We start from the raw sequence: 115,343 nt of genomic DNA on the forward strand, positions 1-115,343 counted from the left end.
AAACTACGATGCGATTGCTACGCTGAAATGGATGAATGAGGAAGTGTACAAATACTTCCCGAATGCAATGACAATTGCAGAAGAATCGACCGCATTCCCGGGAGTGTCGGCACCTACCTTTATGGGCGGTTTAGGCTTTGGGTTTAAGTGGAATATGGGCTGGATGCACGACTCTTTGTCTTACATTCAAGAAGACCCAATTCACCGTCAATACCATCACAATACGATTACCTTCCCACTGGTTTATGCCCACAGTGAGAACTATGTACTGTCGCTATCACACGATGAAGTGGTTTACGGCAAAGGTTCTATTCACAATAAGATGCCTGGCGACGAGTGGCAGCAAACCGCCAACTTGCGTGCGTACCTTGGTTACATGTACGCACAACCGGGTAAAAAGCTTAACTTTATGGGCGCAGAATTTGGTCAGACTGCGGAATGGAACCATGACGATCAACTGCAATGGTTCCTGCTTGATTTTGAACGCCATCAAGGGGTTCAGGCGTTGACTCGCGATCTCAATAAGCTATACAGCAGCGAGAAAGCAATGCATGAGCTAGATTGCGAACCGCGTGGCTTCGAGTGGCGATTGCAAGATGCCGCTGAAGCGTCGATTTTGGCTCATGAGCGCTTGAGTGATAGTGGAGAGCGTATTCTTGTCGTGACCAACTTTACTCCTGTCCCGCACGAAGAGTTCAGATTGGGTGTACCACATGAAGGAACCTATCAATTGCTGCTTAACACCGATGACAACAAGTACCACGGTAGTGGATTTGAAGTACTAAACTCGGTGACGAGCGAAGAGGTAGCAAGCGAGGGCTTAGAGCAGTCGATTCACCTTCGATTGCCGCCGTTAGCGACTGTATTTTACAAGTTAGATTAGTAATATAAGCCCAGTGAAAACTGGGCTTTTTTAGCTCTGACATTTGATGACAAAGCCTTACAACATCCATATACATTAATAATCAATGGCTCAATAAACTATCCATAACAATAATGAATGGTTTTGGAGCTGAAATTGAAACCCTTAATCCCGCTATTTATCGCCGTTACCGCACTCACAGGTTGTCAGTCTTCAAAAGATAATCTTGCTCCCTATGTCTTCCAGTCGCAGTGCCAAGAAGCAGATGAGTATGATTTTGAGCCTCTGACTTTTACCGTCGATTCTTCATTTGAGCAGGCGCGAGTCAATGGTGTTATCTGTTCGGGGTCGTACACCGCATTTGAACAAATGACTAAACAGTACCCGAAAGTAAAGCTACTGCGATTAAAGGAGATCCCTGGCTCTGTCGACGATGAAACCAATCTTCGCTTATCGAAGAAGATTCATCAGATGGGGATCAGTACTTACTTAGGCGGGAATGGTATCGTGGAGTCAGGTGGGACGGATCTGTTTCTTTCTGGAGTGACCAGAAAGGCGGAAAAAGGTGCGAAAGTTGGCGTGCATTCTTGGGCTTTCGAAGATGATGATGGAAAAGTAGTGGGTGGAGTGAACCTACCCAAAAGCAGTCCGGAGCATCAGCCCTATATTGAGTACTACCAAGATATTGGGCTAAGCAAACCTGAAGAATTTTATTGGTTTACTATGCATGCGGCGTCTGCGGAGGGAATCTATTACATGTCACCGCAGCAACTTGAACATTTCGGCTTTAATACCCCAAGCTTTGCATTCTAATTTCGCGGATTCTCTATCACTCTTTGATATTGGGGTGCGCACTGCCTTGGTAATTAGGAAGTTGTGCTCGTAGTCCTATAAAGGTATTGCGAGCGCTTTCTTTAGCGAGTTTGTTGGCTAGCCAATCAGGCAGAGCACCGCCAGGATCAGCGAAAGCTACGTATTCGATAAGAGCACTACCATTGGTGAGCTTTTGCAGCGTCCATGTGGCTTTTACTGAGGTAATGCGGATGTAATCCTCTTGCTCGGGCAAACTGGCTGGAGGGGCGTCTTTGATGTTGAGTGTAAAACCTATCTCATCGACGGAATATTTTGAGTAAGTGACCATATCGCGGTCTTTCGCAGGCCAAGGGGCGGCAAATTGTGTGTAGACAATGTTTTCGTTGGATGAGATTTGCTTTATAACGCGGCTTAGGCTGACGTTATCAATCCAGTTCGGTACATTAGCGGTATCTTCCAGCAACAACAAAAACGCGCCGTAGCTGGTGGGGGCGAACATTCTGGCTCTAATCTCGACTAGCCCATCACTATGCTCACGAGAGTAGATGGTTATGCCGTCACTGTCGCTTTCAAACTTCCAGTTAGCAACTGGCTTTGCCCATACAGCGCTTGAGGCGATTAAACTGAAGATACAAATACTTTTCCCTAAGTTTGTCATTATCTTACCTGATTCCTAACCATCCTTGTTTAGTCTATATGACACTGAGCTTAATGCTTAATTCGGCCACGAAGAGACTTGGTCTGCGATTTGATATTTTTACTTTTCAGCCGCCTTTCTTTGGAAGCGCGGGTTGGTTTTGTCTCTCGACGTTTCTTTTGCACCACCATCGCTGAAGTGATCAGTTCAGCGAGCCTGTTTAGCGCATCTTCTTTGTTTTGCTCTTGAGTTCGAAATTGCTGAGCTTTTATTGTGATGACACCGTCTTTTGAAATACGAGAGTCATGCAGGGCAAGAATTCGTTCTTTATAAATGCTAGGTAAGCTAGAGTGCTTAACATCAAACTGAAGATGAATAGCACTCGAGACCTTGTTGACATTCTGCCCGCCCGCCCCTTGAGCTCGTATTGCTGTGAGTTGGATCTCCCAAGCTTGTAGAGTGACGTTGTTGGATATCTTAAGCATTCAGTACATGTGATTTAGGCTATGAAGAGTCATTGTAGCCTGACTGAAGCGCTTCGCCATGGTTTTATAGCAGGTTCTCGCCGAATTTTTGGCATACGAGTAACGATCGAGCAAAACAAATGGGGTTCATAGTAGGTTGACGACTACCTATCCCCTTTTGGCGAGGATGTTACTGACTCGGCATCAAGAACACTTCTCTCATAGCGGCCACTTGCTTGGTTAATGCACCGCCGACATGTCCACCACCCTCTACTTCAAACAGTATCGCTCCTTTTTGGGTCAAAAATGTGCTTTCTTCAGCTGATAACCCACCGAGCTGTTCATCATTGTTAGCGAATGTGAACCCTAGGTTACTTAGGTCGTCATATTGGTCAAGGATAGAGACATAGCGTGGAGTCGCAATGGCAGCGTTTAGTTTGTCCATGTTCTGCTGTAACTCAACGATACTTCGCTCACTGTTTGATGCACAACTATCTAAAGCGATATCTTGGCGCGGCTGACAGGACTCAAGCCAATAGTTGGTGTGAATGATTAACTCACCTTCTTGGAATGCGCTGTTGTCATAGACGAACCCCGCACGTTGGTTTGATTTAAATGCATCTATCAGCGCTTCAGGTGTATTGAGGCGAGATGACTGAACAAGGAAAGCGTCCGCCGCTTGGGGACCGTATTTAGCCAGCATTGCGAGCACGACAAACCCACCGTGTGATGCGCCTTGTACATAGACTGTTTTGCCTTGTGATTTATAGTATTTCGCCACCTGATAAAGAATATCTACCGACTGTTGGGCGTCTTGTTCTATTAAGTTATAGGCTCGGGTCTGAGCATAATTTTGCGTTTGTATCATCTGGCTTTGTTTTACATAGACAAAGGCGATATTGGTAAAGTCGATTTTCTCACCATTCTCATCATCAATCTGACTAATGAAGCCAAATGTGTCGTCATCGGCATACGATAGTGGCCCTCCGTCAGAATAGAGTAAGACGATCGGCATTTGCTCGGGATCGCCATGTTGTATTGATATATATGGCTCTATATTGGTCGTTTCTGGAGTCATTGATTCCCTAAGAGCAGGGGTATCATCCGATCCGCCACCACAGCCCCAAAGGCTAAGAATAGAAAGTAAGAAGAAGCCTGAAACCTTTGCTTTAGGTCGCTGGGAGTAGAAAGATTGAAACATACGGAAAACCTTTGTATCGCCTCCCTGCCGTAAATTATTTAGCCATTGTCCTAAAGGCTGCCTCACGTTAGTGCGCTTTGCAGGAGCAGAATAGTATGGAGTGATGTATGTCTTCTCAATGTTAGGGAGGTGTTTTTCATATGAATTAATGCTGTGAATGAGTGCTTGTTAGAAAATATTCTGTCTTTAAGGTTTTGATATGTTTGGGTTTTTATCTTTTTTTAGATGTAAGTAAGGGAAAGGTGATCTTTGCGTTCAGCAAAAACATATTAGGGAAGTCTGGAGAGCGTTAATGAGCTTTATATTGATAATTAAGATGAATTAACGAGTTGGACTATTCACCTATCTAATAGCGTTCACATAGACTTCGAGCTCTTTCCAAATCTAATGAGAGCAACAATGAAAAAGACAATCTACAGTGCAGCAGTTATGGCTGTATTGGCGTGTGGTGCGGTACGTGCTGAAGGTATGAGCGATAACTACAACTTTTTATCGGGTGGTTATCAACAGTCAAATTACAGCCAGTCGCTTTATTACGGTTCTAGCTCATCAAACGCCGACATAGACGCAAAAGGTTTTTATCTTCGCGGCAGCTTCAACTTTTATGACAATTTTTTCGCTGAAGTTCGCAAAGATCGTACCTATTACACGCATTCGGGCTCATTGGTTGAAAGTGATTGGACGCTTGACCAAAACTTGTATGCACTAGGTTACTACTACCCAATTAGCCCGGCTTGGTCTTTGTACGGCACTGTTGGTTATTCAGATTTAGAATTAGCAGCAGAAGCGCCAAACCTAGCTCCAAACACTAAACTAAGCTACAACATGTCGGGCCTTAGTTTAGAAGTGGGTGCGAGAGTTGAGTTGTTTGACTTCTGGCAAATTGAGCCAGCGATTCGTCATGCTAACTACGACTTCGCAATGTATGAACTGCGCTTGAACAATGCTTTTTCGGTGACAAACAATTTGTCTCTAGAGCTTAATGCATTGCACCGAGCATTTGAGACTCAGCACACCACTACGACGGAAGTCGCGGGTCAGGTTGGTGTGCGCTATTCTTTCTGATATTAGTATGCGAAACCTGCCGACTGTTTGGCAGGTTTCTGCGTATCTTTACCAGTTGGGAGATATTAGATAGACTTGCCGACGTTTTGCAGCGTAGTATTTGTCCATGAGTGAAAAAACACAAACACTGACCTTTTCTGGTTATGAGCTTAACCTCAGCTCAAGGACTCTTTGCCGAGTCGGCAATGGTGAAACTGTTCGCCTTTCTCACTCCGAGACACTTCTTCTACAGGCTCTGGTAGCGGCTCCCGGAAAAACTATATCGAGAGAGACATTGCTAGTTCAATGTTGGCCTGGACGTATCGTTACGCAAAGCTAGTTAAATGTTGCGGTAAAAAATTTGCGCCAAGCATTTGAAAAGTTAGGTGGTGAAAGTCTTATCACAACTGACCCCGGTAAAGGCTACTTACTACGCAGTGATGGGCGCTCTGCAGTAATAGAGTCAAAGCCGTTAGAAACACTTGATGAGGCTGGCCTAAATGGTGATGAGCTGATTAAGTCAAAACAGTATCTATTTTTTGGGTTGGCGTTCGTATTGGGTGCATTGGTGACCTTTTATACTCTTTTCATGTACATCGAACTGGTTGAAATCACCGAAGTGGATGGAGTGGACGTTTACTATGATGGTTTTCCCATTAAACCTGATGTACTACCTAGTCAAACATCGCCAAAAGCGTTGATGCTTGTATACCCTAAAGGCGGTTCAGTGAATTGCTATCAAGTGGTGAGCTATTCTGATTCAGAGTTTGTGGAAGAGTCATTAGGTGAATGCCGTGATAAATAAGTCTATTTCGTATTTCTTGAAAGGTATATTGTTTACTCTCATGGCTTGTTTGCTTTGGGGCATTGTATCGGCTTTGTTAACAGAGGATAGATATAGCCTTAAGACCTCTCATCCTGATATCTCTAATGAAACACTCACTATTACACTTAAACATGGGCAAGCTAAAGCACACTTCGTTTCTAGAGCAGTGAAAACGACTCGTACTATTTCTTATGACATGCATGGTTTATTTCTTCGCTATGGCAATCACTATTTGCTGCTAACGACCGACGATTCAGATGATGTGCATACCCATGGTTTTGCGGTAAGAAAACTGTTCATTAAAAAGGTGAGTGATCATCAGGCATTTTTAATTACTGATCGCCGAGGTTCATTTACCCTGAAAGACGGTAGAGTTGTTCATCTTAACAGTATTTTTTCGGGTACTTATCAATAACAACTAAGTGGCTTTTGGACCAGATATTATAAGCCACTTGCGTTGACCCCAACGGCTTTTCACCATCCATTACATCTCACTTATTCAGCCCTCAACCTCGAGCAATTGGTAGTACAAGTTTAGTGGACCCGCTAACATATCTAATGTGAGCTCACTGCTAGGCTGGCAGTTGAGTGCCAAAGCGAAACCGTGCAAGTAATCGGCAAGGAGGTCGATAGCGTTTTTAGTGGTTTCTGGGGTGAGTCCAAGCGGTTCTACGATCGTTTCATAGCGTTCGATAAACACATTCGCTGGGCTGATAGAGTCCATTTTGAGTAGCGTTTCAAGTAAACCAGGGTAGCGATGCAAAAGTGACACGTAGCTGATGCAGAGCTGTGATAACTGCACTCTCCAACCTTCACTTGAATCCGGCTGGTAGATATCTTCAATCAGAGAAATGACGATAGATTCTTGCAATGCATTCTTGTTACGGAAGTAGTGATATATCGCCATTGCGTCAACGGAAAGCTCAGAGGCTAAGCCTCTGACACTTGGCATTTTATTGTCTCTAAGCATCAACTCTTTTGCTTTGCTAAGAATGCGTTCAACATCTAATTGGCTTGTTTGGGCTTGAGGGCGCCCTCTGCGTTTTTGCTTGACAGACATCTTAGGATCTCATTAATCTAATATTAATTCTACAGTGTAGAATTAATTGTAACTCAGTTTTATACTTTGTCCAAACTCGTTTATCGGAGAACCTGACCATGGCAAATATCGTATTTATTGCAACCAGTCTTGACGGTTATATCGCAGACAAGGATGGGGGACTCGATTGGCTGCATTCGATACCTAACCCAGACAATATTGATATGGGATTTGTGCCCCTGCTTGAGCGTGTCGATGCGTTGGTGATGGGCAGAAATACCCTTGAAGCAGTACTAAGCTTTGACGTTGATTGGCCATACAGTAAGCCCGTCTTTGTGCTGAGCAACACATTGAAAGAAGTCCCATCTGGCTATCAAGACAAGGTGTTCTTAGTCAGTGGAGATTTGCCTGACATCGTTAAGGATCTTAATGAACAAGGTTACCAAGATTTGTATATCGACGGTGGAGTGACAATTCAAAACTTCTTAAAACAAGATCTGATAGATGAACTTGCTATCACCACTATTCCAGTTGTTCTCGGTGGCGGCGCAAAACTGTTTGGGGAACTGGATGGTTTGCAAAAATACAATTTGGTTGAAAGCAAAGTCTATCTCGATGCGATTGTTCAAAGTCGCTACCTGCGTCAGCGATAACGCTGAGTTGAATAGGGGTTAGGTAGGCGTTAAACGGTGAGTTAAGTTTAGATTCATCTCACTCTCTTTGTATCGAGAATGAGATGCTGCTATATGCTGAATCGGATGGGCTAGCAATCACCGACATCTGAGCTAGTTTTAAAGAGTCATTCGCTCAGGTCTAGGAGGAACATGCAAATGAATCCGGTTGGTTGGTTTGAAATCTATGTCGACGATATGTCGCGTGCTAAGGCGTTCTATGAAGCGGTGTTCGAAACGTCGTTAGAGAAACTTGATGGTGACGCTAAGATGGAAATAGAAATGTGGCTTTTTCCATCCTCTATGGAGCAGTATGGCGCAGCGGGTGCGTTAGCAAAAATGGAAGGGGTTTCTCCAGGTGGCAATAGCACACTGGTCTACTTTTCTTGCCAAGATTGCGCCAATGAGCAGTCAAGGGTCGAAGGCGCTGGCGGTAAGGTGGTTCACCCTAAATTTGCTATTGGCCCACACGGCTTTATCTCTATGGTCTCCGACACTGAAGGCAATATGATTGGTCTTCACTCGATGGCTTAGCCTTAATCTGTATTCTCCCGACTGACTGCCCTTTGCCTAAAGGTGTGGGGCTCAATGATGCATAGAAGGCTCTCCAACTGACGATTCTTAAGCCTAGTGCTGAGTATCGGTGTCATGAGACGGTAAGAACGGAGTTACTGCAAGCGATAGATAAAGGTCGCACAATATATATGGTAAGCGCCACAGGCCAAGCAGTAGCGTGAGGTAATATAATGAAACGGAGAAATACGAGAGGGACATGTCGCGAATATTCAGTCCGAGCAGGCGTTTGTCTTTACGATTGACAAAATTACGCCAGACTATTTCTCGCTTGGCCCTGAAGGCATTGCTGCTGGGTACGCGGTAGTAGTCTACGTCTGCTTCAATCTCTGCCCCTTGCATATATCGTTCAATCAAACGCCACTCAATGAGAGAGAACATGGGCATTAGGTAATTGTTGCTCGCGTAAAAAGTATGTAGCTTACGGTCGGACTTATCGTACCATGCCAGGTGCAGTTTACTCGTATCCATCTTAAGCAACGTTGTTCCAGCGCCTCCTAATTGGACCTCGGCTTTGATGTAAGGTACAAGCTCACACCATTTAAGCTCTACTTCACGTCCTTTGGGTGAGGCTTTAAAGACCACGTGTTGCGTGTCCTGGTAAAACCGGACTGAAGTTCTACGTCTTCGACGAACCACATAGTAGCCAATGATACTGACTAACATCATGCAATACAGACCAACAAAAATTTTCGTCATCATAGTCAAAGTGTCCTGATCTGCACCTCCGAACCAGTAGCTAAACGGCATTATGAGCATCAGGTACAACACAACCCTAATAGCACCTATGACATCATGGTCAATGTGCCCCGCACCTATATCCATATAAGTATCGGTCTTGTTCAGTACGATATTTTGAGGGATGATGGGTCTCTCTGGCGTTATATCAGCTTTAGTTCTGCGGAGGAAATGGACTTCATGCTTCCCAACGACAGCGGTTTTTCCCTCAGTTGGAAAGCGATTTAGCGATTCTGACTTTAACATTTGATTTTAAGATAATTCTTCTGTTGTTAGGGCCTGGAGTTGTGGTGCGTTCCTCAGAACATTATAAGGTTCTTGGTTCATATACTGAAGGATGTATCCTATTAAAATCAAGGTCTTTTAGGCTCTGTTTGTCGATGTGCTAGTATGGGTGTTACTAAGCCAAACCAGTTTGCTAAAGCAACAAACTGGTCAAGCTCGTATTCTAAAAACAGTTTAACAATGCCATAGTATGTTGTGAGTTAACCAAAGTTATTAGCCCCTAAATAATTATTCAGGAGCTTTGTCGATTTTGAGTATCTACTTACGCTAAAGTCGCTGCGGTTTGGTCACCCATTGCAATCAGAGTATCTAAGATCTTCTCGCCATCAGCACGTAAACCGTTGTGCTCATATTCATTGGTAATCCAAGCTTTGGCATTTGGCATCTCTGCTAACGTTTCTCGGCTGATATCCATCTCAACAAACATATCATCGGCATAGACAGCGCAGCTTACTGGTACTTTATTGCTTGCTAACTGCTTCGCATCGTATAACGGTTGCCAATCTTGTTTCGCTGCGAGTAACTCTGCAGCGGGTTTAAGTGGTTGCAAGTTCTTGTATTGATCAAACATCCAAGGGAAGACCATCTCACCAGTAAAGTAGAAAGGTTTGTCTTTATCGTAGTTAAACGCTGGGTTTTGCTGACGAACTTTATGAGCACTCCAGTTTGACGCAAAGCCTTGGCAATAGATTGATTCATGCAAAATGGCATAGATCGGATTCGTCTGGAAACCTTGTTCCATCAGCATGCTACTTAAAAACTCATAGCGCAGTTCGGTTTTGCCATTCACCTCTACAAGGGCATTTTCTAGCGCGTAATAGGTTGGCAAGAAAGTATCACTCATACCAAAGTTAATTCCAATCTGCTGGAATTGCTCAACGGTAAATCGCTGTCCGTTTGGTAAATATTCTTCGTTATCGATTAAGTGATCGGCAATCTGTTTGCACAGCTCTTGAGCTTTAGGGAACTGCTGGAAGAAAGCTTGGTTCTTCTCCATCGTTCGTTTAAACGTAGCCTGATATACATCGTCTGGGTGACGAGAAATCGACGGGACACCGCCAGTAATAAAGCTGCGAGACAAACTCTGAGGAAAAAGCGACAGATAGGTGAGTGAACAGAAACCACCGAAGCTTTGACCGAGAATTGACCACTGCTCAACCCCAAATTGCTTGCGAATAAACTCGGCATCGCGAACGATGTTGTCAGCACGAAAGCAGCTTAAATACTCCGCTTGCTCTTCAGGTGTCAGATGCGCCACAGTTTGGTGAGAGATCACTGAACTATTGCCCGTTCCACGTTGGTCTAACAATAAAATACGGTAATCTTGCAGCGCACGTTTTACCCATCCGCTGTTGCCATTTTGACGAGGAGAGGGGAAGCCCGGGCCGCCTTGAAAGTAGACCAACCAAGGCTTTGCGCTGTCACCATCTGAAACCAAGGATAGCTCACGAGCAAAAACGGTGATTTCACCTTGCGTAACGTCTGAGTAATTTAAAGGGACTTGAAAGTAATGCGGAGTGTATTTTACTCCTGCATCAATAAATTGCTGAGCGGTATTCATAATTGTTAGTACATCCGTGACGTTGAGATGCGGTATCTTATCGTGTTGCCATGCGGATACCAATGCCAGTTTGACTTAGTGTGGACTGAGTGATGGCAATAATAAATCTCAGTGATCTGAGTCATCTTTACCCTTATCCTAAGCTTGGACTAAATCATAGATAACCAAAAGAATGAAATTATGAATGTTTTTGACTCGCCATTTGCAGGTAAACCGCTCACGGAGCAGGTAACCAACCCCAATATTATTGTTGGTCGTCATAGCTATTACTCCGGCTATTATCATGGTCATGGCTTTGATGATTGCGCGCGTTACTTAAATCCGGATAGAGACGATGTCGATAAACTGATCATCGGTAGCTTTTGTTCGATAGGCTCGGGTGCTGTGTTTATGATGGCAGGGAATCAAGGGCACCGCAGCGACTGGATTTCGACCTTTCCTTTTTTCTATCAAGAGGATGAGAACTTCGCTGATGCGCAAGATGGATTCGCTCGCTCAGGAAATACAGTGGTCGGGAATGATGTGTGGATAGGATCTGAGGCGATGATCATGGCAGGAGTGACCATAGGAGACGGCGCTATTATTGCCAGTCGCGCTGTTGTGACCAAGGATGTCGCACCCTATGAGGTCGTGGGCTCAAACCCAGCAAAGCATATTAAGTATCGCTTTTCAGAAAGTGAGCGAGAGAAGCTAAATGAAATGCAGTGGTGGCAGTGGCGTGATGAGCAGCTTAAAGGCGCAATGTCATTACTCTGCTCGGGTGATGTGGATGGGTTGTATCGCTATTGGCAGCAACACGTCACTGGTTAAAATTGAGACAAGGCACAGATATTCGCTTCTGTGCCTTTGTTTTATTTGTGATCACCTTTAAGGTCATAAAGTAAAAGGACTACTAACCCAACAAGGTTTTTGCTATGGATCTGCCCAGTCACTCTAACATTCACCCCTATTTGCAAGGGGCCTACTTCGCTGATACACACAATATCGAGTTGCCTTATAACGGTGAATCCGCATTAGAAGTCTACTTTGCGATGGTGAATAAGACGCCCCGCTGGGTTAATGCGTTGATGGATTTACGCAATCGCATTGTTTCTAAATTAGGGCTGAAACACCTAGGGCGTATGGCGGATCTGGATGAAAACAAGTCGATAAGCGAGTATCGAGTTGGTGATCAAGTGGGTATCTTTTCGATTGTTAGTTTAAGTGACAACGAACTGCTGGTGGAGGATTGCGATAAGCACCTCAATGTTCGGCTCTCTTTTCTTATTGTTCCTGATGGCGACACAATGACATTACATGCGACAACGGTTGTTGATGTTAAGAACACGTTCGGCAAAGTGTATATGTTTTTTGTGGCCCCAGTACACAAGCTGATAGTACCCACCTCTTTGAAAACACTCGTGCCCGCTTAAATCTCATTGTCGTTCGAATTATTCGAACGACAGGCTCTAATCTCTCCGCTCAATTTACTCTTCAAGGTCAGTAAACTGTCTTCACTCCTTCATGGAGCCAAACTAAGGGGAGACAGCATGAGTGTAACCAGACAAGTTAATCAAGTAATCCAAGTTCATCCGACCTCAGATGGTGATGGGGTTAAGATACAGCGCGTGGCTGGGTTTAATAATGCGCAGTTTTCTCCATTTCTAATGGTTGATGAGCTTAAGTCGGACCAACGTTCAGATTACGTTGGCGGCTTTCCACCTCATCCTCACCGCGGAATCGAAACGCTAACTTATATGCTCAAAGGTCATTTTCAACACAAAGATCATATGGGCAATGTTGGCGAGCTGAGAAGTGGTGGAGCTCAGTGGATGGCAGCTGGCCGAGGAGTTATCCATAGTGAAATGCCTATTATGGAAGAGGGTGATTTGCATGGTTTCCAAATTTGGATAAATCAACCTGCGCGAGACAAAATGAAGCCAGCTCAATATGTCGATTTTCAGCCAGAGACGATCACTGAACATAGTGACGAGCAGCTTGGTCTAGTCCGCGTACTGGCCGGAACGATCAATGCCAATGAAATGCAGCTTAAAGGTCCGTTAAGTAAGACGGGTGTTGAGCTTAGCGTGTCTGATTGGCGCGCTGAAATTGATCAGAAAGTGAGTGTGTCAGTACCTGAGCAATTCAACATGATGATCTTAAACTATCAAGGTAAGGTTCAAGTTGGTGATTACACACTCAAGCAGGGTGAACTTGCGATGCTAAGTAAAGGTGAGCGAGTTGACTTGAAAGCGCTTGGGCAAAGTGGCGTGTTAATTTTCGCTGGCGAACCCATTGATGAGCCGGTCGTTCATTACGGCCCGTTTGTCATGAATACAATGGATGAGATAAATCAAACCATACAGGATTACAATTCAGGTGTGTTTGAAACTTATTAAACAACTTTAGGAGTTCTGCTTGAGCTTCATTTAACGCAAAGCGAACTATTCACTGCCAGTTCTTTTTGTTTTGCCACACCTTAGCGTGTGGCTTTTTTCTATCTGCGAGTCTGCAATATCGTTCAATAACTCTTACTTCTCTTTGGCTAGGCTAAATGGCTAGTGAAGGAGAACAAAATGAATAGTCTAATTATTGCGATGTTGGCGTTTGCGTTTGTGGGCGCCGCCACACCCGGGCCGGTGAATCTATTGGCGACGGCCACAGCTGCTCAACGTGGTAGTCGAGAAGCCGGTAAATTGGTGATAGGGGCGTCAATTGCTTATGCTTTAGTTGTGCTCATCTCTGGCAGTGTAATGCATGAGTTGGTTGAGTTTTTACCCTTGTTGGAAGCCACATTGAAGTGGGTAGGCAGCGCATTTTTACTCTACCTCGCATACCAGATATTTGCTGCACCTGTTGCTGAGTTACAAGGGCAAACGACACTGACCTCAGGCTGGTGGATAGGATCGCTTACCCAATTGCTTAATCCAAAAGCTTGGTTGGTGGCGATGTCTGGAGTCAGTTTGTATGTGGTCGGGCAGGGTAACGCTGATTACTGGCTTTGGGTGTTTACTCTGGTGTCGTTAGTTTGCTGTCTAGTGGGTGTTGGCTTATGGGCGATGAGTGGGCGCGCTTTATCTAGTTACTTATCTCAGCCCCATAAGCAGCGCATTTTTAACCGAATGATGGCGATAACCTTGGCCGCTTCTGTTAGCATGATTTGGTTCTAGTTTTGCAAACCTATACAGCGCAAGGAGCTGCGCATGAAAAAAGATAACAGCGCGAACTTTAAGCAAAGTACGGTACTGCCTTGGATTGAGATGAGAATCGCAAGCCAAAGCACCGCTTGTTATGCAGCGCATTCTCACGATGAGTTTTCATTTGGGATTATTCAACAAGGCAAAGCTGACTATCGTAATCACAGCTCGACGCATCATATTGGTCGCGGTGACATAGTGACGATTAATCCCGCCGATGTTCACTCTTGTAACCCAGAAGCGGGAACTTGGTCTTATAGCATGCTGTTTGTTGATACCAAACAGATGGGAGCTATTCAGCAGGAAATTCTTGGTCAATCTCATGCTGGGTATAGTGCTGACTACACACCATTTCGTCACGCATTTGAGCGCAGTGAGCCAATCAAAAATAACTATTTAGCTCTGTTTAACGATCTCCAGTCAGAAGCGAGCCAATTACAGGTGCAAACTCGACTGTATGACTTTATTGAAGCTGTTCACGTACAGAGTTCAATGGAGGTTAAACCATCCCCCTCTTCATCACTGAAAAGGGTGCAAGAAAAACTGCTCGATGACGTTAGCCAAATTCATCAATTGGATCATCTAGCGCAAGAAGCACAGATGAGCCGATACCAGCTCCTTAGAGCGTTCAAGCACTACTACGGTCTTCCGCCTCATGCCTATTTGATGGATGAGAAAATCAAACGTGCCAAGGTGATGCTTAAATCCGGTCAGGAGATCGCAGAGGTGGCTCAAGAGCTTGGTTTTTCTGATCAGGCACACTTTCAGCGTCAGTTTAAAAAGAAAATTGCCGTTACCCCTAAGTTCTATCAATCACATTTTGTTGATTGAGCAGCAATAAAAAAGGAAGCCGAGGCTTCCTTTTTGTCTATTTAACGTGTGATTTAAGCACTTTGCTTTTCAGCCTCTTCATCACCGATGAAGCCACCCGTTTGGTGAGCCCAAAGCTGGGCGTAGATTCCGCCACTTTGAACTAACTCTTGGTGAGTGCCTTGCTCAACGACTTCGCCTTTATCGAGAACGATCAATCGATCCATTGCGGCGATGGTTGAGAGTCGGTGCGCAATGGCAATAACCGTTTTACCTTGCATCAACTCATTTAGGCTCTCTTGAATGGCTGCCTCAACTTCTGAATCTAGGGCTGAGGTTGCTTCATCAAGAATCAGAAGCGGAGCGTCTTTCAGTAGTACACGTGAAATCGCAATACGTTGACGCTGACCACCAGAAAGCTTCACACCACGTTCGCCAACTTGAGCGTCGTAGCCTACGTTGCCAAACGGGTCGTTCAGTGTTTCGATGAACTCATGTGCGTGTGCCTGTTTCGTTGCACGGTGTAACTCTTCTTCGCTCGCATCAGGGTTGCCATACAAGATGTTATCGCGGATAGAGCGGTGCAGCAGCGACGTATCTTGCGTTACCATTCCGATGTTACTGCGCAGTGAGTCTTGAGTCACATCAGAGATAACCTGACCATCGATCTTGATCTTACCGCTTTCAACATCGTGGAAACGTAGAAGCAGGTTAACCAAAGTAGATTTACCTGCACCAGAGCGACCCACTAACCCCACTTTTTCACCTGGCTTGATGTTAAGGTTAAGGTTACTGATCACGCCTTTAGTTTTGTCACCATAATGGAAGCTGACATCATCAAACTCGATGCCGCCTTGATTGACTACTAGAGGTTTTGCGTCTGGTTTGTCTTGAATATCAATGGGTTTAGACATGGTTTTCATGCCATCAACTACGGTACCCATGTTCTCGAACAGAGCACCGACTTCCCACATGATCCACATCGACATACCGTTGATACGCAGTGCTAGGGCAATCGCAATCGCAATCGCACCGATACTGATCGAGTTATCCATCCACAGGTAGATAGAAAGCGCGCTGATTGAGAACACCAAAACGTAGTTAGTAATCTCGACCGCGACATCAAACCCTGTCACCAAACGCATTTGACGGTAAACCGTGCCTAAGAAGCCATTCATGCCTTCTTCGGCGTACTCTGTTTCACGTCGGCTATGCGAGAACAGTTTCACGGTTGCAATGTTAGTGTAGCTATCGACGATACGACCTGTCATGGTTGAGCGAGAGTCCGCTTGTTCAGAAGCAACCTGTTTCAGCTTAGGTACAAAGTAGAGCTGAATACCGACATAGCAGAATAGCCAAATGATCATTGGGATCATCAGGCGCCAGTCGGCCTGAGCTAACAGCACGACAATCGAGGTGAAGTAGACAGAAACGTAAACAAACACGTCCATCGTCTTCATCACGGTTTCACGTACCGCTAGCGAGGTTTGCATCACTTTAGTCGCGACACGGCCAGCAAAGTCATCCTGATAAAAGTTCAGGCTTTGCTTAAGTAAGTAGCGGTGAGCTAACCAACGAATCGACATCGGGTAGTTACCAAGTAACGTCTGATGAACGAGTAGTGAGTAACCAACCACAAGAACAGGCATTACAACCAGCAAAAGGGCGCCGTAGAAAATCAGATCACTCTGGTTATCTTGCCAAAACGTTTCTGGGTTACTGTTCGACAGCCAATCGACCAAGTTACCCATTGCTCCAAATAGAGAAACTTCAACAATTGCGACAATGGTTGCCATTACAGACATGATGATCAACGGGATTTCGAACCCGCGGGTGTAGTGGCGACAAAACGCAAAAATACCCGAAGGAGGCTGTGTTGGCTCCTGCTCGGGGAAAGGCTTAGTAAAGCCTTCAAACTTTTTAAACATAAATAAATTCCTAAACACGCAAAGATAGAAAGTTGCCTATGTGGCAGATGCGTACGTCCACTAGGGTCAACAGACCCTAAAAGGAAGGGTGAAACACCAATCTAGTCACCTATCTAGCTTGGTATAGCAATGGTATACCGTTAGTGGGGGAAATGTAACCAGTTTATTATTCTTTCCTTTGCATATTATTCAATCAAAGATAATAAAAAGTCACGGTGACAATAAAAATAACTGGTTAATGAATTAATGGCAGTAAGTATTACTGTATTTGAAGTTAATTATCAGGTTAATTCAGCAATATTTCATTTAACATTATGTCTACAATTGGCAGTAATGAGTGAGATTAATTGAGTCTGTCACAATGTTGAAACAGAAAACCCTACTACAGAAAAATCAATCAACAGTACAAAACGCTAATTGTGTGGTGATGGTGCCACCAAAAGAGTTTGCGTTTAATGCCGAAACGGCGCAGGACAATGAATTCCAACACAAAGTATCTTTGTCTACCAGCGAAGTACGCCACAGTGCGATGCAAGAGTTTAACGCCATGGTGGCGGAGTTGCGTCAAGTGGGTGTTCAAGTGGTGGTCTACGATTACCCGTTGGGTGAGGTAGAAACACCTGATGCAGTGTTCCCAAATAACTGGTTTAGTACGACTGCCAGTGGCGAGCTATACACCTTCCCGATGGCGTGCAAAAACCGTCAGCAAGAAGTTAAAGTCGATGCATTAGTTGCAACGCTTGAAAGTGCAGGTCGCCCAGTACAATCTCAAGATAGTCTTCTGTCATATCTAGAGCAAGATGCGCACCTTGAAAGTACAGGTGTGATGGTAAAAGATCATGTCAATAAAACCGTCTACGCGGCGCTTTCTCAACGTTGTGATCGTGAAGTACTGGAAGATTACGCTGAACGTATTGGTTACGATCGAGTGGTTTCGTTCCAGACTGCATTACCATCAGGTAAGCCGATTTATCACACTAATGTGATGATGGCGATTGGTGAAAGCTTCTGCGTTATCTGTGATGAGGTCATCCCTGAATTTGAGCGTCGCTTTGTCATCAAGTCATTAGCGAAGGACAAACAGGTGATTTCGATTTCACTTGAACAGATGAATCAATTCTGTGGCAACATTTTACAGCTTGAAACAGTTAACGGTGAAAAAGTGATTGCGATGTCTCAATCAGCATTTGATGCGTTTTCTCCAGCTCAACGTGCTCAACTATCGAGCCATGGTAAGTTGCTGCCATTTAACGTTAAAACGATCGAAAACATTGGCGGTGGTAGCGTTCGTTGTATGTTAGGTGAAGTGTTCTTACCAACACGTACCAACAACCTATAAGCTTCAAGCGAATTTAAAAACCAAATGGGCACCTCATCGGTGCCCTTTTTAGGTTTAGTGCTATTGATAGTACTGCTCTAGATAGTCGCTTAGCTTGTCGATATCAACGGGCACTATCTCAGAGCTATCTGTCCCTTTTTTGACCAAGCCTTCTTTAATCAGTTCGTGGATTATGCGTGTATAGGCTCTTTCCGTGCAGCCGAATCTTTGCGCTTCTTGGTACATATAACTGTGCCCCCTAGTGTGAGTACCAGAGGTATATCGAGTAATCATATCTTTGATAATATTGAACTTCAGCGGATAGAGAGAACGTTCCATCGCAATATGCATGGTATTTAGGTAGATGTTCGACATACGGTGGCTCATCCAAAAGGCCACCTGGGCATCTTCAAGCAGGAACTCAGCAAAGCGCTCTTTTGGAATCACGGTCAGCTGAGCACCTTGTGTTGCAATGACACTAAAAGGGCTAGGTTTATCAGAGAAAAACTCCATCTCGCCAAAGAAGTTATCCTCCAGATAGTAGTCCCCTAAGCTGAGGGTTTTCCCATTCTCTGCGGTGTGCAGCACTGAAAACTGCGCCGCTTCTGTCCAATACACTTCATTGACTTCGCTATGTTGGCGAATGATGAAATCGCCTTTGCTGACGTGCAAGGTTTTGTACTGTTCACGTTTCACTAGTTGGCGGATCTTATTCAACCCGTCACTTAAAATTTTATTCTTATCCATAGTGAATTTGCTTTGCTTAACATTGATTTGGCTATTTTGGCGTGCGACCGGACAATTGTCGTGTTATATATCATCGTTAATCATATACCATGAGTTTTATCGTTATCAAAACAAATGATTAAGTGTCATGACCGCCACTTTGGTGTGTTGAGCTACGCTTACTCAATAAGCAGGAAAGTTAGGACAAAAACAGATGAACTACTTTGATCTCCCTAAAATCGATCTTCATTGTCACCTAGATGGCAGCCTTCGCCCGCAAACTGTGCTTGATTTAGCCGCTGAAAATAACATTGAGCTGCCTAGCCAGAATGCCGAAGAGATCAAAACAATGATGATTGCGCCGGAAACTTGTCCTAACCTGCAAGAATACTTAGACCGTTTTGCACTGCCAATTAAAGTGATGCAAACCGCAGACAGCATTGAGCGTATTTCTTTTGAGCTGTTCGAAGATGCGGCAAAAGAGAACGTGAAGTACCTTGAAGTACGTTTTGGGCCTCAGCTGCATACCCAGCAAGGGCTGACTTACGCAGAAATCATCGAGAGTGCTGTCAAAGGCATGAAACGTGCTGAAGCGCAGTACGATATTAAAGGTAACTACATTCTGTCACTGGTGAAACTGCTACCAATCGATTCAGTTAACGACATTATTGATGCTGGTGCTCCTTTATTAGGTAAAGGCGTTGCTGCGTTTGACTTAGCGGGTGCTGAGCTAGACAACTTTGCTCATGAATATGTTGAGTACACTCAGTATGCTCGTGATAAAGGCTACCGAATCACCATTCACGCAGGTGAGCAAGGCTGTGGTCAAAACGTTTATGATGCCATCGAGCTGCTAGGTGCAGAGCGAATTGGTCACGGTGTAGCAATCAAAGATCATGCAGAGGCATACAAGCGCGTTAAAGAAGATGTGGTTGGCCTTGAAGCTTGCCCAAGTAGTAATGTTCAAACCAAAGCGATTCCAGAGCTTAAGCAGCACCCACTGAAAGAGTTCCACAACGACGGTCTAGCAGTCACGATTAACACAGACAATCGCACTGTATCAAATACGACGATGACCGATGAAGTGCAAAAGGTGATGGAGCAGTTTGAACTTACCGCTGAAGATTACAAACAGATCTATACAGCGAGTGTTGAACAGTCTTTTGCTTCTGATGAAGTGAAAAAACACTTAATGCAGTACGCATAAATCACTAGGTCAACAGGACCTAGTAGATAAAACAAAACCGCCGAATAGGGCGGTTTTGTTGTATTGGCGGCATTGTTTAAAACTTAACTTGGTAGTTAAGAGTGTAGGTACGTCCACGACCTTTGTAATCATAAGCAGCAGATTCGTAGTGCTTTGAGTAGATGATTTGTGCACGTTGACCCCAAGCTGTGGTGTAGTCCTTATCAAATAGGTTTTGGATACCGAAACCTAGGCTACCTACTGGAAGCTGGTAGCTACCGACCAGATCAAATAAGGTGTAGCCATCTAGCTTGTTGTTTGAAGCATCTTCATAGTCAAACATGGTTTGGCTTTGCAGTTTTACCGCAAGATCTGCGTCGTACCAACCTGCCCAAGCATTGGCCTTAGAAGTACTTGCATAGCCAGCATCATAGTCTTCCCAGCCATTATCGCCTTTCACTTCAGATACTACATAGTGACCAGAAGCACCAAGCTGAATATTGTCATGAACCCAGTAAGATGCCATTGCCTCTAAACCGTAGACACGTTTCTTATCTTCGATTTCTTCGATAAGCAGCGTCGTCTTATTGTACTTAACATTCTTGTCTGATTGAGAATAGTAAGCCGCAGTTTGTAGGTTTAGATCGCCTGTATCTAAGCGGTAACCTAACTCAAAACTATTGGTCTTAATCCCTGACATTTTTGATTCATTGACGTTAATGCTGTCGTTTAGTTGCCAATGATCTCCAACCAGTGTGTAGTTACCTTGTCCGTAGTACTTAGCAGGATCAGCAAGATCAAACCCTTGAGAGAAGTTTGCCCATACTTGAGAGTCACTGTTTAGGTGATAAATTGTTCCCAAGTTAAATAGTGCGACTCCATAATCTGTCTTACCCCCAGGGACTGCATCAGCTGAAATACCATTTCCTTTGGCAATTTCTTTTTGCTGGTCGTAATCAACAAAATCATTAATCTTGTTTGACATGTATTGGTAGCGTACACCACCTTCGACTGTCCAATCTTCAGTGATTGAATAGTCTGCTTGAGCAAAAGCGGCAACTGAGCTGACTTCAACTCCCGGGTAGCGTCCAACTTGGGCATAAGTCTTGTTGATTAGGTTGCCAGAGTTATTGGCAATGGTTGGATCATACAGTGCTTGGTTACTTTCCAACTTGTCTTGATAAGCATCGACACCATAAACAATGTTAAATTTATCGAAGTTTTTCGCGAGTGCAGCTTTAAGCGAAATGACATCGGTAATCTGCTGACCAGAAGACTGGTAGTAAGGAGTGTAAGTCTGGTCTTCTTTACGGTATGACGCTTCCGCGATGAGTTGATGTCCAAGGAATTGCTCATCTACATAAGAGGCACTAAGCATGATGCGTTCCGTACCGTGTTCACGATCAGAATCAAAACCTTTACGTACATCTACAAAGTCGCTGCCGACAATATACAGTCCATATGGCGAGTCTTGTTGGCTATCATAGTATTGCGCAAGAAGGTTCAGCTTTTTGGTGTCTGAAACATTAACACCTACTGTTGTTAGAAAATCTACGGTTTGATTAAACTGTAATGAGCCCTGTGAGATATCTGGAGTTACAATGGTGCCATTAGCATCGAAGAAGCCTTGAGTCTCTGTGTATACGACAGAAGTACGAGCTTGAACTTTTTCATTGCCGCCCGAAATAGACTGTGCAAGTTTGTAGTCGAAGTCTTCACTTGAGTTAAGGCCCGATGTTCCACCTACATAGGATTCAAATTCTAATTCTTCGCTTTGCGCTTTTTTGGTGATGATGTTAACCACACCGCCTGAAGCACCTGCTCCGTATATTGATGTAGAACCAGAAAGTACTTCGATACGATCAATATTGAACGGGTCGATTGAATCTAGATGGCGGCTGATAGAGCGCGAAGATTGCAGAGAAACGCCATCGATCATCACTAGCATCTTACGTCCGCGAAGGTTTTGACCTAGATTAGTACGGGCACCGCTGCTGACATCCAAAGATGGAATTGCCGAAGCCAGAATATCACCAAGGGTCTTACCACCGCGGTATTCTTGTTCGATGGTTTCTGATTCTATATACCAAACCGTACCAGGAATATCGCTGATCGCTTTAGGCGTACGACTGGAGACAACCACCATCTTGCCTTCAGTTGTGTATTCTTGTGCTTGGGCTGTAAACACTGTGCTTGCTGCGGCGATCGCTAGCGCAACAGTGGATAGAGGGAACTTCCCTTTACTCGCTTTCATTATTTTCTCTATGTTTTTCAATACAAAGCTGCGCAAATTAGTATTTGGCGGCAAGACTGTTTTGTTATTTCTAAATAAGAATCATTATTATTGTATTTTTGCAGCGAAAGCGCAATATACTAATGCGAATTATTTTCTTTTAACTCAATAGCGGTGTGATAATTGTGGTTTGAAGAGGACCAAAGAGTCGGTAGCACTCAGGTGTATGGTGACTTCAGCGTGGGTTTGTGAGTAAAAACAGATTTGGGGGTGGGATAGAAAAACAAGGCAGCTGTGCTTTAGCTGCCTATTAATCCCGATTGATATTAACTAGATGTCGATGTCAGCAATACTGGTTACGAGCTTTTCTCGTTCTGATAGCGAAAGGTTAATCACATTGCCATAAGTGCGCTGCATGACGCGAATATCATTTTCTAGTAGTTGAGTGAGCTTCTTGGATGCACCTTGGTTGTCGCCTGCCAGTACAAGTTCGATGATATCTAGGCGGCGTTGACAAGACTTGGTGACAGAAGATTGAATATGCATAGATACGAGATCGGTCGCTTTACGCATTCGATTATGTTGCTGCATATTACCAAGCAAAAAGCGATTACCAGAACATGCGGCAATCCGCTCATGAAATTGTGCACTTAAGTTAAATAACTCACTTGCGCTCACTGCATCAGGATCTTGAATCGCTTTAAGGTGATGGTCGCGACACTCCTCTAGCGCGTGGCGGTCGAGTGACCAACTCGGCTCAAGAAGACCAGCAGGTTCGAAGATAAGTCGACATCGGTAGCTCTCGGTGTGTCGTTCAAGCGTGTTGAGTACGCCATCCAGGTGCCATTTATAGCCGGGACTGCGGCGTAAGATGCCATCACTTTCGAGTAGGCGGAGTACACTTTGTACTTCACCTCGGTTGGCGTTATAGCGCTCTTGAAGCTCTTTCTCAGAAAATGCAGCGTCGATATCACCGAAGAACAGATCCATGAGTAGTCTCAGGTAGAGCCTCTCCTGACGAGATTCTTCCTTATTGGAGGCATTATCGGATTTGATGGCTTGCGCATCTAGCTGTAATACAAAGCCTTTATAGGGAACCGCTTTGGCGATACCTAACGCTGACATATAAGTGAGCACAGCGCGCATCGGCGTTCTTGAGACTTCAAACTGTTGGGCTAATGAAGACTCGTTCAGGCTGTCGCCAACTTTTGCATGCTCCGCTTTGAGCTTGCTGATGACTTTATTGAACAAATCTTGCTGAAGTTTAGTAATTGCTGTCTTTTCCATGAGTGACAATTTGTAGTGTTCTTGCCCCCATAGTAATCATAAATTCATCTCATTACCATTAATTGTATTTTTGCAATCAAAATACAATTTAATGAATTTGGAATAAGTAACAAATAGATAGGGCGTTTCGATAGAGAGGAGGAGTTGCCACAGAAGACCAATACATTAGCCTCCTATGGCGAGTTGTGGTTCTAGAGGCTAACGTCTCATTAGGTAGAGGAAGTAGCCGCCACCAATCAAGGACGCAAGCAGTCCAGCAGGGAACTGCCAAGGGAACCAAAGTGTTCGTCCTATCCAATCCGCCAATACCATGATGGTTGCCCCGAGTAAGGCTGCGGTGAGCATTTGCGGAGTTGCTCGATATTGGTGAAGTGAACGCGCCATATGCGGAGCCAGTAGGCCAATAAAGCTGAGTGGGCCAATCACTATGGTGCACAGCGTCGTCAAGGCAGCAACCAGTAACAGTAGCACCAACCTAACCACAGTGGCGTTCATACCAATACTATTCGCCGTGACTTCACCTAAGCCAATCAACTCAATCCAACGATTGAGAGATAGCGCAATCGCACCAACAAAGGTGACGCCAATCGCGAGCAGTACAACGTCATTGTGTGCTACTAAGTAAGTCGATCCAGATAGCCAAGTGAGCAGCGCAGACGCGTTATCATGGCCTGAGCTCATTGCGATTCTAAGTAAAGCATCTAAACCTGCACTTAAGGCTATACCCGTCAGTAGGGTTTGTGTTGGGGCAAAATTGTGTTTTCTGCCCATTAACCATACCACTGCTGTTACCGAAACCGCGCCAATCGTACCGAGCAACATTTGTTGTTCTCTGCCCACTGCGATACCAAACAAGGTGCCGAGAACCAGTGCGAGCGCTGCACCCGAACTAATCCCTAGCACTTCTGGGCTAGCCATTGGGTTGTTGGAGATACGCTGAATTATCGTTCCTGCAAATGCTAAACCTATTCCCGCAATCAGCGCGACAAGTACGCGTGGTGCTCGCAGTTCAAACATTGCTTGGTTGAAACCAAGACTCCAACCCAACTGATTCTTACCGACCATAATCGCAAAGAGAGAAGCTGCGATGAGTGCAACGGTCAGTGCAGCCAAAATATTGCGAGTGCTGACTAATTTGTAATGCTCGACATGTTCAGAGCGTGCTTTAAGGTCGGATTGCAGCTTAGTTCGTTGTAGTAGCCACAACAAAAAAGGCGCGCCAATTAAGGCTGTCATCGCGCCTGTCGGTAACAGCTCTCCACCGACACCAGAGAAAGGTTGGATAACTAGATCAACAGTGAGCAAGATACCACTACCAATAGCGCCACTGGCTAGAATTTGTTTGGCAAGGGCTCTAACGCCAAGCATTCTGGCGATAGCTGGCGCAACGATGCCAACAAAGCCAATTAAGCCCACCTCACTGACCACGGCAGCGGTAATGAAGATGGCTAACGATAAACAGAGTAGTTTGATCTGTTTGATATTCACGCCCAACGATGTCGCGACATTGTCACCAAACTGCAGTGCGGATAATGGACGCTGTAAGACTAAGAGTAAGCAGGTAGGTAAGAGAACCAAAGGCAACAGCATTTGTGTACTTGACCAATCGTTCTGATTCAGCACGCCTGCCCCCCAGACAAAGATGCTGGTAAGTCGCTGTTCATGGAGCATCAATAGCATGGTGTTGACTGAGCCTAAAAACAGGCTTACCACCATACCTGCGAGCACCATATGCAGTGGTGAAAACCCTCTCGCAGAACTTAAAACAAACACCAGTCCGGTCGCTAGGCAGCCGCCAATAAATGCCGGAACAAAACTTGGGATGACAAGGTTAGCGGGGATCAACAAAATACCCAGCACCATGCCGAGTTCAGCACCTGCTGCGACGCCTAATGTTGTTGGAGAAGCGATAGGATTGCGTAAGACAAACTGCATCACACAACCCGCAACGGCGAGCGCAAATCCACAAATAATCGCGACAGCCAGTCTTGGTAAATAGGTTAAATGGGTGATGAGATGCTGATAATTGGCAGAATCAAAATGAAAAATGGTGTCCCAAATGAGGCCAATACCTTGTGAATAGGGAGCGGTGACTTGCAGCAGAGAGCCAATGATCACAACAGCAGCGCTGAATATCGCTGCTGTTTTAAAACTTAATCGCCCGTTAGCTTGGTTTGCGATCTTTAAAGTATTCATTATTGTTGGATGAGTTGCTCGGTAATGTGGTCACTAAATCTTTGTGCTGCGATCAGTCCACCAAAAGTCCAAATTGCAGGAAGCTCATAAACAGAATCTGTACGAGTGAACTCCATCGCTTGCCAAAGAGGAGACTTCGTAAGTTGCTGACGTTCTTCTTGTTTCAAAGGACCAAAAATCATTACGTTGGCTTTTTGATGCTCGGCCAGCTTTTCTGTTCCCGTTGTGGTGAAGCCCCAAAGATTGGTTTGCTCTTGCCAATCATTCTTTAGCCCCATCGCGCTGATAGTGTCTTGCGCCAGAGAGCCTTGGCTGTGAATACGCAGTGTTTTATCGTTAATGAATCGCGCAAACAGTAGCGGCTTGTCTGCCTTTCCGGCTGATACAACTTTTTCTCCGTTGTTCGCAAGGCGTTGGTCCGTTTGCTCGATCACTTGCTTGGCACGTTGCTCTTTGTCGAACAGTTTACCCAAAGAGGTCGTAATAGATTTTGCTGACGCTAATGGTTGCTTTTCTTCACTATAAACACTGTAAACGAGAACTGGTGCAATCTTATTCAACTGCTCATAGGCAGCGGCCATATGCTTGCTGATTAAGATGACATCGGGTTTGATATCCGTGAGTAACTCTAAATTAGGTTCTCGTCGCGAGCCGACATCGATTACATCAGAATCTAAGCTTGGCTCAACAACCCATTGCTGATAGCCGTTGGTATCGGCGACACCTTCGAGGTCGACGCCAAGGCTGAGTACTGTTTCGGTCAATACCCAATCTAGTGCCACGACTTTCTTCGGTGTCGTTTCAAAGGAAGCTGTTCCCATTTCGTGGGTAATATCGAGCGCGTAGCTATTGAATGCCAATGCTGCAGAGAGCATTACAATGAGTTTTTTCACAACAGGTTCCTTTTTGTTTAAGGGATGTAGCTGATCGGTTTGCCCGTCTTAGGGTGTTCGAACAACGCGAGCTCCATACCGTATATTTTCATTAACGTCTCTGGCGTCATTAGCTCTTGAGGAGAGCCAGCGGCAATGACTTTTCCAGAGTGGAGGGCAATCAGATGATCGCTAAACTTAGCAGCCATGTTGACATCATGTAGTACCATGATCACCGTTAAACCCATCGATTGGTTGAGCTCTCGAATTAAGGCTAATAGTTCATGTTGATGGGCGACATCCAAAGCCGAAGTCGGTTCATCAAGTAAAATACATTGGCTTTGTTGAGCGAGCAGCATAGCGACCCAAGCTCTTTGTCTTTCACCACCTGATAAGGTAGCGACAAATCGCTCTGCAAATGGTGTTAAGCCAACTTTCTCAATCGCTTGGTCGACAATGGCGTAATCTTCTTTTCCGTAACGACCAAATGCCCCTTTCCACGGGTAGCGTCCAAAACAGACCAATTCGCGAACGGTGACACCGTCAGTGATCGGCGGATGCTGAGGTAAATAAGCCACTTGATGAGCGAACTCTAAGCTTGAAAACGAAGAGACGAGTTGTTGATTAAACAGAACTTGTCCATGGGTTGGCGCATTTTGACGACTAAGAAGTTTAACTAAGGTCGATTTACCACAACCATTGTGACCAAGAAGTGTTGTCACCTTCCCCGGAGCAAAATCGAGCGTAGTGGGAGATAGGATAACTTTACCGTCGATTTCGAACGACGCATCGACAAGTTGATACATAAGTAAAATATGAAGTTGAGTTATTGGCTTTAAGCCGCTAACTTTACCACGCTAAAAAAGCAATGAGAATTATTTTCACAATCAATAACTCTATCATTAGCTATATGAATTGCTCATTGCTGACTTTTATAACAATTACAATGAATTACAAATATGTCGGTTTTACACAGCAAAAAAGCTCAACTGTGGGCAATCAGTTTAGCAGCAGCACTCATGGGTATTGGTCAAAATGGCTTGCTCGTCTCGCTCCCTTTCTTAGTTGAGCGCTCCGCATTCAGTTTACCTACTTGGTCGATTCTTATCGCGATTGGAAGCTTTCTGTTTTTGCCCTCGGCACCTTACTGGGGAAGGTATAGCGACAAACGTGGTCCGAGAAATGTGGTTGTCCAAGCCTTGTTTGGCATGGCTATCAGTTTCGTGCTCTTGTTTCTATTTGCCATCTTAAGTGAGCATCAGCCCCATATGGTAATGCTTTGTTTAGTCGGCTTGATACTCGCTCGGATTATATATGGTTGCACTGTTTCGGGAATGGTTCCCGCTTGCCAACATTGGGCAATCCTATTGTGTGGTGCAGAGAATCGATTACAAGCCATCACGAGTATCAGTATTGGGTTGAGCGTGGGCAGGCTTGTTGGGCCTTTGATTGCTATAGTGGCATTAAAGTTGTCTCCCTATGCGCCATTGATGCTAATGATCGCGCTTCCTGTTGTCGCGCTCCTCGCAGTACTTTTTCAGCCAACGCCTCAACATGGTTTAGAGAGTGAGAAAGCAGTTGAGGCTTTACCTTGGCTGCCGAATAAATCCTTTCTGCCTTATCTATTGAGTGGTTTGCTACTTTGCGCGGCGATAGCGCTGTTACAGTACACCTTCACCCCGCTGATGAGTTCGGTAACCAGTTGGTCGACGGCTCAAATCAGTGACGGGATTGGGGTGCTGTTGACGATCAGCGCGGCGTGCACGTTTACCGTTCAGCTGCTAGTTGTTAAAAACAGAAAAATCACGCCAGTGAAAATGTATCGACTCGGGGCGTTGGGCTTGCTGTGTGGCTTGGTACTTTTCCTCTTACCCAATATCTGGCTGTACGCTTTAGCGATGGCAATTGCCGCGTGCGGAGCTGCTCTACTTGTTCCCGCCTATACTTCTGAGGCGACTGAAAAGCATAGCGATGCCCCAGGCTCCGTGGCGGGTTACATCGCTATGTCACATACTATTGGCTATGGATTAGCATCGTTACTGGCGTTCACCGCAACCATTAACGCTTTGTATCCTATTTATTTGTGTATCGCGTTTTCGGTGCTGATAGTCGCAACCGCTTATTTAGTTACCAAGAGCCCCTCTAAAGACGTTTCCGAGCTGTCTTAACGTTTATTGTCCGGGTGCCGAGGGCAGTCAGTACAGAGTTCCCGTCCTTGGCACTTATAGACTAAGCAGCAAGAAGTTCGCACGAAGACGAGTTGCTTCGATGCTTCATCATAGCTAAGTGAAGCCATGAGTTTTTCAGGAAGGTTGCAGGCAGCTAACCATTGTCGAGCTTGACCAATTAAATACTCTCCGGGAAGGTCGGGAGCAAATTGACTTAACTTAACTAGACAACCGAGTATCCCGTCTGCAAATAGGTGATTAGTAAATCCAGGTCGGATACGAGTCCAGATACTCATCTCATGGCGGAAATAATCAAATAGAGCGTTGAGCTCTTTGCCAGCATGTTCAATTAACTCTTTTTCAGTCCCCTCAAAGTAGTCTTCACTGTCAAACTGATAGCCACTGATAAAATTGGGCTGAACTTGTTGGCCAATAGCTGAGAGTTTAGGTAAACCTTGGCAAGAGTAGATAGCAATAAAAGCGACATAAATAGGCTGCCAACAAAGCAGTGTCCAAGTACGAGTCAGCCAGTAAGCCGCTCCGGCTTCGGGATGTTCTAGTTGAAGTCTTTCGTACAGTTCACGAATACTCTCTGAGCTCGAGCGATCCATATGAATGAGCGGGTGCTCGGTATTGACCTCTGTTAGGGGTTTTATTGAGCCGTGCAGATAAGGGGTGACTTGCTGTGAGTGCTCGAAGAGGTGCTCAAAGAATGAATGGCCACTCATATTGTTGTACTTATTCCGTTAAATCAGTTGAGCCAAGAATAAAGAAACCTAACCCTTATTACAATTGATTATCATTACAGATTGGATTTATGGCAATAAAAAACGGCTTCAATGGAAGCCGTTGTTCAAAGCTGAAGATTAAAGGTCTCTATTTTCGGCGAACTTCTCTAAACCTAGAACTAAGCCGATTGCACAAAGCATTAAGACAATAGCAATGCCGAGTTGAGATGGTTGAGAATTCAATGCTTCAAAGGCAGAAGGTGATAAGTTGTGCTGAATCAGAGGGACTTGCTCACCGCTAGAGTTGGTGCGCCAACTGATGGTTTCTTTCCACGGCCAGATTTTAGGTAAAGTGCCTAGCATTAAACCAGTTAGGAAGACGAGAGTAAGATCTCTGAAACGTTTTAGAAGCCAAGAAAGAACGTGAGAAAAACTTAGTAAGCCTAAAACACAACCCGTTAGGAACAAAGCGAGGATAGGAAGATCAAAGGATTTAACCGCTGCCAATACTGGGGTGTACATACCAATCAATAACAAGATAAAGCTGCCAGAGATGCCTGGTAGGATCATCGCACAAATAGCGATACCGCCCGCGAGAAGAACATTGATGCTGGTTGGTTCAAGTTGGAGCGGGTTAAGTACCGTTATGCTATAAGCGAATGCGACCCCGAGCAGCAGAAAGACCAATCGGCTTAGGCTTTTTTGTTCAATCTGCTTAAGCATATGGAACACAGACACCAGAATCAGCCCGAAGAAAAATGACCATAGTGGAATGGGGTGAGTCACCAGTAGCCATGAAATCAGTTTAGCGAGGGTTGCAATACTGGTTAGTACACCACCAAACAGGGCAATGAGAAAGAAACCATTGATATGTGCAAACGCTGCTTTAAAACCTTCGCGCTTCCAGATGCCAATAACACTAGGGTTAATGCGACGAATACTTTCAAGCAAGGTGTCGTAAATACCAGTAATGAATGCGATTGTTCCGCCTGACACACCAGGTACAACGTCTGCTGCGCCCATTGCCATGCCTTTGAGAAAAGTAGTTAAGTAGTTCATTCTTCGTGATAACTAAATTTAGGTGCCAAGAGTATACCGACTCTTATGTAGAAAAAGTATGAAAAATCAACGTTGATAAATGTGTTTATAGGAACATGGTTTAATATGTTTTTGCAAATAATTGCAAAATGCAATTTTCATATTGCATTTTGGCAAGTAAAACCGCCCAAAAAATGCGGTGTAAGACAAAAATAACGTGGTTTTAAAGTTGGCACGCTAACTGCATTAGTTATAGCGACCCTTATTAAGCCGAGGGTCACCTAGCCAACTGACGTTGTTAGTGAATGTAATTTGTTCACACTATATATAAGCCAATCGCAACATTGCGGTTGGCTATTTTTTTTGCCGAAAACCTTGTCAATCTTTATCTCGTCTGAATGTGTAAAGCTAATATCTGGCGCACGTTTACACCCTCTTAAGTCGTGTTTTTTAAGTCAATACTCGACAAATGGGCGCAAGTTTATTAATAATGCCCGCTTTCTTTTCGCAACCCAGACTAATATTTACAGGGTTAACTGTTGAAACGAGCATCTTGAGGCTGTTTGTATAAGGACAAATTTCAATAGAAAAATTGAATCAATGAGCATAGCTCCACAGAGTCAATAAGGGCTCTGGACTCGTTAGGGAAGATGAGTGAATCAAAAAAAGAGGTTATATGAATCAGATAATTTCAGTTGGACCGCTAGAATCTTTCTTAATCGCTATCAGCGTTTTATTCTTAGGGCACTTCGTCAACTCTAAACTTCCTGTCTTAAAGAAGTTCAATATCCCTGAGCCGATTGTCGGTGGTCTTATCGTAGCTGTCATCATCACATTAATGCATTTCAATGGCATAGACTTGGAGTTCTCTCTACCGTTGCAAGAAGTGTTTATGTTGATGTTCTTTAGTACTGTTGGCCTTGCTGCTAACTACACCCAGTTGATGAAAGGGGGTGCTAAAGTCTTTATCTTCTTAGCCGTTGCGTCTTTTTATATCATTATCCAAAACGGTGTCGGTGTCTCTATGGCGACCGCTTTGGGGCTTGATCCTTTAATGGGCTTGATTGCTGGCTCTATTACGCTTTCTGGTGGGCATGGTACTGGCGCGGCTTGGTCGCAAACATTTGCTGATAGTTATGGCTTATCTAACACGCTTGAAATCGCAATGGCATCGGCCACGTTTGGTTTGATCATCGGTGGTATTATTGGTAGTCCAGTCGCGCAAAAGCTGATTAACAAGAATGGCTTTGAATCTGAATATGGTACTGGCATACATACCCATGAGCGTTTCCCTGAACTTGTTACTTACAATGAATATGAAGAAGACAAAGTAACCGCGAAAAAAGTCATCGAGATTTTGTTTATTCTTCTTATCTGTGTGACGGGCGCTAAATATCTAGAGCAGTGGGTCAGCAGCTTTGAGATCAGTTGGCTAATGATTCCTGATTTCGTTTATGCGTTATTTATCGGCGTATTCATCACCAACCTGTTAGAAGTGACTAAGACGCATAAAGTGGATGCGGAAACGGTGGATATATTAGGTACAGTTTCCTTGTCTCTATTCTTAGCAATGGCGCTGATGAGCTTGAAGCTATGGAATATCTTTGACTTAGCGATTCCGTTCTTAATCATTCTGGCTGTGCAATCTGTTGTGTTAGGTGTTTTTTCATACTTTGTGACTTTCAAAGTCATGGGCTCAAACTACGACGCGGCGGTTATTGCTGGTGGTCACTGCGGTTTTGGCCTAGGTGCTACGCCGACTGCGGTAATGAATATGGGGTCTCTGGTGAATAAGTTTGGTCCGTCACCACAAGCATTTATGGTCGTGCCAATTGTCGGTGCATTTTTCATCGACATTGTTAACTTGATTATCCTCCAAGGCTACATTTCATTTATTGGGTAATAAGTCCTATATAACAAAACGCCCTGCAAATTTGCAGGGCGTTTTTGTATTCGTCTGGTTATCTTAGCGTAAGCTTGGTGCCATCAAATTTTAAATGACCGAGTAATACTTTGGCGTTGTCTTTTCCATCATCAGTAAATGCAACACCATAGCGAGCATAATGTAACGAGCGCTGTAAGTTGCACACTTTTCCATACAAAGGGGCGAACTCTACGCCTTTTAGTGAGCTTAGTTGAACATTTAAAGCGATCTCATCGCCAACTTGGAAAGGGCGGCTCAATGGGGCAGTGATAAAGCGACAACCACTTTTCGAGAGGTCACGAATTTCACAATCGAGTTTATGAGTTTCAGCGATCACTCTTGCTGCTAGATTTACTTCGAAACGCGGCTCTTTACGCAGTTGCGTGACCTGCATAGTTTGAGGAACAGAGAGGGTAAAAATCGGAACAGGGGCTTTCATGACATGTTGGAGTTGCCCTCGAAAGTGAACAATAGCCCCTTCTCCTCTCGGCGAAATTGCTCGAATGGTTGCCCAAAAACCCTCTTGGAAGAAAAAGTTTAAATCGTCTTCTGAAAGCTTTGGTAGCTCGGCTAAAATGACATTGCCGGAGTGAGTACCAATAAAAGACGTTTTACAGCGAAACGTTGTCCCTACAGGTGTTGTAATGCCAATCGTCAACTCACCGCCATGTTCAATCATGGCTAACGCATCAGTGCTATTTAAGGTTGAAACATTTCTGTCGTTTGTAGAGCGAGCAGGTTGCTCTTTAATTACCGCTGCTTGGGTATTCATCTAGCCTCCGTTGTTCCCACCATGTTATTGTTTTTGAGGTAGGTGAATATGTGACGTCCGTATGACAAACAAATATACTTCGGACAATGCCATTCTATGTTTGCTTGGCGGTATGTTCAAACATCAAATCACTCAATAAAGTTGAGCTAAGTATCATTTTTAGGAGTCAACATGTCTCATAAGGTAATTCTTGATGAAGTAAACTCACAGTTTCGTGTTCATCTTGAGGGAGAACACTACGCAATCGTGAAGTTTGAAGACAAAGGCAATGTGTACGCTATCACCTCGACCAAGGTACCTGAGGAGCTTCAGGGTAAAGGTTACGGGAAAGTGATGATGGAAGCCGTTTTACCGGAAGTGGAACAACTTGGTGTAAAGGTTGAGCCGATTTGCAGCTATGTTGTGCATTACTTGAATCGCAATGCTCAGTGGTCTCATCTCAAAGCAGAATAACAATGAAGTACAACTATCAACCGCTTCTTTCAAAGCTTGGCTTCTCCACACTACATTCGTTAGATGTTTTACAAACCTTATGGGGTGGCTATGGTGAGCTCGTTCGTCTCAATGTCGATAGCACCAGCATTATCGTTAAACATGTTCTGTTGCCGAAACCTAAGCATCACCCAAAAGGCTGGAATACTGATGTCTCGCACCAACGTAAACTTCGATCGTATCAAGTCGAACTAAATTGGTATCAATTTGCGGCGAAGCGATGCCATGCCAAAGTTCCACAAACGATACTGGTTGAGCAGCATGAACAAGAGCTGTTATTGGTGATGGAAGATCTTCAGCAAGTGGGTTTTACCGAAGTCGTCACAGCACCAACTCAACATCACTTAAGTGCTTGTCTAAGCTGGCTTGCCGATTTCCATGCCCAGCATATCGGTCATCAAGGAGAGGGGCTGTGGGAAGTGGGCACCTATTGGCATTTAGCTACCCGAGCTGATGAGTTACAAGCATTGAGTGATGAGGGGCTGAAGGCAAAAGCAAAGCAGATAGATAGTGTGCTCCAGAGTGCCGCTTATACAACGCTCGTGCATGGCGATGCGAAGCTAGCTAACTTCTGCTTCTCTCCAGATGGTAAAAACGCAGTTGCAGTCGATTTTCAGTACATAGGTAAAGGGTGTGCGATGAAAGATGTCGCGCTGTTTATGAGCAGTGCGGTGGAGCCGCAACAATGTGCTGAAATGGAAGCTTGGATTCTGGATGAGTATTTCGCTGCTCTTCAGTTGGCACTGGAGAAACATCAACCTCATTTATCTGCCGAAGAGGTTGAAGCGGCTTGGCGTCCTTTGTTTGCCATTGCATGGACAGACTTTCAGCGTTTTGTGAAAGGTTGGAGTCCAAAACATTGGAAAATCAATGACTACACAGAGGGTTTGAAAGAACGCGCTTTAGAGATGTTAAAGGCTTACCCTTAGGTAAGCCTCGCAAAAGTTACACTTTGATACGCGCCATGTAATACGTGTTAATGTATTCACCTTCTCGGTAAGATCCGAATTTGGACTCACCTTCTATCTCGAATCCAAACTTCTTATAACAAGCAACGGCTTTGTCATTGTCGGTATTGACTTCGATTTGTACTCTTTTTACTTGCAGCCAGTTGTCGGCTAAGTCAAGCACAGTCTCTATTAACTTGCTGCCTATACCCAGCCCGTGGTAATCATCGTGCACGCCGATACCAAAGCTTGCACAGTGAGCCGTGCGGGGCCGTTGAGAGTGCTCAAAGCCAATATTACCAACCACTTTACCGTCAACTTCTGCCACAAAGCTATAGACACCAGCAGGCATGTTTTCCAGTCGGGTCGTCCACATGCTCAACGAAGGTTTTGGGAGCTGGAGTGTCTCACGTTGCGCTTTAGGTTGTGAGTAAATTTCACACAATGCAGCGGCATCGCTGACTTGAGTCGGACGTATTATTATTTCCATATTATTTGCCTTTTCGACTGGTTAAACATTCCTTCACCATAACCAGAATAATAGGAATGTTAAAGCATTGTTTTAAAGAAATTTTTTCTTGAGTATTGTTGGTGATACACCATTTCAAAGCCTAAGCGCGCTACGATGGTATAAATTGTAAATTCGTTTGTTTCTGGAGCGAAGGCGATCTAATGTAACAGCTTGTTCACATAAGGAATCACTCATGAATCATTCCGCGAGTTGGAAAACTCCGCAAAACTTCCTCATGCTTATTTCAATCGTCGTCCCCATTGCTTTTTCAAGTTGGATGGCGCTGCTTAACAACTTCGTTATTGAGCGAGCAAACTTTGATGGTTCAGATATAGGTTTGCTGCAAAGTGTGCGCGAAATACCAGGCTTTCTCGCTTTTACTGCAGTGTTTGTGTTGCTGTTCATTCGAGAGCAGCGCTTTATGATACTTTCCCTCGCTGCTTTGACACTAGGTACTGCAATCACTGGCTTTTTTCCTTCACTTTTTGGATTGCTGTTTACGACTCTTCTCATGTCTACCGGCTTTCATTATTTCGAAACGCTGAAACAGTCTTTATCACTACAGTGGCTTTCTAAAGATGAAGCACCAGAAATGCTTGGTAAGTTTATCTCTGTTGGCGCATTGGCCTCATTGGTGACCTATGGCTCGCTTTGGATTTGTCTAGAAGTCTTCAAGATGGATTTCCAATGGGTCTACTTAACCTTTGGCGGCGTTGGGTTCTTGCTCGTGGTGTGGATGGCGTTTGCTTTTCCTCAATTTGAAACCAAGGTGCAGCAAAATAAAAAATTGGTTCTGAAAAAACGCTATTGGCTCTACTATGCGCTGACCTTTATGAGTGGTGCACGCCGTCAGATTTTCACTGTGTTTGCAGGCTTTTTAATGGTGGAGCGTTTTGGTTACTCTGCCGCAGATGTCACTCTACTATTTATCATCAACTACGTGTTTAACTTCCTTTTCGCCAAACGTATTGGTCGCTTTATTGGTCAAGTCGGTGAGCGTAAAGCGTTAATGTTTGAATACGTAGGCTTGATTGGGGTCTTTGTCGGTTACGCTTTGGTAGAGACAGCAGAGTGGGCAGCGGCACTCTATGTTATCGACCACCTGTTCTTTGCTCTAGCGCTGGCAATCAAAACCTATTTCCAAAAAATCGCTGATCCTGCTGATATGGCGTCTACCGCCGGTGTCTCTTTCACCATTAACCATATCGCCGCCGTGTTCATTCCAGTGACGTTCGGCTTTATCTGGTTGGTCTCGCCAGCAGCGGTCTTCTACATTGGTGCCGGAATGGCGTTGGTTTCTTTGTTATTGTCTCTCAATATCCCGAGATTACCTGAAGAGGGTAATGAAGTTCGAATTTTAAAATGGAGCTAGTGTAAAAGATGAAAGTAGCCATTATTGGATTGGGTGATATAGCGCAAAAAGCGTACCTACCAGTGATTTGTCAACGCGCTGATGTTGAGCCTATATTCTGTACGCGCAATCTTGAAACCTTAGCTAGCCTCGGCCAACAGTATCGAGTTGAAAAGCAGTGCCAAGACTATCAACAGCTTTTAGCTTTTGCTCCTGACGCGGTGATGATTCATGCTGCTACATCCGCTCATCGTGAGATTGCCGCCTATTTTATCCAGCAAGGGATTCCCACTTTTGTCGATAAACCGCTAGCTGATAGTGCACAAGACGTTGAGTTTCTGTATGAACTGGCTGAAAAGTACAACCAGCCACTGTATGTCGGTTTTAATCGCCGCCATATTCCTTTGTATAACCAGCATATCAAGGAACTTGGTCAAGGGGTGGTTGGCGACCTCACTTCCCTAAGGTGGGAGAAACACAGATACGATCAACCGGGTGATATTCGTACCTTTGTGTTTGACGATTTCATCCATCCTCTAGATAGCGTAAACCTAAACGGGCAAGCAACACTGGATGATGTCTATGTGACAGCGCAGTTTGAGCAGCGTCAGCTTGCTCGGGTCGATGTTCAATGGCAATCGGATTCAACGTTGCTACATGCGTCGATGAATAGACAATTTGGCGTTACCAAAGAAAGAGTGTCAGCGACTTATGCAAATAAAGCGTTAGAGTTTGACTCTTTTGTTGAGGGGCGAGTTTGGCAACAAAATCGAGAATCAAAACTCGTGCTGAAAGATTGGACTCCAATGCTTGCCAGCAAAGGGTTTGATTGCATGATTCAAGATTGGCTTGATGTAGTCAAAGTTGGCAAGCTCGCTACTGAAACGATAGCTCGAAATATCGCTAGCCATCAACTCGCAGAACACTTGGTTAGCCACTTAGAAGCACAGATGAAATAGTAAACACATATTAATTAGAATCAGCGGAGGATAACGTCCGCTTTTTTATAACTGACTAAACCTGTCTTGAATGTAGTCGACAAAGGTTTTTATTTGCCCCGGGATGAACTTTGACTGAGCATACTGAGCAATGACCTTACCTTGGTAATTGCCGCCTACATGCCAGTCGCGCAGAATTTCAATCACCTCTCCTGATTCCACATAATCTTGAATAGCAAACTCTGGAAATACCGAAATTCCGACTCCTCGTAACACGGCCTCACGACGAATCTCACTGTGGTTGACGGCAAATGAGCCATTAACGTTAATCGATACTTTCTTGTGATTATTGGTAAAGTCCCAAACCCGATCGCGAGGGTTTTCGCCAAGACAAAGGCAGTTGTGGGATGAAATATCTTCTGGGTGGATTGGCATTCCTTGTTGCTCGATATATGCAGGGCTGGCGCACATGACTAGGCGGCACTGGGTTAACGTTTTGGCGATCAATCCTTCCGTAGGTTTGTCAGTGATATGAATAATGACATCAACTTCATCCCCAATAGGATCGATATAGTGATCCGCGACTTTTAGCTGTAGCGCCACATTGGGGAAGGCATCAATAAAATCGAGTACCATCGGCATTAGCACTTGTCTAGAGAGAGCTTTAGGCGCCGCAACACGCAGTACACCTGAAACTTCGGTTTTGTCCGCCTGAGCCGCTGAGACCGCCATTTTTGCTGAGTTAATCATATCGCTGCACAGACTATAGACTTCCTGACCGGTGGAGCTTAGGCGCATTTGTCTCGTGGTTCTCTCAAGCAGCTTTTCCTCTAATGCATTTTCTAAGCGGGTTATCGAGCGGCTGACCGATGAGGGTGAAACCCCGAGTTTTTTTGCCGTGTTTGAAAAACTACCAGAGTCGACGACGTTGACGAAGATTGCCATCTCAGATAACAGTGGAATAAGCCTATTTGTGTCCATGGCGCAAAAATCCTTTGCATATTTGCAGTATTGTTTCGATAAAGTTACTTATGGATACTAATTAAGTCAATTGACAGCAAGGAAAGCGGAAAGGACATCGTGAAGAAGTTAAGAAGTATTGAAGACATTCGTACCATCTCTAGTACGGTTAAGCATGTTTTAACTCTGTTCAGTGGTGGCTTAGATAGCACATACCTCCTCGAGATACTTAAAGAACAAAAAGTGAAGGTGACCGCATTAGTGGTTGATCTTGGAGAAGGCATTGATGAGTCCAATTTAAAGCTGATTACCGATCATTATGGTGTCGAACTCATGATCCTCGATGCTAAACAAGAATTCGTTGAACATAGTTTGGTTTCTGCAATACAAGCACAGGCCCTCTATCTTGGCGACTACCCTGTCAGTTCTTCATTATCACGTCCAATCATTGTCAAAAAGGCAGTGCAAGTGGCACAAAAGCTCAATTGTCAGGCCATCATCCACACCGCTAATCAATCTCAAAATAGCCTCAGACGTCTAAATGGCGCAATTGAGGCGAGTGGCTATCAGGGATATTACGGCTCGCCCTATGAATACTCCGCACTGACTCGTGAAGAGAAAACCGCAGCGCTATTTCATTCTGGTTTAGTTGGATTTAAATCTCGCAATGTCAGCGGTGATGCCAATCTTTGGTGCCGTGAATTTGAGTCGGGTGTTTTGGATGACCCAGAATCATTTACTGTCTCAGAATCTCTGTTTAGCTGGTCAAAATGGAATCCAGCGAAGCAGCTTGACAACCATCAAGTAAGAATAGGATTTCGTAAGGGATATCCGGTAACAATCAACGATTTACCGATGAATCTTAAAGAGTTAATTGCTTTCATTAACAACCACGTTGGCGCGTATGAAATCGGTCGATATGTAGGTTTCGACCACCTAGATGAGGATGAGAAAGTCTTAGAGGTGCGCGAAGCACCCGCTGCTCACATCCTTATGAAAGCATATAAGTTGTTGGAAACAGCAACTTTACCTACCGATGTTCTCAAAGCAAAAGCGATGCACAATGAAATGTGGACCCAAGAAGCGGTTGAAGGCCGCTGGGGAAGCATGTTGCAGAGCTCAAGTTATGCGTTCATCGCTCACACTGCCGAGCATGTCTCTGGCAGTGTTTTATTCTCACTATCACGTGGACATGTTCTCGCAACTAGCATAGTTGCAGATGAGCCTAAGTATCTTCGTGATAGAGATGCATGGGAGGTGCAAACCGCTCATAAAAGAAGTTTGCGCACACTCTCTCCCTCATCATTAAAAAAACAACAACAAACGGCGTAGTGCGAGGTGACCTATATGGAAACGGTGAAAAAGCCTATCGAACGTCATGCATCGGTTATCGCTCAGATACTCAGTCAAAATAATTATGTTTTTGTCAGTGGTAAGCAGATGACCAATCTGTTGACAACCAATGTAGATGAGGTGATTCGATTTAAAAACTGCTGGAACCACCTAGAGCGTGATCGCTATATGGCAGATGGTGGGGCGTATCGTTATCGACGTTATGGTCAGTTCTTAAAAGCAAAAGGTGGTAAGCAGATTTCAATGTTGCCCCATGAGCCTTATGTTCAGCCTTCTTATATCAATTCATTGAATGGAGACATTGAGCGTCATTTTGAGCCTTTAACGGATCGTTTTGTCACATCCCCAATTCTAGAGAGACTTTTGCTGTTGCTGAGCGATGTGTATGACTTGGCAGAAGAACAGGCAACGGATTGGAACATTCGCTTACACCCCTATCGAATCATCGCTGATGAAGCTGAACAAGGTGAGCCAACTCCAGAGGGTTTGCATCGTGACGGCGTGACCTATATTGCGTCGCTGATGATCAATAAGATCAATGTGTCTGGCGGTGAAACTACGATCACAGACGACAAGGGCAATACTTTGGAATCCCTGACGCTGGATAAAACATTTGATGTGGTGTTAGCCAATGATGAAAAAACCATGCATGAGGTGACCGCCATCACACCAAACAGTATAGATAAATGTGCGTACAGGGATGTACTCGTTATCGCTTTTACAAAAATGGAGGAATAAGATGACAACGGCTACGGGTCAATTAAAAAAAGGAAGTTTTAAGTTTCCGTTAACCGAATCATTGTTGCTACTCGTCGCAGTTTTTTGGGGCACAAGTTATGGACTGACCAAGAGTGCTCTTGTTTACACTAGCGTTTTAGTTTTCATTTCGATTCGTTTCTCGATCACTTTTCTATGTATGCTACCTGTAGTGATTCGAGACTTTCGCCGCGGGCTCAATAAAGACTGGAAGATTGCCATACCGACCGGTTTTATCCTATCGGCGATTTTTTTCTGCGAAGTGTTCGGGGTTTCTCAAACCTCAGCATCAAATGCGGCGTTCTTGATTAGCTTATCAGTGATACTGACGGCCTTCGCCGAGCTGATAATCAATAAGAAACGAGTCAGTAACACTTTATGGGGATTAACCTTGTGTAGTGTCGTTGGAGTTTTGTTGCTAACCAGTAATCAAGGTATTGAATTGTCACTCAATACAGGTGACTATTTTATCCTAGGGGCGGCATTGCTCAGAGCCTTAATGGTGACGCTAACCAAGCGTTTTACCGAAGGAAAAGAAATTACCACAAGCACGCTAACCTCTCTTCAATCGTTGGTGGTTGCTGGTGTCGCGATATTCGCTGCTATGGCGTACCTACCTGCATCTGAACTTGTTATCCCAACCAGTACCGAGTTTTGGATAACCGTGGCTTACCTTGTGTTGTTTTGTACTTTGTTTGCCTTCTATGTTCAAAACTATGCGGTGCGCAGAACGTCACCGACACGGGTTTCTTTGCTGATGGGTAGTGAGCCTTTGTTTGGTGCGATATTCGCTATGGTGTGGTTGCAGGAGTCATTGAGCCTGTTACAGGTGGTTGGTGGGGCACTGATTCTGTTTAGTGTTATTGTTACCTCAACGAAAGAAAGTTAAAGAAAAATGGGTCACAGCAATGTGACCCATTTTGGTTTTATTGAATCTTTATTTTGTGACCTAGGTGCTGAACCTGAATCGTCGCGTAGCCAAGCATCACGGCTTCAAACTGTTTACTCAACTCTTGAGCATGTTGTGCGTCTTTAGCAAGAAAGGCAACTGAGTAAATTGGACGTACAATTCCGTCGTTAAGTTCTTGTGTATCTAGGTAAGATGACGTGACGAGCCCCGCCTGATTTAGACTGATGACACGTTGCAAGTCGATGCCTAGTACACGATCCATCTCTAGTGCTTCTATCCCTTTTTTCCATGTAATTGTTACTCCATAGTTGTTGTAAACCGGTGTGTTATCTAACCATTTTGAGCCCATTGGCTGAATATTTGCTATTTTGACCAACTCTTTTTTATACAGCGGTAAATCCTTCAGTTTTTGTTCTACTTGCTCAGGACTGTCGGCTTCAATAACAAAGCGCAGCATCTGTACTGAGCGGTCATCAATCTGGCTACGAGACACGAACATATCTTTAATTTCACCTTGTTCCACGAGTTTGCCAAAGGCGGCTTTTTGCTCTGGCATGGTGTTAAGGACTTCTTCCGCATTGTCAGTGTTCCATTCGAGTGAGACACCGAAGTCTGCCGCGATTGTAAAAGTTGAAGCGAAAAGTGATGTGATGAGTGCTACGGTAGTTAGTGCTTTCATGTCATGTTCCTCTATGTAATTTGGATAAGTTATCGTGTGTGGGTGATTACCAGCGCGAGCGGTAGCTTCGGTGGCAGCTTTTACAGGTTTTTTGCGCGGCGTCTAAGCCAGACTCTGCGAGGGAAGGACTTTGCTGCTGACTAGCCTGATAAAGCTCTGCAAAACCTTGATCCATTTGCAGCAACAGTTGATTAAATTTCTCGGGTTTGCTCCACACGCTGTCTTTAGCCTTACTGCCTTGTTGGCTGCCAGCAGGAAAAAGGGTTAACAGGGCTTGGCTGTGATTGTTTAACTCTAAGCTTGTGGCTTGAAGCTTATCCCAATCGGTTTGTGACCCATCTAAGGTGCGATTCGCACTCTTAACTAATGTTTCTACTTGTTCAAAAGCGTGTTGCCTTTGTTCAATTTGTTGCGAGTAGTCTTGCGCGTTCACCAGTAATGGGGTTGAGCACAATAGGCTGATCATGACTTTGTTCATATTGGTCGTCTCTTCTTATCGTTTGATCATTTTCGATCATTGCGTGTTGTTTGCATTAATTTACACAGCAATAGTTGCAATTGCAACTATTGCTGTGTAAATTAATGCAAATGAAATGAACAGCCAAACAATTGAAGAGGTATCAAATGAAAGTATGGGATCTATCTACACGCCTATATCATTGGGCTCAAGCAGGACTTTTTATGGCGCTATTGGCGAGTGGTTTTTCCGGTAATGGTCCGCACGTCCAGCTGGGTTTAGCTATTACGACCTTGATCATATGGCGAATAGTTTGGGGATTTGTTGGCAGTGAAACGAGTCGTTTTAGGCAGTTTCTGCGTTCACCAAAGAGTGTATTCAACTACCTATTGGGGAGGGAGTCATCGCAACCAGGTCATAACCCAGCGGGAGGATGGATGGTGCTAACCTTGCTTTGCGCTTTACTTGTTCAATGTATTTCAGGAATGGCCTTGGCGGGATTGCTTGATAATTTGCCGTATGCTGAAGTTTGGCTAAAGGATTCAGTATTCTCTTTGCTTGAAACTGCGCACTTACTGTTGGCAAACCTCCTACCTGCATTAGTGGCTTTGCATGTTGGTGCAATTGTGTTTTACAAGTTGCGCTCCAAACCATTGACTTGGGCGATGGTCACCGGTAAGCAAACCTTTCTAAATCAATCAGGGAGTGTATTGCTAGTCTCTCAATGGCGCGCATTATTAGTGCTAGTTGTAGCAACATCAGTTACCATGGCAATAGTTGCATTCTCATAGTGAGTAAGTTGTAAATGAGTGAAGAATTCGATAGACAACGTAGTTTTGGTTGGCTGATTAATGTTGTGGCTAATGACGCCGCAAAAACATTCGATACGGAACTAAAAAAACATGGCCTGACGATTGCTCTGTGGCCAACGTTGATGTGTTTATGGGAAGAAGAGGGCGTGACCCAACGCGAGATTGCGCAGAAATCTAAGGTGGAAAACTCAACCACAACAAGAACACTCGATAAACTTGAAAATCTCGGGCTGGTTGAAAGACAAGCGGATCCCAACAGCCGCCGTTCTTTTCGAATTTACCTGACGGATGAAGGGCGTGCGCTTAGAGAGCAACTCATCCCCATTCCTTTAGGGATTAATCAAAAAATCCTCAGTGCACTTGATCCAAAAGAGCGTGATGAGCTGATTCGTTTATTGCAAAAATTGGTTGCCCAAGTGTAACTTGCTAGAGGTTTTATGCAGATGGAGAATAGAATGACCAAGCCACTCAATGAATGTATTGTGCCTATGTACCCAACTATTCAAGCGCTAGACGTCAACGCGCTTGAGGCGGGAGAGCATAAATTCTGGTTTGCGGTGGCAACGGACGCGATTGGTCATCCGCAAACATTGCCTGTTAGAGTGTTTAAAGGGGCTAAGCCCGGAAAACGCATTGTGATTACGGCGGGTGTACATGGCGATGAGCAAAATGGTATTTTAACCGCGCAAAAGCTTGCCCGAGAGCTAGAGGGCAAAGCGATTTCCGGCTGCGTTACTATCGTTCCGGCGGTTAACTTATCGGGCATTGCCCGCCACAGTCGTGATTTTCACTCTGCTGCGCCAGACAGTTCTTCTGCGAACCTTAATCGTATATTCCCAGGTAACCCAAATGGCGATGATGCCAGTCGCTATGCCTATAGCTTATGGGAGAATCTGCTCAAGCCCAATGCTGATCTTGCGATTGATCTCCACTCTCAAACCAGCGGTAGTGCGTATCCACTTTATGCGTTTGCCGATTACCGAATTGACGATGCGATTCGGATGGCGAGGCTGATCAACCCTGATGTGATTCTCAATGACCCCGGTGACCCTGGAATTCTTGAAACGGTTTACAATCGCGCCGATATTCCTTCCATTACTATTGAAGTCGGTGTGGGCCGTTATACCGATTTAGAGATGGTTGATAGAGCAACGCTGGGTGTTTTGAATGTACTGCGCTCTTACGAGATGCTTGCTGGAGAGGTACAGACGACACAAGAGCAATGCGTTGAGGGAAATACCATCACCAGTGTGAGGGCAGAGCAAGGTGGCTTTGTGATTTGTCATGTTGAGTTGTTGGAAAATGTCGAACAGGGGCAAAAACTTGCTACGCAATACAATAGCTTTGGTGATGAGATCCAAACCTACTACTCACCTACAAGCGGAACCGTGATCAGCCATAACGTGGAATCGGTTCGTGCACCGGGTTCGCTAGTGGTTCGATTGATAAAGTAACCGCGACAACTATGGTGTTTCGGGGTTAATCTGCTCTTCGTGTTCTTGAATAGATTGCTCAACTAGCTGAGTAATCTCTTCTACTTGCTCGGGAGCAGATTCCGCAATCGTACTAATAAACTCTTCGACCGATTCATTAATATCACTTTCCTCTCGGTCCGCAAGCCTTAGGTTTTGGTTGGTTTCAACCATATTGGCGACCAATTCCTGACTGAATTCGGCCAACTTCTCTGGAGATTGTTCTGCGAGTGTTTCAACCAAGTTGTTTGGTTGTTCTTCCATGGCATCACTGATGGCTACCAAGATCTGCATGGTATTCTCAGGTTCTTTTTCAATCAGCCATTCAACAATCTCATCGACCTGTTCATGCTCTGACTCTGCGAGCTTTTTCGCGATCTCAATCGACAAGTCTGGGTTGGTCAGGGTAAGAGAGCGAAACAGCACCACTGTATCTATGTTATCTAGTTGGGCGGCTTTCTCTGCTAAAGAAGCGGCCCACTCTGGGTTTTTGTTTGATAGTCCACGTATCAATGCAATTGCCTTGCTTGGGTGGTCCTTGGCTAACGACTCTACCTGTTCCCAAGCTTCATCAACATAGAGTGAATAGTCTTGGTACTCAGTACGTGGATCAAGCTCTTCATGGATTGACGCTGGAGTATGCATGACGAAGCTTTCTTGCTCTTCCACAGGAAGTGCTTGTCTGACCGACATTCGGTAGATGGTAAAGACAATCAAGCCAAGATCGACAAATATTAAAAAGCCAAATAGAGCACTACCATTAAAGCGCTCCATGATAAGTGCCGCTGTATAAGGGCCAATGACTGAGCCGATCGCATAGATACATAGTAGGCCTGATAAGACGGGAACTAACTGAGCTTTGAGCGCTCTATCAAAGGTCTCTGAAATACTGAGTGGATATAAACAGGCGATTAATCCCATAGTCAGTGCAACCAAGATGAGCGGTGCTACTTGCCATTGATACTGCATTGAAACGGGTAACGCGAAACTGACGATAGCAAGAACAAAGCACCCAGATAAGATAACTTTACGCCGTTCAAACTTATCGGATAAATAGCCCATTGGCAGCTGGAGAAGGATACCGCCCGCTGTCGCTGCACCCATAAAAACAGACAACTGGAAGCCAGTAATACCTTGACCATCAGCATAGACAGGTAGCATGTTCGCGATGGTTGAATAGAGAATGCCACACACAAAACAGGTCATAAAACCCAGTGGTGACAAAGTATAGATTTCTCTGAGCGGAATCGATTCGGTCTGCTCTATTTGAGGCTCAAAGTGAGAAACGAACACAACAGGTGAGACCGAAATACTAAAAAGCACCCCACATAGAATAAACAGTGTGGTTTCACTGGGCGGCGCTAGGGCTAAGCCAAATTGACCCAAGGTTATCGCACTCAAGATCACCACCTGGTTGACGGCTAAGATCTTGCCACGATTAGACTCGGTCGACACGCTGTTGAACCATGTATCTAGTGTTGCGGTAGCACAAGCGATACAAAACCCCATCACAGCACGCATAATAGCCCAAAGCCAAATCTCTGAGCTAAGCCCCATGATTAAGATGGCGCTAGCACCTAAGCTACCACACATGGCAAAAGTTCTGACTAAGCCAATTTGACGCAGTACTCGCTTACCAATTATAGCACCAAGCAGAAAACCGACAGAGTACATCGAAAGTACAAAACCAATTGATTGCACTCCGACTTGCTCATCGGCTAGTTTCACAGGAAGGAGGATGCCACTTAAGCCATGACTGCTCATCAGCAAAAACGAGCTGATAAAAAGTAGGGTGAGTGGTCTTAGCGTCGCCGTTAAAGTCATAGCTTTGATTTAAAGGTAAAAAAGAGCCATTTACAAGAGATTTGTAAATGGCTTGTAGCGTAAATGTGTTGTAAGTGTGCTATTCAAAAAGGAGAGAAACGTGAATGAAAAATTGCTCGATAGGTAGGCGAAGTTTACTTAGCTTCGCCAGCTATTTCCCAACAGTAGAGAAACCCCGACGGAAATACCCAATGCGATGAGAATATTGGATAGGTTGAAGCCCCAAATTGCTACACAGACAGCAACGGTGACAATTGCCCAGAGTAGAGTTTCTAAAATCCAAGTACCCATTAATAGACTCCTAAAATTCACTATACGAGTAAGTTTAGGTGAACGAGGGTTAAGATTTGGTTATCACTCTGATTGCGAGCGATGGGATTGAAAACTTACACTGGCGATAAACTCTTTCTCTTGATGATATTCAAACTTCCATTCTTGGTGACGACATAATCGCTCGATTAGAATGAGGCCGATACCAAATGAAACTTCAGAGCTGCTTGATTCCGAGTCTTCCAATGAATTAGTGACTTGAACATCAGAGCCCGAGAGTTCGATATTTATTGCCCCTTGCTTGGTATGCTGTAAAGCGTTGCGGATAAGATTCGTCAGGACAATTTCAACCAAGATACTTGGCAGTTTTACGGGCGAATTTTGCGGGCTTGCATTCACTTTGATTGCCACCTGTTTTCCATCTTGCAGGTATTGATGGGTGGCTAAGATAGTCTGTACCAATTGCTCTAAATCGACCTCTTTAATTTCGAGATCATCAAGTTGGTTTCTGCTCATCCAAAGTAGGGTGGTAATAAGGTTTTGCATCGTTACCACGGAGCGATTGATCCTAGCGACCGCACGTTGGCCGCCTTTGGTCATCGAATCTGAAAGGCGGGTTAACATCTCACCACTGGCGGAAATAATGGATACGGGGGTTCTTAACTCGTGGCTAGCGGCGCGGAGAAAGAACTCCTCCCTTTCAATTGCCTCTCGCTGTTGTTTAACGCTCTCGATAAGCTGCTTTGCCAAAAGATCGACCTCGGTATAGCGAAACGTCTCTAGCTTGTTGGTCTCTTGTAAATTGAGAGTCTGTGACCATTGAGACAAGGTAATGATCGGCTTGGTGAGCCTATGAATCAGTAAACGAATCAGAAGAAAAACGAACAGCAGCAAAGCGCCGACGATCAAGAAAGCGGAGTTAAATTTGCAGACGGATTCCGGTGGACTCTGGCTAAGTAGCTCAGTATAGACAGCCTCGTCATATTGGGAGACGACGTACAAATAGCTGTTTTTCGCTTCGACATAGTGAAGAGCAGCGTAAAGATACTCACCATAACCGCCACTGGCATTGGCGATATAGTCTTCGTAAATCACATCGTTTTCAAACGTCTCCCAATCGAACTGTTGCAGAAACTTTGCTGGGATTTGATTGAAGTCTGAGTAAACCTGCAGGGTACTACTTTGAGATTGAGGGATTTTTCCAGTAGCGAGAAATTCAGTTTCAGCGAGCTTCAGCTCGTACAGGAAACCATATTTGGCCGATTCATTAAGACCAATCTGGTAACTTTGGCTGATCATCAATCCATAGATAGCGGTTAAACTGATCACCAAGCCAAACAAGTAAAGGTAGATATCTCGCTTAATACTAACGCGCTTCACTTACTCTTCCTTTCTGATCGCAATGCCTACGCCGTGGAGGGTGTGAATCAGCTTGTTTTCGAACGGCGCATCAATCGCTTGTCTTAGCTTAAACAAATGCACTTTCAAACTGTCAGCATTGGGTAGCTCATCGCCCCATACTTCTTCTTCTAGCTTGGATTTACTGACAACGTTGGGGCTATTTTGAATTAGACATACCAACATCTTCCAGCACACGGGAGGAAGCTTAATCGCTTGACCTGCACGACTCACTTGGTGCTGATCGAGGTCGACCTTGAGATCGCCAACTGAAAGTGAGGTCACTGCCCCTTTAGCTCTGCGTACCAGTGCGAGTACGCGAACCTTGAGTTCTTCCATGGCAAATGGCTTGACCAGATAATCATCAGAACCTGCGGCAAAGCCAGTCAACTTATCGTCCAAGGTATCTCGGGCGGTGAGCATCAAGATTGGCTTACTGACCCCTTTCTCTCGCAGAGATTGGCAGACATCAATGCCATCCATCTTAGGCATGTTTAGGTCGGTAAGAATAATATCGTAGCTGTTACTTAACGCTAGGTTAAGCCCTGATAATCCGTTGTAGGCAAAGTCAAATTCGACTCCATCTAGCTCCATGTAATCGCTGATTGCTTCGGCGAGATCTTTATCGTCTTCAATTAACAGGGCACTAATCGTCATTGAACCTTTACTTCCTTTTTTGTTCTTGCTGCCAAGCCCAGATAGGCGGTTTAACCAGTAGTTTGAACTTGACACTCCACTCTGGTGCATGCCATATCTGGCTGAAAAGCTTCATATATCCATTGAAGTATACTTTAAATGGATTGACGGAGTTAATCCGTGGGTAAACGCCATATTTTACTTCTTCCTCTTCTCGGGCAAAGGTACCAAACATGCGATCCCAAATAATCAGTATTCCGGCATAGTTTTTATCGAGGTACTGTTTATTGGTTGCATGGTGAACCCTGTGATGCGACGGCGTGTTGAATATCGCTTCAATCGGGCGTGGAAATTTTCGCACCGTTTCAGTATGCAGAAGGGTTTGAAACAACTGAACGAAGGTTTCACACATCAAGACAACGAACGGATTGAAGCCGAGTAAAATCAAGGGTAAGTGGAAAAAGAACGGGAAAAACCAGTCCAAAGGCCCAAATCTATACGCCACCGATATATTAAAGTAGGGCGAGCTATGGTGAACGGAGTGCGTCCCCCAAGCGATTCCATTGCTGTGTAAAAATCGGTGCTCCCAGTAGTAAGCTAAATCGGCAAGAATCAAACAGCCAAGAATTGTCCACCCTGTGATCGGCAGCTGAGTAAGGCTAAAGTTTTCGTAGGCAAAAACAAACGCGCCCACATAAGCTAGACCGACAACAAACAGTGTAATCAGTAGGAAAAATAGCGTGACAAAGTTAGTCGCACTATCTCCTATCATGTTCCAGCTAAGCTTCTTTTTAAACGCATAGCGGATAAGTTCGATTAAGAAGACTGCGACCGCAATAAGCAGGAAATTATCATCCACCCAGCTTTCGGTAAATATGATGGTGCTTTCCGAGAACACTTGAGACATAGACTCAAACATAGTTATCTCCTTTACCCTATTGCTTATAGTAGACGGACATTTGGCTCGCTTCAGGTAAGCCATGTTGGTTGAGGTAGTGAGTTTCCACCACCGCATAAGGCTTTTTAGCAAAGTCTATTTTCTGCCATGCCTCTGTCAGCTCAGCCTCATTGTGCTTTCCTTCCTTGAGCAGAAGTTTTGCATCGGCTATGTCTGGTAATTTGGTCAGGTCACTTGCGATTGCGCCCGCTGTGGTCGGGTAACCAATCGTCACCTCTGCTTCAGAGAAATCTGCATTAAATGCTTGATACAACACGACGATGTGATCGACCTTCTGAGGTAGAGGGTTAGCCTCATCGATTCTGGCGTAGAACTTATCCCATAAGTTTGGCACGCCTTGTAATGCGATGGTCTGAGTGACGCCGCGCAAGTAGTTGTTGGGCTTTTTATCGACAACGGGTCCTGCTGACGGTGTTGCGCTACTGGCATCCTCGGCAACGGCAGGCTGAGCTAAGACAAGCCCCCAGATTGAGCCAGTAATTAAGGCGGTGGTGGCGATGGATGCGAATAATTTCATGCTGACTCCATACCTAGGTTAAACACATACCTAAGTGTGATTTATTGATTATGGTAGGAGTGTAAGTGGGTAGGCGTTAACAAAAGGTTATCGATACTCAAATGATCAAAACAGCAATCTGGGACACTTTTTCTTGAGATGAATTGGCAATACTAACGCCAAATTCATTCACAGGAACAATGATGTCTGACTGTTTCCAAGTAACACTTAGATCCACCATTGGCTTAGAGCCCTTCAAAGTAGCGCTTACTTGGTTCATGGTGCTGGTGGAAAACGTGATGCTGATATTACTGCCACTCGCGATAGGCTACACGATTGATGGTGTATTAAATCATGACATGCAACCCTTGATTCACTTCGCCCTGCTGCTGCTAGCCGTTGTGGTCGTCAGTGTATTGCGCCGTTTTTATGATACTCGCGTTTATGGTCAGATTCGTTTTAAGTTAGCCAGGTTGGTTGAGCGAAACTTAAAACACGCACCAGTATCAGTACGTAGTGCACGCTTAACCATGTCTCGTGAGCTGGTGGACTTCTTAGAAGATGATTTGCCGGCGTTAATGACGGCAGTGGTACAGCTTGTTGCTACCGTTGTTATCCTTGCTGCTTTCCACTTCTATCTTGCTCTGAGTGTCTTGGCGTCGGGTATCGGCATCTTGATTATCTACGCCCTGTTTCACGGCACTTTTACTCGTTTAAATGGTGCGCTAAACGATCAGCTAGAACAGCAAGTCACGGCGCTTAATAGCGGTAAGTTTGCCAACATTCGCGGGCATTTTAAACGGCTTAAAAACTGCGAAATTAAACTGTCAGATACCGAAGCCATCGCTTATGGATTGATTTTTATCGTCTTACTGAGCGCAGTTTTAGCCAACCTGTGGATGGTGAGTGCCTTGGTCGAACCTAGTGTGGGGCAGATCTTTTCGATCGTGACTTATTCCCTTGAGTTCGTTGAAGTCGCCGTTGTGTTACCAGTGACACTACAGACATTGTCGCGTTTGGCTGAAATCACTCAACGTCTCAATGTTTCATCAAAGGCTGAGGCCGAAACCCCTAACCAACAGGAGATTTCTTATGAAGGTTAAATCTATCTTAGCTGTCGCGTTAGGCGTAAGCGCAATTTTCGCTGCCTTGGTTATGGTTGACTACTTAGAGCCACAGCCTACTCCGATTAAAGAGAAGGCGGAGCTGAAAGCACCTGTTTCAATTGTTGAGGTGACGCCGCAAGCGCATAAATCGTCTTTGACTTTACTTGCCACCACAGCAGCAAGGTGGCCGATTCAACTTAAAGCATCGAGCACTGCTCAGCTAGCTTGGTTAGATTCTCAATTAGAGCCGGGGATGACGGTGGCGAAAGGGGATATTCTCGCCAAGCTAGAGACCAGTGCGTTAGCGTCAAATTTGGCGCAAGCGAAAAGCCAAGTAACGCAAGCTGAGCTTAATCTCAAGCAGGCGAAACACGAACAGACAGTGGCTTTGAAAATGTTATCAGCTAAAACCAGCTCACCTTTTGCGCGCAGAGAGCCGCAAGTGGCGGCAGCGAAAGCGGAGTTAGACAGAGCACAGCAAGCGCTGCAGAGCGCCAACAAACTGCTGAGTGAAGCCAATATAGTAGCGCCATTTGATGCGATTATATTACGACGCATGATTAGCCCGGGCGAGTGGTTGGAGTCAGGACAAGTGTTGTTTGAGTTAGCGGCGAGCGATTCAGTTGATGTGGCGCTGCCCGTCTCAGATCTCCACTGGCAGAAAGTACAAGGTGCGCTGAGCAAACCAGAAATATCGGTATCAAACAGAGCAGGGCAGCATTGGCCTGCTAAGGTTCGCTATGTTGCCCCTCAGGCCGATGCCAACACTCGTCAACGTCAGGTTGTGTTAGCAGTCAGCGAGCCTTATGCAGAAAAGGAAAAATTGCTTCCCAATCAGCAAGTTAAAGTTGAGGTGAGTTTAGGTAATCAGCAGAACATTGTGACCTTGCCGATTAGCGCCTTAACACGTGATGGCTTTGTTTGGACTTTAGATAACCAAGATAGATTACAGAAAGAGTGGGTAACGCTGGTTGGTCAACAGCAAGATCAAGTGTTCGTTCGTTTTGACAAGCAAAGTGAACAGTCTCGTCGAGTGGTGGTTTATCCTTTGATTTCGATGTTGGTTGGTAAGCAAATGGCACCTCACAGCATGACTGAAATGACGGCCAAATTGGGGAGTGAATAATGAACTGGTTAACCAAGTGGTTTATTAACAACTCTGTCGGCGCTAACTTGCTGATGCTTGCCATCATCGCAAGTGGCGTGATGGCATTTGGACAGTTACGCGTTGAGTCATTTCCGCAGATTGCTCCATCTTCTATATCTATTACAGTGGCTTACCCCGGAGGAAGCGCTAAGCAAATAGACGAAAGCATCACCCAGCGTATCGAAGAGTCCATCAGCGGTATTGCGGGAATCAAGCAGATCACCAGTCAATCTAGAGCGGGTCAGTCGAGTGTTGTGGTGCGCAAAACCAGTAGCACGGATTTGAACAAACTCTTGGATGACGTACGCAATCGCGTCAATGCCATCAATGGCTTCCCTGCTCAAGCAGAAAGACCACAAGTGGTGCGCAATGAGTTTACCAATTTAGCGGCTTTCGTCGTGGTGTCGGGTGACCGCAGTGATGAGCAGCTTCAGCCAATTGCGCGTCAAGTCGAGCAAGCATTAAAGAGCAATCCACGGATCTCAAAAGTTAGTAACTGGGGCTCACGTGCTCCTCAGCTGATTATTGAGCCTCGTCCTGATGAGTTAAAAAAGCTCGGCATGACCTTAGACGATCTTGCTAACACGATTAACCAAATGTCACTGGAGTCACGAACTGGCGAGTTAGTCAGTGATAAAGGAAGAATGGTGATTCGTGGTGACGGTTACGCCGATGACTTACAGAAACTTAAGCAACTGGTGGTGGTGTCTAGGCCATCAGGTACGGTTTATTTAGGTGATATAGCCACACTTACTCGAGATTACGAGACAAGCGGCGCAATCGTAAGAAACAATGGTTCTAATGCCATTGCTTTGTTGGTCAGCACTAGCCAAACCGATAATCTACTTAAAGTGAGCTCAGCGATTGAAGAGACGCTAGCTGAGCAACAGCGAATTCTACCTAACGATATCGAGCTCAATGTGATGGCTGATATGGCGCCTTACATTGAGGAGCAGCTATTTCGACTCGGGGATAATGCATGGCAAGGCCTATTGATTGTCGTTGTTTTACTGGGAATCTTTTTAGAGCTTAAACTGGCTTTTTGGGTCGCGGTAGGGATTCCAGTTGCGCTAGCAGGTACGTTAGGCGCAATGCAAATTGCCAATTACAGCATCAACGACATTACGCTATTTGGCTTTATCTTAGTGCTGGGCATTTTGGTCGATGATGCCGTTGTTGTCGGTGAAGCCATTCACGAAAAGCGCTCTCAATACAAGAGTGGTAAAGAAGCGGCGTGGCACGGCGTCCACTCTGTGTCTGTGGCGACTGTCTTTGGCGTCTTGACCACTATAGCGGCGTTTTCTCCTATGCTGTGGATCAATAATGACTTTGCCAAGATACTGGCTGGTTTTTCCGCAGTGGTGATTTTCGCTCTGATTTTCTCTTTGATTGAAAGTAAGTTTATTCTGCCATCGCATTTGGCGCAGCTCTCTACGCATAAGCAAGGAAAGGGGATAATCGCTAAGATTCAATCCACTGCACAAGACGGGCTGACTTGGTTTAATCAACGTATTTATAAACCTGCGCTAGAGGCAGTACTGGAATACAAACTTGCTAGTTTGATGGGCTTTATCGCCATGATTGTGTTGGCTTACGGAATGTGGTCGACTGGAACGATTCGCAGTGCAATTTTTCCTGAAATCCCGGGACGTTACATTACCGCGAAAGTGGCGCTGGAAGATGGCGCTCCGCTACCTTTGCAAAAGCAAGCATTGGATAAGATTGAGCAGTCGATGCTCTCTGTCGAGCAACAGCTTCAAGCCGACTATCCACTTAGCAAACCACCGCTCGTTAACCTATTAGCATGGTCTGATGGATATGGCGAGATTGAGGTAACGGCAGAGTTAACGAGCGAGTCTCTTAGCATACTCCCTGGCAACCTATTGACTGACAGTTGGCGACAACAAGTCGGCGCAATTGAAGGGGCTTACTCTGTTGAGTTTAGTGCTGCAGAAGCGCCCGCTGGTGGCACGTTTATTTCTATATCATCCCGCGATAGAGAGTTAGCAAAACGCGTGGCGATTGAACTGGGCGATGCTTTGTCAGTGCTGCCGGGTGTTGCCGATGTCTTCGATGATGGTAAAGGGGGTCAGCCACAGGTTCGCTTGGTGCTTAATGAGTTTGGTCACCAGCTTGGCCTAACGCAGGACAAGTTGGCCAAACTGGCGGGTGAAGCATATGGCGAGCGTGAAATTCACCGTCTTTTAGAACAAGGCCAAGAAACGAAAGTATTGCTTAAATACCCAAGGGATGCGCGTAAGACCTTGGCGCAGTTAGAGCAATCACAGGTAATGTTAGCAGGCGGAAAAACCGTTCTGTTAGGCGATATCGCTGAGTTTCAGCATGAGCAGCAACCTCAAATCTTGTATCGTAGAAATCGAGAGCAGGTGGTGAATCTCTACTGGAAGCAAAATCGAGATATACAAGCTCCCGAGCAGACTATGACTCAACTGACACAGCGGATTGAACAACTTGAACTTCAATACCCCGGCGTGAAAATAAAAGCGGGGGGAGAGTTTGAGGAGATCAGTGAAGTCTCCGATGGATTTAAATCGGCAATGATTCTGACCATCTTATTGATTTACATTTTGTTAGCGGTTCCTCTTAAGTCTTATTGGCAACCGTTTATCATTATGGCAGTGATTCCTTTTGGTTTTGCCGGGGCGATATTTGGCCACTACATTATGGATTTACCCATCAGTCTGTTATCTATGTTCGGCATGATGGCGATGACAGGGATCGTGATTAACGATTCATTGGTTTTGATTACTCGTTTCAATCATGAATACCGTAATGGCATGCCTCTTAAGCAAGCATTGGTGACAGCAGGTACGAGTCGCCTGAGAGCTATTTTCTTGACCACGATTACCACGGTTTGTGGCTTGCTGCCATTGTTGAGTGAGACAGCCGAGCAAGCCCAATACCTTAAACCTGCCGCAGTATCATTGGTGTTTGGCGAGTTATTTGCGACAGCGGTTACTTTATTATTGATTCCGATTTTACTCGGACTGACCAGTCGTAAGCAGGCAAAACCGATGGAAGAACAACTGGTGATGGACGCAGTGTAATGAGCAGGGTATTTGATTTAATCGATCAAGCGGGCGATAGTGAATTTATTGATCTAAAAGGACCGAGTGCAATGGCAGAAAATGAAAAGCAGCCCTTCTTGCTGGTTCCCGAGATAGCCTTGCTAGAGCCGCTGCCTGAGCATCTGCGTAAGCGATTTTCACACGCCTTGTATTTAATGCATAAAGAGCTTGATGAGCACAGAACTTGGGAGCAAATCGCGACGGCCAGTGCGATTTCTCCCTATCACTTTCACCGCCAATTTACCGAGCTGTTTAACGAGACGCCCGGGCAATATTTAAGTCGCTTAAGGTTGCAGGTGTCGGTTAGCTTACTGATGAACAATGATCCTTGGAGCGTGACAGAAATTGCTCAATATTGTGGGTTTTCTTCTTCTCAAGCTTTGGGTAAAGCGCTTAAGCGAGAGCTCGGTGTGACGGCTAAACAAGTACGAAAAATGGGTTGCGAATTAACGCCGCGAGAATCTGCTGCATTTATTCGTCAACTCGGCCATCCGGGGAAAGATATCCCTCTAGAAAACGAATTGGCTCAGTCTATGCCGACAGAGCTTATATGGTATCCGAAACGGGGGATGAAAAAGCTGTCTATGGTTGACCCAGACTGGGACAGCGTGATGGAAATCTATGGTGAGAAATCGGTTCGTTTGATGGGGGCCACCCCGGTTAATCAACTAGAGCAAAGCTGGGATCAAATCGATACCTATATTGGCGACTGGCAAGTTGAAGAACAAAAGTATGATTTTATTCTGCCTGAAGGTTACTACTTATGCAGTGATGTTTACCTCGTCTCTGACGCTGGTTACAGTGCCGCGCTTGAAGCTTTGTTCGATATTGCTCTGAAAAAGAATCTTGAGATTGATGAAGACGGCTTTTTTGTCGAAATGATACGTTATATAGAGCTGACAGAAGTGGGCGGTGTCACTTTCTCTTTTCAGATCCCCATCGTTAAGTGACCTTAGAGGCTACCTCTAAGGTCAGATAGTGGTGAACTATTTATCGTTAAACCGGGCATGATAAGGGTCAAGCTCATAGCCTTGTCGCTGGGCAAGTTCACGATAGAGTTCTGGTCTGCGCCCCCTTATCCAACGCCTGCCTGTGCACATATCAAGCTCTTTGGGATCAAGGTCGGCAATGATCATCGCGTTGTCTATCGCGTCAGTTTCAACCATGGTTTCACCGTAAGGGTTTAAGATCATCGCATTGCCTGTTCTTACTTCATCCATATCAACGCCAACACCATTGCTAAATATCAGAAACAGCCCATTGTCGTGCGCTCGGGCTGGCAGCCAACGCATTAGCCAAGCGCGCCCTTTTCGTCCCTGCATTTCAGCTCGAATAGCTTCTGGGTCTTTATGTCGGTTAAGCCAAAGCTGCGGGTCGATCCTTCCCATCGCGTTCGGACTACGTGAGTGGCAACCTCCTGTCTGGTGAGGGGCAAGCAGTACGTCTGCCCCCTTGAGGGCTGTCATCCTTACGTTCTCAACTAAGTTGTTATCCCAACAGATCAATATGCCCACTCGCCAACCTTGCGGTGTTTCGACCACAGTGTATTGGTCGCCGCTACTCATATGCGGGCTGACAAAGGTATGCAGTTTTCGGTGCTTGGTGATGTTGCCGTTTGGCATCGCTAGGATAAAGGTATTGTAGAGGCAGCCTTGCTCATCAATTTCAATCAACCCAACGCCAATGTTGATCCCCGTTTGCTTGGAAAGTGACAAAATCTGCTGGCTAGAACTGCCTGCCGGAATCGGTTCAGCAAGTTGAACGATTTGCTCTTTGCTCAGTTTAGAAACATGCCAGTAGCCTGAAATACACATTTCTGGGAAGCAGATAAGCTCAACCCCTTGTGCTTGAGCGCTTTTTACATAGTGCTCAATCACAGCAAGGTTGTATGTTTTGTCCCCAGGGTGATGATTAAATTGAACGGATGCGACACGTAACTTTTCCACGGAGATTCCTTACTTGATAAAAACTGGTTGTGAGTTTAAGAAAATTATTTCATTCCATATAATGAAATAAATTCTCTGTTCAATAAGGGTTTGGAATGGAAATTGAGTTACTTAGAGCGTTCTGCATTTTGGCTGAGAGCCAAAACTATCGCTTGGCATCGGAGAGGCTGTTTCTCACGCAACCTGCCATTACCAAGAAAATTCAACGTTTAGAAAGCAAAGTGGGTGCTCCATTGTTTGAGCGTGGTCGCCATGGGGCGTGTTTGACCGCAGCAGGACAGTCGCTGTTACCCGAGGCTCAACGCCTACTGCGTCAATTTGAGCAGTTCGACACCCTGTCGCAACGTGTATCATCTGGCTTATACGGAAGTTTGAAAATCGGCTTTGGAGTTTCGACCTATCATGAGGCGCCTCGTTTTGTGGCTGCATTTAAACAGCGTTATCCCGACGTGAATATTGTGCTGAACGACATTCCTTCCCAAACCCAACTAGACCAACTGCAAAGTGGTGAGCTAGATGTAAGCTTCAATCGCATTCCGAGCGATAGTCAGTTCAAAACCTTACCTCTGTTTGATGATCAATTGGTGGTCGCCATTCATCGAGATGAAGACATTGACGAGCAAGAGCTTTGGCATTCATTAGTTCGGCATAACTATTTAAAATTGGCGACCAATCGAGGCCCAGGGCTCAGCCGACAAATAGAGTGCTATCTTGCAGCCAATCAACTGGAGTTAACCATTGCCCAAGAAGCGGACGACATCTTAACACTACTCGCATTAGTCTCTGCTCGACTGGGGTTTACTATCGTTCCTCAAAGCGCTCAAGCGATAAGCAATCCATATGTGCGTTTTATTCCATTGAAGGGGGACTATGCCCAGTGGCCAATCGGTTTGGTGTGGTTACCGCACTCGCCCAATGCACTGCTAGATAATTTTGTTGAGTTAGTGACAGAGCTAAACTCGCGAGGAGGGACACCAGATACTCTCAGTAAGTCGTGAAGTATTCTCTAGTATTATGTTTTGTTGTTTAGTTATTGTTATGGGTGTTAAGTTTGATTTTTTATTTATTAATGGTGAATAAAATTGCAATTTTAGCTTGTGTTGGATTTTTTAGGATATATAATCGCTCATATTGAAGATTTATTCACTTTAAGTGAAATTGTAGTCATCTAGGGAGTAGTCAGATGAGCGATACACTTCTCGTTGAAGAGAACCACAAAACTAACCGGAATCTGCTGATGTTTGCGATTCCATCATTGCTAGGATTATTCTTTTTCCTTGCACCGCTAACATACGACGGTAACTTTACCTTCCCGCTAGCTTTAATGGCTAAAGGGGTTAAAGCGCTGCTAGGGGATGCGATTTTACCGACGGTCACTGGCGTGATCTGTTTTTCAGCTTTTGCATCACTTGCCGCAAGTCTTTTAAAGCCAACTTTTGTTACGCGATCTTATCTGCTTACAAGACTTTTCATTCTGACGCCAACTTGGCTCGTGATTCGTTCATTAGGTGCGTTATTTACGCTACTGGCGCTGCATCAAATCGGGCCAGAGATCATCTGGAACGGTAACACTGGTGGGCTAGTTTTAAATGACTTGCTTCCATCGCTATTGGTGACTTTCTTCCTTGCGGGATTATTGCTTCCGCTACTGCTTAACTTTGGCCTGCTAGAGCTATTGGGTACGTTACTGAGTAAGTTTATGCGCCCTGTTTTCCGTCTACCGGGTAGAGCGGCGATTGACTGTATGTCTTCATGGTTAGGTGACGGTACGGTCGGTGTTATCTTAACCAGTAAGCAGTATGAAGATAAAAAATACACAGCGCGTGAAGCAGCGGTGGTTGCAACTATGTTCTCGCCAGTGGGTATTTCATTCTCGCTTGTGGTACTGACTCAAGTTGGATTAGCGAACTACTTTGTACCGTTTTACTTTGCGATCTGTTTGTCTGGCGTTGCCGCGGCGATGGTGATTCAATTCCTGCCACCGCTATCTTACAAGAAAGATCTCTACATTGATGGTAGTGCGCCGAATCGAGATGATGAACTGGTTCCGGCTGGTAAATCGACGCTAGGCTTTGGTATGGAGCTAGCACTGAAACGTGCCGACAAAGTAAAAAGCTTAGGCTCAGTGGCTAAAGAAGGTGTGCATAACGCGCTAGATATGGTGTTTGGTGTTCTTCCTGTTGTTATGGCGATTGGTACACTAGGTCTAGTGGTTGCAGAAGCGACGCCATTGTTCTCAATGCTAGGTGCTCCGTTTGTACCTCTACTAGAGCTGCTTAATGTGCCAGAGGCAGCAGCGGCGGCAGAAACTATGCTGGTGGGCTTCACTGATATGTACGTTCCTTCAATCATCGCGGCGTCATCTGTGAATGCGGACTTAACCAAGTTTGTTGTTGCAGCGCTGTCTGTTACTCAGCTGATTTTCATGTCAGAAACAGGTTCGGTGATCTTAAGCAGTAAGGTGCCAATTAACTTCCTAGAGTTGGTGGCCATTTTCCTACTACGTACATTAGTGACGCTACCTATTATCGTTCTAGTGGCACACGCGATCTTCTAATTGAACTGAATTGTTCAGTCCTAAAAGCCCGACAAATAGCTGTTTGTCGGGCTTTTTCTTTGTATGTTAACACGCTTGCTTTATGAGTCTGATGAGCAACTCTAGCTCCTGTTTCGCCTGCCCTTGTAATGGATAGCCCATATTGATTCGAATGCACTCACTATACAGGTCGAGGGTGGTAAATAGGTGACCAAGCCGGACATCGAGTTGATGCTGTTCGACACTTTGCGCGAGTGCATCTTGGTCCAAGTTGGGTATTTGTAGCCATAGCACCATGCCGCCTTGTGGGTGACTGATTTTCACGTCACGCGGTAAATGCTGAGTAAGGTATTCAAGGTATTGCTGCCGCAAGCTAAGTAATTGGGTGCGCCTTCTTTTTACATGCTTGGCGTACTGACCTGATTCGATAAAATCCGCTACAGCGAGTTGGGTTGGCAGGGCAACGCCATAACTTGCCGATGCAAATTGGGTCTTGTACGTATCTAGGTATCTTCCCGGAAGACACCAGCCCAAACGGTAACTGGGTGAAAGGCTTTTTGAGACAGAGCCACACCATAAGACATAACCCTCCTTATCATAATATTTAGCCGTTAAGGGTGTATGGGAAGAGTAGGAGAGCTCCATATAGACATCGTCTTCGATCACCGGGATACGGTAATCATTGGCGAGCTGGGCTAGTTTTTGTTTCTGGTTAGCCGACATATTGATGCCTTGTGGATTCATATGCGAGGTGCAAAATATCGCTGCATCGACACGTCTGTGCTTGAGATGCGCTTCAAGTTGTTCAAGGTCGATACCATCATTCAAAGAAGGGATCTCAATGATCTTGCGCGACATCTTGCCTAGCAGTTCTAAAATACCATTAAAGCATGGAGAGCTTATCGCGATGGTGTCGCCTTGTTTGGTGCAGGATTCTAGTGCTGCTTTGATTGAACACATACACCCTGCCGTGACGACGATCTGATCAGGATTGAAGTGTAAGTCGAGCTTGGCAAAGTGGGTAGATAAAGCACTGCGTAGTAAAGGCTCGCCTTGAATATCGGGATAGTGATTGAGCCTGTCTCCCATCCGTTTCAGTGCGCGGCGAAAGCTGCGTTCCAGCTCAATCACAGACTGTTCATCCGCCGAGGTGCTCGACACGCCCAATGGGCCACTTTTCGCACTGTGGGTTGGTGAACTTCTGATAACGTGAGAGACCTTACTTTCAAATTGAGCCCAATCTGGCGTCGAGTGCACTGGCTTGCGAGGTGAAACAAAGTAACCCGCTTGTGGCCTAGAGTGAATCCAACCCTGCGATTCGAGCTCTTGATAGCAGCTAACCACTGTAGACATGCTGACGGATTGCTGTTTGGCTAGCTGTCTAAGCGAAGGCATTCTACCCCCTTCGACTCTTTTACCGTTTTCTATCTCTTCAATAAATTGATTCGCTAGCTGTTGGTAGATACTCATTCTTGTCCCTGAACTGTACTGGTTTTTATTTGAAAAATTGTATCTGTATATGATTTGTCGCTCAAGGGATACTGTGGCAAAACATAAGAGGGACGAATATGAAAAGAAATGACTTATTGCTTGCCGTGCTTGTCATGGCTATATGGGGATTTAACTTCTCGATGATCAAAATGGGGGTAACCAATGTTCACCCCTTATTGGCAACAGCAGCACGTTTTGCGCTCGCGGTGATTCCTGCGATCTTCTTTATTGCTAGGCCAAATGTCGCGTGGCGTTATCTAGTTGGCTACGGCATTGTGTTTGGGGTCGGTGTGTGGGGAATGGCCTCTTGGTCTATCACTGCAGGGCTTTCGTCTGGAATGTCTTCCGTTTTACTGTCAACCAATGTACTTATCGGCATGGCCGTCGGGATTTGGATATTCAAAGAGCAGGCACCGCTGCGCAAAATTGTTGGGGCGGCATTAGCGATGTGTGCCTTGGCGGTACTGGTTTCAGCGACGACAGGGAATGTCACCTTGAAGGGCGTTGCATTGATTATGATCGCGGCGTGCTCTTGGACCTTGATGGGCGTCATTGTTAAAGCGTCGAAGACGACACAGGCATTCGCGTTCAATGTGTGGGGAATGCTGTTTTCGCCGCTGCCACTTGTTCTATTTGCCGTGTCTCTGCATGGTGAAGCGATCATCTGGCAGGCGTTTGAACAGTGGGATTGGAACACGACGATAGCCGTGGTGTTTCAGGCGTATCCAACCACTCTGTTTGGTTACTGGGTGTGGAATCTGATGCTGATTAAGTACCCGTTAAGTACCACTGCGCCACTGACGTTACTGGTTCCAGTGTTTGCTTTGGTAAGTGGTTACTTTATGTATGATGAGATGCTGTCGATGGCACAGATCATTGCCTCTGGACTGTTTTTGGTTGGGATTGGGTTAATCGTTAAGCCTACATCGATGCAAAAGAGCCCGACTAAAGCGTTTGGTAAGCTAGTACGATAGAAAGGACTCCGAGTAAGTAAAGACTTACTCGGAATGTGTACAATTACGTCAATTCGACTTCAACATCGCTCTGAATCTGGCTAGAGCACGCTAGCGTATAACCTTCCGCTAAGTCTTGCTCAGTCAGAGTTTCGGTGCTAGTACGAGACACTTCCCCTTTAGTCACCTTGCATTTGCAAGAACCACACATACCGCTGCGACAAGCGATGATGATGGGTACACCATTGTCTTCTAGGACATCGGCAAGTGTTGCACCTTGCTCTACTTCAGCAGTGACACCAAAAGCGGGCACTTCAAATTGAACCACACCGCCAGCAGATGGCTCTTGATGGGTTTCGATTGGAGTGAAGCTTTCCTGATGAAACGCTTGAGGCTCGACTCCGAGTGCGAGTGAGTGAGACTCCATATCCTGCATAAACTGAGTTGGCCCGCATAGATAAACGGTGCGCTGTGCGATGTCAGGACATAGGGTTTGTAGCCATACCTTATCTAGGCGACCTTGCGGATGACGCGTCCCGGTGTTGTCTTTTAACAGCAACTTAAAGTGGAAGTGGCTGTGAATGCTGTCCATTGACTCTAGCTCATCAAAATAGATGGTCTGCGGAGCGCTTTTAGCCATATGAATAAAGACGATGTCGATATCTTTTTCATCAGCTAACCAGGTCTTTGTCATCGACATTACAGGGGTAATACCGCAACCTGCGCTAAGCATAACGACTTTCTCTTTTGGCGCGCAATCGACACTGTTAAATGGACCCGTAGGCGCAAGGGCTAACACAGTATCACCCGGGGCGAAGGTATCGACAATGTGGTTTGAGATTAACCCTCCCTCAACGCGCTTGATGGTCAGTTTTAACAGAGGTTCATTAGGCACAGAGCTAATCGAGTAGGCTCTATATTCAACTTTACCCTCTATCGCAAAACCGAGTGAGACAAACTGTCCGGGCTTAAATTCGAAAGCGATATCTTCATCGCCTATAGGGGCCAGCGTTATGCTCACGGTATCTTGGGTTTCTTGCCACTTCTCTACGCAGCGTAAAGTTGTTGGCAGGTTGTTTTGCCATTCACTTGTCATAGTTTTCTCTTAAAAAAGTGCCTAGCTCCAATTAGAGCTAGGCAAATTGGCGAGGATTAAGCAGCTAAGATGGTTTTTAGATCGTCTTCAACATTACCGATACTGCGCATGTCGAATTTCTCTTGGATGATTGCCAGTAGGTTGTCAGTCAAGAAAGCAGGTGCTGTTGGACCTGTATAGATACCTTTCACGCCTAAAGCGAATAGGGTAAGTAAGATAACAATCGCTTTTTGCTCAAACCAAGATAGAACGAGGGTTAGCGGAAGCTCATTGATATCACAGTCGAACTCTTTAGATAGTGCTAGTGCAAGTTGGATTGCTGAGTAAGCATCATTACATTGACCTACATCGAGTAGGCGTGGGATACCGTTGATGTCACCAAACTGATTCTTGTTGAAGCGGAATTTACCGCAAGCTAGAGTCAGGATAACGCTGTCTTCAGGTGCTGCTGCGGTGAAGTCTGTGTAGTAACTACGCTCAGACTTATCGCCATCACAACCACCCACTAAGAAGAAGTGCTTGATGTTGCCTTCCTTAACTTGTTCAACCACCGCTGGCGCGGCTTCCATCAGCGCATTACGACCGAAGCCAACCGTGATCATCTGTTCGATTTCATCATGTTGGAAACCGTCTTGAGCTAGAGCGCACTCAATCACTTGGCTGAAATCATCACCTTCGATATGTGCAACACCCGGCCAGCCAACAATGCTGCGTGTAAACAGGCGATCGGCGTACTGGCCGACATTTGGATTCAACAAACAGTTCGATGTCATCACAATCGCACCAGGGAAGTTGGCAAACTCTTTTTGCTGGTTTTGCCATGCGCTGCCGTAGTTACCCACTAAATGAGGATACTTGTTTAGTTCAGGGTAGCCGTGTGCAGGTAGCATTTCACCATTGGTGTAGACATTAATGCCTTTGCCTTCAGTTTGTTGTAGGATCTTTTCTAGATCATGTAGGTCATGACCAGACACTAGAATCGCTTTGCCTTTTACTGTCTTAACGTTAACGGCAGTAGGAGTAGGGTGACCGAACGTAGCAGTTTCACCCGCGTCTAGCATCTCCATCACCTTGTAGTTCATTAGGCCAATCTGCATTGAACACTCAAGCAAAGCGTTTAAGTCTTCTGGGTCGGTGCCAAGCCATGCCATGATTTGGTGGTACTCGGCATAAATATCTGTGTTGGTTTGCTCTAGTACGCGTGCGTGCTCCATGTAGGCTGCAGCACCTTTTAGGCCGTATAAGCAAAGTAGGCGCAGACCAATTACATCTTCACTCAGGTGTTGGTAGCCGCGGTTAACTGCCACAAGAGGAGCATGAGCCAAAATCTCTTCCGCACTCGCCGGAAGTTCAAAGTGGGCGACAGATGGTGCTTCATCCAGTTCGATATCACCCAATTTAGCTGCCGCGAGCGTTTGCTCTTTTAAGCGAGCTTTGTATTGCGCAGCCAATGAAGCAAGCTCAAGAATGCGCTCTGGATCGAAGTTAACGTTGGTCAGCGTAGAAAAGAAAGCTTTTGGTGCCCACTGGTCGATTTCAGTATCGATGATATCGAATTTGCGCGCTTGCTCAGCCCAGTAAGATACACCTTGTAGGGTGTAGACTAATACGTCTTGTAAATCAGAAACTTCAGAAGTTTTGCCACACATACCTTGTGCAAATGAGCAGCCCTTTACAGTAGGGGTTTGAATAGTCTGTTCACATTGAATACAGAACATTGCGCGTCTCCAGTCGTGATAATTGTTAGCGGAACCATCCGCCGTTTTATTTTGAGACTGATAGAGCAGGTAGTGTGCCAATAGTTAACTATTTGTTTTTATTTAATTTATTGGTTGTTCTAGTATTGGGTTGATGTAGTAAATACATCGTGAGTGTTGTGCTTATTACATCGTATTAGCGTTTTGGCGCAGAGAAAGAACGACTAAGCATTGAGTATGTGGCTAAACCTTGAACAATAAACATGTCCCTGTGCCAGTCGAATGCGATAACTCGAGGAAAATACGTAGGTTAATGGGGTGGCTAAGGAGTGATGTGATTATTACAACGCTGGAAGAAGTGGTAATTAAAAGGCTCACCAAATGGGGTGAGCCTAAGGAGTGTTAAAAGTGGTTAGTCACTGAGAGCAAAACAGACTCGGATTTGTATCGGGTGTCATACATATCCCATCGATTATTGGTGTAGGCGTACTTAAGAGCGAGCGTCCAGTCAGTGTTAGGTTTGTAATTAATCCCAGCTTCTGAGTTGAATACGCTGTCACGATCAAAGGTTAGGTAATCCATTCTTCCTTTAACCGACCAGTTATCATTAAAGGCATATTCCATTTGCCCAGATATTGCCGGAAGCACCGGTTTGGAGCTTAGCTTGGAGTGCTTACCACCGTTTAATAGATCGGTTTCCAATTCGACTAAGTAAGCGTATAAACCAGCACCGGCCGTCATGGTTACTTGATCACTCACCTGATAGTGCTTTTGATATTGTGCACCAGCACTCCATTGACGCAGAGCAATAAAGATTTCTTCACCTTGTGAGTAGCTATTGTCGCTGACCTCGAAGTTACCGCTTACTTTACCTGTACGGCGAGTTTCGTTAGGGGCCATTTGTACTTCTATCGAGCTATCATCATCTAGCTGGTACGTATAGTAAGCGGATGAGAAAGGCTGGTAGTCGTCGTCAGGTGCTGAGTTTTCTAGCGTTTGGTTTACACCGAAATCACCCAAAGTGTCGTAAGTATTGAAACCAATATCTAGAGTAAAGGAGTGACGTTTACTCTTCGCATAAACCGGATTTGTACGCTTTCTGTTAGAGTCATATTCAAACGCTTTGTTGGTCAAGCTTACATTGACCATCATGCCGTCTTTTAGTGGCGCAGCACTAAGATTTACGCCTTCCGGGGAATACTCTGAGACGAAAAACTGGTTGGTTAGAAATGCAATACCGCCGCCAGCTAAAACGTCGTCGGCATAATGGCGATTTCCGTGAACACGGCTTGCGCCTACAAAGCTTGCGGCAGCATACGCAGGAATCCCCCACTTAGCGCCGTAGCGAGTGTGTAGAAAAGAAGCTCCTGAGAATGCTGCCGCAGTGTGTCCCGAGGGGAACGACGCTGAGTTCGATGAGTTTGGTCTAATTCGGCCTACGGCAAATTTACCCGCTTGAACAATACCTATAGTTGTCGCAAGTGAGTACGTCAGCTGCTTGGCTCCTTCTCCATCATCATGTAGCCAGGCCGCGAACAGCCCCGTCACAGGTAAAGCGATTTGAATGTAGTCTCCTGCCACAACATAGTCGTCGTCAGTATTTGCAGTAATTGCATTGTTAGGAGTGTTGGCGAAAGCAGTACTTTGCGCAAAAACGAAGCTAACTGCTGCAGACAAAAGAAGTTTTTTCATTGAGTAATACCATCAACGCTGTTCTGAGTGTTGTACAAGTAAGACGACGATATGGAGTTCATTTAAGTACTCATTTGTTTCATTCATGCTATCTATAACGATTCAAAATCGAAGCTACTAGGCCTAAGTCGAGCCAATCCGAATTTTGTTTCTGTACATCTATTCGTGATCGGCAACTTAAATTAGAAACTTTTCGGCGTCTTTTAATGTTTTGTGTAACAAAAATGACCATTTGGAAATCATTTGTGGTAATTATATTTCAAAATTGATTTCATTGGAAAGGTTTTTATCTGAATATAGCGTGATTAGCGTGGAAGGTTTTGTTGGCTCTCATGTTTGAGAGGTTAGTTTCAATTATGACTATCCTGGTCTGAGTGGCGGGAGAAGTGTTAAATCTCTACTCCGAGTTTTTTGCCCATCCGGTATAGATTTCCTCTATCCATTTGCAGAAACTCAGCGGCTTTAGCCCACGTGCCATTCGATTTCTCAAGTGCATGTAGGATGAGATCTTTTTGATAGCCTTCAACTAATCCACGCATAGCTTGACTCTGTTTGGGTAGATAATTGTTGTTTGTCGGCTTCTCTGTAGTCTCAATACCACCGTCAAAGTGAAGAGTTGTAATGATCTGTTGCTGATCTTGGATGGCGCGCAGGGCGGCTCTAGTGAGGGTGTGTTCAAGCTCTCGGACATTGCCTGGCCACGCTTGACGCTCAAGTAGGTTTAGGCTTTTAGGGTGCAAATGCAGGTTAGGGATGTTGAACTGGCTGCGCACTTTTTCTAGCAAGTATCCCGCGAGTACCGGGAGATCACCTTCGCGCTTTCTTAGCGGCGGCACTGAAATAGGGAAGACATTTAAACGGTGGTATAAATCGGCTCTGAACTGTCCATCTTCAACTTCTTGAGCTAGAGAGCGATTAGTGGCCGCAATAATACGTACATTAACCAACAAATGCTGGTCACTACCGACTCTTTGCAGCTCTCCTTGTTGAATCACACGCAGCAATTTTGCCTGCAGCACAAGTGGCAACTCACCCAATTCGTCTAGGAAAATGGTGCCGCCATCGGCAAGTTCAAACTTACCTGCTCTGGAACTGTTTGCACCTGTGAATGCACCTTTAACATGACCAAACAACTCGCTTTCGGCGAGACCTTCAGGTAGCGCAGCGCAGTTTACGTAGATCATCGGCTTGTTGGCGCGGTGACTTTGAGCGTGCACACTGTGCGCAACGAGCTCTTTTCCCACCCCAGTTTCCCCTGTGATCAACACGGCATAGTCAGACCGCGCAACCGTCGCTATGTTGGTGCGTAGTTTTTCTATCTGCGGACTAACGCCAACCATCTCTCCTTGCTTGGAGCGAGCTTGTTGAATCAAGGTTTCCGTGACGTGTTTTTGCTTCTTGTTTTGGGCCTTAAGGGCTTTCACTTGGGCAATGTTACGCAGAGTGGCAGCAGCAAGTGCGGCGAAGGTTTCGATTGTCACCGGATCAATGCTGTCGAATGCCCCCACAGTCAAAGAATCTAGCGTCAGCACTCCGACCAACTGCCCACCGACATACAAGCTACAGCCCATACAGTCATGGACATCAAGCTCGGCTTCTTCACTTAACAGGATGCCACTAAATGGGTCGGGCAACTCACAGTCGGCACCAAAACGGACGGGTTGTTTACTCTCCATGATGGCTTGTAGGCGAGGGTGAGTTTTAGGGAAAAATCGCCGTGCTAGGATGCTGCTCGATATGCCTTTAACCGCGACGGGAGTAAGAAAGCCATCTTGATCGAGGATAAATAACGCGCTCGCATCACAAGGAAACACCTGATCAATACCATCAATAAGATGCTGATATTGGGTTTCACTGTTTTGGTTGGAACTTAAATTGAGCGCGATATCCAACAGGACTTTATTCAAGTTAGCTTTCATGATTTGGCGATCCCTTTTTGAAGAGTCGCCATGCTAACAAGGCGATGTAATTTTCACATCGCCATTAAGGGTATAAACGCCGTACGGTTGATGTGAGTCAAAAACGACAAGTAGAGCTAGGCTAAATCCCCAAATTGTTTACGATATTGCTGCGGCGACACACCGACCAAACGCCGGAAGTGATGGCGTAAAGTTGTGGCACTTTCGAAACCTGCCATGCTGGCTAAGCGCTCGATAGAGTGAGACTCGATTTCGAGCAGACCTTTTGCGCGCTCAATACGTTGCTGAATTAGCCACTCTTTAGGAGACAAGTTGAAGCTGGCGCGAAATTTTCGATCAAAGGTGCGACGCGACATGCTAGCTTTTTCGGCAAGAAGATCAACGCTAATACTCTTGTCTAAATGACTATTGGCCCAGTCGAGTGCCGATGCAAAATTGTTGGGAACCTCTAACATCGGTGTTTCAACAAACTGAGCTTGACCGCCAAGTCGATGGGCGGAAATCACCAATCTTTTCGCCACTTGATTGGCAAAGCTATAACCAAAATCATGACGAATAACCGCTAAGCCAAGGTCGAGTGCAGCGGCGCTTCCAGCAGAGCAACCGATATTGCCATCGAAAACGTAAAGGACATCAGATTGATAATTCACGTTTGGAAATTGAGAGCGAAAGCTTTGCTCGTACATCCAATGAGTAGTCGCCGTTTTGCCATCGAGTAGCCCTAGCTTAGCCAATAAAAATGCACCTGAACACAAAGTGAGCACTCGCTTACCTTGTTTGGAAAATTGACTAACTTCCGCTTCTATTTTCTCAGGAATCGTATAGTCCCAAGTCGGCCATCCGGGAATAATCAGAGTGTCGTAATCTTCAAGGCTGTCGACCTTTTGCGCGCTAAGAGTGATGTTTCCTGTGGTATGGATGTCAGCGCTCTCTAACGTCACCACGTCACTCTCATACCAAGACTCAAACTCTGGTCTAGGCAGGGCGAATAGTTCAATAGCACAAGACATTTCAAACAGCGCGGCATGGCAGTGGGCGAGTATCGCGACGCGTTTCATTTCTCTTCCTTGAAGACTAAGTTTATTTTTTGACTTTGGCTTATTATTGACGATATGTGGCTTTTAAGCCAATTTAACACACCGAGAATTGGTTGCACTATGTACACAAGCAATAACAAAACAAGGACAAGTTATGACTAGCGCAGTATCTCGTGTGAAAGCCGCAGCAAGTGAACAAGCTCTAGCGCACTTTGAACAACTACTCAGATTCGAAACCGATTGCTGGGATGTGCATCATGCTCTTATCAATGGTCTGCAAGATTTCATTTTGGTTGACGTCAGAGGTGAAAGCTTGTTTGAACAAGGACACATTGACGGTGCAATCAACATTCCCCACCCAAGACTCAATGAAAAGCGCTTAGCTGAGTTTCCGCTTGATACCTTGTTTGTGGTGTATTGCGCCGGGCCACATTGTAATGGCACAGAGAAAGCGGCGATGCGTTTAGCAAAGCTCGGCCGACCAGTGAAAAAGATGATTGGTGGTATTACAGGTTGGTTAGATGAAGGATTTGAACTGATAACAGAGGAGAAAGCACAATGCAGTTAATCGTCGGAACGGGCTCAACATGGTCACTGCGTGTTTGGTTATGCGCAACATTGGCGAACTTAGATCTGGACGCTCATGTCATTGAACTCTCAAATCCAGCGTCAAAACAGCAACTGGCTCAATTGTCGCCTTCTGCTTTGGTGCCTGTGTTAAAAGATAGCAACTTAGCGGTACACGATTCGTTGGCCATCGTTGAATACCTCAATGAGCAATCTGGTGGGGCGTTGTACCCGCAAGATCAAAGCCAGAGGGCGATCGCGCGTTCGCTTTGTAATGAAATGCACTCAGGCTTTTTTACCCTGCGTTCTCAATGCAGTTTCACCTTAGATTCTGTGCCGCCAGCGGATATGTCAAACCAAGCATTAAGACTTGAGATTGAACGAGTTACCGCTATTTTCTCACAGGCCGAACTTCCCTTTATGTTTGCTCGACCAGGTGCTGTTGATGCGTTCTATGCCGTGCTTGCTTACCGCCTCAACAGTTATGGCATTCGCTTAGAAGGTAAGGCTGGGCGATATCAGACCAGTCTATTGGATTGGGCACTAATGCAATCCGGGATAGAGCAGATGAGACAGTGGGAAAGTAGTGCTGATTGAAGGTCGAGGCATAGTCACTAAGACTATGCATATTATGCATAATATCTTTGTTTAAATGTCATTTGAGTCATTGCGCGAGGGGCTCTACACTTCGCGCTCTTTTTTAACCCATGCTGAGATAATGAATCATGTTTTCTCAATCACTTTTTGCTCAGCTAGTGCGAATGATAATGCTGTTAGCCCTGTCTTTGGTAGCTGTCCACAACTCTCCAAAGTTGTTGGAGCTACTGGCGCAGCAGGCGATCAATAGCGGTTGTCATCAGACAACAGGCGACGGCCACGACCATTCTCACCACCATCATCATTAAGGCTTTGCGATGAGCATTTTCCGATTTCCACCAATAGTTTGGCTTGGGATAGCCATTCTGATTATCTGTCTAGGGATCAGGCAATCTTTCGGTATCTTTATGATGCCTATCTCGGACCATTTTCAGACAGGTCGAGAGTTTTTCAGTTTTGCTATTGCACTGCAAAACTTGTTGTTCGGCTTTTTCCAGCCATTTGTCGGCATGGCAGCGGATCGCTTTGGCGCGAAAAGAATCATCATCATGGGCGCGATTGCTTATGGCGCGGGTTTGTACTTAACTTCAATCGCTGTGGAGCCGAGCTTACTTTACCTCTCTTTAGGTGTGTTGGTTGGTTTAGGTCTGAGTGCGACCAGTTATGTGATTGTACTTGGCGCAGTGGCAAAAGTTGTGCCCGCGCAGCATGCAGCGAAAGCTTTTGGCCTAACAACAGCAGCCGGTTCATTTGGCATGTTTGCAATGATCCCTGGCGCTCAAACTTTACTCAGTGACTTTGGTTGGCAAGGTGCGCTTCAAGGCTTCGCAATCTTGTCCAGCCTAATGATTGCGTTTGCTCTGTTTATGAAAAATGGCCGTGCAACAACAAATCAATCGTCAGCCATTCAGGAAGATGACAACCAAACGCTTAAACAGGCGTTAAAAGAAGCTTTCGCACACAAAGGGTATTGGTTAATTCACCTTGGGTTCTTTGTGTGTGGCTTTCACGTGATGTTTATTGCGACGCACTTGCCAAGTTATCTGGCTGATAAGCATTTACCGGCTGCAACTGCCGCGATGGCTCTGGCTTATGTGGGTATCTTTAACATCTTTGGTTCCTATTTCTGGGGCGTAATGGGTGACAGATTCAACAAGCGTCATGTGATGTCCGCACTGTATTTAGTTAGAACCGTTGTGATTGGTGCCTTTGTAACTCTGCCTGTTACAGAGCACACTGCAGCAATCTTTGGTGGGGCGATCGGCTTTTGCTGGCTTGGCACCGTACCGCTGACATCTGGACTGGTTCGCCAAATATTCGGAGCCAAGTATCTGTCGACGCTATATGGTCTGGTGTTCTTTACCCACCAAGTCGGTAGTTTTCTAGGGGCTTGGGCTGGTGGACGAATCTACGATTACTACGGATCTTATGACCCAATTTGGTGGTCAACTGTGGTTCTCGCGTTTGCAGCTGCATTGATTCATCTGCCAATCAATGATCAACCAGTTAGACGTTTGGCGACCGCGTAATTCTGTAATGGATTGATTCTTCAGCTCTTCTTTTTCGTATATGGGTTTGACGATTTAATTGCGTTCGAAACTGCATAAAGTAAAAGAGGAGCTGATGTTGTCTAAAACCGCTGGACTATACTGGTATACCAACGATTTAAGAGTGGCAGACAACTGTCTGCTTGCTCGAGCCGTTGACCAAGTCGATACTTTGCATTGTGTATTCTGTAATCCTTCCCTTACTTCCTTTTTGAAACACTATTCGCGAGAAGAGCACTTCGGTTGTGCAAAACAAGTCTTTCTCGAACAGTCTATAGATGCGCTTTCCAGTGCTCTCACGCAACATAATCTGACCCTACAAACCGAATCAAAACCTACGATAGCTTTTCTCACTGACCTTATTGAAATGTTGGAAATTACTCACCTTTTTTGTAATCAGAGTGCGGGAAGTGACGAGCAGAAGGCACTCGTTCAATTGAGACAGAAATTTCCGGCTATCCAGATTGTTCAGCAGCCCGTTAATACTTTGTTCAATCTACAACAACTGCCTTTCTCTGTATCAGAGATTCCAGTCACTTTTACCAAGTTTAGAAAGCAGGTTGAATCTTTATCTATAGAACCTGTCGTTGGTATTAACAGCGATCACGATAATTGCCCATTTCAGAAAGTGGTTGGTGAAGATGAGCTTGTTTTTTGTGGCGGAGAAAGCACTGGGCAGGAACATATTGAGGATTACTTCGCAACTTCATTGGCTAGCGAATACAAGAAGACACGTAATGGTTTGGATGGAATGCTGTTCTCAACCAAATTCTCACCTTGGCTTGCTCTGGGGTGCATTTCGCCTCGACTGATAGTGAGCAAGCTACGTGATTACGAGCGAAGGCATGGCGCAAACGACTCGACGTATTGGATTTATTTTGAACTGCTGTGGAGAGAATACTTCTATTGGCATGGAACAAAGCAGGGCAAGCAGTTGTTTTTTGATGGCAGCAAAGTGGGTGATACTCGAATGTCGAGGAGAGATATAGAAGTTTTTGACTCATGGAAGCAGGGGATGACAGGTTACCCGATTGTGGATGCTTGTATGAATCAACTTAGACTATCGGGGTACATGTCAAATCGAGGGAGGCAGCTAGCTGCAAGTTGCTTGATTTACGAGCTAGATTTGGATTGGCGTATGGGGGCGGCCTATTTTGAAACCCAACTGATTGACTATGATGTGAGCTCTAACTGGGGCAATTGGCAATATATTGCGGGCATTGGTGCGGCTCCAAATACCACCAGACAATTTGACCTTGAATATCAAACACAGTTGTACGATCCGAACGGTGACTTTATCGCCAAGTGGATTGGACTTAGTTGCAAAGGAGGCAACAGTGAAGTTTGATACCGTGAGACTTATCTTAGGCGATCAGTTAAACAGTCAACACTCTTGGTTCCAACATGTTGATGATTCAGTGCTCTATATCGTAGCTGAATTGTACCAAGAAGCAGAGTACACGCGACACCACATTCAAAAGGTATGTGCTTTCTTCGCTGCGATGGAGACGTTTGCCCATGAGATGAAAGAAGAAGGGCATCAGGTATTGCACTTAACTTTGGATGATACAGCTCATTTTGATGACCTCTGCCAATTACTCAATAGTTATGTAGAGGATACCCAAGCTAAGTGTTTTCAGTACCAACGACCAGACGAATATCGGTTGGCTCAGATGCTAGAGAATCTGGTGCTTAAAGGGTGTGAAGTCAAAATGGTTGAAAGTGAACATTTCTTGCTGCCTTTCGATGAGTTTAGCCATTACTTTGCCGTTGGTAAGCACGTAATGATGGAACACTTTTATCGCAAAATGAGGAAGCGATTCAACATTCTAATGGAAGATGGGAAACCGTTCGGAGGAAAGTGGAATTACGATGCGAATAACCGTAATAAGCTCAAACCGATAGATATCGAGCAATTGCCATCGCCTTTGATGTTTGAAAACCAGATTAATCCTATTTTGGAGCGGTTGAAGCGACATCGTATCAAAACGATAGGACATACTGTTGATCGCTTGTTGTGGCCAATCAACCGCAATCAAAGTTTGTCCCTGTTAGCCTATTTCTGCCAAGTCTGTTTACCTAACTTTGGTCGATTTCAAGATGCAATGACTTCTCAGCATCGCTCGAAATGGAGTTTGTACCACAGTCGCCTGTCATTCTCTATAAACGCTAAAATGCTCCAACCTTTGGAGGTTATCAATGCCGCTTTGTCTGCATATTCTGCAAATCCAGCGATCGATATCTCACAGGTTGAAGGCTTTATCCGTCAAATTTTAGGGTGGCGCGAATACATTCGTGCGGTCTATTGGGTCAATATGCCGACCTATTCACAACTGAATCATCTCAATGCAGAGAATGCGTTGCCGGAATTCTTTTGGACAGGTAAAACGAAAATGATGTGCATGAAAAATGCGATTGAACAGTCTCTAGATTACGCTTATGCACATCACATCCAACGGTTAATGGTGACAGGTAACTTTTGCTTGATTAGTGAAGTACACCCAAGCCAAGTTGATGATTGGTACCTAGGTATTTATGTTGACGCGATCGAATGGGTTGAGATGCCTAATACCAGAGGTATGGCGCTGTTTGCTGATGGTGGAATCGTGGGTACTAAGCCTTATGCAGCTAGCGGTGCGTACATCAATAGGATGAGCGATTACTGTAAAGAGTGTCACTACAACGTGAAAATAAAAAGTGGAGACAAGGCTTGTCCCGTGAACAGCTTGTATTGGCGCTTTATGGTTAAAAATCGTGAATTGCTGACCAAGAATCCTAGAGTTGGAGTCATTTATCGTTCTTGGGATAACCTTGAACAAAATCAGCAACAAGAGGTACTTGAAACTGCAGCGCAATATCTTGGTCAATTAGATCGGCTTTAACCGTTTTTTCAGGGCCTTAGAAGGAATAAAATTCAATGGTAAATCATTGGATTAAGAGTAGTATGTGAGGTACTTTTTTAGTCAATTGTCTGGATAATATGTTCGCTGAATGGATGACGTCTGAGGCATTAATTGCCGCGTTTTTAATATTTCTTGGTTCGTTTGTTCAAACAGCGATCGGTTTTGGTTTGGCGATTGTTGCCGCGCCTTTATTGTTTCTTGTTTCTCCCGATTATGTGCCTGCTCCAATCTGTTTAGTCGCTCTGTTTATTTCGATCCTCAATGCGCTAAAGCATCGAGACAGTGTCGAAATTGGTGGCCTTAAAATGGCACTGATTGGGCGTGTCCCAGGATCGATAGCGGGTGGCGTGTTATTGGTTATGGTTTCGACCGACCTGCTGGCATTGTGGTTAGGTGCCTTAGTGCTGTTCGCCGTTGTGGTGAGCATGCTCCCTTTTCGTATTGAGCCAACGCCAATGCGAATGGGTGTCGCGGGTTTCTTTTCTGGGTTCTTTGGTACCAGCTCTGCTATAGGCGGGCCTCCTATGGCATTGCTGCTTCAGCACCAAGAAGCTAATCAACTGCGTGGCAACTTGTCTGCCTTTTTTGTCTTTAGCTCTATCATCTCGCTTGTGATTCAAATGCCAGCAGGCTTTTTAACCTTACACCACCTTTGGATAAGTATTCCGCTTATTCCAGCCGCCTGGGTGGGGTATAAACTCGCGATGATGACCACTCAATCATTACCTAAAGAGAAAATTCGCACTGGCGCTCTTTTACTTTGCTCGATCAGCGGCGCAACGGCCGTTTGGCAAGGTTTGAGCTAGCGACCCTTTTGTTCATCTTACGTTAAGGAAAAACCATGATACTGGAAGTCGCAATCTTAGATGTTAAGCCAAGCTTAGAGAAAGAGTTTGAACAAAACTTTGCTAAAGCACAGGCTATAATTTCGTCTATGAAGGGTTACGTTTCGCATCAGTTGCAACGTTGTATAGAAAAACCAAATCGCTATATCTTGTTAGTGAATTGGCAAACATTAGAAGACCATGAGCAGGGCTTTAGGCAGTCTGCTGAATATCAGGAATGGAAGGCTCTTTTACACCATTTTTATGACCCATTCCCAACCGTAGAACATTACGAATCAGTCTACGGATAGGTTTTCTATAAGGAGAGACAAAGTGCTTAGAATTCTTGGTAATATCATCTGGTTCCTGTGTGGTGGCGTTATCATGGGACTGCTATGGTGGTTCTTCGGATTGCTTGCGTTTATTAGTATTGTGGGGATTCCATGGGGACGAGCTTGTTTCGTCATGGGTAACTTTTCTTTCTTCCCGTTTGGTCATGAAGCTATCGCTCGCGATGAGCTGACCAACGAAATGGATATAGGTACTAGCCCACTAGGTATGGTCGGCAATATCATTTGGTTTTTACTAGCGGGTATCTGGCTAGCGATTGGTCATATTATGTCGGCAGTGGCCTGCTTTGTGACCGTCATAGGTATTCCATTTGCGCTTCAGCACCTTAAGTTGGCCTATATATCACTCGCCCCTATAGGTAAGACTGTTGTGCCTAAAGAACAGGCCGCAATGGCAAGGTATTCGAAGTAAAGCAAATCACTAAGCCCCGAAAGGGGCTTTTTACTATCAAGGACTTAGTTATAAAGTGATTGTGCAACAGGTTAGACCAATCGCCAATTGATCCTATCAATAAGTGGTTTATAGTAGGCAGCCAATTGCTGCCTATTTTTATAAACATAAAGAACAATAATATGACTCGTCAGTCTGGTAAGTTGGGCAATCTAGCGATTGGGTGGATAGCGCTCCTTTGGGGGACTTCTAGCCTCGCTGAGCCGATACAATTGGATCTGTATACCCAAGAGTTTCCACCGCTACAGGTCCAAGTTGATCAACAAGCGGAAGGGTATGTGGTGAAGTTCGTTGAAGCGGTCGTTGAACACGCTTCGCAATCGCTCCCTATGGAAGTGGCGAAGGTGCATTTTGCACCATGGAAACGCGCGATTCGAAACACTCAAGAAAATGAAAACACGTTGTTCTTCTCACTTTCTCGTACGCCTAGCCGTGAGCTTAAATATCAGTGGATAGGGCCTGTATCACCCTACGAGGTTGCGATCTATCGTCATTTTGATGGCCCTAATGTTTCCCCCAACTCTTTTCTAGATCTAAAAAATTTCAGTTTCGCGGCTCAAACTGCGAGCAACTTTGAAGAGGTAGCGAGAGAAGAGGGCTTTGCCAATATTATTCCCGTTAACTATGGCAAAGTGGCGATTAAGTTGCTGCGCGCTCATCGAGTAGATTTTGCCCCTTTGGTCACGTCGAGTTTCCACTATCGCATGGAGCAGTATGGGTATGATCCTAAAGAGTTTGTCGAGGTGGTGAAAGTCGATAAGCTATGCAAAGAGCTCTGGTTAGTGACTGGGAATAAGACATCACAGCAAGTGGTTGAAGCGTTGCGCAATAGTTTTGATGAGCTTAAAAATCAGGGCAAGCTTGCCGATCTAATACAACAGTATCAACCGGATAGCGAGATTATGGTTCGGTATCGCAATGCGATGAAATAGAAAGTAAAAGAGGCTCGTTTGAGCCTCTTTTAAATTGCGTTAAAGCTCTTCTCCGTAGATATCAAAGGAGAAGTATTTGGCTGCAATTTTGTCATAAGTCCCATTGTCGCGAATCGTTTTAATCGCCTGGTTAAACTTCTCGGCTAATGCTTTGTCATTTTTACGTAGCGCCAAAGCGGTGCCCTCACCTATATAGGCTTTGTCTGTTACTGGTTTACCTACGAACTGGAAACCTTGACCAATTTCTTTGTCCAAGAACGCCAGAGCTAATTGGTCTGAGTTACCAAATGTCAGGTCTAAGCGACCATTTTTCATATCAATGTAGACTTCATCTTGACCAGAGTAGCGTTTGATTTCTGCAACATCACCAAACTTGTCGGTGACATATCGGTCGTGGATAGTGCCACTCTGGACACCGATGACGGCACCTTTTAAGCCTTGAGGAGTGAGCTCAATTTTGCTCTTTTCGCTTGCCACAAATCGCGCTGGGGTTTGGTAGTACTTATTCGTGAAGAGGATACGCTTTTTACGCTCTTCAGTGATACGCATTGAAGCCATAATAACATCTGATTTCCTTGCCAGTAGGCTTGGAATTAGCGAATCCCACCCTTGCGATACCCAAGTGCATTTGAGTTTGGCTTCAGTACACAAGGCATCGGCAATCTCGATGTCAAATCCGACTGGCTTTCCACTTGCATCCATGTAATTGAATGGTGGATAAGTAAAGTCAGAAGCTAAACGGACTTCCTTAGCCATTAGAGGAGCAGATAGCAGAGCTGCGGCGCAAGCAAAGGCACTAAGCATTTTGTTCATGAGTAATATCCCTATTTTTATTGGATGGTGTCAGGGCGCCAGAAAAGTTGCAAATGATTTCACTGACTTCCTGCATACTGGTTTCTGAGCCGATGGTGATTCGTACGCAGTGCTTAAGACTAGGCTCATGACTTTGATTGCGAGTAACGACGCCTTGCTTAATCAGGTATTCAAACAGCTCAATACCGGGTTGAGTTCGAATCAAGACAAAATTGCTTGAAGATGGGTAGATGGTCTCTATCCAACTAAGGTTCTGTATTTGCTGAACAAAGTTATCGCGTATACGAATCAATGCTTGTGTATTGTCATGCACATGAGTAAGTCCTTTAGGACTCAGCGCTTTGAGCACAATCTCAGCGGAGCTGTCTGGCATTGGATAAGGAGGAACCAGTTTAGAAATAAACGCCATAACGCTTGAAGAAGCGATGATGAATCCACATCGTACTGCTGCAAGTCCGAAGGCTTTGGATAGAGTACGAATGACGATCAGATTCGGGTATTGTTCGATCAGGTCGACAACACTCTCTGCGAGTTCAAATTCAATATAGGCCTCATCTACGACGACAAGCGATTTGTCTTGGGTGCTTTCAAGTATGGCGACAATGTCACTTCTGTTTAGCAACTGGCCAGTTGGGTTGTTCGGTGAACACAGAAACAGTAGGTTAGCGCTATCTGCTGCCTTGATTACGTTTTCAACATCCAGTGAGAAGTCTGGGGCTAACAAAGGGCAGTTGATGACATTGACTGAAAATGACTCCGCACAAAATTCGTACATCGCGTAGGTCGGGGTACAAATCGCAATGCTATCTTGCATAGGCTGGCAGAACGTTCTTACTAACAGATCGATCGCCTCATCGGCCCCGCGCACTGCTATGGTTGGTTGCGTGGTTTTGCAATACGCTTGGTATGCTGCAGCGATATCGTGTGGCAAAAAGTCAGGATAACGATGAAGTGCGGGTTGATGCTCAGTAAAGAGAAGAGGTTGTTCTAGCTCATTGGCATTCAACCACAGCCTACCAGAGCCACCGATTCGTCTTGCAGATTGATATGGTATTAATTTTTTTATGTTCTCTGGCGCAAGTTTTTCCGCTAGTGACGTCATCTTATATACCTTCACTGAATATTTAGTCAATCAAAAGGGTTTTATTTAAGTACTTTCTCCCAATGAGTGGTAATTTAGTCAATATGCTCTTTGTGTAGAATCGAAATAAAGGCATACTAGCTATGCAAAAAAGTCATGGATGATAATGATGAACACAAGATTGCCTTCGACGAAAAACCTCCAAGCTTTTTTTTCTACGGCGTATTACCTTAATTTTACCCATGCTGCTGAAGCCTTGAATATGACCCAAGGTGCCATCAGTCGGCAGATTCAAACTCTTGAAGAGATCATGGGAGTTCAGCTTTTTTACCGTCAGGCGAGGGGGCTGTCTTTAACACCGGAAGGCGATAAGTTTGTTCCGTTGGCGGAAGATATTATTAAGCGGCTACAGATGTCGGTTCGGGAGGTCGCTGACAGCGCAAATCGAATCAAACTCAACGCCCCGAGTTGTATTACCTCATGGCTATTGTCTCGTATCGCCAATTTTCAGCAGGCATACCCTGACGTGAACGTTGAGCTAACTTCGACAACCAAGCACGAAGCTGTGCCGAATTTTGATAGCTTCGATCTGATCATTACCTACGGCAAGCCGACTCGAAGCAAAGTGGTCAATCAAACACTGTTGTTTGAAGAGTTTTTGGCGCCGGTCTGCGCTCCAGAGCTATGGCAGCAAATCATGGAAAATGGCGATAAGGATGTGCTCAATCAGTTTACTTGGCTGCATGCCAATCAAGAGCAGTCAGACTGGAAGCTATGGCTGGAAAGTCATGGCAATACTCGATTAAAAGGCAAGGGAAACCAAACCTTTGCAACCCTAGATCAAGCGATGAATGCTGCTCAGCAAGGTTTCGGGGTGGCGATTGGTGATCTGACTTTGGCTGCGCAAGATTTAAAACTTAAAAGGTTAATACAACCCTTTGACCTTAGTGTGACCACTGGGAATGGCTATCACCTGTTACACCTTCGAGAGCAAGGCAATGAGATGGTCAGCGAATTGATTGAGTGGCTGACAGAGAGCAATCAATAGCCATCTATCTTTGACAGCCTATTAGTAAGCCTTGATGCCGAAGGCTATGAGTTTGGCTGGTAAAACGTCATCGAGTTTGTCGATATCTGCCGGGAACACCTCTATCAGAGCAAAGTTATGCCGCTGATACAACTCGCGGATAGATTGTTGTTCTTTGTCTGGTGTGTTGCCAGCGTCGCTTCCCCAATACTGCAAATAGACTTTTCCAGTGGGTAAATAGAAATCGCTCAAGACGTCTTGTTCTATCGGTAATTGACGATCGTAGGCGTGAACCACTCCATTCATATAGAGCCAGTTGTCGATTATGAGTTCACCTTTAGAACGTACATAGTGACCGTCTAGAGTGCGATGTTTCGCTTCAAATTTTTGTCTAAAGCTAGAAAGGGACTTATCTGTTGCATGTGCCTCGGCATCTTGCCCTGAAAACTCAATCACAGACTGCTTTAAGCGCTTGTTACGAACGATAGAGTCGTGCCAAACGACAAAACCATAGCCGCTTTCTTTATCTTCGCGTTGATAACCGCCAACCGTTAGCCCAGATTCCGTTACCGTCCAGCCTTTCTCTGTCCTTTCAATCCAACCTAGCTCTTGCAAAAGTTGATTCACTTTTTTGGCATTGAGAGATAAGCGTTCTCCAATTTGAGTTGCACTCATCGTTTTACCACTGGTCGCTACACTGTCTATGAGTAGGTTTTCTGGCCAGACAATGAACTTACCAAACTTCGCATGTTCGACGTATTCGCCACCGAACTTGGCGCCGATCTCGGTCAAAACCCAGCTTTCCTCAGCACGATTAATGTAACCCGCAGATTTCAGTTCGTTGAACAATTGCTTAGGTTCCAGTTCACGTAATTTGGCTAATGCAGTTGTAGAGATTTTGTCGGACATTGGCTTTCCCTCATTGATACGTCATTGTTAGAGTAATCTGCCCATGAATCAAGTTGTTGTGCGCATATATTGGAGCGGCGTAGTCCCTGTTTGTTGCTTAAAGAAGGTGATGAAAGCGCTATCACTTGAAAAGTCTAATTGGTAAGCGACATCGTTGACCTGTTTTCCTTGGGAGAGAAGCTCTATTGATTTCAATAGTCTCCATTGCTGTCGCCATGACTGGTACGGCATCCCTGCTTGGTTGGAAAATATGCGACTTATTGTTTTGCTGCTAGCGCCAATCTGTTTGGCTAAGTTGTTCAAATTTGGCACGTTAGAGTCCGGTTGTTGAAGTGAATCAAGCCAATGATTGAGTCTAGGATCGCTAGGAAAAGGTAGTGTCAGTTGATATTCGGATGCAGATTGGAGCTCTTCCAGAAACAGTTGGAGCGTCGCGTGCATTTCTCGCTTAGGCTTGTCCCATTGCCAAAAAGACATTCGCTCGATCAGAGCCTTAAACAGTGAGTTTACAGAGATGACTTTCACTTCGTTGAACGACGCAACCAGAGTTTCTTCGAAGTAGAGTGAACGATATTCAACGACGTTGTTCATGGTCGCACAGTGGCGCACCCCTGCAGGTATCCAAGCAGCACGGGTGGGGGGCAAGACACTTTTTTTATCGTCTAACTGTATGCTGATACACCCTTCAGGAGCATAGAGAAGTTGAGCTTTACTGTGGATATGCATCCCTGAGTCATGCTTGCCGATTCGAGCCGCGATCCCGATGACTGTGTTGTCTAGTGTATCGACGTCAAATTCAGACTTGTCATTAATTAGCGCCATTTGTTCTTATATTGAAGTTTATTGTTCCAATGTCGTTATTGGGACTTTAACACTCTTGTCTAAACTACGCCCACTTTTTCTAGTTGGGATATTGTAATGAATAAGACTCCTTCCGTTGGGGTAATGCTAGCTTTGATGATGTTTCCGCAAATTGTTGAGACTATCTACAGCCCTGCATTACCCCACATCGCCCTCGCTTTTAATGTTGCGAGTAATACAGCTGCACAAACGCTATCGATTTACTTTAGTGCCTTCGCACTAGGTGTCGTGTTTTGGGGAGTGGCTGCTGATTATTTAGGGCGAAGATATTCAATGTTGCTGGGGCTAGTGGTTTACGGCGTAGCAGCTGTTGGTGCTATGCAGTGCTCGCAGTTTGAAACACTTCTACTCATGCGTGCACTTAGTGCATTTGGGGCAGCGGTTGGTTCAGTGGTTACCCAGACTATGCTACGTGATAGTTATGATGGTGCACGGTTAGCCAAAGTATTTGGTTTGATGGGGATCGGTATATCACTGAGTCCGGTTATTGGGCTGATGTTTGGAGGAGTACTCACTGATACTGGAGGTCACAAAGCCGTGTTTCTCTCTTTATCAATTATGGCGATAGCTTTGTTCCTACTTTGCTTAGTGAGTTTACCGGAAACCAAGCCTGCTATGAAAAGCAACATCCACATAGTTCCACTTGCCAAGCAAATGCTAGCAAACAGAAACATCTGGATAGATGGGATAATGGTGGCTTGTTTTAATGTTTTATTGTTCAGCTACTATTTGCTTGGTCCATTTATCTTTGATGCTATGGGATATACCAGCAAACAATTTGGATATAGCGGGATTATCTTAGCAGTAGGAACTTTCGCAGGTAGTTGGCTAAACAAGGGGCTTCTTGCCCGAGGTTATGAGTCAAAACTCTTGGTTCAACTGTCGGCATGGGGCGCTATACTCGGGGCGATTATGGTGTGGTTGCTTCAAGACGGAGTGGCCCTGCTAGCCCCAATGCTATTGGTAGTTGCTTCATTTGGTGTAGGGATTCCAAATATATTGAGCCGAGCCCTAAAAGAGTATAAATCACAGACTGGTAGTGCTGGTGCACTGTTTGGCTTGCTGTATTATTTGCTGATCGGTTTTGGTTTATCCGCTGTTGGTTTAATGCAAAACTTAGGGGCAGCCCTTCTTATGAGCGGTTTGCTGCTAGTGATAGCAAGTTTGCTTCGTAAGAATTAGGAGGTGGGCACCTCCTAATTCTTAATATAGCTGACCATCGACGAGTACCGCTTGGCTGCGGTAGTTGTCATCTAACACGGTGGCTGCTGCGCGGAAACTAGGTTTGAGTTTTCCTAGATTGTCGCAGGTTAGGGCGTTGGCAGGATAGGTAGACGCCATTTTCAGCGCTTCTTCCTCCGCAATTCCCCACTGAATCACATTGGCAACGGATTCATCCATGCCGATGTGCGCGCCAGCTAAACTTCCTCGACTGTTGACCAGTTTGTTGTCGATAACTCGAATTGTTTCGCCATCGAGCTCAAACTGATTGGTTTTACTTCCGAGAGTCGCCATGGCGTCGGTAACAATCAGTAGCTTGCCTTGAGGTTTTGCCTTGTGCGCAAGAAGGAAGCTTTGTGGGTGGACATGAATACCGTCAGTGATTATTGAGCACCACGCGTGATCATTGTTTAAAGCAGTTCCCACCACGCCTGGTTCGCGACCTTCAAAAGGCGACATCGCATTAAACAGGTGAGTAAAGCCATCCACTAACGAAAGTTTATCTTCAGTCAATTGCTCCGCTTTGGCATTACTATGACCACAGGATAGGGTGAAGCCCTTATCTTTCATCCACTGTAGAGCAGATGGCTCAATGTTTTCTACCGCAGCGGTAACCAGTACTTTACCCTGCGTTGGCCACTCAAATTGATCTAATTGGCTGACGGTTGGCGCGTAAAAAAGATTGGCATCGTGCGCGCCCCTCTTCTCTTTATTGAGCCAAGGTCCTTCCAAATGTACCCCAAGCAGTCCAGAGATCTTGGCGTTGAGCCCTCTCTCGGTGGCAGATAATGCTTGTTGGATATTGTCCGGTGTTGCGCTGATCAAGGTCGGCAATAAATAGGCAGTGCCATGAGTTCGATGGGCGCAGCAAATCGTATCGATGCCTTGAGGAGTAATGTCGTTGTTGAACATGACATCGCCACCACCATTGACCTGAATATCGATAAATCCAGGTGCAATCAGCGCCCCTTCGAAATGCTGGTGGTTGATGCCTTGCGGTAGATTGTCGATAGCCACAATGGATTCGATCTGTTCATCCTTCCAGACTAACGCGGCATCGTTATGGTATTGCTCACCGTCGAAAATACGTGGTGCAGAAATGGCTTTGAGTGCCATGGATTACTCCTTAAACTGAAACGCAGCGCCTAACAGGCAGGCGTCGTAATTTCCTTTGGCTGCCTGCACAGGAATTTGAAAAGCTTTAGGACGACGTTGAATAGCTTGCTCGACGCGCTGTATGTAGTTGCGTGCAAGTCCCACTCCGCCTCCTAACACAATCAAGTCGAGGTCAAGGCTCGCTTTCAAGTTACAACATAATGTAGCAATAGCGTTAGCACTTTGACTGATAATTGTTTCGGCTTCTGGATTGGATGACGCCTGTTCAAATAGCTCAATATTGCTGATTGGATTGGAGAAAGCAGCGTCACTCGCTTTTTTAATTGCGGTGCCAGACGCTATCGATTCCACGCAACCTGTTTGTCCACAGCCACACTGTGGGCCATTGGGGTCAATAACCATATGACCGACGTGACCAGCCAATCCTCCTTGCCCTTGATGAAGCTGACCATCAATAATGATGCCACCACCGACACCAGTAGATACGGTTATAAAGGCCATATTCTTAACCGGTGTCTCTAGCATGGTGTACTCAAACCAAGCCGCCGCTTGCGCATCATTGAGCATTAAGACCGGCTTGCCAACGATGGATTGCAATACTTGGGCGAGTGGAAAAGGAGTAGGGAAAGCCAAAGTCTCGGGGTTAATCGCCGAAATGCCTTGTTGTGTAACAAGCCCAGTGGTGGAAATACCTATATTATCGACATGTACGAGCCACTGCGATGCACTGCCGAGAATCGTTTCGACAAACTGCTCGGCACTGTGTGCAATAGGCGTTGCAATTTGGCAGCGCTGAATCAATTTACTGTTTTCAATGAACCCTAACGCGATTTTTGTTCCACCAATGTCAATGGCTAGCGTACGCATTGTTGTGCTCCTGCGGTTTGTGTCGCTGAGTTGAACCAGTTAGTGACAACCTCTAGGCGAGTAATTGCGCTACCAACGGTGACCGCGACAGCACCAGATTCGATCGCTTTTGCAGCTAATTCTGGTGTGTTGTAGCGTCCTTCCGCCATTGTAAAGAAACCCGCTTCTGAAAACTGTTTAACCAGTTGCAAATCTGGCTCTACAGGTTCTTGCTCACCCACGTAACCTGACAAGGTCGAACCAATAATCTCAACGCCTTGGCTATGTGCCCAAGCACCATCCTCAAAGCAAGAGCTGTCCGCCATAGCGAAACATCCAGAGTTTTTAATCGCTAATGCAATATGTTCTCGGCTTTCTGGACGCGTTCTGTCTGTTGCATCAAATGCGATCACTGTGGCTCCTGCATTGGCAAGATCATCAACATCAGAAGCGAAAGGTGTGATCCGGACAGGACTGCCCTGCAAGTCACGTTTCACGATACCGATAATTGGTATGCTGACAGCGCCTGAAACAGCAGCAACATTTTCAACTCCTTCAATGCGAAGCGCTTTAGCTCCGGCTTGTTCAGCAGCTAAAGCCATTGCAACAATAAACTCGGTTTTTTCGAGCGGGCTACCAACTACAGGTTGGATAGAAACGACGGTTTGACCTTGTAAAGACTGCTTTAACTCATTGATATTCTGATTTTTTGTTCTCACGACGGGCCTCATAACTTAAGCATTGTATTGCGGAGTGACGGTGAATGAACAACCATCACAATTCGTCTAATCAGTCTGCCTATTAATAACCGGTGGCGAATTTTTGTCCGCGATCACATTTTGTAAAAAGTTGGTTTGAAAATAATCTTCACGGCAATAATAATCCATAACGAAGATTTTTTTCAAACAAAATAAAAGTTTTTTTTGAAATCGGTGAAACAAGATATAAATCGAATAAAAGGGAACAATATGAAAGCCATCAACACTATTACTCTCGCTATGCTGACTCTCGGGTGTGCTGCGTCGGTTCACGCAGCAACGACACTAAAAATGGGGATGCAGGCATCCGTGGGTTCTGTTGAGTACACATCTGCCAAACTACTGGCTGATACACTAGAAGAGATGAGTAATGGAGAAATAAAACTCTCTCTTTACCCTAGTGCTCAGCTAGGCGATGACCGCGCGATGCTGCAGCAGTTAAGCATGGGCGATCTCGATATCACTTATGCTGAGTTTGGCCGCATGGGACTTTGGATTCCGCGCGCTGAAGCGGTCACTCTGCCGTATGTGGCACGTGACTATGAACACTTGCGTCGTATGTTTGATTCAGAATTTGGTCAAGGTATCCGTCAAGAGATGCTGACTAAGTTTAACTGGCGAGCACTCGATACTTGGTACAATGGTACTCGTGAAACGACCTCTAACCGCCCTCTTAATAACATCTCAGACTTTAAAGGTCTTAAGCTTCGTGTTCCAAACGCTAAACCAAACCTAAACTACGCAAAACTTTCAGGCGCATCGCCAACACCGATGGCTTTCTCTGAAGTTTATCTAGCACTGCAAACCAATGCGGTTGATGGTCAAGAAAATCCACTACCAACGATTAAAACAATGAAGTTCTATGAGGTTCAAGGCAACCTCGCAATGACTAATCACATTGTTAACGATCAGATGGTGATCATTTCTGAGTCAACGTGGCAAAAGCTGTCGGATGCGGACAAAGAGATTGTGCAAAAAGCCGTAGCGAAGGCAGGCGCAGCTCATACCGCATCAGTGAAAAAACAAGAAGCTGAGCTGATCTCTTTCTTTGAAAAAGAGGGAGTGAATGTGACTTATCCAGACTTAGCGCCATTCCGTGAAGCGATGCAGCCACTGTACGCCGAGTTTGAAGACAAGATTGGCGAGCCTATCGTTAAAAAGCTGGCAGCAATGTAAGGGGAGTTAGCTGACGCTAATTTCTACTATTCAGGCTGGTCATTTTTGACCAGCCATGGAGCTCAAGATGTTACGTAAGATTATAAATAATATTGAAGAGATCATTACTGTGCCGTTAATGGCGGCGCTGCTAGTGGTGCTGACTTGGCAAATTGGTACCCGCTGGCTACTGAATGATCCTTCCCTTTGGAGTGAAGAACTCGCCCGAGTTCTGTTTATGTATATGTCGTTAATCGGGTGTGCCATTGCGATTAAGCGCAGCACACACGTCAATATCACCTTTTTCTCGGACAAACTGCCTGAAAAGATACGCCTATGTTTGGTGCTTTCGCTTGAGTTGGCCGTTTTAGTTTCGATCATGGCAATTATCTATTTAGGTTATCAACACGTGCAGCGTACCGCTTTCTTTGAGCTGATTACCTTAGGTGTCTCAAGTAGTTGGATGAACTACAGCCTGCCTCTTGGCGGGGTATTTATGGTGTTTAGACAGGCAGAAAAAATGTGGGGCATTGCGAAGCAGCTTCACAATGGCAATAAGTTGGCATCTTCGATGGATTCACAGGTGGCTGAGAGGTAGTTATGGCAGGTTCAATCTTTGGCTGGTTAGCGCTGCTGTTTGCAGGTATGCCAGTCGGCTTTTCACTGATTTTTGTTGCTTTAGTCTTTTTGGTGCTAACCAACAGCACAGGCATCAACTTCGCAGCTCAGCAGATGCTGGGCGGCATTGATAACTTTACACTACTTGCGGTGCCGTTTTTTGTTTTAACTGGGCATTTAATGAATAGCGCAGGTATTACAGAACGTATCTTTAATTTCGCAAAATCGATGGTTGGCCATATTACCGGCAGCCTAGGTCACGTAAACATTATGGCGAGCTTACTGTTCTCAGGTATGTCGGGCTCTGCGTTGGCGGATGCTGGTGGTCTTGGGCAACTTGAAATTAAGTCGATGCGTGATGCAAAGTATCACGATGATTTTGCCGGTGGTTTGACGGCTGCTTCTTGTATCATTGGTCCCTTAGTTCCCCCTTCGGTTCCTCTAGTCATCTACGGAGTAGTGTCAAATACGTCCATCGGCGCCCTTTTCCTTGCTGGGGCAATTCCGGGCATTTTGTGTTGTGTTGCGTTGATGACAATGAGCTACTTCATTTGTAAGAAACGTGGTTACATGACGCTGCCTCGTGCTTCGCGTCGTGATCAGTTCAAATCCTTTAAAGAAGCGTTTTTGTCTCTGCTGACTCCTGTGATCATTATCGGTGGGATCTTTTCCGGTAAGTTCACTCCGACAGAAGCGGCGGTTGTTTCTTCTCTGTATGCGTTGTTCTTAGGAACTGTGGTCTACAAACAGCTGACTTTCGGCGGCTTTGTTGAAATTTTGAAAGAGACAGTGAACACCACTGCTGTGGTTGCGCTAATGGTAATGGGCGTCACTGTGTTTGGATGGATTGTTGCTCGTGAGCAACTGCCGCAAATGCTAGCGGATTACTTCTTGACCATTAGTGATAACCCACTCGTGCTGTTGCTGCTTATCAACTTACTGCTTCTTTTCCTAGGGACGTTTATTGAGTCGCTTGCTCTGCTACTGCTATTGGTTCCATTTTTAGTGCCCGTTGCCGGTGCGGTGGGAATTGATCCTGTTCACTTCGGTGTCATGGCAATCCTGAACCTGATGATCGGTATTCTAACCCCGCCAATGGGAATGGCTCTGTACGTTGTCTCACGTGTTGGTGATATTCCATTCCACACGTTGACTCGTGGTGTGATTCCACTTTTGGTGCCGTTATTCATCGTATTGGTACTTGTTGCTGTCTTCCCTCAATTTACGCTGCTGTTACCGGAAATTTTCCTTGGTTACGGGCAGTAATAACGAATAATATTTAAGGTATTTAAGATGAAAAAACTGACAGGTCTTATTGCAGCGCCTCATACTCCTTTTACTGCGGACAAGAAGGTAAACTTTGCTGCTATTGATCAAATTGCGGAGCTGTTAATTGATCAAGGCGTGAAAGGCGCTTACGTATGTGGGACGACAGGGGAAGGGATCCACTGTAGTGTAGAGGAGCGTAGAGCGATCGCTGAATGTTGGGTTAAAGCCGCCGATGGTAAGTTGGATTTGATTCTCCATACAGGTGCATTGAGTATTGTTGATACCATTAACCTTACTGAACACGCTGAGACGTTGGATATTTTAGCGACCTCAGCAATTGGTCCATGCTTTTTTAAGCCGGGTAGTGTTGAAGATCTGGTTGAGTACTGCGCGCAAGTGGCTGCGGCTGCACCATCGAAGGGCTTTTACTACTACCATTCTGGCATGTCTGGAGTAAACCTCGATCTTGAACAGTTCCTGGTTCAAGGTGAAGCGCGCATTCCTAACTTATCGGGCGCGAAATTTAATAACGCTGATCTCTACGAATATCAGCGCTGTGTGCGAGTAGCGAGAGGCAAATTCGATATACCTTTTGGTGTCGATGAGTTTCTCCCTGCTGGTTTGGCGGTGGGTGCGGTAGGTGCCGTTGGCAGTACTTACAACTATGCTGCGCCTTTGTACTTGAAGATCATCGAAGCATTTAACCAAGGTAAGCACGATGAGGTTGCGTCGCTAATGGACAAAGTGATCGCGATTATTCGCGTCTTAGTTGAATATGGCGGCGTAGCGGCAGGCAAAGTCGCCATGCAGTTGCATGGCATTGATGCGGGTAATCCTCGTCAGCCGATTCGCTCTCTGAGTGACAAGCAGAAAGCGGATGTGCTCGCTAAACTGCGTGACGCGGGCTTTATGTCATTATAATGCGAGCGAGAGGGGAGGCTTCCTCCCCTCTTTTAGGATTTTGCGATGAAATCGTGTTGAGGTAGTGTCAATATTCGTAGGTCTTTGATACTTTTAGTTTAGCCAAACCAATCTAATGAGGCCCTAGTGAGTACGCCTAAAAATCTAATGGTTCGTTTACGTTCTAATATCGAGCCCTTAAGTAAAAAGTTACGCTTGGTAGCGGATTATGTGCTTGAGAATGCACATGACGTCCAGTTCCAGACTATTACGGATCTTGCTCGTAATACCCAAACCAGCGAGGCGACTGTTGTGCGCCTGTGTCGTGATATGGGTTACAAAGGCTACTCTGACTTTCGAATGGCGTTGGCGGTAGATTTGAGCCAAACGGCTAGCCAAAATCAGCCTAAGTTAGAAGGTGATATCTGTGATATATCTGCGCAGAGCGCGGTTGATAGTCTCCAAGATACTGCCAAGCTTATCGACAGAAAGTCTCTTACGCGAATTTGCGAGTTAGTTCATCAGGCACAGTTTATTGGCTGTGTTGGGGTAGGAGCATCCAGTATTGTCGGACGTTATTTAGCGTATCGTTTAGTACGTATCGGCAAAAAAGCGATTATGTATGAAGATACCCATTTGGCTGCGATGAGTGCGGGTCGAAGCGATGCGGGCGATCTGTGGTTTTCGGTGTCGAGTTCAGGCTCCACCAAAGAGGTTATTCACGCGGCATCACAGGCACATCGCCGAGGAGTGCCCGTGGTATCTTTGACCAACATAAGTCATAGTCCATTGTCGGCTATTTCAGATGAGCTTTTGGTTGCAGCGCGACCAGAAGGGCCTTTAACAGGCGGTGCATTCGCTTCTAAAGTTGGCGCACTACTGCTGGTCGATGCATTAATCAACACCTTGCTAGATACCTATCCGGAGTATTCTGAGTCAGTAATGGAAACGGCGGAAGTCGTGCTTCCATTAATGAAGTAGTTCTTATCACATTGATTTAATTCTTTATTTAAAGCTCGCCTAGTTGGTGAGCTTTTCTTTTATTTATTGGTGAAAATATTTTTTATTGTTAAGTTGATCAAAGAAATATTTTTTCATTGATCAATAATTAGTATGAAATTTAAACAATAAAGGTGGGTAAAGAACCACCTGAGCCAATAGGAGTCCGTGATTGTTCACGGCCATCCAATAAGGAAATAACAATAATGATGAACAAAACTAAACGACTTTATGCACCTTTGCTTGCTGCTTCTCTGGTGTTAAGTCTTAATGCGTTTGGCGCGAATCAATGGCCAGATTTACCGGTAGGAATTAAAAGCGGAATCGGCGCTCAAGTCGGCGATAAAGTGTTTGTTGGCCTAGGTTCAGCCGGTCAAGATTTCTATATGCTTGACCTAAGCAATCTCGACAAAGGTTGGCAAAAGAGAGCTGAATTTATCGCTCCATCGCGAAGCGGAGCAACCGCATCGGTTATCGGTAATGAAATATATGTATTTGGCGGTTCAGGAAAGATGAAGTCGACGGATGCTGCGCCGATTCTATTTGATACTGTTTATCGATATAACCTCGAAACCAATATTTGGGCACAAGCCAATACCACTTCACCCGTTGGCTTACTCGGTGCGGCGTCTTACTCGCCAGATGGCAAGCAAGTTGTTTTCTTTGGCGGGTACAACAAACAGTACTTTGATCGATATCTCCATGACGTTCTTACCACTGACAAACAAGCTGAGCCTGAAGCATGGCTAAAGATTGTTGATGATTACATGGGGATGAAGCCAGAGGATTATAAATGGAATCGACATGTGTTGAGCTATAAGCCAGAGACGGGAACTTGGAGCGATCTTGGTTTATCGCCATATTTACCCAATTGTGGCAGCGCATTAGTGGCGGAAGGTGACAAGGCTGTATTGATTAGCGGTGAGATAAAGCCAGGGCTCAGAACGTCTGAAGTGAAAACGTACCAATTTGGTCAAGCACAACCTTGGCAAAGCCAGCATGCATTACCCGCACCTACTGAGGGGAGTGTTCAAGAAGGTGTCGCGGGTGCTTTTGCCGGTGAAAGCAATGGCGTGGTCATTGTCGCAGGTGGAGCGAACTTCCATGGTGCGAAATCCGCTTTCGAGAGTGGGAAAATGTTTGCACACGACGGCTATAGCAAGGCATTTAATCCAGAAATGTATGTTCAGCAACAGGGATTGTGGAAGCAAGTTAATGGTCTTCCACAAGGTTTGGCTTATGGAACCTCTTATTCCACCGCTCAAGGTGTACTCATCGCTGGGGGCGAGAAAAGTGATCGCAGTGCTAGCAAAAAGGTCTACATGCTAGCGTGGAATGGCACAACCGTTGATGTTACGGACTAAGGGCTCAGAGCATGTCATTAGTGATTAGTTCTTTTCCACCTTTGCCAATTGGGGTGAAAAACGGCGTTGGGGGAGTGATTGGTAACAAACTCTACGTCGGTTTAGGGAGCGCAGGGACGCGCCTATTTTTCTATGATTTGGATGCGCCAATAAAAGGGTGGCAGAGGGCGTCTGAGTTTCCGGGTACTACGCGTAATGATGCGGCATTCTCAGTGTGTGATGACAAGCTCTATGTATTTTCTGGGGCAGGCCAACCTGAAAATAGTACTACGCCAATTGTTTTAGAGGATAGCTACGTCTTTGACGCTAAGCGTAATCGTTGGCAATCCATCGAGACTCATATTCCTGTGGGTTTACTGGGAGCGTCGATGTGCCAGATCGAGATAGGTAAACTGATCTGCTTTGGCGGCTACAGTAAAGAGACCTTTGATCGTTTTGTCGCTGAAATTTCACAAATTGACCCAGTTCAGCAACCAGAAAAACATCAGGCAACCTTAACCAAGTTTATGTCTGGGCCGACGCAGGACTACGGTTGGAATCAAACTATTTGGCTATTTGATTGCGCCAATGAAACATGGTCTGAGGTTGGCCTGAATCCTTATCTTGCCAATTGTGGCGCTGGCATTATTCAGCAAAACAATACGGTCACCTTAATTGAAGGAGAGATTAAGCCGGGCTTACGCAGCTTGGAGAGCAAGGTTTTTGAGTTCGACAACGGCGATATGACCAAAAGCCGCTTACTCCCTTCGATTTGTAATGTTGATACTAGCCATGAGGGATTGGCAGGTCATTTTGCAGGGCAAGTTGAAAAACAAATCATTGTGGCTGGCGGCGCTTACTTTATTGGCAGCCAGAACAAATTCCAGAAAGGGCAGTGGTATAGCCATCAAGGATTGACCAAGCATTACGATAACAAAGTTTGGCAATTCGATGGCACGACATGGCACCAAGTTATGCAGCTTCCTCATGGAACTGCGTATGGCGTGTCGATTTCTCACAACAATACAATGTATCTGTTAGGAGGTGAAGACAGTAAAGGAGACGCGCAAGCTCGATGTTACACCCTTAGTTGGCGGACGTTATTTCCCCCTATAAATAGCTAGCTAAAACTCTCTGTACAAGACTAAGCAATTCTCCCCTGCACTGTGAAATCATAGTGTAGAGGGCTTTTACACCTTTTACTTCCTATTGAATTGCAGGTCGGTTATCACAAACGAATGAGGACTATTATTGATGGAACAAATTGACAAAAAGAGTTTAGTTGTATCAGGACTACTAACACTTGGTGTCTTGACGGCTTCGATGAATGCTTATGCTGTCGCTCCCAATGTTAGGGATGTGGTGGTGTTTCAAGGTGGAGAAGGTGGCAGTAGCCACTACCGCATTCCATCGATTGTGGTCGCTCAAGACGGTTCACTGGTCGCGTTCGCAGAAGGACGCGCTTCAAGTAAGGATCCTGGAAGTGGCTACCCAACAAGCATCAAAAGCCGGCGTTCAGTAGACAACGGTGTGACTTGGAGTGATTATCAAGTTATCCATGAAGTCGCGAATGAAGCGTATTCCGATCCCCGCCCATTTGTTGATAAATCCACTGGGAGAATGTTTGTGTTCTATACCAAGTGGGACAACAATTGTGCGCAAAATGGTAGCTGCGTTCCTTTTGATGACCCTCAGCATAAGCTATTTTACCGAACGAGCGATGACAACGGCCAAACGTGGTCTGCTGCCACTGATGTTCTTGACCAAGTCAAAGACATTAACTGGATGGCAAATGGGACTAATGGAACCGCAGGACGCGCGACTTGGTCTGTGACACCATCAGCCGCACAAATTACTCAAGCGAGCAATGAAGGGTGGAGCCTAAGTTGGAACTCGAGGGTGGCGGAAGGATCATGCAATGTTCAATATTATGGAAACGGTAATAAACGCTTTCTCGCTGATTTGCATGTGAACCCAGATAAAACAGTCAAGGCAGTCCTCTATTCAGATAATGGAAACCTTGAGTATCCAATGAATTTTGATATCTCTGGTTACCATGATTATCAAATTGTGGGCACGGGCAATAGTGCTAGTTTTTACGTGGATGGAACCTTAGTGGCTTCTAATTGGTCTGGGCAGAGTCACTCGAGTAAAACAGTGACTTGGGGCAATGGCTGTTCATCGACAAAAGGGGCTTCTGCTTACCATAGTGTTGGGTTTTCGATTGACGATACTCAGCAATACTATTTTGATGCAAGTTTGATGAAAAGGGTCAATGGTTCAGTGATCAAGCATCCGGCGGAACAAGGTTGGAGCAAAACTAGCGCGTTCAATGGCAAAGGCGATCCGGGGTGGAAAAGTATCAATGCAGGCCCAGGGCAGGGTATTCAACTTAGCAATGGGCGGTTGATTTTCCCAGCTATTGTTCTGGATGCGTTTTCTCAACTGTCGGTTGTTTCAATCTACAGTGATGATCATGGCGTGACTTGGCACGCAGGTAATCAAACTCCCACTTATGCCCTCGAGCCGAGTGAAGCTGATATGGTTGAGCTGAACGACGGTAGGATTTTGATGTCGGCTCGAAATGATGGTGTAACAGGCGTTGGCAACTTCAATCGCTACCATTTTATTAGTCACGACCAAGGACAAAATTGGACAATGGTTAATGAAGAGCGCAATTCGGTAAATGGAGCTTTGTTCTTCAAACTGGATCAAGTTGACATCGGTCTACTAGGTTACGGAAACAACCGAGTCTTGATGTCTGGACCACAGGGCAATTCAGCCGTGAGTTCCGATCGAAACGATCTGGCTATTTGGAGCGCTGTAGAAGATGGTGCAGGCAACTATAACTTCACCCAAAGAACGCAATTTAGAGACGGTTATAGCGCATATTCAGACCTTATCAAACTTCAAGACAAAGGTGTGTTGGGTAATGAAGATGTGGGTGTTATCTACGAGGCAACATCAAGCACGCAAATTCGGTTTATGGTGATAGACATCGACAATATCAATTAAGCTTATTGAAGACTATTGTTAAAAAAGGGAAGTGACTTCAGCCACTTCCCTTTCTCAATTAGTCAAAGGTGTTTAACACCACCTGGTTTCTACCGAGCCCTTTGGCTTGATAGAGCGCTTTGTCTGCGCGACCTATGGTCATGTTTTGGTTTCCTTTCATAGACGTGATCCCAATACTGATTGAGTACTTCACCGGAACATCATCAAACACGACTTTAGATTGTTCTACCATGTAACGTAAAAGCTCACATTGTTCATAGGCATCGTTCTCATCGTTGGCTCTAAATAGAAGGGAGAACTCTTCTCCGCTGTATCGGGCAAGGCTGAGAGCATTAGGTTTTGGGAAACATTTTTTCATCAGCTCTGCGGTTTGTATGATTACTTGGTCTCCACACAAATGTCCGTGCTGGTCATTGATACGCCTAAAATGGTCAATATCTAGCATAGCCATGTAAATATGCTCACCGTTGATGTGTGATTCCATTTGTTCGCGAAGAGTGAGCTTATTGTCAAGGTGTGTCATGACATCTTTACTGTGCAGTCTTTTATGAATCAAGAGGTTAGATAACGCGACTTCAGAGTAGTCTCGGATCATCCTTAACACACTATGAAAGCCAGGAAAGGTTGCTTTGATATAGATGACACTGATTAAGTTTTCTCGATCAAATAGCGGCAGAGTGTAGTGGCGTGAGTTGATTTGTAAACGTTTGGCTAAAGGATCAACGTAGCGGCGACCTTTGTAGCTCATCGAGCTCGGAGTGAAACGCTTGGCCAGTTCACTATCGTGCAAAACAATATGGCTATTTCCATGATAATCAATCGTCGTAAAGTGCTCATAGTCAGCATCATAGAAACAAATCTGAATGCCTTTGTTGTCGCAAAATCGATTCAAAATATCGCGTAAGCAGTGTTTGAAATCTGCCAGTTCGACCTTGGTGTTGAGTTCCGCTAGATGTCTATTTAGCTGATAAATAAGATAGTTCACTATGATCGCGAGCAACAACAGAGAAATAATAACAACGGCCGTTAAGGCAAATTGATGCGTAGCGGCAAGGACATCGGAGCGATTTGTTCCGGCAATGAAAATCCAGTTGTATGGGTTGTTGCCGTCAAACACCGATAGCTTGAGGTGACCTTTGTAAAAGTACTCGTGTTTGCCGAAGAGGTGTCCGCTATCAATTTTCTCATCAATTCCCGCCCGGTAACTGATCGATTTTGTGCCGATACGGTGTGGGGTAGGATGAAAAACTAGTCGTCCATTGGTGTTGTCCACTACAAACAAATAGCCACTGTCTAAAGTGCGAAGACCTAACAAACTTTGTGTAGTAGATTTAAGGTCAAATTCTATCCATATTTCATCGTTGTTTCGTTGAATAAACTTAACTGCAAAGACCCATTTTCTTGGTTGCTTTTCGTATATCGAGGAAACATAAATATGAGGAGAAACTTGGTCGAGCGGGTGCCAAACAAGTTGTGTGGATCGCTCTGAAATTGTTGGTGCGAATACACTTGAACGGAATTGGCCTGTTTCGTGACTTACGGAAATGATGTCTATGTACGAAGGTGTATGTTCGAGAATTCGCTTTGCAGTGGTATCAAACTCACTGACGGAAGCCGCATCATCCAGTATATAGAGTTTACTGATTGCCGCTTCAACTTGAGACGATATTAGGCTTGAAGCGGTTTTTAAATTTGCAAATGATTGAGAGTACGCGTTTTTTTCGGATTTCTGAAATTGATGATATGCCGCGTAGATGATACCTACAACTAAGAGAATTGCGTACGGTCTGAGCGTTCGAAGAAGAAATTTTGGTAACGCCATGATGTGCCAACTGATAATAATGGGGAAGGTACAATTATTTTGCGGCGTATATTAAATGGATTTCACAGGCACATCAATGAATATAAGTCTAGGTTATATCTAAATGCTGAGTTAAAAATGAGCAGCATGTCACTATACTGCTCATTATTGTGAAGTTAAGAGCGAGCAAAAAAGATTGCAACTGAACGAGGTGACACCAATACTTGTTTATGATCGATGGTTTGATGTAGTTCGTGGGTGTCTGTATTACAGATCATAGTCCACTCTGCTTTGTCGTTTTCAGGCAGAGTAAAACGAGCTGGTGCGTTGGTTTGGTTAATGCAGTAGAACAGCTCATCTCCGCTTTCACCTATTCCTAAATGCAAAGCAACGGAGCTAAGGCGATTCCAATCGTCGTGCTCCATAAAGCTTCCATCAAGTCGTCGCCAGTATATACGGTTGTCATTGCGCTTTTCACCACTGAACGCGCGAATAAATGGCACCATATACTTTTGTCTGGCTGCGACCATATCTGCCAGCCACGACTTAAACTTTGTTTTGTTTTCTGAAGGCTGCCAGTTTAACCAGCTTGTTTCATTATCTTGGCAATAAGCATTGTTGTTGCCTTTTTGGGTGTGAGAGAGCACATCTGCGGTAAGAATATGAGGAATACCGAACGCAAACAATAAACTCGCCATAAAGTTACGTTTTTGCTTTTCTCGTAGCTCAATGATGGCTGGATTTTCTGTTTCGCCTTCTATGCCGTAGTTGTCTGAACGGTTGTCACCGTGCCCATCTCGGTTCTGCTCGCCGTTGGCTTCATTATGCTTATGCTTGTATGACACAAGATCCTGCATACAAAAACCATCGTGATAGGTAATGTAGTTAACGGTGAGCTTGTAAGGCCAATTGGCTGCACTATAGAGGTCACGTGAGCCCATAATGCGTGTGGCAAACTCTTTTAAGAAACCTTGGTCACCACGCCAGAAGCTGCGGGTAATATCACGCAGTCGATCATTACATTCATTCCACCCAAACGGGAAGTTTCCAACTTGGTAGCCATTTGGGCCGATGTCCCATGGTTCTGCGATCAATTTGACTTCACGTAGGATTGGATCTTGAGCAACCGCTTTGAAGAAGGCGGAATCTGGGCTGAAGTGCTCGCCATTACGACCAAGCGTGGCGGCTAAGTCAAAGCGGAATCCATCGACTTGGAACTCATTTGCCCAGTACCTCAGCGTGTCCATGACGAGGTTCATAGCAGGTTGATAGGAGAGGTCAACCGTGTTGCCGCAACCGGTAAAGTTGGCGTATTGATCGCCATGCTTGAAATAATAACGATCGTCGAGAGCCTTTAGGTTAAAGTCAGGACCTTCAGCTCCCCCTTCAGCCGTATGGTTGTATACCACATCAAGAATGACTTCGATTCCATTGCGATGCAATTCTCGTATTGCCGTCTTTAACTCAGTGACAGCGTCTTCGGCTGCATAGCGCGGATCAGGAACCATAAATAGATATGGGTTGTAGCCCCAGTAGTTTACCTTATCCATCTTCAACAGATGAGGCTCGTGCATACATGCGGCGACAGGCAGTAGTTGTAGCGTATTGATATTCTGCTGCTTGTAGAAACTGAGCATGGCTTCACTGACCAAACCAAGATAGCCACCACGTTGTTCAACAGGGACTGCAGAATTCAGCTTACTGACGCCTTTCACATGGGTTTCAAATAGCACCATCTCTTCACGAGGGCGGTTAGGTTTAGCGATGCCTTGCCAGTCAAATGTATCTTCAACCACAACGCACTTAGCCAGTTGAAAACTCTTTTCAGAATTAAAAGGCATGCAATAGTGGAGCGGCTTTTCTATCGCTTTGGCGTATGGATCTGAAATCAAATGCGGTTTATCACCTTGCTTAACTATGTATCCGTATTTTTGCCCAACTGAGATATTTTCAATATAGGTAAACTTAATTCCAGCGTATTCGTTGGTTAATGGGTAGGTTTTAAACTCACCGTTGTCATTAAATAACGCCAACTGGATATCGTCTGCATTAGGAGAATATATAGAAAAGTTACACCCTTTATTATCTGGTGTTGCGCCTAAAGGGTATGGACGGGAGCACGTCATGATCACTACTTTACTGTATTTATTTATTGTTGAATCTTAAGTAAATAGTTTTGAAGGAGATTGGTCAAGCGCCTTACGACAAAATTATAAATGTAATTTTATTTCAGAATTATGATGATTAAGCGTTAAATAGTGAGCTAGGTTACGTTTTGAACTGGCTAATTTTCTAACAACATTATTTCTCAGCCCAATTTTTGTGACTCAATACATAAAAATATTGTGCGGTATGATTTCTCATCCTTTCTCATCCCCCCTAACTATTTCTCATCTGGATGAGTCGATTTTTCTCCTCCCTAGGTAACCTTGCTGCAGTTGAAGCAAATGGGGTTAACGGCTTAGCCAGTATCCCGTCTTACCTCTCTTTTTGAGTCTACTTGTTTACTGCCTTTATAAGTCATCTCAGGAAGAGACAAGAAAAAATATAAGAACCCTAAATGGAGTTAAAAATGAAAAAAGTAAGTGTAATTGCTGCTGCAGTGGTAACCACCTTAGCTGCTGGTTCTGCGTTAGCGGAAGATAAAGTGAATCAAGGTTGGCAAGTAAACGGTTACGGTCACCTTCTTTACAATGTAGGACAGTCGCTAGACACAACTGAAACTTGGGCACACCGTCGTGATTACCGAGCTGCGGGCGCTGCGTTTTCAGGCAATCCAAACCAAGTCGAATTTACAGTAACTCGTGGAGATAACTACGACAACGGTTCATGGTCTAAATATGTTCTTAAGACAGAATACGGCAACCATGAAGGTGGTAATGGTCGTGGCTTCTACACATCTTCAGGTGGTAACGAAGGTCACCTTCAGTCTGGCCAGCTTGAGTTTAAAGAAGCCTATGTAGAACTTGGTGATTTGTCGTTCTTCGCTGAAGGAACTAGCATTTGGGCTGGTCAACGTTACCTAAACCGTCAAGCAGGCATCATTACTAAAGAGTACTGGAAGCAATCTTCAGGTTTAGGTGGTGGTATTCAACACGATAACATGGGTTTGGCTGTTGTGTCTGCTGATGCAGGTGATGGCTACTGTACTGTTGGTGGAGCTACCGTAAACTGTAAGCAAAACAACCTAGACTCTAACGGCAGCAGCAAGACTATGACGTCTGTTGATCTATATATGTATGGTGTAGAAGGTCTAGGTGGCAAATTCGACTTTGATCTTAAGTATATGAGCAGAACAAATGTGGATTCTTCTACGACTGCTGCTGATGACGGTATTGGCTTATCTGTAACTTACTCTACTAGCTACTACGGTTTTGATGGTTGGTCACTTACTGCATTGACATATGGCGAAGGCCTAGCTGGTACTAAGGGCGTAAACTTTGGTTCTTGGAACGGTGGTTGGGATGAGAGTGATCGTTCTATCTTCTTGACTTCTTACGGTGTAGCTAACATTACAGACAATCTACAGCTAGGTACTGAACTTGTTTACTGGTCACTTGATAACAAAGATGATCGTAAGGTTTGGGGACAAGACGATGTACAACGCCTATTCGTCGGTGTGACACCTTCATATAAAATCAACGACAACTTCCGTATGGAAGCAGTATTAACCTACGCAAGTGAAATGCTAGCGGATGGTTCAGCTTGGAGTCGTGAAAAGAACGATACTTCATTTGTTACAGCGACACTTGCACCAGTGTTTACTGTTAACGCAGATTACTGGGGCCGCCCTCAAATCAAGCCATACGTAACGTACATGACGTCTAGCGATGACAACTACGCTTGGGCTAAAGATTCTAAAGGTGACGAAACTCGAATTGGTGTTGAAGCTGAAATCTGGTTTTAATTAGATTACATAAGCTAATTTTACTGTTACAAATAAAAGGCGGTCGAAAGACTGCCTTTACTCATATTATAAGAAGTGGATATAGAGATGAAAAAATACCTAACTTTGCTACTCTCCGGCATGAGTTTAATCGGTTGTGCTTCGAGCGATGATTTATCTCTTAAGCAAAATACCTTACCCCTACAAACAGAAATTTGCTGCGAATCAGCGAATAATTATCCTTGGTTCCGATTAGAGCAAAATCAAGAGCTCGATTTTGAACTTAATACTTCGTCACCAGTTGGGAAGTTTGAGCAAGAAAAAAGCTATTTCTCAGCATTCACATTCGCTCAGCAATCTGGCTCTGTAGAAATACGCCTTAGAAGTTTGATGCTAGATGGAGAAGTGGCAATCCCTCACATAGAGCTTCTTGATGAAAAATTCAATGTTATCAAGATTATTGATGATAGCGAGTTTGATATAAAGTTTTCAGATGCCTTCGCTAAGAATCGTTACGAAGTAACAGCTGAAGTAGACACAGTTAGCACGCCATATATGGTTGTATATGTTGCTACTTCAGAGTTAGGTAAAAAAGTCGTTGTTCCACATCCAGCGAAATTACGTGCGCAGGAATCTGGTGAACCAATGCCAATCGTGACTGATCCAACGTATCTTGCATCTAACAATGGACATTTTTCTCTTAGTGTAGAAACAATAACTCTGAGTGGTTATAACCAAAAGACACTAGTTGCCCCTGAGCCAGAAAAGCAAATTGTTAAGAGTAGAATAGAACCAGTTACAGCCATTCCAGAAACACAAGCATACTACCACAACGCGATTCAAAGCGCGGTGAAGTCAAACAATCTAGATAAAGCACTAAGCCTACTTGATGAAGCCAAAGCGCTAAATGTTGAAGGGGCGCAAGAGGTCTTTATTAAGGCTGTCAACGCCAAATAACCTCTCTGCTTTTGTTATAAAGCCCTAGATACTGAAATGCCCCCATTAATTGGTTAAACCATTACTGGGGGCATTTTTATTTAGAGTTAATCTTCTTCGACTAAGCTCACGTCATCTGAGTAATCTTCAACGCTACTCGCATCAGGCTTAGTACGTCCGTTAAGGGTGTGGAAGCGCCTACGACCACGAGCTAGCTGAACATACTTTAACCACACTCGCTCTAGCTTAGACTTTGCTTTGCCTGGATGTACCAATACTTTAACGAAGTGTTTCTCTTCGGCATTTTCTGGTTGCAGATCTCCAGACTCAAGACCAAGCATGGTATCGCCATAAAGCGTTAGGATTTCTTCTTCTGCGAGCGTAAAATCCCCAGACTTAGCGAAACCGCGCGGAAACTTAGTGTTGTCGTAAAAACGTTTTTTGCCATGACGAAATTGAGTGTCTGACATTTTGGTAGCCTCTATAAAAACCTACATGGGTGAACTAGAGCGAAAAGTAGGCGTAAAATTCATAAAAGAAAAACAAAACATTTTTATCTTAACTATCGAATAGTTTTATTAAATTTAGATAACACTTTAGTGACTTGAAGATTATAAAAAATTACCGTTCTTGCTAGGGTCTGTTGACCTTTTGTGGTTAAATTTTGTTCGAGATAAAAGCGTTTTAATCGCGGCGAGAGGTTTGTCGCCTAGTCATTCTAAGCAAATCACCTCTCAACAAAGAGTAGAACGCTTTTAACCGAACCCTTCGGGCAGCGTTTGTGGCTCCTTTCTGCTGTGTTATCGGCTTATCAGGTAGAGCAACTACAATTCAAAGCCTCTGCCTTGCAGAAAGAACCCACAAACTGCTGCAAAAATCAGCTCAAAAGGTCAACAGACCCTAACTTTCAAGATTGTCGGTAGAGGAAATCCCATGGACGTAAAAGTCTTTAGAACGTTTTTAGAACTGGCGCAAGTAAGGCATTTTGGTAAAGCTGCTGAAAACCTGTACATCACCCAAGCTGCAGTGAGCGCACGAATCAAACAGCTAGAAAGTTATTTTGATACCCAGCTGTTTATTCGTGATCGTAACAACATCAAACTTACCTCTGCGGGCGAAAGACTGATTGGTTACGCTGAGGTTATGGTCAGCACCTTACAGCAAGCGAAACTAGAGTTGTCGTTGGAAAGTGGCAAGGCGCTACAGCTAACCTTAGGTGGTACACCTAGCGTTTGGGATGCGTATCTTCAAAACTGTTTGAGCTTGGTTACCGACGAGTTCGAGGGCTATGGCTTTATGGCTGAGATCATGGGGCGCGAAGTGCTTTCTCGTTGTTTGCAAGAGCGTACCCTAGATATGGCGTTTGCCTTTGATCAAATCAAAGCGGATGAACTCAACTGCAAAAAAGTCGCTGATGTAGTCCTAATTTTAGTCTCCACACAACAAGACTCGCTTGAATCGGTGTTTGAAGACAAATATGTCTATGTGGATTGGGGAACGAAATTCGCCTCAGAGCACGCTGAGCGTCATCCGAAGATCCCTGCGCCTTACTTGCGCACGTCGACCGCTCGTATCGCATTGGACTTTATCCTTGAAAAGGGTGGCAGTGCCTACCTACCTGCTTCGTTAGTTGAACCTTTCCTTGCTTCTGGTCAGCTACATAAGGTTGAAGGGGTGGAAGATTGGTATCGACCAATCTATTTGAGCTATCGTAAAGCGAGCACATCGATTGAAGCGATTAAACAAGTGGAAGAGCTAGTCAAAACTATCGATCCGGTAACGGCGTACAGTCTTCAACAAATGGCAGATTTGCCAATAGATGACGAATAGTATTTGGCTTTAACAAGATGTAAAAACGCCTCGCTTTTAGCGAGGCGTTTAGTATCTGATTACCCTCAGTCTTTTAAAGAAAGAGCCTCTTAAAACAAGCTGACTAGTTGTTTTAGCGCGTCTTCACGAGCAGCTTGAGCAGTTTCTTCGCCCATATTAAGCGCTTCAGCGTAGACAAATTCAACTTCTGTAATACCAATAAAGCCAAGCATAGTGGTGACGTAGCTTTCAATTGAGTTACGCGGAGAGTCTTTGTGTAGACCACCACGAGTGGTAACAACAATCGCTTTCTTGTTTTCGATTAAACCCACAGGGCCATTTTCGGTATAAGTGAAAGTCACACCTGCACGGGCGATAATATCGAACCAGTTTTTTAGCTGTGTCGGGACCATAAAGTTGTACATCGGTGCTGCGATAACCAGTTGATCTGCTGCTTTCAACTCTTCAATCAATTGATCTGAAAGAGCAAGTGCCGCTTGTTGCTCGTCCGAAAGATCGTCTCCGCCACGCAGCGCTGTGGCAACACTCATATCCAGTACTGGTACAGGGTTTGCAGCCAAGTCACGCTCAATAATGCCAGTTTTACCTTCAAGTGCGTGATCAATCAGTTGGTTTGATTGAGAGTGAGGGCCCAAAATGCTGGATTTCAGTACAAGTGTATTGGTCATAATTATATCTCTTATCTATAGAGGTTCGAATCATTCAAACCTTGTTGTTTCTTTATGACAAGAGTATAGGGAGACGCTGACTTTCGAGGAACCACTTATATTTGAGCGTAATATTCAAAATTTTTGAACGAGTCGAAGTAGAGGAAAGCTGAGTACATCTACAGTCGCTTTCCCGCATAACGGTTTTTTGGACTAGGTGGCGAACCAACCGCTAAACCACCTAGTCAATAAGGGTCTACATACTCATTAAACTTTCAATCGATTCTTCGATACTAAGTTCGTGATAGCTCTGAATGGATTGACCATCATGAGCATCAATGAGGATGCGGTGGATATTGGTAGTGCCGTGTTGATCGATGATGCCGAGAGTTTGTTCAACATTGTCACACGTCATAGTGAGCTCGTCATTGAGCACAATAGTGCAAGAGTGCAGGTTCATAGCCAACTTCCTTATTATTTTTTAGTCTGCATTAATAACTTTAGAAGAAGAAAAACAGTTGGCAAATTCGATACAGTTCCGAAAATGGCTAGTAATTATTGTGTGAAGATTTAGACTTTGGGTAACAGTTTGAACGATATCGGAAAAGCACATGGAAAGTGGCCTTGTCACTCTGACACAAAAAGATTGTCATAACGCTAGAATAGCCCGCGATAGCCGCTTTGATGGGCGCTTTTATGTGGCAGTTAAAACGACAGGCATCTTTTGCCGACCTATTTGCCCAGCGAATCTACCTAAAGAAGAGAACGTAGAATATTACTTCGATAAGGCACAAGCACTGCAAGCCGGCTATCGTCCTTGTTTGCGTTGCAGGCCAGATAGCGCGCCAAGTTCTTGGGCGTGGAAGGGGGTGGAAGTGACCTTTCAACGAGCGGTTAAGCTTATAGAGCAGGGTGCGCTGCATCATGCCTCTTTGGTTGAGCTGTCTGAGCGATTAGGAATTAGTGATCGCTATCTGCGCAAGCTTTTCAATCAATACCTTGGTATGTCACCGAAGCAGTATGCGCTTTATTATCAACTGATGTTTGCTAAGCAACTGCTTCATACCAGTCAATTGTCGATCACAGATGTTGCTCTGGCGAGTGGGTTTAATAGTGTGCGACGTTTTAATGATGCGTTTAAACAAGTCATGAAGTTGCCTCCCTCCCAAGTAAGAAAAAGTAGTTCGATTCAAACGGAATCTAATCATGTTGATCTCGCTTTTCGCGGTCCGCTGAATTGGCAGCATATGCTGGACTTCTACCGGTTGAGAGCAATTTCAGGGTTAGAAACAGTGACTGATACTAGCTATCAAAGGCACTTTGAGTTGGAGAGGCAAACAGGGTGGTTCTCAATCTCCAACCCTAAGACCGGTATTATGCGCGTCGAGTTTAAACTCGATGATATGTCGCTGTTAAGAAACTTGGTTAATCAATTGAGGCGTATGTTTGATCTCGACAGTGACATATTACAGATCGAGCAGCACCTATCCGATATAGAACCTCAATTAGTTAAATGCTCTGGTATTCGTATTCCTGGAGTATGGAGTACATGGGAGGCGGGCGTTCGAGCCATTCTTGGTCAGCAAGTTTCGATTAAAGCGGCGATTGGTCAGTTGAACTTATTAGTGAACACGCTACAAGCTGACTGTGTGACGCATTTTCCTACGCCTTTGGAAGTTGCTGCGGCTGACCTAAGCTTCCTACGTATGCCGCAAAGCCGTAAAGATACGTTAAAGCGCTTTGCACACTATATGATTGATGAGTTTGATGCTCCACTAGAGCATTGGCTAGAGCTGAAAGGAGTAGGGCCTTGGACGGTCAGCTACGCACGTTTGCGAGGGGCGTCTGAACCAAACTGTTTTCTGGAGGGGGATTTAGTGGTGAGAAAAGCCCTCAATCTTTTCCCTAAGTTATCGGCTGCGACGGCTTCTCCATGGGGGAGCTACGCAACATTCCATTGCTGGAGTCATGCATGAACAACCGTTACACCACCTATGTTTCACCATTAGGCACAATAACGCTACAAGCCAACGAGAACGGCTTGCTTGGCGTTTGGTTTGAGATCCAGACAACACAACCTGAAGAGTTAGGTCAATTGTCGGAAAATGATCCTATACTTATTAAAGCAATCAAGCAGTTAGAAGAGTATTTTTCTGGCGATAGAACGGAGTTTGATTTACCAATTTCGGCGGTTGGAACTGAGTTTCAGCAGCAAGTATGGAAGGCGCTGATGACCATTCCATACGGTGAAACTTGGAGCTATCAAGATTTGGCCAACGCTATCGGTAACCCCAAAGCAGTAAGGGCCGTCGGGCTAGCCAATGGAAAGAATCCTGTTTCGGTGATTGTGCCCTGCCATAGAGTCATCGGCAAAAATGGCAAGCTCACTGGATACGCAGGTGGCGTAGAAAGAAAATCTAAGCTTTTGAAACTAGAACGAATGGAGTAACGCCATGGTTAAGCAGCAATCAGTTATAGCGATATTACTTTCTAGCGTAGTGTCATTAACTCTGTTTGGTTGCTCGGAAGAAAAAGCAGAGCGCATGCTTAATAAAGAAACCTACTCTTTTACAGGGGTGTTTGAGAATCAATTTAATGGTGATTTGCTTGAATTTAAAGATGCGAAAGTGACATATATTAACTCTAAAGGGCTTGATTTTACTAAGCCCTTTGAGGTTGATGATGACCATTTAACGATTCAAATGCGCAACAGTTCGAAGGAAAAACGTGAAGATATTGTGATGCGTATCCATGGTCAGAGTGAGCTTCTGACTTGCAATGTCTGTGCGAAGTATGACATTGCAAGTATCTGGTTAAAGAAAGATTTTGTGCCCTCTACGGCGCCGTTAAGTGAATAAGCTTCCATTGAGCATCATATGAACAGCAATACTTGCAGCGTAACCAATTGCAATCACGGGCATCCATTTTAGGTGACCAAAGAAGGTGTACTTACCGTGTGCCGCTCCCATCAAAGCCACACCTGCCGCAGAACCAATAGAAAGTAAACTACCACCCACGCCAGCGGTTAAAGTTACCAGTAGCCAGTTGCCCATATCCATCGCAGGTTCCATGGTGAGTACAGCAAACATAACCGGAATGTTGTCGACAATTGCAGACAGAATACCAACCATGACGTTAGCCCAAATAGGGTCCCATTGGGTGTACATCACTTCTGAGATCATTCCAAGGTAACCGAGTAAACTTAAGCCGCCGACACACATAACGACGCCGTAGAAGAACAGCAGCGTATCCCACTCGGCGTGGGAGACACGTCTAAATACATCGAACGGCACCACAGATCCTAAGCGCTTTAACGCAATATCATCCCGGTTTTCTATCGCAATCAAAGATTTCTTGTGCAAAGACGCTTTGAGCGTTCTGCGTAGGAAGAAACCAAAGAACTGAAGATAGGCTAACCCCATCATCATGCCAATTACAGGTGGGAAGTGTAGCACCGCATGGAAGGCCACCGCGGTTGCGATAGTCAGTATAAACAGGGCAACGATTCGTCTTGCACCACGTTTGAGTTCGACATGCTGGTGGACAACATTTGGGCTCGCGTCCGGCACAAACATCGACATGATAATCGCGGGCAAAACATAGTTAACTACAGAGGGAACAAACAGTGGCATAAACTCAGCAAACGAGACGTGGCCTGCTTGCCATACCATCAAGGTCGTAATATCACCGAACGGACTAAACGCGCCGCCGGCATTTGCTGCAATGACAATGTTGATACACGCAAGGTTAATGAACTTAGTGTTATCTCCTGCCACTTTCATCACCACAGCGCACATGAGTAGCGCGGTGGTTAGGTTATCGGCAATCGGTGAAATGAAAAATGCCAATATACCGGTTAGCCAGAATAGGGTTTTAAAGTTAAATCCTTTACCCACCATCCAAGCTTGTAAGGCATCAAACAGCCTGCGTTCTTCCATCGCACTGATGTAGGTCATGGCGACGAGCAAGAACAGTAGCAGTTCGGCATACTCGAGCAAGTTGTGTTCAAGCGCTGCTTTAGCAACTTCGATTTGATCGTGTTGAGAATACACATAACCGATCATCGCCCAAATAATACCGGCTGCAAGTAGAACAGGTTTTGATTTTCTAAGTTGCAGGTATTCTTCCAGCATGACAAGTGTATAGGCGATGCCGAAAATGATCAGCGCAGCGTAGCCTATGGTTGATTGGGTAAGAGGTAATATTTGATCAGAAGATGATGCGGCGAATGTTGAAAAGGGCAGAAAAAAAAGGGTGACAAAAATGGACCACTGCAATTTCATACTTTCACTCCTTTGAAAGCGGATTGTTGTTTTATGTTTTGTGACACCATTTTAAAGATGAATGCGTTTTACGTATGTGAAGTAGGTTTGATCTGCTTGAATTGTCAGCGATTAATTAACAAATTATGAATCATTATGATGTGCAATGTTGATTTATTGGTGTGGTTTGATGTGCTAATTATGCGAGTAATCACAAAATATGATCGTGATTGAAAGCGAAAACATAAGTCGTGGTACTACTTGATACGGATCATCATACTGCCCGGTGCTTTACTTCATGATTCTATGTGTTCTGTTCCACATATGAATACATAGGTGAATTATGTCTAATCCAACTCAAAAAGAGCGAAAGGTAACATGGGGCTGCTACGCTGCCTTGGCCTTCGCAGTGGTGTTTTTCTCTGGCTTGATGAAGTCGAACGAATGGTATGGGGTTCTTGACTTTACGACCTTGAATGGCTCGTTTGGTTCTGTCGCTTATGATGTAAAAGAGACTGCCGAAGGCGTTGAAGCCGCGACTACTTCTTTACGTGGTAAAGGGGGCAGTGGTGCGCGCGATGGATTTATCTTTGCTCTAACCCTAATCCCAACGGTTATGTTCGCACTTGGTGTGATCAACGTACTTGAGCACTACGGTGCGCTTGACGCGGCGCGCAAGCTTCTATCTCCTCTATTACGTCCTTTGATGGGTATTCCGGGCAGCTCTGGTCTTGCCTTGATTGCATCCCTGCAAAGTACCGATGCTGGCGCAGCCATGACTCGTCAACTTAAGGACGAAGGGCGACTCACCAAGCGTGAAACGGATGTCTTCACCATGTTCCAGTTCACTGCGGGTGCGACCATTGTTAACTTCTTCTCATCAGGCGCAGTGCTCTTCACTTTAACCATGGTTGATGGTTCTCTAGCGGTGACTTCGTCTATTGGTCTTGCCGTAGCGATTATGTTCATCTTCAAGTTTATCGGCGCGAATCTATTCCGCATTTATCTCAACATCACAGAAGGTAAAGAAGGAAAGCAAGACAAAGATAATGCGCAAAATCTAAAAGAGGAGACAGCACAATGAGTGAAGTACAAGCGAAAAAGCCAATGGTAACCGACATCTTCGTTGAGGGTGCTAAGAAAGGCTGGGTGATTGCGACAACCTCGACTGTTCCTAACGTATTGATGGCGTTTGTGATCATCAAAGCGCTGCAAATTACTGGTGCACTGGATTTAATGGGTACAATCTTCTCTCCAATTATGGCGGTATTTGGCCTGCCGGGAGAGGCAGCCGCAGTACTGATTGGTGCTTGGATGTCGATGGGTGGCGCGGTAGGTGTGGTTATCACGCTGTTTGACCAAGGCATTCTTAATGGTGCACATATCGCGATTCTTGCCCCTGCCATTTATCTGATGGGCTCTCAGGTTCAATACATGGGACGCATCATGGGCCCTATCGGCACTGAAGGTCGTTACATTCCTGTGATGATCGCTATCTCAGTACTTAACGCATTCGGTGCAATGCTTGTCATGAACTTGTTTGTGTAGAGGTTAACGATGAATTTCTCTTTAAATGAGTATTTAGAAGAACTGCGTCCTTTAATCGACGTGGACTGCGGTACTTACACACTTGATGGCATCGAATTTATCGCTTCTCAGTTTGAAGCTAAGTTCCAAGCGCTATCGGGCTGGAGTGTTCAACGTGTAGATTGCGGTAAAGCAGGTGTTGGTTTAGAAATTCGCAATAAGCCTCAAGCTGAGCAGATTGATGTAATGCTAGTAGGGCATATGGATACTGTGTTTCCGGTAGGGACAGCGGAAATCAGACCCATGTCCCTTGACCAAGATAAGGCCTATGGTCCGGGTGTGTCAGATATGAAGTCTGGCTTACTCAATATCGTTTATGCAATGCGTAACCTTGACCAAGCAGTACTAGATAAGCTTTCTATCTGTGTTTGTATGAACCCAGATGAAGAAACTGGATCATTAGATTCTGTCGAGTGGATTCAATCAATCGCCATGAAAGCAAAAAACGTATTGGTTGCTGAAGCGGCTCGAGCTGACGGTGGTTTGGTTAAAGCTCGCAAGGGTATGGCACGTTACAAGCTGAGCTTTAATGGCGTTGCCGCGCACGCTGGAAATGAACCTGAGAAGGGTCGCAGCGCTATTACTGAAATGGCAAACTGGATCTTAGCCATTAATGGTATGACTAACTTTGCATCTGGCACGACACTCAATGTTGGGATTGTTTCAGGCGGCGCTGGCGCAAATATTGTACCTGAGCAAGCAGAGGCGATTGTTGACATCCGTTTCTGGAACAATGCGGAATACGATGAGGTCGATACAAAGCTCAACGGAATGGCGAAAACGCCATTTGTTGAAGGTGTGAAGATTGAGCTTGAGCGTGAAGCCTACAAGCCCTCTATGGTGCCGAGCGCTGAAACTGAATCTTTGATGGCATTGGTTGAACAATCCGCGCAAGAGCTATCGATTGATATCAACTGGAAGGAAGTCGGTGGTGGTTCCGATGCGAACAACACGGCGATTTTAGGTGTGCCAACACTAGATGGTCTTGGCCCAATTGGTGCGGGCTTCCACAGTGACCAAGAGTACTTGTTACTAGAGTCCATCGAGCCACGAATTAAGCTTTTGATGCGAGTGATTGAAAAGTTAGCGCATTAATCTGTTGCCTACATAGTTAATAAAAACAAGCCCCGATATTGATATCGGGGCTTTCTATTTTCAGCTTTCAAAGTAAGACTTAAGCTTCTCTCTTAACCATTGATTGGCGGGGCTATGCTTCATGCGGTTATGCGTCATCATTCGGTATTTGACCGGAAGGTTAGTAAATGGAGCATCCAGTACTTGTAAATCTAATTTGTCGGCAAATTGATCAGCAATGCTTCTTACCATGGCTGCTAGGCAGTTGCTGTTGGAAATCATGGTCATCTGTGACACGAGTGAGTCACACTCTGCGGCGACATTTCGCTCTGCAATTACTTCTTCAGTAAAATAATCGGCGAGATAGGCATCTTCCCGCCTCAGCTTTAGCGTCACATGCTTTTCGCTATAAAACTGCTCTAAACTCAGTCCCCCCTTTATTCGAGGATGCTCTTTGCGGGCAATCACACACAGTTCATCGGTATAAAAATATTCGGAAAAAAAAGAGGGCGCGGAATAGTTGGCAAAATCAATGGCCAAATCTGCTTTTTGCTGGCTTAGGTTGTGGAGTAGTTTCTCTTCGTTCGATTGCGTTGGGTGAAGTTCAATTTGCACCTTACCCAGTGTTGGGTCTGCTTCGATTTTTGGCAGCAGCATTAACATCATGGGCTCGGATGTGTAAACGACAAAGCGACGTGAACTAGCAGTGCTGAATGACTCCATTCCTTCTATTGCGTTAGTAATCTGATTCAGTGCAGGCTCAATTTGACGAGCGAGCTCGTGGGCTTGATGGGTTGGTGCGATACCTCGACCTGAACGTATAAAAAGCTGAACGCCTAGTTGCTGCTGCAAACGCTTAAGCACACCGCTCACACCGGGTTGAGTCAAGCCCATCACCTCTGCAGCGATGGTAATTGAGCGATGCTCGTAGACAGAGATAAACACTTTCAACAAATTCAGATCGATACTGCTTTCTTGCATTTAAGGAGCTCCAATACATCGTAATTTGTGATGTTTTAAATAAACATTGATGTATATATTGTGATGTGTCAACCGAATAAAGTAGCCATGTAACCACAATAAGACCTAACGAGGCTCACTATGACTATCCGTTTTGCACCATCTGCTATTTCACTAGCGCTTATCGTTTCATTTTCAGCGGCCGCGGATTATGCCAGCTTAGATACCTATCAAGGAAAGCCTGCTACAGAGCACACAAAGCAAGCCAATGAAGCATTAGCAAAGCAGTTACCTTGGCAAGACGTGACCGCATTTGAACGTACACAAAAGGGCCTGATTGCAGAATTTGGCACTCATGAAGCGGGTGAATTAAAGAATCGTTTTGAGTATATGTCTGATATGAGTGTGGATCAGTTACCTGCTTCGGTGAACCCTTCGATTTGGCGTCAAGGTATGCTCAATTACGCCGCGGGAGGCTTGTATCAAGTGACTGATGGCGTGTACCAAATTCGAGGAGCCGATCTTTCGAATATGACAATTTATCGTACTGACAATGGCTATGTGATTCATGACCCGTTGTTATCCAAGCAAGCTGCTGCGGCCTCTTGGGAGTTTGCCAAAATGCATCTGCCAAAAATAAATGGAGAGCATAAGATTACCGGTATGATTTACTCACACATGCATGCGGACCATTTTGGCGGTTCACGAGGCATTATAGAGTCAGGCGATTTTGTTAAAGGCGCACCAATTTATGCGCCTAATGATTTTATCAAAGAGCTCGCTGATGAAAATGTAATAGCAGGTACAGCTATGAGCCGTCGTGCCAACTACCAATATGGCACAACTTTAGATAACAATACCCAAGGCATTGTTGATAACGCGTTGGGCCTAGGCACTTCACGTGGCGAAGTCACTCTGGTTGCTCCGACAGTAGAAATAGAAGAGCGAGAAAAGGTCGTCACTATTGACGGTCTGGATTTCCACGCGATAAACATGCCGGGCGCGGAAGCGCCAGCCGAAATCGTACTCTACGTTCCGAAGTATCGCTCACTGAATACTGCAGAGCTTACTTACGATGGGATGCACAATATCTATACCTTCCGCGGAGCTAAAGTGCGTGATGCGCTAGTTTGGACAAAATACCTAACAGAACTCAAACTGCGTTATGTCGATAGTGGCTTGGTCGATAATATTCACGCCGCTCACTCTGCGCCTGTGTGGAATGATCCAGAGACTGAGAACAACGAAATCTCAGACTACATGACGCTACAGCGTGACAACTACGGTTTCATCCACAACCAAGCCATGCGCTTAGCGAACCATGGTGTGACGATTAACGATGTAGGTCGTGAAATCGAAAAGATTGTTCCGCAGTCGCAAATTGATACTTGGCATACCAACGGCTATCACGGTTCATACAGTCACAATGCTCGTGCCGTGGTCAACCTTTACCTTGGCTATCATGATATGAACCCAGTAAATACCAACCCACTCCAAACGACAGAAAAATCTTGTGTTTATGTTGAAGCAGCGGGAGCGGATGTACTGTTTAGTGCAGGGCAGAAACATTTCGAGCAGGGGCAATATCAGCAAGCATCTCAGCTATTTAATGATTTAGTCCAATGTGACCCAAGCAATATCGAGTATCGTTTTGCTTTAGCAGACAGTTTTGAACAGCAAGGTTACCAGTCTGAAACCATGGCGTGGCGCAACTCGTACTTGCAAGGTGCGGTAGAGCTGAGAACAGGAGAAATCAAGCCTTCTATCAAACTGGCTTCTCCGGACGTGATTGCCAATACACCAACAGGTATGTTCCTAGATTTCCTAGCGGTAAGGCTCAATGCAGAGAAAGCTGAACAGGCAGAGTTGGACTTTAGCTTTGGTATTCATCACCCTGATTTGAATGAATACTATTTTGGTGAAGTATCAAACTCGAACATGGCCAATATTCAAGTCGAAACGTTACCAGAAACTGACGTAATGCTAGACATCAGCAAAACAGATATGACGGATATGGTGCTTGGAAAGGTAACTCTAAAAGAGCTTACTCAATCTGGAAAAGCGAAACTCACAGGGGATTCTTCCTTAGTTGAAAAGCTAACCAGCAGCTTGGACGACTTTGACGGTATGTTTGAAATTTTGCCAATGCCTAATAAGTAACGATTAACGTCAACAAAAGCGCCTCGGTCATTACAGCCGAGGCGCTGTTGTATAGGGTTATGATACTCTACAGATATTAATTCTCATTTACAT

Annotated in this window: 111 protein-coding genes (1 of these 111 cut by a window edge); 64 read left to right on the plus strand and 47 right to left on the minus strand. The window is 45.1% G+C overall.

Annotated elements, in window-relative coordinates; genetic code table 11:
• Together glgB and AC6R16_RS15850 are read left to right on the plus strand one after the other, a co-directional pair.
• Positions 1-883, plus strand: partial view of a 1,4-alpha-glucan branching protein GlgB gene (gene glgB / locus AC6R16_RS15845; protein WP_500674995.1) — the final stretch only. The gene continues 1,295 nt to the left of window position 1, outside the view; only the last 883 of its 2,178 coding nucleotides appear in the window; its start codon lies beyond the left edge, outside the window; its stop codon occupies positions 881-883.
• A gap of 135 nt (positions 884-1,018) precedes the next feature.
• Positions 1,019-1,675 (plus strand): hypothetical protein, encoded by a 657-nt coding sequence (locus AC6R16_RS15850; RefSeq protein WP_500674996.1) that lies wholly within the window; start codon positions 1,019-1,021, stop codon positions 1,673-1,675.
• Positions 1,676-1,691: 16 nt separating this feature from the next.
• Here the strand turns inward: AC6R16_RS15850 and AC6R16_RS15855 are convergent, their stop codons facing one another.
• From AC6R16_RS15855 to AC6R16_RS15865, 3 genes are all read right to left on the minus strand, one after another.
• On the minus strand, positions 1,692-2,333 hold the full coding sequence (locus tag AC6R16_RS15855; protein WP_500674997.1) for an START domain-containing protein: 642 nt from the start codon (positions 2,331-2,333) through the stop codon (positions 1,692-1,694).
• Positions 2,334-2,383: 50 nt separating this feature from the next.
• A complete protein-coding gene (arfB, locus tag AC6R16_RS15860; protein ID WP_425667535.1) occupies positions 2,384-2,797 on the minus strand; it encodes an alternative ribosome rescue aminoacyl-tRNA hydrolase ArfB in 414 nt (137 codons plus the stop codon).
• A 169-nt stretch (positions 2,798-2,966) separates the two neighbouring features.
• Positions 2,967-3,977, minus strand: coding sequence for a hypothetical protein (locus tag AC6R16_RS15865; RefSeq protein WP_500674998.1), 1,011 nt, complete (start codon positions 3,975-3,977; stop codon positions 2,967-2,969).
• Between the two features lie 399 nt (positions 3,978-4,376).
• On the opposite strand from AC6R16_RS15865, the gene AC6R16_RS15870 reads away from it, so the two are divergent.
• The 4 genes from AC6R16_RS15870 to AC6R16_RS15885 all read left to right on the plus strand — a co-directional run bounded on the left by AC6R16_RS15870 (position 4,377) and on the right by AC6R16_RS15885 (position 6,262).
• Positions 4,377-5,042, plus strand: coding sequence for an outer membrane beta-barrel protein (locus AC6R16_RS15870; RefSeq protein ID WP_004743940.1), 666 nt, complete (start codon positions 4,377-4,379; stop codon positions 5,040-5,042).
• A 106-nt stretch (positions 5,043-5,148) separates the two neighbouring features.
• Entirely contained in the window at positions 5,149-5,361 is a 213-nt protein-coding gene (locus tag AC6R16_RS15875; RefSeq protein ID WP_500674999.1) for a winged helix-turn-helix domain-containing protein, read from the plus strand.
• 21 nt (positions 5,362-5,382) lie between these two features.
• Entirely contained in the window at positions 5,383-5,826 is a 444-nt protein-coding gene (locus AC6R16_RS15880; protein WP_500675000.1) for a hypothetical protein, read from the plus strand.
• On the plus strand, positions 5,816-6,262 hold the full coding sequence (locus AC6R16_RS15885; protein ID WP_236642931.1) for a hypothetical protein: 447 nt from the start codon (positions 5,816-5,818) through the stop codon (positions 6,260-6,262). Before AC6R16_RS15880 ends, AC6R16_RS15885 begins: the two co-directional genes overlap by 11 nt.
• A gap of 84 nt (positions 6,263-6,346) precedes the next feature.
• On the opposite strand, the gene AC6R16_RS15890 is transcribed toward AC6R16_RS15885, so the two are convergent.
• Positions 6,347-6,907, minus strand: a complete 561-nt coding sequence (locus AC6R16_RS15890) for a TetR/AcrR family transcriptional regulator (protein WP_500675001.1) — start codon at positions 6,905-6,907, stop codon at positions 6,347-6,349.
• Positions 6,908-7,005: 98 nt separating this feature from the next.
• Between AC6R16_RS15890 and AC6R16_RS15895 the strand changes: the two genes are divergently transcribed.
• Entirely contained in the window at positions 7,006-7,539 is a 534-nt protein-coding gene (locus tag AC6R16_RS15895) for a dihydrofolate reductase family protein (RefSeq protein WP_500675002.1), read from the plus strand.
• A gap of 171 nt (positions 7,540-7,710) precedes the next feature.
• A complete protein-coding gene (locus tag AC6R16_RS15900) occupies positions 7,711-8,091 on the plus strand; it encodes a VOC family protein (protein ID WP_500675003.1) in 381 nt (126 codons plus the stop codon).
• Between the two features lie 93 nt (positions 8,092-8,184).
• Here AC6R16_RS15900 and AC6R16_RS15905 read toward each other — a convergent pair whose 3' ends face one another.
• Together AC6R16_RS15905 and AC6R16_RS15910 are read right to left on the minus strand one after the other, a co-directional pair.
• On the minus strand, positions 8,185-8,832 hold the full coding sequence (locus AC6R16_RS15905) for a hypothetical protein (RefSeq protein ID WP_500675004.1): 648 nt from the start codon (positions 8,830-8,832) through the stop codon (positions 8,185-8,187).
• Positions 8,833-9,415: 583 nt separating this feature from the next.
• Positions 9,416-10,714 (minus strand): alpha/beta fold hydrolase, encoded by a 1,299-nt coding sequence (locus AC6R16_RS15910; RefSeq protein WP_500675005.1) that lies wholly within the window; start codon positions 10,712-10,714, stop codon positions 9,416-9,418.
• A gap of 177 nt (positions 10,715-10,891) precedes the next feature.
• On the opposite strand from AC6R16_RS15910, the gene catB reads away from it, so the two are divergent.
• The 5 genes from catB (at position 10,892) to AC6R16_RS15935 (ending at position 14,721) form a co-directional block, all read left to right on the plus strand.
• A complete protein-coding gene (catB, locus tag AC6R16_RS15915; RefSeq protein WP_065814753.1) occupies positions 10,892-11,524 on the plus strand; it encodes a type B chloramphenicol O-acetyltransferase in 633 nt (210 codons plus the stop codon).
• Between the two features lie 104 nt (positions 11,525-11,628).
• Positions 11,629-12,126, plus strand: coding sequence for a DUF2867 domain-containing protein (locus tag AC6R16_RS15920; protein ID WP_425667541.1), 498 nt, complete (start codon positions 11,629-11,631; stop codon positions 12,124-12,126).
• Between the two features lie 117 nt (positions 12,127-12,243).
• Entirely contained in the window at positions 12,244-13,092 is an 849-nt protein-coding gene (locus AC6R16_RS15925; protein WP_500675006.1) for a pirin family protein, read from the plus strand.
• 177 nt (positions 13,093-13,269) lie between these two features.
• Positions 13,270-13,863 carry a LysE family translocator gene (locus AC6R16_RS15930; RefSeq protein WP_500675007.1) on the plus strand — a complete coding sequence of 198 codons (594 nt, stop codon included), beginning with the start codon at positions 13,270-13,272 and terminating at the stop codon, positions 13,861-13,863.
• Between the two features lie 33 nt (positions 13,864-13,896).
• The gene (locus tag AC6R16_RS15935) at positions 13,897-14,721 is read left to right on the plus strand and encodes a helix-turn-helix domain-containing protein (protein WP_500675008.1); all 825 of its coding nucleotides are present in this window, start codon (positions 13,897-13,899) and stop codon (positions 14,719-14,721) included.
• A gap of 53 nt (positions 14,722-14,774) precedes the next feature.
• Here AC6R16_RS15935 and AC6R16_RS15940 read toward each other — a convergent pair whose 3' ends face one another.
• A complete protein-coding gene (locus tag AC6R16_RS15940; protein WP_500675009.1) occupies positions 14,775-16,628 on the minus strand; it encodes an ABC transporter ATP-binding protein in 1,854 nt (617 codons plus the stop codon).
• 361 nt (positions 16,629-16,989) lie between these two features.
• Here AC6R16_RS15940 and AC6R16_RS15945 point away from each other — a divergent pair, with 361 nt between their 5' ends.
• Positions 16,990-17,967: an arginine deiminase-related protein gene (locus tag AC6R16_RS15945; RefSeq protein ID WP_500675010.1), complete on the plus strand. Its 978-nt coding sequence runs from the start codon at positions 16,990-16,992 to the stop codon at positions 17,965-17,967.
• A 60-nt stretch (positions 17,968-18,027) separates the two neighbouring features.
• On the opposite strand, the gene AC6R16_RS15950 is transcribed toward AC6R16_RS15945, so the two are convergent.
• Entirely contained in the window at positions 18,028-18,693 is a 666-nt protein-coding gene (locus AC6R16_RS15950; protein WP_500675011.1) for a Crp/Fnr family transcriptional regulator, read from the minus strand.
• A 193-nt stretch (positions 18,694-18,886) separates the two neighbouring features.
• On the opposite strand from AC6R16_RS15950, the gene add reads away from it, so the two are divergent.
• On the plus strand, positions 18,887-19,879 hold the full coding sequence (gene add, locus AC6R16_RS15955) for an adenosine deaminase (RefSeq protein WP_004743923.1): 993 nt from the start codon (positions 18,887-18,889) through the stop codon (positions 19,877-19,879).
• Positions 19,880-19,955: 76 nt separating this feature from the next.
• Here add and AC6R16_RS15960 read toward each other — a convergent pair whose 3' ends face one another.
• The 5 genes from AC6R16_RS15960 to AC6R16_RS15980 form a co-directional block, all read right to left on the minus strand.
• Positions 19,956-22,112, minus strand: coding sequence for a TonB-dependent receptor (locus AC6R16_RS15960; protein ID WP_500675012.1), 2,157 nt, complete (start codon positions 22,110-22,112; stop codon positions 19,956-19,958).
• 309 nt (positions 22,113-22,421) lie between these two features.
• The gene (locus tag AC6R16_RS15965; protein WP_500675013.1) at positions 22,422-23,378 is read right to left on the minus strand and encodes a GntR family transcriptional regulator; all 957 of its coding nucleotides are present in this window, start codon (positions 23,376-23,378) and stop codon (positions 22,422-22,424) included.
• Between the two features lie 198 nt (positions 23,379-23,576).
• The gene (gene fhuB, locus AC6R16_RS15970) at positions 23,577-25,574 is read right to left on the minus strand and encodes a Fe(3+)-hydroxamate ABC transporter permease FhuB (RefSeq protein ID WP_500675014.1); all 1,998 of its coding nucleotides are present in this window, start codon (positions 25,572-25,574) and stop codon (positions 23,577-23,579) included.
• Entirely contained in the window at positions 25,574-26,467 is an 894-nt protein-coding gene (locus tag AC6R16_RS15975; RefSeq protein ID WP_500675015.1) for an iron-siderophore ABC transporter substrate-binding protein, read from the minus strand. Before AC6R16_RS15975 ends, fhuB begins: the two co-directional genes overlap by 1 nt.
• Before the next feature lie 17 nt (positions 26,468-26,484).
• Positions 26,485-27,252 carry an ABC transporter ATP-binding protein gene (locus tag AC6R16_RS15980; RefSeq protein ID WP_272787645.1) on the minus strand — a complete coding sequence of 256 codons (768 nt, stop codon included), beginning with the start codon at positions 27,250-27,252 and terminating at the stop codon, positions 26,485-26,487.
• A 153-nt stretch (positions 27,253-27,405) separates the two neighbouring features.
• Between AC6R16_RS15980 and AC6R16_RS15985 the strand changes: the two genes are divergently transcribed.
• Positions 27,406-28,614, plus strand: coding sequence for an MFS transporter (locus AC6R16_RS15985; RefSeq protein ID WP_500675016.1), 1,209 nt, complete (start codon positions 27,406-27,408; stop codon positions 28,612-28,614).
• On the opposite strand, the gene AC6R16_RS15990 is transcribed toward AC6R16_RS15985, so the two are convergent.
• Positions 28,611-29,342 carry a siderophore ferric iron reductase gene (locus AC6R16_RS15990; RefSeq protein ID WP_500640020.1) on the minus strand — a complete coding sequence of 244 codons (732 nt, stop codon included), beginning with the start codon at positions 29,340-29,342 and terminating at the stop codon, positions 28,611-28,613. The two genes, AC6R16_RS15985 and AC6R16_RS15990, sit on opposite strands and share 4 nt — an antisense overlap.
• A 138-nt stretch (positions 29,343-29,480) precedes the next feature.
• Positions 29,481-30,401, minus strand: coding sequence for a polyprenyl-phosphate transporter (locus AC6R16_RS15995; protein WP_500640021.1), 921 nt, complete (start codon positions 30,399-30,401; stop codon positions 29,481-29,483).
• Between the two features lie 655 nt (positions 30,402-31,056).
• Here AC6R16_RS15995 and gltS point away from each other — a divergent pair.
• Entirely contained in the window at positions 31,057-32,283 is a 1,227-nt protein-coding gene (gene gltS, locus AC6R16_RS16000; protein ID WP_500640022.1) for a sodium/glutamate symporter, read from the plus strand.
• Between the two features lie 58 nt (positions 32,284-32,341).
• On the opposite strand, the gene AC6R16_RS16005 is transcribed toward gltS, so the two are convergent.
• On the minus strand, positions 32,342-33,076 hold the full coding sequence (locus AC6R16_RS16005; protein ID WP_500640023.1) for a flagellar brake protein: 735 nt from the start codon (positions 33,074-33,076) through the stop codon (positions 32,342-32,344).
• Positions 33,077-33,247: 171 nt separating this feature from the next.
• Between AC6R16_RS16005 and AC6R16_RS16010 the strand changes: the two genes are divergently transcribed.
• Both AC6R16_RS16010 and AC6R16_RS16015 read left to right on the plus strand, forming a co-directional pair.
• A complete protein-coding gene (locus tag AC6R16_RS16010; protein WP_500675017.1) occupies positions 33,248-33,529 on the plus strand; it encodes a GNAT family N-acetyltransferase in 282 nt (93 codons plus the stop codon).
• Positions 33,530-33,531: 2 nt separating this feature from the next.
• The gene (locus AC6R16_RS16015; RefSeq protein ID WP_500675018.1) at positions 33,532-34,497 is read left to right on the plus strand and encodes an aminoglycoside phosphotransferase family protein; all 966 of its coding nucleotides are present in this window, start codon (positions 33,532-33,534) and stop codon (positions 34,495-34,497) included.
• A 16-nt stretch (positions 34,498-34,513) separates the two neighbouring features.
• Here the strand turns inward: AC6R16_RS16015 and AC6R16_RS16020 are convergent, their stop codons facing one another.
• Positions 34,514-35,005: a GNAT family N-acetyltransferase gene (locus tag AC6R16_RS16020; protein ID WP_500675019.1), complete on the minus strand. Its 492-nt coding sequence runs from the start codon at positions 35,003-35,005 to the stop codon at positions 34,514-34,516.
• Between the two features lie 214 nt (positions 35,006-35,219).
• Here AC6R16_RS16020 and AC6R16_RS16025 point away from each other — a divergent pair, with 214 nt between their 5' ends.
• Both AC6R16_RS16025 and AC6R16_RS16030 read left to right on the plus strand, forming a co-directional pair.
• Positions 35,220-36,398, plus strand: coding sequence for an MFS transporter (locus AC6R16_RS16025; protein WP_494504215.1), 1,179 nt, complete (start codon positions 35,220-35,222; stop codon positions 36,396-36,398).
• A gap of 8 nt (positions 36,399-36,406) precedes the next feature.
• On the plus strand, positions 36,407-37,336 hold the full coding sequence (locus tag AC6R16_RS16030; RefSeq protein ID WP_500675020.1) for a Gfo/Idh/MocA family protein: 930 nt from the start codon (positions 36,407-36,409) through the stop codon (positions 37,334-37,336).
• Positions 37,337-37,381: 45 nt separating this feature from the next.
• Here AC6R16_RS16030 and AC6R16_RS16035 read toward each other — a convergent pair whose 3' ends face one another.
• The gene (locus AC6R16_RS16035) at positions 37,382-38,296 is read right to left on the minus strand and encodes a LysR substrate-binding domain-containing protein (protein WP_494504217.1); all 915 of its coding nucleotides are present in this window, start codon (positions 38,294-38,296) and stop codon (positions 37,382-37,384) included.
• 99 nt (positions 38,297-38,395) lie between these two features.
• Between AC6R16_RS16035 and AC6R16_RS16040 the strand changes: the two genes are divergently transcribed.
• From AC6R16_RS16040 to AC6R16_RS16050, 3 genes are read left to right on the plus strand one after another with little or no spacing between them, the layout of a single operon-like run.
• Entirely contained in the window at positions 38,396-39,607 is a 1,212-nt protein-coding gene (locus tag AC6R16_RS16040; protein ID WP_500675021.1) for an argininosuccinate synthase-related protein, read from the plus strand.
• 15 nt (positions 39,608-39,622) lie between these two features.
• Positions 39,623-40,366: a 2OG-Fe dioxygenase family protein gene (locus AC6R16_RS16045; RefSeq protein WP_500675022.1), complete on the plus strand. Its 744-nt coding sequence runs from the start codon at positions 39,623-39,625 to the stop codon at positions 40,364-40,366.
• Between the two features lies 1 nt (position 40,367).
• Positions 40,368-41,273, plus strand: a complete 906-nt coding sequence (locus tag AC6R16_RS16050) for a DMT family transporter (RefSeq protein WP_239824946.1) — start codon at positions 40,368-40,370, stop codon at positions 41,271-41,273.
• 37 nt (positions 41,274-41,310) lie between these two features.
• Here the strand turns inward: AC6R16_RS16050 and AC6R16_RS16055 are convergent, their stop codons facing one another.
• Both AC6R16_RS16055 and AC6R16_RS16060 read right to left on the minus strand, forming a co-directional pair.
• The gene (locus AC6R16_RS16055; RefSeq protein ID WP_171320211.1) at positions 41,311-41,973 is read right to left on the minus strand and encodes a PH domain-containing protein; all 663 of its coding nucleotides are present in this window, start codon (positions 41,971-41,973) and stop codon (positions 41,311-41,313) included.
• 46 nt (positions 41,974-42,019) lie between these two features.
• Positions 42,020-42,451, minus strand: coding sequence for a c-type cytochrome (locus tag AC6R16_RS16060; protein WP_500675023.1), 432 nt, complete (start codon positions 42,449-42,451; stop codon positions 42,020-42,022).
• A 146-nt stretch (positions 42,452-42,597) separates the two neighbouring features.
• On the opposite strand from AC6R16_RS16060, the gene AC6R16_RS16065 reads away from it, so the two are divergent.
• Genes AC6R16_RS16065 through AC6R16_RS16075 form a run of 3 tightly spaced genes read left to right on the plus strand, consistent with a single transcriptional unit; the run spans position 42,598 to position 44,696 of the window.
• The gene (locus AC6R16_RS16065; RefSeq protein WP_500675024.1) at positions 42,598-43,221 is read left to right on the plus strand and encodes a cytochrome b/b6 domain-containing protein; all 624 of its coding nucleotides are present in this window, start codon (positions 42,598-42,600) and stop codon (positions 43,219-43,221) included.
• Positions 43,222-43,235: 14 nt separating this feature from the next.
• Positions 43,236-43,664 (plus strand): MarR family transcriptional regulator, encoded by a 429-nt coding sequence (locus AC6R16_RS16070; protein WP_494504224.1) that lies wholly within the window; start codon positions 43,236-43,238, stop codon positions 43,662-43,664.
• Between the two features lie 33 nt (positions 43,665-43,697).
• Entirely contained in the window at positions 43,698-44,696 is a 999-nt protein-coding gene (locus tag AC6R16_RS16075) for a succinylglutamate desuccinylase/aspartoacylase family protein (RefSeq protein WP_500675025.1), read from the plus strand.
• Positions 44,697-44,705: 9 nt separating this feature from the next.
• Here AC6R16_RS16075 and AC6R16_RS16080 read toward each other — a convergent pair whose 3' ends face one another.
• The 6 genes from AC6R16_RS16080 to AC6R16_RS16105 all read right to left on the minus strand — a co-directional run bounded on the left by AC6R16_RS16080 (position 44,706) and on the right by AC6R16_RS16105 (position 50,317).
• The gene (locus tag AC6R16_RS16080; protein ID WP_500675026.1) at positions 44,706-46,538 is read right to left on the minus strand and encodes an MFS transporter; all 1,833 of its coding nucleotides are present in this window, start codon (positions 46,536-46,538) and stop codon (positions 44,706-44,708) included.
• Between the two features lie 138 nt (positions 46,539-46,676).
• The gene (locus tag AC6R16_RS16085; protein ID WP_500675027.1) at positions 46,677-46,829 is read right to left on the minus strand and encodes a hypothetical protein; all 153 of its coding nucleotides are present in this window, start codon (positions 46,827-46,829) and stop codon (positions 46,677-46,679) included.
• Positions 46,830-46,892: 63 nt separating this feature from the next.
• Complete coding sequence (locus tag AC6R16_RS16090) at positions 46,893-48,188, minus strand: sensor histidine kinase (protein ID WP_500675028.1); 1,296 nt, start codon at positions 48,186-48,188, stop codon at positions 46,893-46,895.
• A complete protein-coding gene (locus tag AC6R16_RS16095) occupies positions 48,189-48,863 on the minus strand; it encodes a response regulator transcription factor (RefSeq protein WP_500675029.1) in 675 nt (224 codons plus the stop codon).
• A gap of 7 nt (positions 48,864-48,870) precedes the next feature.
• The gene (locus tag AC6R16_RS16100) at positions 48,871-49,761 is read right to left on the minus strand and encodes a sterol desaturase family protein (RefSeq protein ID WP_500675030.1); all 891 of its coding nucleotides are present in this window, start codon (positions 49,759-49,761) and stop codon (positions 48,871-48,873) included.
• A 16-nt stretch (positions 49,762-49,777) separates the two neighbouring features.
• The gene (locus AC6R16_RS16105; protein WP_500675031.1) at positions 49,778-50,317 is read right to left on the minus strand and encodes a hypothetical protein; all 540 of its coding nucleotides are present in this window, start codon (positions 50,315-50,317) and stop codon (positions 49,778-49,780) included.
• A 182-nt stretch (positions 50,318-50,499) separates the two neighbouring features.
• Between AC6R16_RS16105 and AC6R16_RS16110 the strand changes: the two genes are divergently transcribed.
• The 4 genes from AC6R16_RS16110 to AC6R16_RS16125 are packed head-to-tail and all read left to right on the plus strand — an operon-like array spanning position 50,500 to position 56,588.
• The gene (locus AC6R16_RS16110; RefSeq protein ID WP_500675032.1) at positions 50,500-51,399 is read left to right on the plus strand and encodes an ABC transporter six-transmembrane domain-containing protein; all 900 of its coding nucleotides are present in this window, start codon (positions 50,500-50,502) and stop codon (positions 51,397-51,399) included.
• A complete protein-coding gene (locus AC6R16_RS16115) occupies positions 51,389-52,528 on the plus strand; it encodes an efflux RND transporter periplasmic adaptor subunit (protein ID WP_500675033.1) in 1,140 nt (379 codons plus the stop codon). The genes AC6R16_RS16110 and AC6R16_RS16115 overlap by 11 nt, the downstream gene beginning before the upstream one ends.
• Positions 52,528-55,617 carry an efflux RND transporter permease subunit gene (locus AC6R16_RS16120; protein WP_500675034.1) on the plus strand — a complete coding sequence of 1,030 codons (3,090 nt, stop codon included), beginning with the start codon at positions 52,528-52,530 and terminating at the stop codon, positions 55,615-55,617. The genes AC6R16_RS16115 and AC6R16_RS16120 overlap by 1 nt, the downstream gene beginning before the upstream one ends.
• On the plus strand, positions 55,617-56,588 hold the full coding sequence (locus AC6R16_RS16125) for a helix-turn-helix domain-containing protein (protein WP_500675035.1): 972 nt from the start codon (positions 55,617-55,619) through the stop codon (positions 56,586-56,588). Before AC6R16_RS16120 ends, AC6R16_RS16125 begins: the two co-directional genes overlap by 1 nt.
• Before the next feature lie 36 nt (positions 56,589-56,624).
• On the opposite strand, the gene AC6R16_RS16130 is transcribed toward AC6R16_RS16125, so the two are convergent.
• Positions 56,625-57,584: a nitrilase family protein gene (locus AC6R16_RS16130; protein WP_500675036.1), complete on the minus strand. Its 960-nt coding sequence runs from the start codon at positions 57,582-57,584 to the stop codon at positions 56,625-56,627.
• 95 nt (positions 57,585-57,679) lie between these two features.
• Between AC6R16_RS16130 and AC6R16_RS16135 the strand changes: the two genes are divergently transcribed.
• On the plus strand, positions 57,680-58,582 hold the full coding sequence (locus AC6R16_RS16135; protein ID WP_500675037.1) for a LysR family transcriptional regulator: 903 nt from the start codon (positions 57,680-57,682) through the stop codon (positions 58,580-58,582).
• Positions 58,583-58,767: 185 nt separating this feature from the next.
• Positions 58,768-60,141 (plus strand): YjiH family protein, encoded by a 1,374-nt coding sequence (locus AC6R16_RS16140; protein WP_500675038.1) that lies wholly within the window; start codon positions 58,768-58,770, stop codon positions 60,139-60,141.
• Positions 60,142-60,207: 66 nt separating this feature from the next.
• On the opposite strand, the gene AC6R16_RS16145 is transcribed toward AC6R16_RS16140, so the two are convergent.
• The gene (locus tag AC6R16_RS16145) at positions 60,208-61,590 is read right to left on the minus strand and encodes an aminotransferase-like domain-containing protein (RefSeq protein ID WP_500675039.1); all 1,383 of its coding nucleotides are present in this window, start codon (positions 61,588-61,590) and stop codon (positions 60,208-60,210) included.
• A gap of 98 nt (positions 61,591-61,688) precedes the next feature.
• On the opposite strand from AC6R16_RS16145, the gene AC6R16_RS16150 reads away from it, so the two are divergent.
• Positions 61,689-62,585, plus strand: a complete 897-nt coding sequence (locus tag AC6R16_RS16150; RefSeq protein WP_500675040.1) for an EamA family transporter — start codon at positions 61,689-61,691, stop codon at positions 62,583-62,585.
• A gap of 43 nt (positions 62,586-62,628) precedes the next feature.
• On the opposite strand, the gene AC6R16_RS16155 is transcribed toward AC6R16_RS16150, so the two are convergent.
• The 5 genes from AC6R16_RS16155 to AC6R16_RS16175 all read right to left on the minus strand — a co-directional run bounded on the left by AC6R16_RS16155 (position 62,629) and on the right by AC6R16_RS16175 (position 70,026).
• Positions 62,629-63,660 (minus strand): FAD-binding oxidoreductase, encoded by a 1,032-nt coding sequence (locus AC6R16_RS16155; RefSeq protein ID WP_500675041.1) that lies wholly within the window; start codon positions 63,658-63,660, stop codon positions 62,629-62,631.
• Positions 63,661-63,716: 56 nt separating this feature from the next.
• Positions 63,717-65,378, minus strand: coding sequence for a hydroxylamine reductase (gene hcp, locus AC6R16_RS16160; protein ID WP_500675042.1), 1,662 nt, complete (start codon positions 65,376-65,378; stop codon positions 63,717-63,719).
• 381 nt (positions 65,379-65,759) lie between these two features.
• Complete coding sequence (locus AC6R16_RS16165) at positions 65,760-67,049, minus strand: phosphatase PAP2 family protein (protein WP_500675043.1); 1,290 nt, start codon at positions 67,047-67,049, stop codon at positions 65,760-65,762.
• 389 nt (positions 67,050-67,438) lie between these two features.
• Entirely contained in the window at positions 67,439-68,968 is a 1,530-nt protein-coding gene (gene norR, locus AC6R16_RS16170; protein WP_500675044.1) for a nitric oxide reductase transcriptional regulator NorR, read from the minus strand.
• A 116-nt stretch (positions 68,969-69,084) separates the two neighbouring features.
• Positions 69,085-70,026 (minus strand): helix-turn-helix domain-containing protein, encoded by a 942-nt coding sequence (locus tag AC6R16_RS16175; protein ID WP_500675045.1) that lies wholly within the window; start codon positions 70,024-70,026, stop codon positions 69,085-69,087.
• 133 nt (positions 70,027-70,159) lie between these two features.
• On the opposite strand from AC6R16_RS16175, the gene AC6R16_RS16180 reads away from it, so the two are divergent.
• The 10 genes from AC6R16_RS16180 (at position 70,160) to AC6R16_RS16225 (ending at position 78,176) form a co-directional block, all read left to right on the plus strand.
• Positions 70,160-70,573: a rhodanese-like domain-containing protein gene (locus AC6R16_RS16180; protein ID WP_500675046.1), complete on the plus strand. Its 414-nt coding sequence runs from the start codon at positions 70,160-70,162 to the stop codon at positions 70,571-70,573.
• Complete coding sequence (locus AC6R16_RS16185; protein WP_500675047.1) at positions 70,564-71,169, plus strand: glutathione S-transferase N-terminal domain-containing protein; 606 nt, start codon at positions 70,564-70,566, stop codon at positions 71,167-71,169. Before AC6R16_RS16180 ends, AC6R16_RS16185 begins: the two co-directional genes overlap by 10 nt.
• 128 nt (positions 71,170-71,297) lie before the next feature.
• Complete coding sequence (locus tag AC6R16_RS16190; RefSeq protein WP_239852292.1) at positions 71,298-71,477, plus strand: hypothetical protein; 180 nt, start codon at positions 71,298-71,300, stop codon at positions 71,475-71,477.
• A 9-nt stretch (positions 71,478-71,486) separates the two neighbouring features.
• On the plus strand, positions 71,487-72,698 hold the full coding sequence (locus tag AC6R16_RS16195; protein WP_500675048.1) for an MFS transporter: 1,212 nt from the start codon (positions 71,487-71,489) through the stop codon (positions 72,696-72,698).
• A 94-nt stretch (positions 72,699-72,792) separates the two neighbouring features.
• A complete protein-coding gene (locus tag AC6R16_RS16200) occupies positions 72,793-74,064 on the plus strand; it encodes a DASH family cryptochrome (protein WP_500675049.1) in 1,272 nt (423 codons plus the stop codon).
• The gene (locus AC6R16_RS16205) at positions 74,054-75,598 is read left to right on the plus strand and encodes a cryptochrome/photolyase family protein (RefSeq protein ID WP_500675050.1); all 1,545 of its coding nucleotides are present in this window, start codon (positions 74,054-74,056) and stop codon (positions 75,596-75,598) included. Before AC6R16_RS16200 ends, AC6R16_RS16205 begins: the two co-directional genes overlap by 11 nt.
• 98 nt (positions 75,599-75,696) lie before the next feature.
• Complete coding sequence (locus AC6R16_RS16210; protein ID WP_500675051.1) at positions 75,697-76,425, plus strand: sulfite exporter TauE/SafE family protein; 729 nt, start codon at positions 75,697-75,699, stop codon at positions 76,423-76,425.
• Between the two features lie 35 nt (positions 76,426-76,460).
• Positions 76,461-76,754, plus strand: a complete 294-nt coding sequence (locus tag AC6R16_RS16215; protein ID WP_500675052.1) for an antibiotic biosynthesis monooxygenase family protein — start codon at positions 76,461-76,463, stop codon at positions 76,752-76,754.
• A 22-nt stretch (positions 76,755-76,776) separates the two neighbouring features.
• The gene (locus AC6R16_RS16220) at positions 76,777-77,205 is read left to right on the plus strand and encodes a YccF domain-containing protein (RefSeq protein WP_500675053.1); all 429 of its coding nucleotides are present in this window, start codon (positions 76,777-76,779) and stop codon (positions 77,203-77,205) included.
• Between the two features lie 161 nt (positions 77,206-77,366).
• Positions 77,367-78,176 (plus strand): substrate-binding periplasmic protein, encoded by an 810-nt coding sequence (locus AC6R16_RS16225; protein ID WP_500675054.1) that lies wholly within the window; start codon positions 77,367-77,369, stop codon positions 78,174-78,176.
• 39 nt (positions 78,177-78,215) lie between these two features.
• Here the strand turns inward: AC6R16_RS16225 and AC6R16_RS16230 are convergent, their stop codons facing one another.
• Entirely contained in the window at positions 78,216-78,989 is a 774-nt protein-coding gene (locus tag AC6R16_RS16230; RefSeq protein ID WP_500675055.1) for an ABC transporter substrate-binding protein, read from the minus strand.
• Positions 78,973-80,091: a histidinol-phosphate transaminase gene (hisC, locus tag AC6R16_RS16235; protein ID WP_500675056.1), complete on the minus strand. Its 1,119-nt coding sequence runs from the start codon at positions 80,089-80,091 to the stop codon at positions 78,973-78,975. Before hisC ends, AC6R16_RS16230 begins: the two co-directional genes overlap by 17 nt.
• A 148-nt stretch (positions 80,092-80,239) precedes the next feature.
• On the opposite strand from hisC, the gene AC6R16_RS16240 reads away from it, so the two are divergent.
• Positions 80,240-81,118, plus strand: coding sequence for a LysR substrate-binding domain-containing protein (locus tag AC6R16_RS16240; RefSeq protein ID WP_500675352.1), 879 nt, complete (start codon positions 80,240-80,242; stop codon positions 81,116-81,118).
• A 21-nt stretch (positions 81,119-81,139) separates the two neighbouring features.
• Here AC6R16_RS16240 and AC6R16_RS16245 read toward each other — a convergent pair whose 3' ends face one another.
• Positions 81,140-82,006, minus strand: coding sequence for a glycerol kinase (locus AC6R16_RS16245; RefSeq protein WP_500675057.1), 867 nt, complete (start codon positions 82,004-82,006; stop codon positions 81,140-81,142).
• A 48-nt stretch (positions 82,007-82,054) separates the two neighbouring features.
• The gene (locus AC6R16_RS16250; protein ID WP_239852314.1) at positions 82,055-82,828 is read right to left on the minus strand and encodes an AraC family transcriptional regulator; all 774 of its coding nucleotides are present in this window, start codon (positions 82,826-82,828) and stop codon (positions 82,055-82,057) included.
• Positions 82,829-82,924: 96 nt separating this feature from the next.
• On the opposite strand from AC6R16_RS16250, the gene AC6R16_RS16255 reads away from it, so the two are divergent.
• Positions 82,925-84,049 (plus strand): multidrug effflux MFS transporter, encoded by a 1,125-nt coding sequence (locus tag AC6R16_RS16255; protein WP_500675058.1) that lies wholly within the window; start codon positions 82,925-82,927, stop codon positions 84,047-84,049.
• Positions 84,050-84,070: 21 nt separating this feature from the next.
• On the opposite strand, the gene nagA is transcribed toward AC6R16_RS16255, so the two are convergent.
• The 3 genes from nagA to AC6R16_RS16270 are packed head-to-tail and all read right to left on the minus strand — an operon-like array spanning position 84,071 to position 86,781.
• Complete coding sequence (gene nagA / locus AC6R16_RS16260; protein ID WP_500675059.1) at positions 84,071-85,204, minus strand: N-acetylglucosamine-6-phosphate deacetylase; 1,134 nt, start codon at positions 85,202-85,204, stop codon at positions 84,071-84,073.
• A gap of 3 nt (positions 85,205-85,207) precedes the next feature.
• Positions 85,208-86,071 (minus strand): N-acetylmannosamine kinase, encoded by an 864-nt coding sequence (locus AC6R16_RS16265; RefSeq protein WP_500675060.1) that lies wholly within the window; start codon positions 86,069-86,071, stop codon positions 85,208-85,210.
• Complete coding sequence (locus AC6R16_RS16270; protein WP_500675061.1) at positions 86,059-86,781, minus strand: putative N-acetylmannosamine-6-phosphate 2-epimerase; 723 nt, start codon at positions 86,779-86,781, stop codon at positions 86,059-86,061. The genes AC6R16_RS16265 and AC6R16_RS16270 overlap by 13 nt, the downstream gene beginning before the upstream one ends.
• A 237-nt stretch (positions 86,782-87,018) precedes the next feature.
• Between AC6R16_RS16270 and AC6R16_RS16275 the strand changes: the two genes are divergently transcribed.
• The 8 genes from AC6R16_RS16275 to AC6R16_RS16310 all read left to right on the plus strand — a co-directional run bounded on the left by AC6R16_RS16275 (position 87,019) and on the right by AC6R16_RS16310 (position 96,107).
• Entirely contained in the window at positions 87,019-87,984 is a 966-nt protein-coding gene (locus AC6R16_RS16275; RefSeq protein WP_171320164.1) for a sialic acid TRAP transporter substrate-binding protein SiaP, read from the plus strand.
• Positions 87,985-88,051: 67 nt separating this feature from the next.
• Entirely contained in the window at positions 88,052-88,561 is a 510-nt protein-coding gene (locus AC6R16_RS16280; RefSeq protein ID WP_500675062.1) for a TRAP transporter small permease, read from the plus strand.
• Between the two features lie 2 nt (positions 88,562-88,563).
• Positions 88,564-89,847: a sialic acid TRAP transporter large permease SiaM gene (gene siaM, locus AC6R16_RS16285; RefSeq protein WP_500675063.1), complete on the plus strand. Its 1,284-nt coding sequence runs from the start codon at positions 88,564-88,566 to the stop codon at positions 89,845-89,847.
• Positions 89,848-89,874: 27 nt separating this feature from the next.
• Positions 89,875-90,771, plus strand: coding sequence for a dihydrodipicolinate synthase family protein (locus AC6R16_RS16290; RefSeq protein WP_500675064.1), 897 nt, complete (start codon positions 89,875-89,877; stop codon positions 90,769-90,771).
• 126 nt (positions 90,772-90,897) lie between these two features.
• Positions 90,898-91,731, plus strand: a complete 834-nt coding sequence (locus AC6R16_RS16295; protein ID WP_486788715.1) for a MurR/RpiR family transcriptional regulator — start codon at positions 90,898-90,900, stop codon at positions 91,729-91,731.
• 224 nt (positions 91,732-91,955) lie between these two features.
• Complete coding sequence (locus AC6R16_RS16300; protein ID WP_500675065.1) at positions 91,956-93,113, plus strand: N-acetylneuraminate epimerase; 1,158 nt, start codon at positions 91,956-91,958, stop codon at positions 93,111-93,113.
• An 11-nt stretch (positions 93,114-93,124) separates the two neighbouring features.
• On the plus strand, positions 93,125-94,216 hold the full coding sequence (locus tag AC6R16_RS16305; protein ID WP_500675066.1) for a YjhT family mutarotase: 1,092 nt from the start codon (positions 93,125-93,127) through the stop codon (positions 94,214-94,216).
• Positions 94,217-94,346: 130 nt separating this feature from the next.
• Positions 94,347-96,107 (plus strand): exo-alpha-sialidase, encoded by a 1,761-nt coding sequence (locus AC6R16_RS16310; RefSeq protein ID WP_500675067.1) that lies wholly within the window; start codon positions 94,347-94,349, stop codon positions 96,105-96,107.
• A gap of 58 nt (positions 96,108-96,165) precedes the next feature.
• On the opposite strand, the gene AC6R16_RS16315 is transcribed toward AC6R16_RS16310, so the two are convergent.
• Both AC6R16_RS16315 and glgX read right to left on the minus strand, forming a co-directional pair.
• On the minus strand, positions 96,166-97,929 hold the full coding sequence (locus tag AC6R16_RS16315; protein ID WP_500675068.1) for a sensor domain-containing diguanylate cyclase: 1,764 nt from the start codon (positions 97,927-97,929) through the stop codon (positions 96,166-96,168).
• A 155-nt stretch (positions 97,930-98,084) separates the two neighbouring features.
• Entirely contained in the window at positions 98,085-100,034 is a 1,950-nt protein-coding gene (glgX, locus tag AC6R16_RS16320; protein WP_500675069.1) for a glycogen debranching protein GlgX, read from the minus strand.
• A gap of 446 nt (positions 100,035-100,480) precedes the next feature.
• Here glgX and AC6R16_RS16325 point away from each other — a divergent pair, with 446 nt between their 5' ends.
• A complete protein-coding gene (locus AC6R16_RS16325; RefSeq protein ID WP_500675070.1) occupies positions 100,481-101,815 on the plus strand; it encodes a carbohydrate porin in 1,335 nt (444 codons plus the stop codon).
• An 87-nt stretch (positions 101,816-101,902) separates the two neighbouring features.
• The gene (locus AC6R16_RS16330) at positions 101,903-102,751 is read left to right on the plus strand and encodes a MalM family protein (RefSeq protein WP_500675071.1); all 849 of its coding nucleotides are present in this window, start codon (positions 101,903-101,905) and stop codon (positions 102,749-102,751) included.
• Between the two features lie 86 nt (positions 102,752-102,837).
• Here AC6R16_RS16330 and AC6R16_RS16335 read toward each other — a convergent pair whose 3' ends face one another.
• Complete coding sequence (locus AC6R16_RS16335) at positions 102,838-103,200, minus strand: MaoP family protein (RefSeq protein WP_500675072.1); 363 nt, start codon at positions 103,198-103,200, stop codon at positions 102,838-102,840.
• Positions 103,201-103,663: 463 nt separating this feature from the next.
• Here AC6R16_RS16335 and AC6R16_RS16340 point away from each other — a divergent pair, with 463 nt between their 5' ends.
• Positions 103,664-104,560: a LysR family transcriptional regulator gene (locus AC6R16_RS16340; protein ID WP_500675073.1), complete on the plus strand. Its 897-nt coding sequence runs from the start codon at positions 103,664-103,666 to the stop codon at positions 104,558-104,560.
• An 89-nt stretch (positions 104,561-104,649) separates the two neighbouring features.
• On the opposite strand, the gene AC6R16_RS16345 is transcribed toward AC6R16_RS16340, so the two are convergent.
• Together AC6R16_RS16345 and AC6R16_RS16350 are read right to left on the minus strand one after the other, a co-directional pair.
• Positions 104,650-105,228 (minus strand): FMN-dependent NADH-azoreductase, encoded by a 579-nt coding sequence (locus tag AC6R16_RS16345; protein WP_500675074.1) that lies wholly within the window; start codon positions 105,226-105,228, stop codon positions 104,650-104,652.
• 235 nt (positions 105,229-105,463) lie between these two features.
• Entirely contained in the window at positions 105,464-105,667 is a 204-nt protein-coding gene (locus tag AC6R16_RS16350) for a hypothetical protein (RefSeq protein ID WP_500675075.1), read from the minus strand.
• A gap of 151 nt (positions 105,668-105,818) precedes the next feature.
• Between AC6R16_RS16350 and AC6R16_RS16355 the strand changes: the two genes are divergently transcribed.
• From AC6R16_RS16355 to AC6R16_RS16365, 3 genes are read left to right on the plus strand one after another with little or no spacing between them, the layout of a single operon-like run.
• On the plus strand, positions 105,819-107,183 hold the full coding sequence (locus tag AC6R16_RS16355) for a DNA-3-methyladenine glycosylase 2 family protein (RefSeq protein ID WP_500675076.1): 1,365 nt from the start codon (positions 105,819-105,821) through the stop codon (positions 107,181-107,183).
• Positions 107,180-107,656 (plus strand): methylated-DNA--[protein]-cysteine S-methyltransferase, encoded by a 477-nt coding sequence (locus AC6R16_RS16360; RefSeq protein WP_500675077.1) that lies wholly within the window; start codon positions 107,180-107,182, stop codon positions 107,654-107,656. Before AC6R16_RS16355 ends, AC6R16_RS16360 begins: the two co-directional genes overlap by 4 nt.
• Before the next feature lie 4 nt (positions 107,657-107,660).
• The gene (locus tag AC6R16_RS16365) at positions 107,661-108,065 is read left to right on the plus strand and encodes a hypothetical protein (RefSeq protein WP_500675078.1); all 405 of its coding nucleotides are present in this window, start codon (positions 107,661-107,663) and stop codon (positions 108,063-108,065) included.
• On the opposite strand, the gene nhaD is transcribed toward AC6R16_RS16365, so the two are convergent.
• On the minus strand, positions 108,054-109,490 hold the full coding sequence (gene nhaD / locus AC6R16_RS16370; RefSeq protein ID WP_500675079.1) for a sodium:proton antiporter NhaD: 1,437 nt from the start codon (positions 109,488-109,490) through the stop codon (positions 108,054-108,056). The two genes, AC6R16_RS16365 and nhaD, sit on opposite strands and share 12 nt — an antisense overlap.
• Before the next feature lie 322 nt (positions 109,491-109,812).
• Between nhaD and AC6R16_RS16375 the strand changes: the two genes are divergently transcribed.
• Genes AC6R16_RS16375 through AC6R16_RS16385 form a run of 3 tightly spaced genes read left to right on the plus strand, consistent with a single transcriptional unit; the run spans position 109,813 to position 112,151 of the window.
• A complete protein-coding gene (locus AC6R16_RS16375; protein WP_500640078.1) occupies positions 109,813-110,553 on the plus strand; it encodes a nucleoside recognition domain-containing protein in 741 nt (246 codons plus the stop codon).
• A complete protein-coding gene (locus AC6R16_RS16380) occupies positions 110,550-111,017 on the plus strand; it encodes a YjiG family protein (protein ID WP_069668508.1) in 468 nt (155 codons plus the stop codon). Before AC6R16_RS16375 ends, AC6R16_RS16380 begins: the two co-directional genes overlap by 4 nt.
• Before the next feature lie 9 nt (positions 111,018-111,026).
• Positions 111,027-112,151 carry a M20 family metallopeptidase gene (locus tag AC6R16_RS16385; protein WP_500675080.1) on the plus strand — a complete coding sequence of 375 codons (1,125 nt, stop codon included), beginning with the start codon at positions 111,027-111,029 and terminating at the stop codon, positions 112,149-112,151.
• A gap of 60 nt (positions 112,152-112,211) precedes the next feature.
• Here AC6R16_RS16385 and AC6R16_RS16390 read toward each other — a convergent pair whose 3' ends face one another.
• The gene (locus tag AC6R16_RS16390) at positions 112,212-113,111 is read right to left on the minus strand and encodes a LysR family transcriptional regulator (protein WP_500675081.1); all 900 of its coding nucleotides are present in this window, start codon (positions 113,109-113,111) and stop codon (positions 112,212-112,214) included.
• A gap of 120 nt (positions 113,112-113,231) precedes the next feature.
• On the opposite strand from AC6R16_RS16390, the gene AC6R16_RS16395 reads away from it, so the two are divergent.
• On the plus strand, positions 113,232-115,250 hold the full coding sequence (locus tag AC6R16_RS16395) for an alkyl/aryl-sulfatase (RefSeq protein WP_500675082.1): 2,019 nt from the start codon (positions 113,232-113,234) through the stop codon (positions 115,248-115,250).
• Positions 115,251-115,343: the final 93 nt, after the last annotated feature.

Source organism: Vibrio sp. R10-SG3-ISO10, assembly GCF_059834185.1.

Coding starts and splice junctions, on each gene's coding strand:
- AC6R16_RS15855 (WP_500674997.1), bottom strand. CDS start 2,333: ATGACAAACTTAGGGAAAAGTATTTGTATCTTCAGTTTAATCGCCTCA.
- arfB (WP_425667535.1), bottom strand. CDS start 2,797: ATGCTTAAGATATCCAACAACGTCACTCTACAAGCTTGGGAGATCCAA.
- AC6R16_RS15865 (WP_500674998.1), bottom strand. CDS start 3,977: ATGTTTCAATCTTTCTACTCCCAGCGACCTAAAGCAAAGGTTTCAGGC.
- AC6R16_RS15870 (WP_004743940.1), top strand. CDS start 4,377: ATGAAAAAGACAATCTACAGTGCAGCAGTTATGGCTGTATTGGCGTGT.
- AC6R16_RS15875 (WP_500674999.1), top strand. CDS start 5,149: ATGAGTGAAAAAACACAAACACTGACCTTTTCTGGTTATGAGCTTAAC.
- AC6R16_RS15890 (WP_500675001.1), bottom strand. CDS start 6,907: ATGTCTGTCAAGCAAAAACGCAGAGGGCGCCCTCAAGCCCAAACAAGC.
- AC6R16_RS15895 (WP_500675002.1), top strand. CDS start 7,006: ATGGCAAATATCGTATTTATTGCAACCAGTCTTGACGGTTATATCGCA.
- AC6R16_RS15900 (WP_500675003.1), top strand. CDS start 7,711: ATGCAAATGAATCCGGTTGGTTGGTTTGAAATCTATGTCGACGATATG.
- AC6R16_RS15905 (WP_500675004.1), bottom strand. CDS start 8,832: ATGATGACGAAAATTTTTGTTGGTCTGTATTGCATGATGTTAGTCAGT.
- AC6R16_RS15910 (WP_500675005.1), bottom strand. CDS start 10,714: ATGAATACCGCTCAGCAATTTATTGATGCAGGAGTAAAATACACTCCG.
- AC6R16_RS15920 (WP_425667541.1), top strand. CDS start 11,629: ATGGATCTGCCCAGTCACTCTAACATTCACCCCTATTTGCAAGGGGCC.
- AC6R16_RS15925 (WP_500675006.1), top strand. CDS start 12,244: ATGAGTGTAACCAGACAAGTTAATCAAGTAATCCAAGTTCATCCGACC.
- AC6R16_RS15930 (WP_500675007.1), top strand. CDS start 13,270: ATGAATAGTCTAATTATTGCGATGTTGGCGTTTGCGTTTGTGGGCGCC.
- AC6R16_RS15935 (WP_500675008.1), top strand. CDS start 13,897: ATGAAAAAAGATAACAGCGCGAACTTTAAGCAAAGTACGGTACTGCCT.
- AC6R16_RS15940 (WP_500675009.1), bottom strand. CDS start 16,628: ATGTTTAAAAAGTTTGAAGGCTTTACTAAGCCTTTCCCCGAGCAGGAG.
- AC6R16_RS15945 (WP_500675010.1), top strand. CDS start 16,990: ATGTTGAAACAGAAAACCCTACTACAGAAAAATCAATCAACAGTACAA.
- AC6R16_RS15950 (WP_500675011.1), bottom strand. CDS start 18,693: ATGGATAAGAATAAAATTTTAAGTGACGGGTTGAATAAGATCCGCCAA.
- add (WP_004743923.1), top strand. CDS start 18,887: ATGAACTACTTTGATCTCCCTAAAATCGATCTTCATTGTCACCTAGAT.
- AC6R16_RS15960 (WP_500675012.1), bottom strand. CDS start 22,112: ATGAAAGCGAGTAAAGGGAAGTTCCCTCTATCCACTGTTGCGCTAGCG.
- AC6R16_RS15965 (WP_500675013.1), bottom strand. CDS start 23,378: ATGGAAAAGACAGCAATTACTAAACTTCAGCAAGATTTGTTCAATAAA.
- fhuB (WP_500675014.1), bottom strand. CDS start 25,574: ATGAATACTTTAAAGATCGCAAACCAAGCTAACGGGCGATTAAGTTTT.
- AC6R16_RS15980 (WP_272787645.1), bottom strand. CDS start 27,252: ATGTATCAACTTGTCGATGCGTCGTTCGAAATCGACGGTAAAGTTATC.
- AC6R16_RS15985 (WP_500675016.1), top strand. CDS start 27,406: ATGTCGGTTTTACACAGCAAAAAAGCTCAACTGTGGGCAATCAGTTTA.
- AC6R16_RS15990 (WP_500640020.1), bottom strand. CDS start 29,342: ATGAGTGGCCATTCATTCTTTGAGCACCTCTTCGAGCACTCACAGCAA.
- AC6R16_RS15995 (WP_500640021.1), bottom strand. CDS start 30,401: ATGAACTACTTAACTACTTTTCTCAAAGGCATGGCAATGGGCGCAGCA.
- gltS (WP_500640022.1), top strand. CDS start 31,057: ATGAATCAGATAATTTCAGTTGGACCGCTAGAATCTTTCTTAATCGCT.
- AC6R16_RS16005 (WP_500640023.1), bottom strand. CDS start 33,076: ATGAATACCCAAGCAGCGGTAATTAAAGAGCAACCTGCTCGCTCTACA.
- AC6R16_RS16010 (WP_500675017.1), top strand. CDS start 33,248: ATGTCTCATAAGGTAATTCTTGATGAAGTAAACTCACAGTTTCGTGTT.
- AC6R16_RS16015 (WP_500675018.1), top strand. CDS start 33,532: ATGAAGTACAACTATCAACCGCTTCTTTCAAAGCTTGGCTTCTCCACA.
- AC6R16_RS16020 (WP_500675019.1), bottom strand. CDS start 35,005: ATGGAAATAATAATACGTCCGACTCAAGTCAGCGATGCCGCTGCATTG.
- AC6R16_RS16025 (WP_494504215.1), top strand. CDS start 35,220: ATGAATCATTCCGCGAGTTGGAAAACTCCGCAAAACTTCCTCATGCTT.
- AC6R16_RS16030 (WP_500675020.1), top strand. CDS start 36,407: ATGAAAGTAGCCATTATTGGATTGGGTGATATAGCGCAAAAAGCGTAC.
- AC6R16_RS16035 (WP_494504217.1), bottom strand. CDS start 38,296: ATGGACACAAATAGGCTTATTCCACTGTTATCTGAGATGGCAATCTTC.
- AC6R16_RS16045 (WP_500675022.1), top strand. CDS start 39,623: ATGGAAACGGTGAAAAAGCCTATCGAACGTCATGCATCGGTTATCGCT.
- AC6R16_RS16050 (WP_239824946.1), top strand. CDS start 40,368: ATGACAACGGCTACGGGTCAATTAAAAAAAGGAAGTTTTAAGTTTCCG.
- AC6R16_RS16055 (WP_171320211.1), bottom strand. CDS start 41,973: ATGAAAGCACTAACTACCGTAGCACTCATCACATCACTTTTCGCTTCA.
- AC6R16_RS16060 (WP_500675023.1), bottom strand. CDS start 42,451: ATGAACAAAGTCATGATCAGCCTATTGTGCTCAACCCCATTACTGGTG.
- AC6R16_RS16065 (WP_500675024.1), top strand. CDS start 42,598: ATGAAAGTATGGGATCTATCTACACGCCTATATCATTGGGCTCAAGCA.
- AC6R16_RS16070 (WP_494504224.1), top strand. CDS start 43,236: ATGAGTGAAGAATTCGATAGACAACGTAGTTTTGGTTGGCTGATTAAT.
- AC6R16_RS16075 (WP_500675025.1), top strand. CDS start 43,698: ATGACCAAGCCACTCAATGAATGTATTGTGCCTATGTACCCAACTATT.
- AC6R16_RS16080 (WP_500675026.1), bottom strand. CDS start 46,538: ATGACTTTAACGGCGACGCTAAGACCACTCACCCTACTTTTTATCAGC.
- AC6R16_RS16085 (WP_500675027.1), bottom strand. CDS start 46,829: ATGGGTACTTGGATTTTAGAAACTCTACTCTGGGCAATTGTCACCGTT.
- AC6R16_RS16095 (WP_500675029.1), bottom strand. CDS start 48,863: ATGACGATTAGTGCCCTGTTAATTGAAGACGATAAAGATCTCGCCGAA.
- AC6R16_RS16100 (WP_500675030.1), bottom strand. CDS start 49,761: ATGTTTGAGTCTATGTCTCAAGTGTTCTCGGAAAGCACCATCATATTT.
- AC6R16_RS16105 (WP_500675031.1), bottom strand. CDS start 50,317: ATGAAATTATTCGCATCCATCGCCACCACCGCCTTAATTACTGGCTCA.
- AC6R16_RS16110 (WP_500675032.1), top strand. CDS start 50,500: ATGTCTGACTGTTTCCAAGTAACACTTAGATCCACCATTGGCTTAGAG.
- AC6R16_RS16115 (WP_500675033.1), top strand. CDS start 51,389: ATGAAGGTTAAATCTATCTTAGCTGTCGCGTTAGGCGTAAGCGCAATT.
- AC6R16_RS16120 (WP_500675034.1), top strand. CDS start 52,528: ATGAACTGGTTAACCAAGTGGTTTATTAACAACTCTGTCGGCGCTAAC.
- AC6R16_RS16125 (WP_500675035.1), top strand. CDS start 55,617: ATGAGCAGGGTATTTGATTTAATCGATCAAGCGGGCGATAGTGAATTT.
- AC6R16_RS16135 (WP_500675037.1), top strand. CDS start 57,680: ATGGAAATTGAGTTACTTAGAGCGTTCTGCATTTTGGCTGAGAGCCAA.
- AC6R16_RS16140 (WP_500675038.1), top strand. CDS start 58,768: ATGAGCGATACACTTCTCGTTGAAGAGAACCACAAAACTAACCGGAAT.
- AC6R16_RS16145 (WP_500675039.1), bottom strand. CDS start 61,590: ATGAGTATCTACCAACAGCTAGCGAATCAATTTATTGAAGAGATAGAA.
- AC6R16_RS16150 (WP_500675040.1), top strand. CDS start 61,689: ATGAAAAGAAATGACTTATTGCTTGCCGTGCTTGTCATGGCTATATGG.
- AC6R16_RS16155 (WP_500675041.1), bottom strand. CDS start 63,660: ATGACAAGTGAATGGCAAAACAACCTGCCAACAACTTTACGCTGCGTA.
- hcp (WP_500675042.1), bottom strand. CDS start 65,378: ATGTTCTGTATTCAATGTGAACAGACTATTCAAACCCCTACTGTAAAG.
- AC6R16_RS16165 (WP_500675043.1), bottom strand. CDS start 67,049: ATGAAAAAACTTCTTTTGTCTGCAGCAGTTAGCTTCGTTTTTGCGCAA.
- norR (WP_500675044.1), bottom strand. CDS start 68,968: ATGAAAGCTAACTTGAATAAAGTCCTGTTGGATATCGCGCTCAATTTA.
- AC6R16_RS16175 (WP_500675045.1), bottom strand. CDS start 70,026: ATGAAACGCGTCGCGATACTCGCCCACTGCCATGCCGCGCTGTTTGAA.
- AC6R16_RS16180 (WP_500675046.1), top strand. CDS start 70,160: ATGACTAGCGCAGTATCTCGTGTGAAAGCCGCAGCAAGTGAACAAGCT.
- AC6R16_RS16185 (WP_500675047.1), top strand. CDS start 70,564: ATGCAGTTAATCGTCGGAACGGGCTCAACATGGTCACTGCGTGTTTGG.
- AC6R16_RS16190 (WP_239852292.1), top strand. CDS start 71,298: ATGTTTTCTCAATCACTTTTTGCTCAGCTAGTGCGAATGATAATGCTG.
- AC6R16_RS16195 (WP_500675048.1), top strand. CDS start 71,487: ATGAGCATTTTCCGATTTCCACCAATAGTTTGGCTTGGGATAGCCATT.
- AC6R16_RS16200 (WP_500675049.1), top strand. CDS start 72,793: ATGTTGTCTAAAACCGCTGGACTATACTGGTATACCAACGATTTAAGA.
- AC6R16_RS16210 (WP_500675051.1), top strand. CDS start 75,697: ATGTTCGCTGAATGGATGACGTCTGAGGCATTAATTGCCGCGTTTTTA.
- AC6R16_RS16215 (WP_500675052.1), top strand. CDS start 76,461: ATGATACTGGAAGTCGCAATCTTAGATGTTAAGCCAAGCTTAGAGAAA.
- AC6R16_RS16225 (WP_500675054.1), top strand. CDS start 77,367: ATGACTCGTCAGTCTGGTAAGTTGGGCAATCTAGCGATTGGGTGGATA.
- AC6R16_RS16230 (WP_500675055.1), bottom strand. CDS start 78,989: ATGAACAAAATGCTTAGTGCCTTTGCTTGCGCCGCAGCTCTGCTATCT.
- hisC (WP_500675056.1), bottom strand. CDS start 80,091: ATGACGTCACTAGCGGAAAAACTTGCGCCAGAGAACATAAAAAAATTA.
- AC6R16_RS16240 (WP_500675352.1), top strand. CDS start 80,240: ATGAACACAAGATTGCCTTCGACGAAAAACCTCCAAGCTTTTTTTTCT.
- AC6R16_RS16245 (WP_500675057.1), bottom strand. CDS start 82,006: ATGTCCGACAAAATCTCTACAACTGCATTAGCCAAATTACGTGAACTG.
- AC6R16_RS16250 (WP_239852314.1), bottom strand. CDS start 82,828: ATGGCGCTAATTAATGACAAGTCTGAATTTGACGTCGATACACTAGAC.
- AC6R16_RS16255 (WP_500675058.1), top strand. CDS start 82,925: ATGAATAAGACTCCTTCCGTTGGGGTAATGCTAGCTTTGATGATGTTT.
- nagA (WP_500675059.1), bottom strand. CDS start 85,204: ATGGCACTCAAAGCCATTTCTGCACCACGTATTTTCGACGGTGAGCAA.
- AC6R16_RS16265 (WP_500675060.1), bottom strand. CDS start 86,071: ATGCGTACGCTAGCCATTGACATTGGTGGAACAAAAATCGCGTTAGGG.
- AC6R16_RS16270 (WP_500675061.1), bottom strand. CDS start 86,781: ATGAGGCCCGTCGTGAGAACAAAAAATCAGAATATCAATGAGTTAAAG.
- AC6R16_RS16275 (WP_171320164.1), top strand. CDS start 87,019: ATGAAAGCCATCAACACTATTACTCTCGCTATGCTGACTCTCGGGTGT.
- AC6R16_RS16280 (WP_500675062.1), top strand. CDS start 88,052: ATGTTACGTAAGATTATAAATAATATTGAAGAGATCATTACTGTGCCG.
- siaM (WP_500675063.1), top strand. CDS start 88,564: ATGGCAGGTTCAATCTTTGGCTGGTTAGCGCTGCTGTTTGCAGGTATG.
- AC6R16_RS16290 (WP_500675064.1), top strand. CDS start 89,875: ATGAAAAAACTGACAGGTCTTATTGCAGCGCCTCATACTCCTTTTACT.
- AC6R16_RS16300 (WP_500675065.1), top strand. CDS start 91,956: ATGATGAACAAAACTAAACGACTTTATGCACCTTTGCTTGCTGCTTCT.
- AC6R16_RS16305 (WP_500675066.1), top strand. CDS start 93,125: ATGTCATTAGTGATTAGTTCTTTTCCACCTTTGCCAATTGGGGTGAAA.
- AC6R16_RS16310 (WP_500675067.1), top strand. CDS start 94,347: ATGGAACAAATTGACAAAAAGAGTTTAGTTGTATCAGGACTACTAACA.
- AC6R16_RS16315 (WP_500675068.1), bottom strand. CDS start 97,929: ATGGCGTTACCAAAATTTCTTCTTCGAACGCTCAGACCGTACGCAATT.
- glgX (WP_500675069.1), bottom strand. CDS start 100,034: ATGACGTGCTCCCGTCCATACCCTTTAGGCGCAACACCAGATAATAAA.
- AC6R16_RS16325 (WP_500675070.1), top strand. CDS start 100,481: ATGAAAAAAGTAAGTGTAATTGCTGCTGCAGTGGTAACCACCTTAGCT.
- AC6R16_RS16330 (WP_500675071.1), top strand. CDS start 101,903: ATGAAAAAATACCTAACTTTGCTACTCTCCGGCATGAGTTTAATCGGT.
- AC6R16_RS16335 (WP_500675072.1), bottom strand. CDS start 103,200: ATGTCAGACACTCAATTTCGTCATGGCAAAAAACGTTTTTACGACAAC.
- AC6R16_RS16340 (WP_500675073.1), top strand. CDS start 103,664: ATGGACGTAAAAGTCTTTAGAACGTTTTTAGAACTGGCGCAAGTAAGG.
- AC6R16_RS16345 (WP_500675074.1), bottom strand. CDS start 105,228: ATGACCAATACACTTGTACTGAAATCCAGCATTTTGGGCCCTCACTCT.
- AC6R16_RS16350 (WP_500675075.1), bottom strand. CDS start 105,667: ATGAACCTGCACTCTTGCACTATTGTGCTCAATGACGAGCTCACTATG.
- AC6R16_RS16355 (WP_500675076.1), top strand. CDS start 105,819: ATGGAAAGTGGCCTTGTCACTCTGACACAAAAAGATTGTCATAACGCT.
- AC6R16_RS16360 (WP_500675077.1), top strand. CDS start 107,180: ATGAACAACCGTTACACCACCTATGTTTCACCATTAGGCACAATAACG.
- AC6R16_RS16365 (WP_500675078.1), top strand. CDS start 107,661: ATGGTTAAGCAGCAATCAGTTATAGCGATATTACTTTCTAGCGTAGTG.
- nhaD (WP_500675079.1), bottom strand. CDS start 109,490: ATGAAATTGCAGTGGTCCATTTTTGTCACCCTTTTTTTTCTGCCCTTT.
- AC6R16_RS16375 (WP_500640078.1), top strand. CDS start 109,813: ATGTCTAATCCAACTCAAAAAGAGCGAAAGGTAACATGGGGCTGCTAC.
- AC6R16_RS16380 (WP_069668508.1), top strand. CDS start 110,550: ATGAGTGAAGTACAAGCGAAAAAGCCAATGGTAACCGACATCTTCGTT.
- AC6R16_RS16385 (WP_500675080.1), top strand. CDS start 111,027: ATGAATTTCTCTTTAAATGAGTATTTAGAAGAACTGCGTCCTTTAATC.
- AC6R16_RS16390 (WP_500675081.1), bottom strand. CDS start 113,111: ATGCAAGAAAGCAGTATCGATCTGAATTTGTTGAAAGTGTTTATCTCT.
- AC6R16_RS16395 (WP_500675082.1), top strand. CDS start 113,232: ATGACTATCCGTTTTGCACCATCTGCTATTTCACTAGCGCTTATCGTT.